Source organism: Mesorhizobium sp. M0909 (assembly GCF_040319515.1).
In the GTDB taxonomy this organism is placed as follows: Bacteria; Pseudomonadota; Alphaproteobacteria; order Rhizobiales; family Rhizobiaceae; genus Mesorhizobium.
This window is the reverse complement of sequence record NZ_JAMYOA010000006.1, coordinates 1-113621: the sequence shown is the minus strand read 5'-3', so window position 1 is coordinate 113621 and position 113621 is coordinate 1. Positions and strand designations below refer to the sequence as shown.

At 63.1% G+C, this 113621-nt stretch carries 107 protein-coding genes and 2 tRNA genes (1 of these 109 running past the window's edge); 51 read left to right on the top strand and 58 right to left on the bottom strand.

The window, feature by feature from the left end; translation table 11 throughout:
• The 7 genes from NKH83_RS11295 to NKH83_RS11265 all read right to left on the bottom strand — a co-directional run.
• Window positions 1-103, bottom strand: partial view of an SGNH/GDSL hydrolase family protein gene (locus tag NKH83_RS11295; RefSeq protein ID WP_352804204.1) — the 5' portion only. 635 nt of this gene lie to the left of the window's left edge; 103 of the gene's 738 nt are visible here — the first part of the coding sequence; the start codon lies at window positions 101-103; its stop codon lies off the left edge, out of view.
• 37 nt (window positions 104-140) lie between these two features.
• On the bottom strand, window positions 141-1088 hold the full coding sequence (locus NKH83_RS11290; protein WP_352804201.1) for a sigma-70 family RNA polymerase sigma factor: 948 nt from the start codon (window positions 1086-1088) through the stop codon (window positions 141-143).
• 19 nt (window positions 1089-1107) lie between these two features.
• Window positions 1108-2040, bottom strand: a complete 933-nt coding sequence (locus NKH83_RS11285; RefSeq protein ID WP_352804197.1) for an alpha/beta hydrolase — start codon at window positions 2038-2040, stop codon at window positions 1108-1110.
• A 333-nt stretch (window positions 2041-2373) separates the two neighbouring features.
• Window positions 2374-3936: a glutamine-hydrolyzing GMP synthase gene (guaA, locus tag NKH83_RS11280; protein ID WP_352804192.1), complete on the bottom strand. Its 1563-nt coding sequence runs from the start codon at window positions 3934-3936 to the stop codon at window positions 2374-2376.
• A 55-nt stretch (window positions 3937-3991) separates the two neighbouring features.
• The gene (locus NKH83_RS11275; RefSeq protein WP_352804189.1) at window positions 3992-4672 is read right to left on the bottom strand and encodes a 5'-methylthioadenosine/S-adenosylhomocysteine nucleosidase; all 681 of its coding nucleotides are present in this window, start codon (window positions 4670-4672) and stop codon (window positions 3992-3994) included.
• Window positions 4673-4699: 27 nt separating this feature from the next.
• The gene (locus tag NKH83_RS11270; RefSeq protein WP_023677140.1) at window positions 4700-5158 is read right to left on the bottom strand and encodes a PaaI family thioesterase; all 459 of its coding nucleotides are present in this window, start codon (window positions 5156-5158) and stop codon (window positions 4700-4702) included.
• A 126-nt stretch (window positions 5159-5284) separates the two neighbouring features.
• Window positions 5285-6574, bottom strand: a complete 1290-nt coding sequence (locus tag NKH83_RS11265; RefSeq protein ID WP_352804185.1) for an RsmB/NOP family class I SAM-dependent RNA methyltransferase — start codon at window positions 6572-6574, stop codon at window positions 5285-5287.
• A 345-nt stretch (window positions 6575-6919) separates the two neighbouring features.
• Here NKH83_RS11265 and NKH83_RS11260 point away from each other — a divergent pair, with 345 nt between their 5' ends.
• On the top strand, window positions 6920-7597 hold the full coding sequence (locus tag NKH83_RS11260) for an MIP/aquaporin family protein (protein WP_254819333.1): 678 nt from the start codon (window positions 6920-6922) through the stop codon (window positions 7595-7597).
• A gap of 78 nt (window positions 7598-7675) precedes the next feature.
• Here NKH83_RS11260 and katG read toward each other — a convergent pair whose 3' ends face one another.
• Window positions 7676-9874: a catalase/peroxidase HPI gene (gene katG / locus NKH83_RS11255; protein WP_352804180.1), complete on the bottom strand. Its 2199-nt coding sequence runs from the start codon at window positions 9872-9874 to the stop codon at window positions 7676-7678.
• Between the two features lie 148 nt (window positions 9875-10022).
• Between katG and NKH83_RS11250 the strand changes: the two genes are divergently transcribed.
• Entirely contained in the window at window positions 10023-10931 is a 909-nt protein-coding gene (locus NKH83_RS11250; protein WP_352804176.1) for a hydrogen peroxide-inducible genes activator, read from the top strand.
• 67 nt (window positions 10932-10998) lie between these two features.
• On the opposite strand, the gene NKH83_RS11245 is transcribed toward NKH83_RS11250, so the two are convergent.
• Complete coding sequence (locus NKH83_RS11245) at window positions 10999-11601, bottom strand: cupin domain-containing protein (protein ID WP_352804173.1); 603 nt, start codon at window positions 11599-11601, stop codon at window positions 10999-11001.
• Between the two features lie 667 nt (window positions 11602-12268).
• On the opposite strand from NKH83_RS11245, the gene NKH83_RS11240 reads away from it, so the two are divergent.
• Entirely contained in the window at window positions 12269-13339 is a 1071-nt protein-coding gene (locus NKH83_RS11240) for a coiled-coil domain-containing protein (RefSeq protein ID WP_352804170.1), read from the top strand.
• Window positions 13340-14173: 834 nt separating this feature from the next.
• Here NKH83_RS11240 and NKH83_RS11230 read toward each other — a convergent pair.
• The 6 genes from NKH83_RS11230 to hisS form a co-directional block, all read right to left on the bottom strand.
• A complete protein-coding gene (locus NKH83_RS11230) occupies window positions 14174-15277 on the bottom strand; it encodes a calcium:cation antiporter (protein WP_352804164.1) in 1104 nt (367 codons plus the stop codon).
• A 405-nt stretch (window positions 15278-15682) separates the two neighbouring features.
• Window positions 15683-15901: a cysteine rich repeat-containing protein gene (locus NKH83_RS11225; RefSeq protein ID WP_352804161.1), complete on the bottom strand. Its 219-nt coding sequence runs from the start codon at window positions 15899-15901 to the stop codon at window positions 15683-15685.
• Window positions 15902-15962: 61 nt separating this feature from the next.
• Window positions 15963-17729, bottom strand: a complete 1767-nt coding sequence (locus NKH83_RS11220) for an AMP-binding protein (protein ID WP_352804158.1) — start codon at window positions 17727-17729, stop codon at window positions 15963-15965.
• 399 nt (window positions 17730-18128) lie between these two features.
• Window positions 18129-18830, bottom strand: coding sequence for an ATP phosphoribosyltransferase (gene hisG, locus NKH83_RS11215; RefSeq protein WP_352804155.1), 702 nt, complete (start codon window positions 18828-18830; stop codon window positions 18129-18131).
• Complete coding sequence (locus NKH83_RS11210; protein WP_352804152.1) at window positions 18827-19948, bottom strand: ATP phosphoribosyltransferase regulatory subunit; 1122 nt, start codon at window positions 19946-19948, stop codon at window positions 18827-18829. Before NKH83_RS11210 ends, hisG begins: the two co-directional genes overlap by 4 nt.
• A 178-nt stretch (window positions 19949-20126) precedes the next feature.
• Window positions 20127-21689: a histidine--tRNA ligase gene (gene hisS / locus NKH83_RS11205; RefSeq protein ID WP_352804148.1), complete on the bottom strand. Its 1563-nt coding sequence runs from the start codon at window positions 21687-21689 to the stop codon at window positions 20127-20129.
• A 228-nt stretch (window positions 21690-21917) separates the two neighbouring features.
• On the opposite strand from hisS, the gene NKH83_RS11200 reads away from it, so the two are divergent.
• Window positions 21918-22172, top strand: coding sequence for a hypothetical protein (locus tag NKH83_RS11200; protein ID WP_352475820.1), 255 nt, complete (start codon window positions 21918-21920; stop codon window positions 22170-22172).
• Window positions 22173-22176: 4 nt separating this feature from the next.
• Here NKH83_RS11200 and NKH83_RS11195 read toward each other — a convergent pair whose 3' ends face one another.
• A complete protein-coding gene (locus NKH83_RS11195; protein WP_352804144.1) occupies window positions 22177-22812 on the bottom strand; it encodes a DNA-3-methyladenine glycosylase I in 636 nt (211 codons plus the stop codon).
• 222 nt (window positions 22813-23034) lie between these two features.
• On the opposite strand from NKH83_RS11195, the gene NKH83_RS11190 reads away from it, so the two are divergent.
• Both NKH83_RS11190 and NKH83_RS11185 read left to right on the top strand, forming a co-directional pair.
• The gene (locus NKH83_RS11190) at window positions 23035-23769 is read left to right on the top strand and encodes a L,D-transpeptidase (RefSeq protein WP_352804141.1); all 735 of its coding nucleotides are present in this window, start codon (window positions 23035-23037) and stop codon (window positions 23767-23769) included.
• 268 nt (window positions 23770-24037) lie between these two features.
• Entirely contained in the window at window positions 24038-24958 is a 921-nt protein-coding gene (locus NKH83_RS11185; protein WP_352804138.1) for a bifunctional 5,10-methylenetetrahydrofolate dehydrogenase/5,10-methenyltetrahydrofolate cyclohydrolase, read from the top strand.
• Window positions 24959-24970: 12 nt separating this feature from the next.
• Here NKH83_RS11185 and glcF read toward each other — a convergent pair whose 3' ends face one another.
• From glcF to NKH83_RS11160, 5 genes are all read right to left on the bottom strand, one after another.
• Window positions 24971-26302: a glycolate oxidase subunit GlcF gene (glcF, locus tag NKH83_RS11180; protein WP_352804135.1), complete on the bottom strand. Its 1332-nt coding sequence runs from the start codon at window positions 26300-26302 to the stop codon at window positions 24971-24973.
• 68 nt (window positions 26303-26370) lie between these two features.
• On the bottom strand, window positions 26371-26754 hold the full coding sequence (locus NKH83_RS11175) for a DUF4870 family protein (RefSeq protein WP_254819316.1): 384 nt from the start codon (window positions 26752-26754) through the stop codon (window positions 26371-26373).
• Window positions 26751-28007, bottom strand: coding sequence for an FAD-binding protein (locus tag NKH83_RS11170; protein ID WP_352804132.1), 1257 nt, complete (start codon window positions 28005-28007; stop codon window positions 26751-26753). The genes NKH83_RS11175 and NKH83_RS11170 overlap by 4 nt, the downstream gene beginning before the upstream one ends.
• Window positions 28008-28230: 223 nt before the next feature.
• On the bottom strand, window positions 28231-29727 hold the full coding sequence (locus NKH83_RS11165) for an FAD-linked oxidase C-terminal domain-containing protein (protein ID WP_352804129.1): 1497 nt from the start codon (window positions 29725-29727) through the stop codon (window positions 28231-28233).
• Window positions 29728-29863: 136 nt separating this feature from the next.
• The gene (locus NKH83_RS11160; protein ID WP_352804126.1) at window positions 29864-31198 is read right to left on the bottom strand and encodes a DUF3422 family protein; all 1335 of its coding nucleotides are present in this window, start codon (window positions 31196-31198) and stop codon (window positions 29864-29866) included.
• A gap of 210 nt (window positions 31199-31408) precedes the next feature.
• On the opposite strand from NKH83_RS11160, the gene NKH83_RS11155 reads away from it, so the two are divergent.
• From NKH83_RS11155 to NKH83_RS11145, 3 genes are read left to right on the top strand one after another with little or no spacing between them, the layout of a single operon-like run.
• The gene (locus NKH83_RS11155) at window positions 31409-32212 is read left to right on the top strand and encodes a FadR/GntR family transcriptional regulator (protein WP_254819312.1); all 804 of its coding nucleotides are present in this window, start codon (window positions 31409-31411) and stop codon (window positions 32210-32212) included.
• Window positions 32213-32266: 54 nt separating this feature from the next.
• Complete coding sequence (locus NKH83_RS11150) at window positions 32267-33403, top strand: alpha-hydroxy acid oxidase (RefSeq protein ID WP_254819311.1); 1137 nt, start codon at window positions 32267-32269, stop codon at window positions 33401-33403.
• A gap of 38 nt (window positions 33404-33441) precedes the next feature.
• A complete protein-coding gene (locus NKH83_RS11145; RefSeq protein WP_352804122.1) occupies window positions 33442-34212 on the top strand; it encodes a metallophosphoesterase family protein in 771 nt (256 codons plus the stop codon).
• Between the two features lie 28 nt (window positions 34213-34240).
• On the opposite strand, the gene NKH83_RS11140 is transcribed toward NKH83_RS11145, so the two are convergent.
• Together NKH83_RS11140 and NKH83_RS11135 are read right to left on the bottom strand one after the other, a co-directional pair.
• A complete protein-coding gene (locus NKH83_RS11140; RefSeq protein WP_280952144.1) occupies window positions 34241-34372 on the bottom strand; it encodes a hypothetical protein in 132 nt (43 codons plus the stop codon).
• 296 nt (window positions 34373-34668) lie between these two features.
• A complete protein-coding gene (locus NKH83_RS11135; RefSeq protein ID WP_352804119.1) occupies window positions 34669-35367 on the bottom strand; it encodes a type 1 glutamine amidotransferase in 699 nt (232 codons plus the stop codon).
• Window positions 35368-35441: 74 nt separating this feature from the next.
• Between NKH83_RS11135 and NKH83_RS11130 the strand changes: the two genes are divergently transcribed.
• From NKH83_RS11130 to NKH83_RS11115, 4 genes are all read left to right on the top strand, one after another.
• Window positions 35442-36104 (top strand): hypothetical protein, encoded by a 663-nt coding sequence (locus NKH83_RS11130; protein WP_352688471.1) that lies wholly within the window; start codon window positions 35442-35444, stop codon window positions 36102-36104.
• 31 nt (window positions 36105-36135) lie between these two features.
• Window positions 36136-36870, top strand: coding sequence for a 16S rRNA (uracil(1498)-N(3))-methyltransferase (locus NKH83_RS11125; protein ID WP_352804735.1), 735 nt, complete (start codon window positions 36136-36138; stop codon window positions 36868-36870).
• A 185-nt stretch (window positions 36871-37055) separates the two neighbouring features.
• On the top strand, window positions 37056-38429 hold the full coding sequence (locus NKH83_RS11120; RefSeq protein ID WP_352804116.1) for a glutamate--cysteine ligase: 1374 nt from the start codon (window positions 37056-37058) through the stop codon (window positions 38427-38429).
• Between the two features lie 102 nt (window positions 38430-38531).
• A complete protein-coding gene (locus NKH83_RS11115) occupies window positions 38532-39509 on the top strand; it encodes a DUF937 domain-containing protein (RefSeq protein WP_352506902.1) in 978 nt (325 codons plus the stop codon).
• Between the two features lie 177 nt (window positions 39510-39686).
• Here the strand turns inward: NKH83_RS11115 and NKH83_RS11110 are convergent, their stop codons facing one another.
• Window positions 39687-39977, bottom strand: a complete 291-nt coding sequence (locus NKH83_RS11110; RefSeq protein ID WP_352616701.1) for a DUF1127 domain-containing protein — start codon at window positions 39975-39977, stop codon at window positions 39687-39689.
• Window positions 39978-40211: 234 nt separating this feature from the next.
• On the opposite strand from NKH83_RS11110, the gene NKH83_RS11105 reads away from it, so the two are divergent.
• From NKH83_RS11105 to NKH83_RS11095, 3 genes are all read left to right on the top strand, one after another.
• A complete protein-coding gene (locus NKH83_RS11105; protein ID WP_023716458.1) occupies window positions 40212-41168 on the top strand; it encodes a LysR substrate-binding domain-containing protein in 957 nt (318 codons plus the stop codon).
• Window positions 41169-41238: 70 nt separating this feature from the next.
• A complete protein-coding gene (xseA, locus tag NKH83_RS11100) occupies window positions 41239-42804 on the top strand; it encodes an exodeoxyribonuclease VII large subunit (RefSeq protein ID WP_352804112.1) in 1566 nt (521 codons plus the stop codon).
• A 30-nt stretch (window positions 42805-42834) separates the two neighbouring features.
• A complete protein-coding gene (locus tag NKH83_RS11095; RefSeq protein WP_352804109.1) occupies window positions 42835-43962 on the top strand; it encodes a DmpA family aminopeptidase in 1128 nt (375 codons plus the stop codon).
• A 61-nt stretch (window positions 43963-44023) separates the two neighbouring features.
• Here NKH83_RS11095 and NKH83_RS11090 read toward each other — a convergent pair whose 3' ends face one another.
• The 4 genes from NKH83_RS11090 to NKH83_RS11075 form a co-directional block, all read right to left on the bottom strand.
• Complete coding sequence (locus NKH83_RS11090; protein ID WP_352804106.1) at window positions 44024-44278, bottom strand: hypothetical protein; 255 nt, start codon at window positions 44276-44278, stop codon at window positions 44024-44026.
• 510 nt (window positions 44279-44788) lie between these two features.
• The gene (locus NKH83_RS11085; RefSeq protein ID WP_352804103.1) at window positions 44789-45133 is read right to left on the bottom strand and encodes an Atu4866 domain-containing protein; all 345 of its coding nucleotides are present in this window, start codon (window positions 45131-45133) and stop codon (window positions 44789-44791) included.
• The gene (locus tag NKH83_RS11080) at window positions 45133-45861 is read right to left on the bottom strand and encodes an SDR family oxidoreductase (protein ID WP_352804100.1); all 729 of its coding nucleotides are present in this window, start codon (window positions 45859-45861) and stop codon (window positions 45133-45135) included. Before NKH83_RS11080 ends, NKH83_RS11085 begins: the two co-directional genes overlap by 1 nt.
• Before the next feature lie 91 nt (window positions 45862-45952).
• A complete protein-coding gene (locus tag NKH83_RS11075) occupies window positions 45953-46705 on the bottom strand; it encodes an SDR family NAD(P)-dependent oxidoreductase (RefSeq protein WP_352804097.1) in 753 nt (250 codons plus the stop codon).
• 136 nt (window positions 46706-46841) lie between these two features.
• Between NKH83_RS11075 and NKH83_RS11070 the strand changes: the two genes are divergently transcribed.
• Window positions 46842-47750, top strand: a complete 909-nt coding sequence (locus NKH83_RS11070; RefSeq protein WP_352804094.1) for a LysR family transcriptional regulator — start codon at window positions 46842-46844, stop codon at window positions 47748-47750.
• Between the two features lie 63 nt (window positions 47751-47813).
• On the opposite strand, the gene NKH83_RS11065 is transcribed toward NKH83_RS11070, so the two are convergent.
• Window positions 47814-47890, bottom strand: a tRNA-His gene (locus NKH83_RS11065).
• 338 nt (window positions 47891-48228) lie between these two features.
• Window positions 48229-48687 carry a phasin gene (locus NKH83_RS11060; protein WP_254819298.1) on the bottom strand — a complete coding sequence of 153 codons (459 nt, stop codon included), beginning with the start codon at window positions 48685-48687 and terminating at the stop codon, window positions 48229-48231.
• Between the two features lie 252 nt (window positions 48688-48939).
• On the opposite strand from NKH83_RS11060, the gene NKH83_RS11055 reads away from it, so the two are divergent.
• Complete coding sequence (locus tag NKH83_RS11055) at window positions 48940-52686, top strand: PAS domain S-box protein (protein WP_352804091.1); 3747 nt, start codon at window positions 48940-48942, stop codon at window positions 52684-52686.
• A 280-nt stretch (window positions 52687-52966) separates the two neighbouring features.
• Here the strand turns inward: NKH83_RS11055 and NKH83_RS11050 are convergent, their stop codons facing one another.
• A complete protein-coding gene (locus NKH83_RS11050; RefSeq protein WP_352804088.1) occupies window positions 52967-54925 on the bottom strand; it encodes an acetoacetate--CoA ligase in 1959 nt (652 codons plus the stop codon).
• 183 nt (window positions 54926-55108) lie between these two features.
• On the opposite strand from NKH83_RS11050, the gene NKH83_RS11045 reads away from it, so the two are divergent.
• The gene (locus tag NKH83_RS11045) at window positions 55109-56959 is read left to right on the top strand and encodes an AsmA family protein (RefSeq protein WP_352804085.1); all 1851 of its coding nucleotides are present in this window, start codon (window positions 55109-55111) and stop codon (window positions 56957-56959) included.
• Window positions 56960-56971: 12 nt separating this feature from the next.
• Here the strand turns inward: NKH83_RS11045 and NKH83_RS11040 are convergent, their stop codons facing one another.
• The 7 genes from NKH83_RS11040 to NKH83_RS11010 form a co-directional block, all read right to left on the bottom strand.
• On the bottom strand, window positions 56972-57790 hold the full coding sequence (locus NKH83_RS11040) for an ABC transporter permease (protein WP_352804082.1): 819 nt from the start codon (window positions 57788-57790) through the stop codon (window positions 56972-56974).
• Window positions 57787-58755: an ABC transporter permease subunit gene (locus tag NKH83_RS11035; protein WP_352475846.1), complete on the bottom strand. Its 969-nt coding sequence runs from the start codon at window positions 58753-58755 to the stop codon at window positions 57787-57789. Before NKH83_RS11035 ends, NKH83_RS11040 begins: the two co-directional genes overlap by 4 nt.
• A gap of 9 nt (window positions 58756-58764) precedes the next feature.
• A complete protein-coding gene (locus NKH83_RS11030; RefSeq protein WP_352804079.1) occupies window positions 58765-59904 on the bottom strand; it encodes an ABC transporter ATP-binding protein in 1140 nt (379 codons plus the stop codon).
• Between the two features lie 75 nt (window positions 59905-59979).
• Complete coding sequence (locus NKH83_RS11025; protein WP_352804076.1) at window positions 59980-61077, bottom strand: polyamine ABC transporter substrate-binding protein; 1098 nt, start codon at window positions 61075-61077, stop codon at window positions 59980-59982.
• A 352-nt stretch (window positions 61078-61429) separates the two neighbouring features.
• Window positions 61430-62383 (bottom strand): DMT family transporter, encoded by a 954-nt coding sequence (locus NKH83_RS11020; RefSeq protein ID WP_352804073.1) that lies wholly within the window; start codon window positions 62381-62383, stop codon window positions 61430-61432.
• A gap of 182 nt (window positions 62384-62565) precedes the next feature.
• Window positions 62566-63468 carry a DUF2167 domain-containing protein gene (locus tag NKH83_RS11015; RefSeq protein ID WP_352778335.1) on the bottom strand — a complete coding sequence of 301 codons (903 nt, stop codon included), beginning with the start codon at window positions 63466-63468 and terminating at the stop codon, window positions 62566-62568.
• A 195-nt stretch (window positions 63469-63663) separates the two neighbouring features.
• Window positions 63664-65115 carry a helix-turn-helix domain-containing protein gene (locus NKH83_RS11010; protein ID WP_352804068.1) on the bottom strand — a complete coding sequence of 484 codons (1452 nt, stop codon included), beginning with the start codon at window positions 65113-65115 and terminating at the stop codon, window positions 63664-63666.
• 238 nt (window positions 65116-65353) lie between these two features.
• On the opposite strand from NKH83_RS11010, the gene aceA reads away from it, so the two are divergent.
• Together aceA and NKH83_RS11000 are read left to right on the top strand one after the other, a co-directional pair.
• Complete coding sequence (aceA, locus tag NKH83_RS11005; RefSeq protein WP_352804064.1) at window positions 65354-66643, top strand: isocitrate lyase; 1290 nt, start codon at window positions 65354-65356, stop codon at window positions 66641-66643.
• 78 nt (window positions 66644-66721) lie between these two features.
• A complete protein-coding gene (locus NKH83_RS11000) occupies window positions 66722-66964 on the top strand; it encodes an SMc00767 family acetate metabolism repressor (RefSeq protein ID WP_023719402.1) in 243 nt (80 codons plus the stop codon).
• Window positions 66965-67029: 65 nt separating this feature from the next.
• On the opposite strand, the gene NKH83_RS10995 is transcribed toward NKH83_RS11000, so the two are convergent.
• Complete coding sequence (locus NKH83_RS10995; RefSeq protein WP_254819286.1) at window positions 67030-67491, bottom strand: RidA family protein; 462 nt, start codon at window positions 67489-67491, stop codon at window positions 67030-67032.
• 430 nt (window positions 67492-67921) lie between these two features.
• Here NKH83_RS10995 and NKH83_RS10990 point away from each other — a divergent pair, with 430 nt between their 5' ends.
• The gene (locus NKH83_RS10990) at window positions 67922-68311 is read left to right on the top strand and encodes an ANTAR domain-containing protein (protein ID WP_352804061.1); all 390 of its coding nucleotides are present in this window, start codon (window positions 67922-67924) and stop codon (window positions 68309-68311) included.
• A gap of 32 nt (window positions 68312-68343) precedes the next feature.
• On the opposite strand, the gene NKH83_RS10985 is transcribed toward NKH83_RS10990, so the two are convergent.
• Window positions 68344-69060 carry an HAD family hydrolase gene (locus NKH83_RS10985; protein ID WP_352476073.1) on the bottom strand — a complete coding sequence of 239 codons (717 nt, stop codon included), beginning with the start codon at window positions 69058-69060 and terminating at the stop codon, window positions 68344-68346.
• Between the two features lie 167 nt (window positions 69061-69227).
• Here NKH83_RS10985 and NKH83_RS10980 point away from each other — a divergent pair, with 167 nt between their 5' ends.
• The 3 genes from NKH83_RS10980 to NKH83_RS10970 all read left to right on the top strand — a co-directional run bounded on the left by NKH83_RS10980 (window position 69228) and on the right by NKH83_RS10970 (window position 73150).
• Complete coding sequence (locus tag NKH83_RS10980; protein WP_352475854.1) at window positions 69228-70661, top strand: glutamine synthetase family protein; 1434 nt, start codon at window positions 69228-69230, stop codon at window positions 70659-70661.
• Window positions 70662-70801: 140 nt separating this feature from the next.
• The gene (locus NKH83_RS10975; RefSeq protein WP_352804056.1) at window positions 70802-72088 is read left to right on the top strand and encodes an NAD(P)/FAD-dependent oxidoreductase; all 1287 of its coding nucleotides are present in this window, start codon (window positions 70802-70804) and stop codon (window positions 72086-72088) included.
• A gap of 258 nt (window positions 72089-72346) precedes the next feature.
• On the top strand, window positions 72347-73150 hold the full coding sequence (locus NKH83_RS10970) for an SH3 domain-containing protein (protein WP_352804053.1): 804 nt from the start codon (window positions 72347-72349) through the stop codon (window positions 73148-73150).
• 63 nt (window positions 73151-73213) lie between these two features.
• On the opposite strand, the gene NKH83_RS10965 is transcribed toward NKH83_RS10970, so the two are convergent.
• The gene (locus tag NKH83_RS10965) at window positions 73214-73960 is read right to left on the bottom strand and encodes an SDR family oxidoreductase (protein WP_352804050.1); all 747 of its coding nucleotides are present in this window, start codon (window positions 73958-73960) and stop codon (window positions 73214-73216) included.
• A 273-nt stretch (window positions 73961-74233) separates the two neighbouring features.
• Between NKH83_RS10965 and zwf the strand changes: the two genes are divergently transcribed.
• The 3 genes from zwf (at window position 74234) to edd (ending at window position 78295) form a co-directional block, all read left to right on the top strand.
• Complete coding sequence (gene zwf / locus NKH83_RS10960) at window positions 74234-75703, top strand: glucose-6-phosphate dehydrogenase (RefSeq protein ID WP_352472717.1); 1470 nt, start codon at window positions 74234-74236, stop codon at window positions 75701-75703.
• On the top strand, window positions 75685-76398 hold the full coding sequence (gene pgl, locus NKH83_RS10955; protein WP_352804046.1) for a 6-phosphogluconolactonase: 714 nt from the start codon (window positions 75685-75687) through the stop codon (window positions 76396-76398). Before zwf ends, pgl begins: the two co-directional genes overlap by 19 nt.
• 73 nt (window positions 76399-76471) lie before the next feature.
• Complete coding sequence (gene edd / locus NKH83_RS10950) at window positions 76472-78295, top strand: phosphogluconate dehydratase (RefSeq protein ID WP_352804043.1); 1824 nt, start codon at window positions 76472-76474, stop codon at window positions 78293-78295.
• 50 nt (window positions 78296-78345) lie between these two features.
• Here the strand turns inward: edd and NKH83_RS10945 are convergent, their stop codons facing one another.
• The 4 genes from NKH83_RS10945 to NKH83_RS10930 form a co-directional block, all read right to left on the bottom strand.
• Window positions 78346-80013: a vWA domain-containing protein gene (locus NKH83_RS10945; protein ID WP_352804040.1), complete on the bottom strand. Its 1668-nt coding sequence runs from the start codon at window positions 80011-80013 to the stop codon at window positions 78346-78348.
• 111 nt (window positions 80014-80124) lie between these two features.
• Window positions 80125-81123, bottom strand: a complete 999-nt coding sequence (locus NKH83_RS10940) for a GlxA family transcriptional regulator (RefSeq protein WP_254820541.1) — start codon at window positions 81121-81123, stop codon at window positions 80125-80127.
• 16 nt (window positions 81124-81139) lie between these two features.
• Window positions 81140-82039 carry a bifunctional methylenetetrahydrofolate dehydrogenase/methenyltetrahydrofolate cyclohydrolase FolD gene (gene folD, locus NKH83_RS10935; protein ID WP_352804037.1) on the bottom strand — a complete coding sequence of 300 codons (900 nt, stop codon included), beginning with the start codon at window positions 82037-82039 and terminating at the stop codon, window positions 81140-81142.
• Between the two features lie 201 nt (window positions 82040-82240).
• The gene (locus tag NKH83_RS10930) at window positions 82241-82975 is read right to left on the bottom strand and encodes a hypothetical protein (protein WP_352804034.1); all 735 of its coding nucleotides are present in this window, start codon (window positions 82973-82975) and stop codon (window positions 82241-82243) included.
• A gap of 225 nt (window positions 82976-83200) precedes the next feature.
• Between NKH83_RS10930 and proC the strand changes: the two genes are divergently transcribed.
• Window positions 83201-84016, top strand: a complete 816-nt coding sequence (proC, locus tag NKH83_RS10925) for a pyrroline-5-carboxylate reductase (protein ID WP_352804031.1) — start codon at window positions 83201-83203, stop codon at window positions 84014-84016.
• A 14-nt stretch (window positions 84017-84030) separates the two neighbouring features.
• Here proC and NKH83_RS10920 read toward each other — a convergent pair whose 3' ends face one another.
• The 3 genes from NKH83_RS10920 to NKH83_RS10910 form a co-directional block, all read right to left on the bottom strand.
• Window positions 84031-84423, bottom strand: coding sequence for a type II toxin-antitoxin system VapC family toxin (locus NKH83_RS10920; protein WP_352804029.1), 393 nt, complete (start codon window positions 84421-84423; stop codon window positions 84031-84033).
• Window positions 84423-84665 carry a type II toxin-antitoxin system VapB family antitoxin gene (locus tag NKH83_RS10915; protein WP_254820546.1) on the bottom strand — a complete coding sequence of 81 codons (243 nt, stop codon included), beginning with the start codon at window positions 84663-84665 and terminating at the stop codon, window positions 84423-84425. Before NKH83_RS10915 ends, NKH83_RS10920 begins: the two co-directional genes overlap by 1 nt.
• Window positions 84666-84767: 102 nt before the next feature.
• A complete protein-coding gene (locus tag NKH83_RS10910) occupies window positions 84768-86081 on the bottom strand; it encodes an NAD(P)H-dependent oxidoreductase (RefSeq protein ID WP_352804024.1) in 1314 nt (437 codons plus the stop codon).
• 420 nt (window positions 86082-86501) lie between these two features.
• On the opposite strand from NKH83_RS10910, the gene NKH83_RS10905 reads away from it, so the two are divergent.
• From NKH83_RS10905 to NKH83_RS10890, 4 genes are all read left to right on the top strand, one after another.
• Entirely contained in the window at window positions 86502-87695 is a 1194-nt protein-coding gene (locus NKH83_RS10905) for a pilus assembly protein TadG-related protein (protein ID WP_352804021.1), read from the top strand.
• A gap of 26 nt (window positions 87696-87721) precedes the next feature.
• The gene (locus tag NKH83_RS10900; protein ID WP_352702162.1) at window positions 87722-88141 is read left to right on the top strand and encodes a TadE/TadG family type IV pilus assembly protein; all 420 of its coding nucleotides are present in this window, start codon (window positions 87722-87724) and stop codon (window positions 88139-88141) included.
• Between the two features lie 40 nt (window positions 88142-88181).
• Window positions 88182-88535: a TadE/TadG family type IV pilus assembly protein gene (locus tag NKH83_RS10895; protein WP_254820550.1), complete on the top strand. Its 354-nt coding sequence runs from the start codon at window positions 88182-88184 to the stop codon at window positions 88533-88535.
• 201 nt (window positions 88536-88736) lie between these two features.
• Entirely contained in the window at window positions 88737-89618 is an 882-nt protein-coding gene (locus NKH83_RS10890) for a YihY/virulence factor BrkB family protein (RefSeq protein WP_352800592.1), read from the top strand.
• Between the two features lie 113 nt (window positions 89619-89731).
• On the opposite strand, the gene NKH83_RS10885 is transcribed toward NKH83_RS10890, so the two are convergent.
• The 4 genes from NKH83_RS10885 to NKH83_RS10870 all read right to left on the bottom strand — a co-directional run bounded on the left by NKH83_RS10885 (window position 89732) and on the right by NKH83_RS10870 (window position 95172).
• Window positions 89732-90493: a glutamine amidotransferase gene (locus NKH83_RS10885; RefSeq protein ID WP_352804016.1), complete on the bottom strand. Its 762-nt coding sequence runs from the start codon at window positions 90491-90493 to the stop codon at window positions 89732-89734.
• A gap of 86 nt (window positions 90494-90579) precedes the next feature.
• Entirely contained in the window at window positions 90580-91581 is a 1002-nt protein-coding gene (locus tag NKH83_RS10880) for a rhamnose ABC transporter substrate-binding protein (RefSeq protein ID WP_352804011.1), read from the bottom strand.
• 46 nt (window positions 91582-91627) lie between these two features.
• On the bottom strand, window positions 91628-92617 hold the full coding sequence (locus NKH83_RS10875) for an ABC transporter permease (RefSeq protein WP_352804008.1): 990 nt from the start codon (window positions 92615-92617) through the stop codon (window positions 91628-91630).
• On the bottom strand, window positions 92614-95172 hold the full coding sequence (locus NKH83_RS10870; RefSeq protein ID WP_502895562.1) for an ATP-binding cassette domain-containing protein: 2559 nt from the start codon (window positions 95170-95172) through the stop codon (window positions 92614-92616). Before NKH83_RS10870 ends, NKH83_RS10875 begins: the two co-directional genes overlap by 4 nt.
• 194 nt (window positions 95173-95366) lie before the next feature.
• Between NKH83_RS10870 and NKH83_RS10865 the strand changes: the two genes are divergently transcribed.
• The 5 genes from NKH83_RS10865 (at window position 95367) to NKH83_RS10845 (ending at window position 99280) form a co-directional block, all read left to right on the top strand.
• A complete protein-coding gene (locus tag NKH83_RS10865; RefSeq protein WP_352804002.1) occupies window positions 95367-96650 on the top strand; it encodes an ROK family transcriptional regulator in 1284 nt (427 codons plus the stop codon).
• A gap of 191 nt (window positions 96651-96841) precedes the next feature.
• Window positions 96842-97042, top strand: a complete 201-nt coding sequence (locus NKH83_RS10860) for a CsbD family protein (protein WP_023677416.1) — start codon at window positions 96842-96844, stop codon at window positions 97040-97042.
• A gap of 505 nt (window positions 97043-97547) precedes the next feature.
• Complete coding sequence (locus tag NKH83_RS10855) at window positions 97548-98075, top strand: hypothetical protein (RefSeq protein ID WP_352803999.1); 528 nt, start codon at window positions 97548-97550, stop codon at window positions 98073-98075.
• 270 nt (window positions 98076-98345) lie between these two features.
• Window positions 98346-98603 carry a hypothetical protein gene (locus tag NKH83_RS10850; protein WP_352803997.1) on the top strand — a complete coding sequence of 86 codons (258 nt, stop codon included), beginning with the start codon at window positions 98346-98348 and terminating at the stop codon, window positions 98601-98603.
• Between the two features lie 83 nt (window positions 98604-98686).
• The gene (locus tag NKH83_RS10845; protein ID WP_352803994.1) at window positions 98687-99280 is read left to right on the top strand and encodes an SOS response-associated peptidase; all 594 of its coding nucleotides are present in this window, start codon (window positions 98687-98689) and stop codon (window positions 99278-99280) included.
• A 97-nt stretch (window positions 99281-99377) separates the two neighbouring features.
• Here NKH83_RS10845 and NKH83_RS10840 read toward each other — a convergent pair whose 3' ends face one another.
• On the bottom strand, window positions 99378-99923 hold the full coding sequence (locus tag NKH83_RS10840) for a group I truncated hemoglobin (protein ID WP_352475878.1): 546 nt from the start codon (window positions 99921-99923) through the stop codon (window positions 99378-99380).
• Window positions 99924-100058: 135 nt separating this feature from the next.
• On the opposite strand from NKH83_RS10840, the gene NKH83_RS10835 reads away from it, so the two are divergent.
• Together NKH83_RS10835 and NKH83_RS10830 are read left to right on the top strand one after the other, a co-directional pair.
• Window positions 100059-100241, top strand: a complete 183-nt coding sequence (locus NKH83_RS10835) for a hypothetical protein (protein ID WP_352475879.1) — start codon at window positions 100059-100061, stop codon at window positions 100239-100241.
• Window positions 100242-101378: 1137 nt separating this feature from the next.
• Window positions 101379-101996 (top strand): cupin domain-containing protein, encoded by a 618-nt coding sequence (locus tag NKH83_RS10830; RefSeq protein WP_352803989.1) that lies wholly within the window; start codon window positions 101379-101381, stop codon window positions 101994-101996.
• 671 nt (window positions 101997-102667) lie between these two features.
• On the opposite strand, the gene NKH83_RS10825 is transcribed toward NKH83_RS10830, so the two are convergent.
• Window positions 102668-102943, bottom strand: coding sequence for a hypothetical protein (locus tag NKH83_RS10825; protein WP_352644252.1), 276 nt, complete (start codon window positions 102941-102943; stop codon window positions 102668-102670).
• A 220-nt stretch (window positions 102944-103163) separates the two neighbouring features.
• Between NKH83_RS10825 and NKH83_RS10820 the strand changes: the two genes are divergently transcribed.
• Both NKH83_RS10820 and NKH83_RS10815 read left to right on the top strand, forming a co-directional pair.
• On the top strand, window positions 103164-103547 hold the full coding sequence (locus NKH83_RS10820) for a hypothetical protein (RefSeq protein ID WP_352644254.1): 384 nt from the start codon (window positions 103164-103166) through the stop codon (window positions 103545-103547).
• Window positions 103548-103830: 283 nt separating this feature from the next.
• A complete protein-coding gene (locus NKH83_RS10815; RefSeq protein ID WP_352803985.1) occupies window positions 103831-104946 on the top strand; it encodes a tetratricopeptide repeat protein in 1116 nt (371 codons plus the stop codon).
• Between the two features lie 144 nt (window positions 104947-105090).
• Here NKH83_RS10815 and NKH83_RS10810 read toward each other — a convergent pair.
• A tRNA-Thr gene (locus NKH83_RS10810) sits at window positions 105091-105165 on the bottom strand.
• Window positions 105166-105340: 175 nt separating this feature from the next.
• Here NKH83_RS10810 and NKH83_RS10805 point away from each other — a divergent pair.
• The 9 genes from NKH83_RS10805 to yacG all read left to right on the top strand — a co-directional run bounded on the left by NKH83_RS10805 (window position 105341) and on the right by yacG (window position 110921).
• Window positions 105341-105541, top strand: coding sequence for a hypothetical protein (locus tag NKH83_RS10805; protein ID WP_352475882.1), 201 nt, complete (start codon window positions 105341-105343; stop codon window positions 105539-105541).
• A 157-nt stretch (window positions 105542-105698) separates the two neighbouring features.
• Window positions 105699-106991, top strand: coding sequence for a UDP-N-acetylglucosamine 1-carboxyvinyltransferase (murA, locus tag NKH83_RS10800; protein ID WP_352803981.1), 1293 nt, complete (start codon window positions 105699-105701; stop codon window positions 106989-106991).
• A gap of 93 nt (window positions 106992-107084) precedes the next feature.
• A complete protein-coding gene (locus NKH83_RS10795; RefSeq protein ID WP_254820565.1) occupies window positions 107085-107516 on the top strand; it encodes a DUF2948 family protein in 432 nt (143 codons plus the stop codon).
• Window positions 107517-107520: 4 nt separating this feature from the next.
• Window positions 107521-108813, top strand: coding sequence for a histidinol dehydrogenase (gene hisD, locus NKH83_RS10790; protein WP_352803978.1), 1293 nt, complete (start codon window positions 107521-107523; stop codon window positions 108811-108813).
• Window positions 108814-108815: 2 nt separating this feature from the next.
• Window positions 108816-109301, top strand: coding sequence for a UPF0262 family protein (locus NKH83_RS10785; protein ID WP_352475885.1), 486 nt, complete (start codon window positions 108816-108818; stop codon window positions 109299-109301).
• Between the two features lies 1 nt (window position 109302).
• The gene (locus NKH83_RS10780) at window positions 109303-109770 is read left to right on the top strand and encodes an arsenate-mycothiol transferase ArsC (RefSeq protein WP_352804732.1); all 468 of its coding nucleotides are present in this window, start codon (window positions 109303-109305) and stop codon (window positions 109768-109770) included.
• An 89-nt stretch (window positions 109771-109859) separates the two neighbouring features.
• A complete protein-coding gene (gene infA, locus NKH83_RS10775) occupies window positions 109860-110078 on the top strand; it encodes a translation initiation factor IF-1 (protein ID WP_006200926.1) in 219 nt (72 codons plus the stop codon).
• Between the two features lie 25 nt (window positions 110079-110103).
• Window positions 110104-110733, top strand: coding sequence for a Maf-like protein (locus NKH83_RS10770; protein WP_352803975.1), 630 nt, complete (start codon window positions 110104-110106; stop codon window positions 110731-110733).
• A complete protein-coding gene (gene yacG, locus NKH83_RS10765; protein ID WP_352803972.1) occupies window positions 110730-110921 on the top strand; it encodes a DNA gyrase inhibitor YacG in 192 nt (63 codons plus the stop codon). Before NKH83_RS10770 ends, yacG begins: the two co-directional genes overlap by 4 nt.
• 227 nt (window positions 110922-111148) lie before the next feature.
• Here the strand turns inward: yacG and NKH83_RS10760 are convergent, their stop codons facing one another.
• From NKH83_RS10760 to tnpB, 3 genes are all read right to left on the bottom strand, one after another.
• Window positions 111149-111703: a DUF6000 family protein gene (locus NKH83_RS10760; protein ID WP_352803969.1), complete on the bottom strand. Its 555-nt coding sequence runs from the start codon at window positions 111701-111703 to the stop codon at window positions 111149-111151.
• A 23-nt stretch (window positions 111704-111726) separates the two neighbouring features.
• A complete protein-coding gene (gene tnpC / locus NKH83_RS10755; RefSeq protein ID WP_352803966.1) occupies window positions 111727-113388 on the bottom strand; it encodes an IS66 family transposase in 1662 nt (553 codons plus the stop codon).
• A gap of 66 nt (window positions 113389-113454) precedes the next feature.
• Window positions 113455-113613, bottom strand: coding sequence for an IS66 family insertion sequence element accessory protein TnpB (gene tnpB, locus NKH83_RS10750; RefSeq protein ID WP_352804728.1), 159 nt, complete (start codon window positions 113611-113613; stop codon window positions 113455-113457).
• Between the last annotated feature and the right edge of the window lie 8 nt (window positions 113614-113621).

The window sequence follows — 113621 nt, the reverse complement described above, 5'->3', positions numbered from 1 at the left end:
CCGGCCGCCGGCGGAGCTCCGCCATCCAATCGAATGCCTGGCCCTTGCCCGCCGTGCTGCTCGATCCGAGGCACGCCACGATTTTTCGTTGAGGACGCACCATCGTAACTCCGCCAGGCCAGAAGTGAGAAATCGTCGCCTTATGCTCTTCCCAAAATGGCTGGCCCAGTCATGAGTTTCAGGTCGGAGTCCGCGGCGTTTTCCAACATCCATGGACAGGCATAATAATCTTCGATGCGATCGATGACGCGACCGGCGACATGGACACGAACCGGCCACGCGACCTGCCACCGGTCGCCTCGCTGGAAGAGCACGATCAGGACAGGCTCTCCGTCGATCGCCCCCAACTCCATGGTCCACGTCTCCGGGTTTCGCTCGTATTCGACGAAATAGGGAGAACTTCTGAGCAGGCCGTCGAAGCAGTCGGCGACCCGCAACCGAGCATCGGCGCTGGTGAGGCTCCGCACGCCATCCCAGTCATGGCGGTTGAAGAGGTCAACATAGCGCTGCAAGAGCCGCGCGGTGTCGGGATCAAGCGGACGGTTCGGTTCACCGGCAGGTTCAGGGGGCAAGTCGGCGAGCTTCGCCCGTCCGCGGGAGAGCGCGGATTTGACGCCCCCAACCGTCGAGTCCACGAGTTCTGCGGTCTCTTCCAGCGAATAGTCGAACACGTCCTTTAGGAGGATGCAGGCGCGCTCCTTGGGCGGCAAGTGGCCAACCAGCCGTTCGATGGCGCGGCGTGCATCGGTCGCTGCCGGCTCTGCAGAGACAACGCCGATGTCGTCCGAATAGGCGTGCTCCGCGCGCTCGCGCACATCGCGTCGCCTCAGAAAGTCGATGCAGCGATTGTGAGCGATGCGAAACAGCCAGGGCTTCAGCCGGCGGGCATCGTCGAGGGTCTCAATGTTCGTATAGGCCTCGAACAGCGTCTCCTGCACGAGATCCTCACCGTCGAGGCGTGAGGCCGTCATGCGGGCGCAGTAGCGATGCAGTTGGGCGCGGACGCCTGACACCGTCTCGAGGAAGGCGCGATATCGCGCATCGAACAGGCCGGTCGGTCGCTCGGGCATGTCCTTCAGCTGCCACATCTGGGTTTCAATTTGCCAGTCATGCGACCTCCTGACCTTCCGCGCGTGTTTCCGCGGTTGCGGCCAGACCAAGCTTGGGGCGAACCCATTGTGCCAACCGCGCGATCGCGTCGTCGGCTTCGGGAGCGCGGCCGGCCATCATCTGGAACGAGTGCAGCATCCCCGGAAATACGTCTATGCGCACCTCGACGCCGGCGGCTTTCGCGCGGTCGGCGAGCGCTCGGCTGTCGTCGAGCAGGGTTTCGTCTCCGCCCACTTGCAGATAGATCGGCGGCAGGCCCTTCAGATCGGCAAAGATCGGGCTGGCGAGCGGATGCCGGGGATCGGTCCCTGCAAGGACTTGCGATACCAGCATATCCACGACCGCCTTCTGGAAGAAGGCGTCCTTCTCGCAGTTGCTTTCGTAGGAGTGTCCGCTCGCCGACAGATCATACCAGCCAGAGATGCTGAGGATCGCGGCCGGCAGCGGCCGTCCCGCATCACGGAGTTTCATCGCCGCCGCAACGATCAGGCCAGCACCAGCGGAATCGCCTGCAGCTATGGTGTGCTTCGGCGCGACACCCTGCTCGGCGAGCCATTCGAACGCGGTCACGGCCTGCTCGATTTGGCGCGGAAACTTGCTCTGGAAAACGTAGTCGTACGTAGCGAGCAGAGCGTAACAGCCGATCGCCTTAGCAAGGTGTCCGACCATCTTGCGATGGGTCCAGATCGATCCGCCGACATAGCCACCGCCGTGCAGGTAAAGCATGACCCGGTCTTTGGCTGCCGTTTTTGGCTGAACCCACAGCGCGGTCTTGTCGCCGACGTTCGTCTCGACGTAATCGACGCCGCCCGGTTCTGCCGTCAAAACGGACCACTCGGATGCTTCCTGTGGCGATTCTCGACCGCTGCGGAAAGCCTCCGCGAGCGTTTCGTAGTGTATCTTGTTCGCTAGGCTCTGCTTGCTGTTCATTTGTCACGCTCCAATTCGTCCAGGAGGGCGATGTCAAGGATGACCGTGCCCATGAACAGCTAAGACGGATGAACCCAGCGAAAGGATACGTGGCCGCCAGATGCAACGCCTCGCCGGTGGCAGTTGCCGCGGACCCCGGGTGTCAAACCCAGCAAGGCTAGGCTGCTCCACCCTTCTCTGTGGGACGTTCGTTCCAGACATTCGCCGATCGGCCAGATGCTTCGTCTATGCCGTTGCCGGGTGGCCGGGGGCTGGGACTATTGACTATTATCGCCGAGCCAACATCGCTTTAAACATGCTGCTCTATCCTCTTCTACTCCGCAGTACTCCCCGTCACTCCCACTCGATTGTACCTGGGGGCTTGCTCGTTACGTCGTAGACGACGCGGTTGATGCCGCGCACTTCGTTGATGATGCGCGTAGCGGCGGCACCGAGGAAGGCCATGTCGTAGTGGTAGAAATCCGCTGTCATGCCGTCGACCGAGGTGACGGCGCGCAGCGCGCAGACGAACTCGTAGGTGCGGCCGTCGCCCATCACGCCGACGGTTTGCACCGGCAGCAGCACGGCGAAAGCCTGCCAGATGGCGTCATACAGGCCGGCCTTGCGGATCTCGTCGAGATAGATGGCGTCGGCCTCGCGCAGGATCTCCAGCTTTTCGCGGGTGATGCCGCCCGGGCAGCGGATGGCAAGACCGGGACCGGGGAACGGATGCCGGCCGATGAAGCTGTCGGGCAGGCCGAGCTCCTTGCCGAGCGCCCTCACCTCGTCCTTGAACAATTCGCGCAGCGGCTCGACCAGCTGCATGTTCATGCGTTCGGGCAAGCCGCCGACATTATGGTGCGACTTGATTGTCACCGACGGGCCGCCGCTGAAAGAGACGCTTTCGATGACATCGGGATAGAGGGTGCCTTGCGCCAAAAAATCGGCGCCGCCGAGCTTCTCGGCCTCCTCCTCGAACACCTCGATGAACAGCCGCCCGATGGTCTTGCGCTTCTTCTCGGGGTCCGACTCGCCCTCGAGCGCGCCGATGAAACGGTCCGCAGCGTCGACCAGGATCAGCGGCAGATTGTAATGCTGGCGAAACATCTCCACCACGCCTAATGCCTCGTCCTTGCGCATCAGCCCGTGGTCGACGAGGATGCAGGTAAGCTGGTCGCCGACCGCCTCGTGGATCAGGAGTGCTGCGACAGAGGAATCGACGCCGCCTGAAAGCGCGCAGATCACCTTGCCCTTGCCGACCTGCTTACGGATCGTCTCGACCGCATGCTCGCGGTAAGCGCGCATCGTCCAGTCACCCTCAATACCGGCGATGTTGTGGACGAAGTTTTGGAGCAGCCTGGCGCCGTCCGGCGTATGCACCACTTCGGGGTGGAACATGAGGCCGTACATCTTTCGCTCGACATTGCCGAAGATGGCGAAGGGCGAGCCCTCCGATTTTCCGAGCACCTCGAACCCCTTGGGCAGGGAGATAACGCGGTCGCCGTGGCTCATCCACACCTGGTGGCGCTGGCCGGGCGCCCACAGGCCCTCGAACAACGGGCTGTCCTTGGCGATCTCGACGAAGGCGCGGCCGAATTCGCGGTGATCGGAGCTTTCGGCGACGCCGCCCATCTGCACGCACATCGCCATCTGGCCATAGCAGATGCCGAGCACCGGCACGCCGGCGTCGAAGACGATCTGCGGCGCGCGCGGACTGCCGATGTCGGCGGTCGAGGCCGGGCCGCCGGACAGGATTACCGCCCTCGGATTGATGCGCTTGAACGCCGCCTCGGCCGACTGGAAGGGCACGATCTCGGAAAAGACGCCGGCCTCGCGGATGCGGCGGGCGATCAGCTGGGTAAACTGGCTGCCGAAATCGACAATCAGGACGGTGTCGGGATGATTGGCTGTTTTCATGGCGAGCGTTTAGAGAAAGAAACGAGTCGGCGCAATGGGTTGCGAGGCCTCTCTCTCATTCCGATTCCGCATCTTCGCGCGACAGATCAAACTCGATCGCGCCGGAGGCGATCGCCTGTTCCAGCAGTTGCACCGCCGCGGCCAGCTTCTCGTCGATGACGTGCAGATATTCGGTCCAGTCGCCGACATGCCTCAGATCGGCTGCCCCGTCGGAAATGCCGCGCAGGCCGATAAGCGGCACGTCGAACAGTTGGCAGGCGCGCAGGCAGGCGAAGGTCTCCATATCGACCATGTCGGCGGCGATCGCGTCGTAGGCGGCGCCGGTGACGATTGCCGCACCGGTCGACAGCGTCGCTTGCCTGATGCCAGGAATTCTGAACGGCAGCGGCACGCTGACAGGCAGATCGAGGAACGGCGTGGCGCCCTTCTCGAACCCCAGAGGCGAGGCGTCCATGTCGCGGTAGGCGACTGAAACGGCCTGGTAGATTTCCGTCTGCTCCAGCGTCCGGCTGCCCGCCGACCCGAGCGATACGACGAGATCGGGCAGCACCATCCCGGCATGCAGCCGGGACAGTTCGGCGCTAAGTCCGACGCCGGCCTCGACCGGTCCGACGCCGGTCATCAGCGGCGTGAACAGCCGCTGCAGGTGTGGACCGTATTCGGCCTCGGCCGCCATGACGAAGAGAACGGACTTGCCGGAGATCGGGGTGAGCTCACCAGGTGCCTTGCCGGCCATGATCGTCGATCCTCCCCTGCCCGTTCCTCAGCCTTCGATGCCGTCGCGGCCGAGCACTGTCATCATCGTTCCGGTCATCGTGGCGATCAGCTTGGCCTCGCCATCGACGGCGAACGCATAGGCTTGTCCGTCGGCGACGATGATGGTGCGGCCGGGCTTGGTTACCGAGCCGCGGAACAGGAAGCGCTCGCCCCGGCCCGGCGCCAGCAGATTGACCTTGAACTCGATGGTCAGCACGCCGGAATTTTCCGGCATCAGCGAGAATGCCGCATAGCCGCAGGCCGAGTCGAGAGCCGTCGAAATGACGCCGGCATGGAGAAAGCCGTGCTGCTGCGTCAGAGCCGCCGAATAGGGCATTTCGATCTCGATGATGCCGGGCGTCACCAGCGTCAGCTCGGCGCCAATCGTCATCATCGCGTTCTGGCGCGCAAAGGACGTCCTGACGCGGTCCTCATAATCGGGAGCAGGAACGATCTTTGCTGCCATGGCCGTCGCCCTTCATTTCTCGGCAAATCTTATTGCACAGTCATTTATCGCAGAGGGGTGGGCGGCAGGCAATCGCAAATGCTGCACTGCAGCATTCGGCCCCGGCTCTGTGTCCATGGCAATGGTTCAGCCGGCGCGGCGCAGCGCACAGAAATAGAAACCGTCGGTGCCGCTCAGCAACGGTGACAGCGAAATGCCGCCCGCAGCGCCTATCCGCATGGCCGCTTCGCGGCCCGCAAAACGGCTGTCCCAAAGCTGGCGGTGATCGACAGGGACAAAACCGGGATGGCGGTCCCGGAACGCCGAAACCTGGTCGCCATTTTCCTCGTCGAACACCGAACAGGTGATGTAGACCAGCAGGCCGCCGGGTTTGACGAAGTCGCTGGCGGCATCGAGTATCGTCTCCTGCTCGCCCTTGCGCGCGTCGAGTTGCCTCTGTGTCAGCCGCCATTTGGCATCCGGCCGGCGCCGCCACGTGCCGCTGCCGGTGCAGGGCGCATCGATCAGGACGATGTCCATATGCCTGCCGAGCGGCGCGAGTTCGGCCGGCCTGGTGACGATCTGCACATTGCGGTTTTCCGAGCGGCGGATGCGGTCGAAGATCGGCGCCAGCCTGGCCTTCTCGGCGTCGTGGGCGAAGATCTGGCCGCGATTGTCCATCGCCGCGGACAGCGCCAGCGTCTTGCCGCCGGCGCCGGCGCAAAAATCGAGCACCTGCATTCCAGGTTCGGCGCCGGCCAGTTCGGCCGCAATCTGCGAACCCTCGTCCTGAACCTCGAACCAGCCTTTCTGGAAGGCCGGCTCGGCCTGCACGTTCGGGTGCCTGCCGTCGCCTTCGATCGGCGGGATGCGGATGCCGTGCGGCGCGATCCGCGCAGGCTTGGCGCCGGTCTCCGCCAACTCGGCCAGCACCTTGCCGCGATCGGCCTTGAGCGTATTGACCCTGAGGTCGAGCGGCGGGCGTGTCGCCAGCGCGGCACCCTCTTCCACCCAGGACGTGCCGAACGCGCGCTCGAACAGCGGCATGCACCAGTCGGGGATGTCTGCCCTGACAGCCGGCGGCGCATCGGCGAGCCGGCGACCGCCGAGCGTTGTCAGTTCGTCGGCGGTAAGCAGCGGCGGCGCGAACTTGTCGCCCTCGAGCACCTCGTTCAGCGACTGCGCCGTCTGGCCCCATTCGAGCAGCAGCGCGCCGAAGCCGATGGCGCGCGGCGTGTCCTCGCCGAGCAGCCAGCCGGCCGAGCGCTTGCGGCGCAGCGCGTCATAGACGATGTTGCCGATCGCGGCACGGTCGCCGCCACCTGCGAAGCGGTGCGACAGGCCCCAGTCCTTCAGCGCATCAGCCACCGGCCGGTGGCGCCGGCCAATGTCGTCAAGCACTTCAATGGCTGCCGCCAGCCGCCCGCCCAGTCTCATTGTCGTCTTCCATTACTCAGCAAAACAAAATCCGGCCCTGCTCTTAGAGCTTTTCGTGGCCTGATTGAAACAGTTCTGTTTCCCCGACGGCGAGACAATCCATGCAAGGGGTGACGAGTGTGGGTTGGCGCATAGCGAGTCGCCGCCACCACGCGGGCGCCGGCATGCGTAACCAAACAATTAGATCAATATATTACAAGTCTCTAATGTGCATGTCTGGCGCTCACAAGCATAGCGGCTTGCGAAACTGCTCTGCTTTCCAAGTTTTCTGGTTGCGAATACTCTTTGCGCGGTGATTCGCGTCGCAGAAAAGGCGGAGCCGCGGGTCGATACGAGGAGAGGGCAATGAAGACTTATCTGGCGGAAGTTCTAGGCACGTTTCTATTGGTGTTCATCGGCACGGCTTCGGTGGTGACGGGCGGCTTCGGCGGCGCGCTGCCGCTTGGCCAGGAAGGTATCGGTCTGGCGTTCGGCATCGGCCTGATCGCGGCGGCCTATGCGATCGGCCCGATTTCGGGCGCGCACCTCAATCCGGCGGTGACGCTCGGTGTATTCCTCGCCGGGCGGATGCCGGCCAGGGATGTCATTCCCTATTGGATCGCGCAGGTCATCGGCGCCATCATCGCGTCGCTGGCACTGTGGATCATCGTCTCCGGACAGGTGGGCGGCCACACCGGCGGCTTCGGCGCCAATGGCTGGGATGTGACGAAATGGGGCGTCAGCTCGGCCTTGCTGTGGGAGCTGATCGGCACTTTCACCTTTGTCACGGTGATCCTCGGCGTCACCAACGCCAAGCACACCACGGCCTTCGCCGGCCTCGTAATCGGCCTAACGCTGGCCGGCCTGCACTTCGCCATCATCCCGGTGACCGGCACATCGCTCAACCCGGCCCGTTCGATCGGACCGGCGCTGTTTTCGGGAACTGCGGCGATCGGCCAGCTGTGGCTGTTCATCGTCGCGCCGCTGATCGGCGGCGCCATTGCCGGCGTGGTTGCCAAGGCCGGTATCTTCGAGAAGGACTGACTTTTCGGAAGCCCAACGAAAAAAGGCGCGGGTCGAGGCCCGCGCCTTTTTTTTCGTCGAGAAATTCGTATGCCCGGATCAGGCCGCGAGGTCAAAACGGTCGGCGTTCATCACCTTGGTCCACGCCGCGACGAAATCCCTGACGAACTTCTGCCCGGCGTCCGCCGACCCGTAGACCTCGGCCAGCGCCCGCAGCTGCGCATGCGAGCCGAAGATCAGGTCCGCGCGGGTGCCGGTCCACTTGACCGCCCTGGTCTTGCGGTCGCGCGCTTCATAGACTTCATCGGAGCCGGCCGCCGGATCCCAGACAGTGTTCATGGAGAGCAGGTTGACGAAGAAATCGTTGGTCAACGTGCCCGGCCTGTCGGTGAACACCCCGTGCTTCGACTGACCGGTGTTGGCGCCGAGCACCCGCAACCCGCCAACGAGCACCGTCATCTCCGGCGCCGTCAAGGTCAGCAGCTGCGCCCGGTCGACCAGCATCGCTTCGACCGACATCGGCGGCTTGCCCCTGACATAATTGCGGAAGCCATCGACTTTCGGCTCGAGCGCGGCGAAGGACTGGACATCCGTCTGTTCCTGCGAGGCGTCCATGCGGCCTGGCGTGAACGGCACCCCCACGTCATGGCCGCCGTCTTTCGCCGCCTTCTCGACCGCGGCTACGCCGCCGAGAACGATGAGGTCGGCAAGCGAGATCTTCTTGCCGCCGAACTGCGCTGCGTTGAACTCGCTCTGGATGCCTTCGAGCTTCTCGAGCACCTTGGCCAGTTGCGCCGGCTGGTTGACCTCCCAATCCTTCTGCGGCGCCAGGCGGATGCGGGCGCCATTGGCGCCGCCACGCTTGTCGGAGCCGCGGAAACTCGAGGCCGAGGCCCAGGCGGTCGAGACCAGTTCTGAGACGGACAGGCCGGAGGCCAGGATCTTCGCCTTCAGCGAGGCGATATCCTGTTCGCTGACCAGTTCGTGGTCGACTGCCGGTATCGGATCCTGCCAGATCAGCTCTTCCTTCGGCACGAGCGGGCCGAGATAGCGGACGGCCGGACCCATGTCGCGATGAGTCAGCTTGAACCAGGCGCGGGCGAAGGCATCGGCGAACTGATCAGGATTCTGATGGAAGCGCCGCGAGATCTTCTCATAGGCCGGGTCGACGCGCAAAGCGAGGTCGGTGGTCAGCATCGCCGGGGCGCGACGCTTCGACGGATCGTGCGCGTCCGGCACGGTGCCTGCACCGGCGCCGCCCTTCGGCGTCCATTGATGGGCGCCGGCCGGGCTCTTGGTCAGCTCCCATTCGTAGTTGAACAGATTGTCGAAGAAGTTGTTGCTCCATTTGGTCGGCGTCGTGGTCCAGGTCACCTCGAGGCCCGAGGTGATGGCGTCCCCGGCAATGCCGGTGGCGTGCTTGCTCGACCAGCCGAGGCCCTGCGCCTCGATGCCGGCGCCTTCCGGCTCCGGGCCGACCAGCGATGCATCACCGGCGCCGTGGGTCTTGCCGAAGGTGTGACCGCCGGCGATGAGCGCCACGGTTTCCTCGTCGTTCATGGCCATGCGAGCGAAGGTTTCGCGGATGTCGCGCGCCGCGGCCAATGGATCGGGCGTGCCGTTCGGCCCTTCCGGGTTGACGTAGATCAGCCCCATCTGCACGGCGCCGAGATGGCCGTGAAGTTCGCGGTCGCCGGAATAGCGCTCGTCGGCGAGCCACTTGGTTTCCGATCCCCAGTCCACGTCCTGCTCGGGCTCCCAGACATCGGCGCGGCCGCCGGCGAAGCCGAACGTCTTGAAGCCCATCGATTCCAGCGCGACGTTGCCGGTGAGGATCAACAGGTCGGCCCAGGAGATCTTCCTGCCGTATTTCTGCTTGACCGGCCACAGCAGCCGGCGCGCCTTGTCGAGATTGGCGTTGTCCGGCCAGCTGTTGAGCGGCGCGAAACGCTGCTGACCGGCGCCGGCGCCGCCACGGCCATCGCCGATGCGATAGGTGCCGGCGCTGTGCCAGGCCATGCGGATGAAGAGCGGGCCGTAGTGCCCGAAATCGGCCGGCCACCAATCCTGCGAATCGGTCATCACCTGGTGCAGGTCCCTGATCACCGCATCGAGATCGAGGCTCTTGAATTCCTTGGCGTAGTCGAAGTCCTCGTCCATCGGATCCGAGAGGCTGGACTGCTGGTGGAGGACGCCAAGGTCGAGCTGGTTTGGCCACCAGTCACGGTTGCTCCTCCTGGCCGATCCATGTGGGACCGGGCATTTGCCGGCGCTGTTGTCGTCGGTTTTCGCGTCCATCTTTGCCTCCGATTTGTTGATTTTCCGGGATTTTGTTGATTTTCCGGGCAGGGCCAGCGAGCCGCGCCATCCTGGAATGGTTCCAGACTAGCCTGCTCGGCCGATAAAGACAAATTGCCTTTGCTGTTTATTCTGATAGGTTTTTCTTATGATCGGTTTGACCGTCCGGCAGATGCATTATTTCGAGGCGCTGGCGCAGACGCTGCATTTCGGCCGCGCCGCCAAGCTCGCCGGCGTCAGCCAGCCGGCGCTGTCTTCGCAGATCGCCGAGATGGAGCTGAGGCTGAATTGCCGTCTGTTCGAGCGCGGCGGCAAGGCGGTACGGATGACGGACGAGGCGCAGGGCTTGCTGCCGCGCATCGAGCGCATTCTTGCCGACGTCCGCGACGTCGAGGCGACGGCCCGGCGCGGCCGCCCGGCGCTGGAAGGCCGCTTCCGGCTCGGCATCATCCCGACGGTGGCGCCCTATCTGCTGCCGCATGTGCTGCCGGAGCTGAAACGGCATTTCCCGGCCTTACAGCTGGAACTGCGCGAGGCGGTGACGGCGTCGCTGGTCGACGACACCAGCTCGGGAAAGCTCGACGCCTTCGTCGCGGCACTGCCCCTCGATTACCCGGGCCTGGTCACCGAAGAACTTTTCTCGGACCGGTTCTTCCTGGCCGTGCCGGCCGGCGACCCCGCCTTCGCCTCACCGCCGGTGCCGCCGGAAAGCCCCGCGCTGGAAAGGCTGATGCTGCTGGAGGAAGGCCATTGCCTGCGCGAACAGGCGCTCGCCGTCTGCGGCAGCGTGCGGCCGGTGGCGATGGCAAGCTACGGCGCGACCAGCCTGACGACGCTCTTACAGATGGTGGCGCACGGGCTCGGCGTCACGCTCATCCCAGAAATGGCGGCAGGGCCGGCCAGCACTATCCCCGACCTGAAGATCGTGCCGTTCCAGGAGCCGATGCCGCAGCGCACGATCTGCCTCGCTTGGCGGCGCAACAAGGTGCGCCACGACGAATGCGTCGAACTGGCCAAGGTCATCCGCGGGCTGGATGCGGCGGTGCTGGCGGCGTAGAGCGGCGCACGTTGGGTCCGGTTAGCTCCGAAGCGGACCCGCAAGCCCCCTTTCGAAAGGAATGACTTCAACCTTTTTCCCAGGCTGCGAGCAATGGGCCCTTGCTTCCGTAGACAGGGTCCTTGCGCGGACGGCCCACCTTGGGGATCGTCACCACCGCCCTGGCATGGTCGGCGGCGGTCGTGCACAGGTCGTAGGTGCCGGATGGAGGATAGGCGCCGACGACCAGAAAATCGTCGGATGCGGAAAGACGCTGGTGCCCGGTGCCGGCCGGAAGCACCGCGACGTCGCCGGCCTTCAGCGACAGCGTTCGCCCCTTGCTGCCGCCAAAGCGGACCTTGGCCGTGCCGCGCGCAACGCCCAGCACCTCGTGGATGCGCGAATGGTAGTGGACGTAACCGTAGATGCCGTTGCGCCAGCTATCGCCCCAGCCATTTGCTTCGAAAAGCGCCTCCATGACGGCCGCCGGATCGAAGTCTTCGGGCAGCTTCACAGCGCCGCGATAGACGACAAGCGGCCAGAACGGATGGTTGGGCACCAGGCCATCATCGCTGAACCGAAACGCGTTTGGTTTGCGCGGCCTCAGGAGGTCGGCAACCTCTCGCCTATCCGGCCTGGCGATACCGGTGACCTGCTCGACGGCTTTCTTGGTGGTTTGCAGGATGCTCATGGTGCGCCCTTGGGGTTGGTGGAAGCTTCATGCCGATTAACCGGTTGGATGGCGGTCGGTTCCGCTGGCAGCAGAGATCTGCGAACGGTGCGGCGGTCATGGCGGGCGTCGTGCCGCGACAAGGTCCCGCACGACGAATGTATCAAGCCGGCGAAGATCATCCGCGGGTTGGAGGCGGCGGTGCTGGCGGGCGCGCCGTACCATCCAGCGAAAGGTTTGGTGTTGACCCGAAGTCGGCCTTCGCAGCCTGAATGGCTGCTTTGCGCCGCATCACAGCCGTTGGGTAGAGAAGATGGTCATCCCGAAAGCCGAAAGTTCCGTTTGTTCGAATGATGACAACTAAGGAAATAGGAAACAGCCTTTGCATTCCGTGCTTTGGCGTTGCCGAGGGTGCTTCACTAGCATTGATCTTTTTGGTGCGGCATCCACGGCGCCGCGGCGTGCAGTAAGTGGAGAATACAATAGCGGTGAGGGCTGCGATCGTTGAGGTTCAGTGATGAATCATGTGCAGACTACCAGGTCAAAATGTCTCCGCTGTGACTTCACCTTTATTAAACGACGGCCCTTGATTTTACCTCACGAGATAAGCGGCAGGAGGTGCAACGGCGCGCCGTCCCTCATTCCGTTATGCCTCGTTCTACTGTTGGCATCTCCGGCAAATGGTCGGTTGGCCCCCGAAGCGCCAGCGGTTGCCATAGCTAACGCCAGCTCGTCGGTCGTGGTTTCCGAACATACCAAGGTCGACAAAGAACCGGGCAAGCCACAACCGGGCGCGCTCGGATCCTGCCTATCTAGAGAGCTGGTGCTCAGCGAAACACAGGCACTCAAGGAGGGTGCGCAAACGCGCCTGGGCGAGCATGAAGTGGCTTTACGCCGCGAATTGGCCGCAGCACGAGCGGAGCTAGACGTCATGCAGCGCAGCATACGTGAGCTAAGCGCCCAAGCACACGTGCTGGCAGACACGGTGGCTCAGCAAGCACAAGCCCTAAAAGAGCAGCAGCGAACAGACGAAGCGCTCGCGCTCGATCTGGAGACGGCGCAGCGCGTTATCGAAAGCTACAGGGCTGAAGCCAGTCTCTGGGACAGCGAGCAGGCCGCCGCGCTTGGCGCGCACCCCTCTATGGAAGCCTCCCAGCTTGCTGCGAAGCGAGCGCTTGATGACGAGCGGCACAAGGTTGAGCTCCTGGAACAAGAACTTGCCACGGCTCGCCAAACTATCGATGCTCTGAAGACAGGCGCAAATCTGGCAGCCGTCGAGCAGGCCAACGCCATAAGGGACCGACAGGTGGCCGAGGCCGCTCTAAAGCAGGTTCGAGAAAGACTCGAACGGGGACGCGAACGAGCAGATTCAGCTGTACGTGACCTCGATATTGTTCGCCAGGAACGCGATGCTTTAAAGCAGAATTCGGTAGCATTGAGTGCGGCGCTCGACCAAGAGCGTGAAAGGGCTATCGGCCTGGCCCGCAGCCTCAGTGCGGCGCGTGAGGCAATTGATACCGTCAAGGGTAAGCGTCGGACTGCGGCTGTGGAGCGCGCGCCGAAAACACGTACCCCCGCACTTGCAAGCAGGTTATCGCGTTCGGGCGCCAAACCAGCCCGTAAACCGGGCTTGCCGGAAAAACAGAGAGTGAAGGTCCAAAAGTCGCCGCAAACTGCTCTGCTGGCAACCATACCTCTTCCCGCAGCATTGCTTCCAACCCGGCCATCAAAAAGCTCGAGCCGCGCGAGTGAAGACTAATGGGCGAAACGGTAGGCCGCAGTGGAGACGACTATGAACAAGTATGTTGCAGCCGCGTTGGCGATCGGGACTACAATTGGGCCTGCCTCGGCACTTGAAGCAGGCGTGGGCGGTAGCGCCGGCGGTGTCGGGGTCGGTGCTGGAGTGAGCGCCGGTTCGCAAGGCGTATCTGTCGGGGCGGGCACGAGCGTCGACGGCGTAGGCGGAGCAAATGTTGGAACTTCGGTCGGTGCAGATGACGGGTCAGTCGACGCAGGCGTTGGTGCCAGCGGCAACGTTGGTGACACAAGCACAAATGCCAGTGTGGGCGACGATCCGTCCGCCGAAAACGAGGCGGCTACCGGACCCGACAGTTCGACTGCAGCGACGGCCCCCGCCTCTGCCAAGACGGCCAGGCGATCCATCGTGCTGCCACCCGTCCTCAGGCCTTCCAAAGCCGGTGAGGGTGACTTCACCGAGGGATATCCGTTTGGATCTCTGGGACCACTGACAGCGAAACCCGGTACGCCGATTGCGGTCGTGCGAGCCTGCCGCGCGGCGATCATGGCCGCTGCGACGCCGCTTGGCGCCGTCCGTGTCCACGCGGCAAGCGCAGGCGCCTTGCATCAACGTCGGGGCGCACTCACGGCGCCGATCGAGGTGCGAATAGACTATGCAAGAGAGGGCGGCATCGAAGTCCGGCAGGCGCAAGTCAGTTGTCGCCTCGATGCGTCGGGCAGGGTCACTGCAATAATATAGCACCAAGCCTGATCGCCAGCGCTGCACGCCGACAGCGGTACGATCCGCTTCGCCATCCACAAGGCGGCGTTCTAGCCATCTGCGCCTCCCACCCCCTCACGGCACAAATATCAAAAACACCCAGGTAAAAAACACCACCAAATGCACCAAGCCGGTCAAGAACGTCGTTCTCTCCGTGCTAAAGCTCACATTGCAGATGAAAAGCGCCAGAACCAGAAGCACCGTGTCGGTCGCCGGCAGCCCCAGGGTCAGCCCTCTTCCGGTGAGCAGGCTGGCGGCGGCTATGCCTGGTATTGTCAAACCGATTGTCGCGCAGGCCGAACCCATGGCGACGTTCAGGCCGCGCTGCAGCTCGTTGTTGAGTGCGGCACGGACCGCCGAAATCGCCTCCGGCATCAACACCAGCCCGGCGATCATCGCGCCGACAATGGCGTCGGCCTGCGGCACCTCATAGGCAATGAGCGCATCTTCGACGCTTGCCGCGACTTGCTCGGCCAGCATGACAATGCCGATCAGCCCGATCAGCAGGAGAATAGCGCCGGCGGCGAGGCTTTCGTGGGCATCGGTTCGCACTGTGGCGCCGTGTGCTTGTGCGTCGATGAAATCGTCGCGGTGGCGGACAGTCTGCGCGAACAGAAAACCGGCATACAGCAGCACCGAAAGCACGCTGACGAAGCCAAGCTGAGCCGCCGAGAACGTGCCGGGATCGGTGGTTCGCGTGTAGGTCGGCAGAATGAGCGTCATGACGCTGAGCGCGACCAGAACCGCCAGATAGGCGCTGGTGCCTTGGCGCACGATTGCCTGCTTGCGATGGCGCCAGCCGCCAAACGTCAGGCACATGCCGACAACACCGGTGGAGGTGATCATCACCGTCGAGAACACGGATTCGCGTGCAAGCGTCGGGTTGTTGGCGCCATGCAGCATGATGGAAACGATGATCGATACTTCGATCGCCGTCACGGCGATGGTCAGCACCAACGTGCCGTACGGCTCGCCTACCCGCCGGGCCACCGCCTCGGCGTGGTCGAGCACCACGAAAATGGTGATGAACATGATCGCGCTCGACAGCGCGCCGATAAATATCCTGGTGCCCAGCGACCCTTCGTCCACCGACACCCCGCTGGCCCTGACCGCGACAGCCATCGCCAGCGCGGCCAACGGCATGCCGTAGGAAACCGCCGATCTTGCGAAACCACTCATTGTCACCGTTTTGCCTTCCCGCGAATCCCGTGGAAGGGCGATTTGCAACCACTGTTGCGCACCGCGACCATCCAGAGGAATCGCATATGACAGGTCATGACGAGCTCAATCGCAGCGTACCCCACCCCTTCAAGGGGAAAGGCAATCGCATTTGGAGTCTTGCGAAAATGGACCCCCACCCTAACCCTCCCCACAGGGGGGAGGGAACGCTGCCGCGCGCCCTTGCTTTCCTTTTGGCGACGAAATGCAGGCAATTTTGCAAAGGTCGGCGCCACCGAAAGTCCCCCTCCCCCTTGTGGGGAGGGTCAGGGGTGGGGGTCCTCTTCGCAAGAATCCTCCTGCCCCCGCACACCTCGCCTGTCCCCTGGTCCGAAACATCATGTCACCCGCAGGGAAGCTCGCGCGCTAGCCGGGCGTGTTGGCCTTGACGACTTTCCTGCATTCGGGCGTCAGCTCGCTTATGTGACCGGCCAGGCATTTGACGACGCGGCCACCGCCCGGCAGCACGCCCTTGCACAATCTCTGGTAATCTGCCTGGCAGGCCTCACGCTCGGCCGCCGTCTGCGCCAGCGCCGCGGTGGCTGCCAGCTGCGTTGCCAGGAAAAGCACGAACCCAATCCGCATGGAACACCCCCTAAATATGTTGCCCAAACAACGCCTCCGTCACGCGTAGACGCAAGCCTTCTCAAGCCGTCTTCTGCGTCACCAATCCCAGTTCGTCGATCATCGCCTGGCGCATCAGGAATTTCTGCGGCTTGCCGGTCACCGTCATCGGCAATTCGGTGCGGAAGCGGATGAAGCGCGGGATCTTGAAATGGGCGATCTGGCCGGCGCAGAACGCCTTGATGTCCTGCTCCGTGGTGATCTGGCCGGGCTTCAGCACGATCCAGGCGCACAGCTCCTCGCCATATTTCGGGTCGGGAATGCCGAACACCTGCACCTCCTTGATCTTGGGGTGGCGATAGAGGAATTCCTCGACCTCGCGCGGATAGACGTTCTCGCCGCCGCGGATGACCATGTCCTTGACCCGGCCGACGATGTTGCAATAGCCGTCTGCATCGATGGTGGCGAGGTCGCCGGTGTGCATCCAGCCCTCTGCGTCGATGGCCTCGCGGGTCTTCTGCTCGTCGTCCCAATAGCCCTTCATCACCGAATAGCCGCGCGTGCAGAGCTCGCCCGGCGCGCCGACCGCGACGGTGGCGCCTTCGGCGTCTATCGCCTTGACCTCGACATGCGGATGGACGCGGCCGACGGTCGAGACGCGCTTTTCCAGGGGGTCGTCGACGCTGCTCTGAAAGGACACCGGGCTGGTCTCGGTCATGCCGTAGGCAATGGTCACCTCGGCCATGTGCATCAGCGACACCACCTTCTTCATCACCTCGATCGGGCATGGCGAGCCGGCCATGATGCCGGTGCGCAGGCTGGTGAGATCGAAGGAGGCGAAATCCGGATGGTCGAGCAGGCCGACGAACATGGTCGGCACGCCGTAAAGCGCGGTGCAGCGTTCCGTTGCCACCGCCTTCAGCGTGGCGCCGGCATCGAACCCCTCGCTCGGGAAAACCATGGTCGCGCCCTTGGTGACGCAGCCCATCGTGCCCATCGACATGCCGAAGCAGTGGTAGAGCGGCACCGGGATGCACAGCAGGTCGTCGACGGTAAGCCGGATCGCCGCGGTGACGAAATTGCCGTTGTTGACGATGTTGTTGTGGGTCAGCGTCGCGCCCTTCGGCGCGCCGGTCGTGCCTGAGGTGAACTGGATATTGATGGCGTCGTCCGGTTTCAGCCCGTCGGAAATGCGGTCGAGCCGGTCATGCTCGTCGCGCCCGGCCATCGCCAGCACATCGGCGAAATTGAACATGCCCGGCGAACTCTCCTCGTCCATGCGGATGACGGTCTTCAGCGCCGGCAGCTTGCTGGCGTCGAGCTTGCCGGGGGTGGCCGTGGCGATCTCCGGCGCCAGCGTTTCGATCATGCCGAGATAGTCGGAACTCTTGAACTTGGCGGCGGTGACGAGCGCTCGGCAAGCGACCTTGTTCAAGGCATATTCCAGTTCGACCAGCCGGTAGGCCGGGTTGATGTTGACCAGGATCAGGCCGATGCGGGCGGTGGCGAATTGCGTCACCAGCCATTCCCAGCGGTTCGGCGACCAGATGCCGACGCGATCGCCTTTCTCGAGGCCGAGCGCCAGGAAGCCGGCGGCCAGCGCATCGACCGTCTCCGACAGTTCCTCCCAGGTAAAGCGCTTGTCCTGCTCGACGAAGACGGCGGCATCGAGCGTGCCATATTTGCTGACCGTATCGGCAAACAGCGCCGGGATGGTCAGGTTAAGCAGCGGCACACTGCGCTCGCCCGAGACATGCGCCGTGCCGTCGACCGGCGCAATGAACGAGCCGCCATCGCGCTTGCCGCGCAGGCTGGTGGCATTCTTCAACTCGTCGAGATTGATCGGCATCGCCGTGTCCTCCGCAGACCAGCCGAGCCTATCAGCCCGGCGGGGTGGTGGAAATCCCGTCGATGGTGGGGCTTGCGCTGGAACTAGCCTGTCCGGGCCAAAAACAAAAAACCCGCCTCGGCGGGCGGGTCTTCAGGGCCAATTGGCACCATAGCGAGACTAGTAGCATAGCTGCCGGCACAAAGCAAGAACAAAATTGCTGTATGTCAGGAAATTGCTTCGGGTCGGCGTAGCTGCTTATCTCCCCCCTCGAGGGGGAGATGGCCGGCAGGCCAGAGGGGGTCGCCGCGCGTCGAGCTCCAGCCTGTTCTGTCGGTCAGGAGAGTCGCGTCAAGACGTACCGACCCCCTCTGTCGCCTTCGGCGACATCCCCTGCCCTCAAGGGGGAGATCGGCGGCGTCAGCCTGTCTCCACCGACGCCATCCTGCCCGCAATATCGCGCAACACGGCCTCGTCCGCCGCTGCCCGCGCTTTCCGCGACGCGACGAGGCAAGCCTGCGAGCGCAGGATGAGCCCGTCGGCCAGCACCTTGAGATGGTTGGCGCGCAGCGTCGAGCCTGACGTGGTGATGTCGACGACGATATCGGCCAATCCGGCCGCCGGCGCGCCTTCGGTGGCGCCCAGGCTTTCGACGATGCGATAGACCTGGATGCCGTGCTTTTGCGAAAAGAACTGCTGGGTCAGGCGCCAATATTTGGTGGCGATCCTGAGCCGCCGGCCATGGCGCTGGCGGAAGTCGGCGGCGACGTCGTCGAGATCGGCCATGGTGTCGACATCGAGCCAGATGTCGGGCACGGCGACGACGACATCGGCATTGCCGAAACCGAGGCGGGCGATGATTTCGGCGCGCGCCTCGCAATCGGCAAGGTTTTCGCGAAGCAGATCCTCGCCGGTGATGCCGAGATCGACCGAGCCCTGGCCGATTTCGCCCGCGATCTCGGAGGCCGACAGGAACGCTATCTCGACGCCGTCCATGCCATCGATACGGGCGCGGTATTTGCGCTCATCGCCGGGCAGGCTGACGGCAAGCCCGGCCTTGGCCAGCACCTCCAGCGCCTGCTCCTTGAGCCGGCCCTTCGACGGCAGCGCCAGCGTGATCATGGCGCCTTCTCCCGCAGCGCCTCGATGCGGTCGAGCCAGACGGAAAAACCGACGCCGGGGATCGGCGTTTTTGCGCCGAGCAGCGTCAGCAGCCGGTCGTAGCGGCCACCACCGGCGAGCGGACGGTCGCCGCCTTGCGCCGCGATCTCGAAGACCAGGCCGGTGTAGTAATCGAGCGGGCGGCCGAAGGCAGCGTCGTAGCGGATTTCAGACATCGGCAGGCCGAGGCTTTCGATGGCCGCCGCGCGGGCGGCAAAATTGTCCAGTGCGGCGCCCAGCGAAAGGCCGGCATCGGCGGCAAAGCTTTCGAGCGCCCCGGCGGCGCTGTCGAGCGGCACGTCGATCGCCAGAAACCCCTTCAGCGCCGCAAATGCCTCGTTCGACAGCCGCACGCTGCGCAATTCGGCCTTCTCGACCAGGCGCCGCGCGATTTCGGAGGGCGAACGCCCGGCCGTTGCCGACAGGCCGGCCTCTTCCATGCCGCCGGCGATATGCGCCGAGAGAGCGTCCAGATCGCCATCAAGGACAAGGGCGGCGACCGCGCCGGCGAGCTGGCTGTTGCGCGGCGGATTGGCGAGGTCGGCAAGGGCTGCCTCCAGCATCGCCGCCGAGCCGAAGGCGCGCGCCAGCCGCATGCGCCAGCCGCGCGGCAGGCCGAGCGCTGCCAGCACCGCCTCGAAGATGGTCTGGTCGCCGAGCGTGACCACCAGCTCGCGGCCGGGCAGCACCAGCGAAAGCAGCGCATGCGCATCGGCCAGCGAGCGGGCGTCGGCGGCGGCCGTGTCGCGGTCGCCGAGGTCCTCGATACCGGCCTGGAAGAATTCGTTGCCGCCCTCGCGGCGCTGGCGAAACACCTCGCCGAGATAGGAATAGCGGCGCGGCGTGCCGGCTTGGCTGGCAATGTGGTCGAGGCAGACCGGAATGGTGAATTCCGGCCGCAGGCAAAGCGTCTGCCCGGTCTCGCTCTCGGTGAGAAAGATGCGACGGCGCAAGTCCTCGCCGGCCATGTCAAGGAACGGGTCGGCCGGCTGCAGCACGGCGACTTCGACCGCATGGGTGTCGCGCGCGGCGAAGAGCGTCGCGATGTCGGATGCGATGGCGGGGTAGCGGGAGGTCATTGATCGGTTGGGCGCGAGGCACCCCCCTCTGTCCTGCCGGACATCTCCCCCGCAAGGGGGGAGATCGGCAGCTTGGGCCCCGGCACCTTTTCTCCAACGCCGGAGATTGGCGAAAGCAGGCGCGACATCCAATCTCCCCCCTTGCGGGGGAGATGGCCGGCAGGCCAGAGGGGGGTGTTCACGCGCCACCCTTCGCGCGGTCAGCCGCCTGCGCCGCAAGTATCTTCTTCACTTCGGCAACCAGCTCACTCTCCGCCACCGTCACCTGCGCCGGCCGTGCGGCGCGCCATTCGGCGTTATCGGCGATCTCGGCCGACATCCGTGCGCCCTCGATCAGGTCCTTGATCTGCACCTCGCCCTTGGCGCGCTCGTCGCCGCCCTGGATGACAGCGACGGGGCTGCCGCGGCGGTCGGCGTATTTCAGCTGCGCCTTCATGCCGGCGCCGCCGAGATACATTTCCGAGCGGATGCCGGCGGCGCGCAGCTCGGCCACCATCTTCTGGTAGCGGCCGAGGCTTTCCGTATCCTTGTCCATGGTGAGCACGACGACCGGCGCGATGACATCGGAAGTATCGAGCTTGCCGAGGTTCTTCAGCGCCGTCATCAGGCGTGAGACGCCGATGGAAAAACCCGTCGCCGGCACCGGCTCGCCACGAAAGCGCGAGACGAGACCGTCATAACGTCCGCCGCCGCCGACCGAACCGAAGCGCACGATCTGGCCGTCCTCATTGGGGATTTCGGCCAGCAGCTCGGCCTCGTAGACCGGGCCGGTGTAATATTCGAGGCCACGCACGACGGAGGGGTCGATGCGAATGCGATCCTCACCGTAGCCGCTTTGTGCGACCATGGTTCTTATCTGCTCCAACTCTGCAAGACCCTCAACAAACGAGGCGTTCGTGATGCCCAGATGTTCGAGTTTCCTTTCCTCGAAAAGATTGCTGACACCGGGGTTGATGGATCCCAGTGTCTGGACAATTTTTTCGGGATCATGCTGCGCCATGACTGTGAAATAGCTGATGACAACGTCGATTTGCGTATTGTCCAGCCCGGCGCCCTTGGTGAAATCACCGCTCTCGTCCTTGCGCCCGGCGCCCAAAAGCAGGCGCACGGCCTCGACGCCGAGCTTGTCCAGCTTGTCGATCGCCCGCAGCACCGTCAACCGGCGCCCGGCATTCTCGTCACCGCCGAGGCCGATCGCCTCGAGCACGCCGTCGAGCACTTTTCGGTTGTTGACACGGATGACGTAGTCGCCGCGCTTGATGCCGAGCGCCTCCATCACGTCCGCCATCATCATCGCCATCTCGGCATCGGCCGCAACGCCCGGGGTGCCCACGGTATCGGCGTCGAACTGCATGAACTGGCGGAAGCGGCCGGGACCGGGCTTTTCGTTGCGGAACACCCAGCCGGAGCGGTAGCTGCGATAGGGTTTCGGCAGGCGCTCGTAATTCTCGGCGACGAAGCGCGCCATCGGCGCGGTCAGGTCGTAGCGCAGCGACAGCCACTGGTCGTCGTCGTCCTGGAACGAGAACACGCCCTCGTTCGGCCGGTCCTGGTCGGGCAGGAACTTTCCAAGCGCATCGGTGTATTCGATGAGCGGCTGGTCGACCGGCTCGAAACCGTAGAGCTCGAAGACCGAGCGGATCGTCGCCATCATCTTCTCGACGGCGCGCAGGTCGTCGGCGCCGCGGTCGACAAAGCCGCGCGGCAGCCGCGCTTTCATCTTTTCGGATTTGTCGGCCATGGGATGGGTACTCGGTGTTTCGTGGCGCTCCGGGGATCGGTTAAATATCCGATTTCCACGGCGCGGGTGTCCTAACCGATGCAGCCGGGAGCGGCAAGGGTTTGCGCTTCTCCTTCCCCCTTGTGGGAGAAGGCAAGAAAAAGAAGCTGAAACAATTGCGCCATGCGCGCGGCATCGTGCAGACACAATCCGGGCCGATAAGCGCGCCGAAACAACGGGTTCGGGCCCATGGCCACGCTACAGAAGTTCGACATCATCGATAGCGGCGCACGCGACGCCTCGGTCCGGCTGCGGCCGGCCGACAATCATGCGCCGAAGGCGACGAAGCAATTCGCGGGACCGTTCGAGATCGCGGCGCAACAGCGCAACGGGCCGACCATGCGCGACGTGCTGATAACCGGCCTGCTGGTGATCTATCCGGTGTTCGCCGCGCTGGCGGCCATCCTCGCCGGGTTTTTCCTCGCCGGCGCCGGCGGCGCCTGAGCCGCTATTTCGGCCGCTTGAAGGCTTTCCGCTCCGCCTCGACCGGCTCGCGGCAGACGCAGCCCTCGAGATGGTCGTTGACCAGCCCCATCGCCTGCATGAAGGCGTAGACGGTGGTCGGGCCGACAAAGCTCCAGCCGCGCTTCTTCAGTTCTTTCGAAATGCGGACCGAGACGGCCGTCGTCGGGTTGGCGCGCAGATGGGCGAGATCGACGATCTCGGGCCGCTCGTCCGGTCCTGGCTCGAACTTCCAGAACCATGCCGCCAGCGAGCCGGCCTCGTCGATGAGCTCGCGGGCGCGTTTGGCGTTGTTGATGGTCGACACGATCTTGCCGCGATGGCGGATGATGCCGGCATTGCCGAGCAGGCGCTCGACATCGGCGTCGGTGAAGGCGGCGATCTTGTCGACATCGAAGCCGGCGAAGGCCTCGCGAAAATTGTCGCGCTTGCGCAATATGGTCAGCCAGGACAGGCCCGACTGGAAACCCTCGAGGCAGATCTTCTCGAACAGCCGGCGGTCGTCGGCGACCGGCCGGCCCCATTCGTGGTCGTGGTAGTGCAGATAATCCGGCAGGTTGCCGTGCCAGACGCAGCGGGCGACGCCGTCGGGACCGGCAAGCAGACCTGTCTTTTCGTCCATGGCGGAATTCCGTTCTTGTCCTGGCGTTAACGCGTTTTGACGCGGCCTTTACCGTGGCTTTACCAGATTCCTGAACCGGGCGGTAACCACACCAAAAGCTTTACTGACAGATCGGCATTTTACGCATTCCGATTCATGTTTCGGTGGCCGCTTCGCGCTCATTGTCGGCGAAATCGGGGAGGCTTTGCACCCCGGCATGTTCGACGATCAAGGTGCGTTGCGATGAAGACATTCTTGTTCCCACTGTTCGGCGCCGCCGCCGTGCTTGCCGCCGGTGCCGCCAATGCCAACGACCGCTATGCCGAGAGGCCGCCGGTGGTGGTCAGTCCCGACCTTTCGGCGCCCTGGGTGCTGCAGCTCGGCCATGCGCCGGGCATCGTGCGGCAGAGCCGGCAAGAGGCGCAGCCGCAACGGCGCTATCGGCGCCAGGCCGAACCCGATCAGCTGCGCACCGCAGCGGTGCAGGCACCGGCCAAGCGCATGATCATGCGGCCGCAGATCGACCCGATCTATCTGCCGCAGGAAGTCGCCTATGACGGCCCGCAGAAGCCGGGCACGATCGTCATCGATACGCGAGAGAATTTCCTCTATCTGGTCGAGAAGAACGGCAAGGCGCGGCGTTATGGCGTCGGCACCGGCAAGCCGGGCTTCGAATGGTCCGGCACCCACAAGATCACCAACAAGCGCGTCTGGCCGGGCTGGCGGCCGCCGGCGGTGATGATCGCCCGCGAGGCCGCCAAGGGCCGTTATCTGCCGACCTATCTCGCCGGCGGCATGGAAAACCCGCTCGGCGCACGCGCGCTCTATCTCGGCTCGACCGAGTACCGTATCCACGGCACCAATCAGCCCTGGACGATCGGCGGCGCGGTGTCGTCGGGCTGCATCCGCATGCGCAACGAGGACGTGGTCGACCTTTACGAGCGGGTCAATGTTGGCACGACGGTTGTAGTGATGTAATCTGCGGTTGACCTCACCGATGATTCTGCTCAGAAGCCTCGGGAGTACTGAATAACGGGGGACGGGCCGTGTGGGGATGCGGCCAGTCACGAAAGGGCAGCGCGGCAAGCCGTGCTGCCCTTTTTGTTTCCGCCAACACCAGCAAGAATTGACGGGAAGATTTCGCCGGCACGTCGCGCGACGGGCATGGCGGTTCGTTTTTCGCACTGCCTTTTCGTGGTTGCTTTGCTATGTGGCGGCTAAAGTTCCAGACAAAGGCCCTATCTCGATGACCCTCTCCGACGACAGCCGCTATCTCCGAGGCGGCCCGGTTGCCCAACGCATCATCGCCGGCGTGCGCGAGGACGCGGCGATCGCCACCGCCGAAGGCTTTCCGCCCAAGCTGGTGTCGATCACCGTCGGCGACACAGCGGCGGTCGACGTCTATGTCCGCAACCAGCGCGCCAAGGCGGGGCTTGCCGGCATCGGCTTCGAGGAAAGGCGCTTTCGCGCCGACATCACCGCCGGCGAACTCGAAGCGGCGATCCACGGCCTCAACGCCGACCCGCGCGTCACCGGCATCATCATCCAGCGACCGGTGCCGGTGCACATCCCGATCAAGACGCTGCAGGCGGCGGTGCATCCGCTCAAGGACGTCGAGGGCATGCATCCGGCCTCGATCGGCAACATCGTCTACAACCAGCTCGATCTGGCGCCCTGCACGGCGGCTGCCTCGGTCGAACTGCTCAAGGAAACCGGCCTCGACCTGAAGGGGCTCGAAGTGGTGGTCGTCGGCCATTCCGAGATCGTCGGCAAGCCGATCGCTTTCCTTTTGATGAGCGAAGGCGCGACGGTGACGGTCTGCCATCACATGACGCGCTCGGTGGCAGCACACGCACGCCGCGCCGACGCGCTGTTCGTCGCCGTGGGCAAGCCGCGGCTGATCAAGGCCGATATGGTCAAGCCGGGTGCGGCCGTCATCGATATCGGCATCAATTCGGAGATCGGGCCAGACGGCCAGAGCCGCATCGTCGGCGACGTCGATGCCGAGAGCGTCAGGCATGTCGCGTCGTGGATCACGCCGGTGCCTGGTGGCGTCGGCCCGATCACCGTGGCGATCCTGCTGCGCAACACCATGGTGGCGCTCAGCCGCCAGCGCGCCCGCTACCAGGCAACCTACGGCACGGCGGACAGACTGGCGGCGGAGTAGGCGACTGGCGGATCACTCGGCCGCGATAACCGCCATCTCTTCGCGAACGCCTTCGGGCTTCGGCCCGCCATAGGCCCAGTCGAGCAGCTTTATCGTATGGACCACCGGCAGCTTCGCGGCAGAGGCGATCTGGGTGATGCAGCCAATATTGCCGGTGGCGATGATTTCGGCGCCGGTCGCCTCGATATTCCTGACCTTGCGGTCGCGCAGCGTCGCCGAAATCCCGGGCTGCAGGATGTTGTAGGTGCCGGCAGAACCGCAGCAGAGATGCCCTTCGCGCGGCTCGCGCACGACGAACCCGGCTTTGGCCAGAAGCTCCTTCGGCTGGCGGGTGATCTTCTGGCCATGCTGCATCGAGCAGGCCGAGTGATAGGCGACAATGGTGCCCGGCTTGCGCATCGGCTCGGGCAGGTCGAGGCTTGCCAGATATTCGGTGATGTCCCTGGCCAGCGCCGAGACGCGCGCCGCCTTGTCGGCGTAGGCAGGATCGAGGCGCAGCATGAAGCCATAATCCTTGATGGTGGTGCCGCAGCCGGATGCGGTGATGACGATGGCGTCGAGCCCACCCTGCTCGATGGCGCGCGTCCAGGCGTCGACGTTCCGTCGGGCCGACGCCAAGGCAGCGTCCTCGCGTCCCATGTGGTGCACCAACGCGCCGCAGCAACCTTCGCCTTCCGGTACTACGACCTCGACGCCAAGCCGGGTCAGCAGCGAAATCGCCGTGTCGTTGATACCGGGATCGAGTACGGATTGCGCGCAGCCGGTGAGGATGGCGACGCGGCCATTTTTCTTCGCGCCCTGCCCCGCATGGACGCCCGGCGAGGCCATCGGCGAGACTGCCGGGACCGACGCGGGTGCGAGCTTGAACATGGCGCCCAGAGGCCTCAAGGCCTGGATTTTCTCAAACAGGCCGGCGAATGGCTGGCCGAGCTTCGCCAGCTTGAGCGCCGCGCGGAAACGCGAGGGATAGGGCAACACGAAGGCCAGCATGGCGCGGGTCAGACGATCGGCCAGCGGACGCTTGTAGGTCTCCTCGATGTGGGCGCGGGCGTGATCGACCAGATGCATGTAGTTGACGCCCGACGGGCAGGTGGTCATGCAGGCAAGGCAGGACAGGCAGCGGTCGATATGGGTGACGATCTCCTTGTCGGCCGGCCGGCCATTTTCCAGCATGTCCTTGATCAGGTAAATCCGGCCGCGCGGCGAATCCAGCTCGTTGCCGAGCGTCACATAGGTCGGGCAGGTGGCCGTGCAGAAGCCGCAATGCACGCATTTGCGCAGGATCTTCTCCGATTCCGCGACAAGCGGATCGGCGAGCTGGGCAGCTGAGAAATTGGTCTGCACGTAAACGAATCCTTACCGTTTGAGCATGATCTTTTCCCAAAACCGGTACCCGCTTTTGGGGATCACGCTCATAATCCTAGAAACCAGCTTTCCGGGTTCTTGACCGCTTCGCCGCGCTGCAGCGCCTGCAGGCCGAGAATGCAGCGGGCGATGAACCAGACGGCGACGGCGAAAATCAGCACGACACCGATGACCACGATCATCAGCAGCGCCGAGATCAGTGCATAGAGCAGGCCGATCCAGAAGGTGCGGATCAGGAATGTGTAATGGCTCTCGACGAAGCCGCCGGCCTTGCCGCGGTTGATATAGGCCAGGACGATGCCGACAATGCCGCTGACGCCGATGGCTAGGCCGGCGAGATAGAGGATGTAGATGACCAGCGCGTTGGTCGGGCCGGGCTCTAGCCAGCGGTCGGTCTGGCGTGACGTACCGTTTTGGCCTGGATCGCTCATTGTGCTCCTCCCTCGGTTGCCGCGGCGAGAGTAGCAGAGCCTGCGCCCGGCGCCATACGGCCGGGATTGAGGATATTCTTCGGGTCGAATTCGGCCTTCAGCCGCGCCGACAGTGCTGCCAGTTGCGGCGCTTGCGGTTCGAACACGGGAACGGCAGCGCGGTGCGAGGGGGTTGCGCGCACCAGCGTCGCATGGCCGCCACCATGTCTTCTGATGAGGCCGCGCAACAGGCCGGCCTCGGGATCGTCCTGCTGCATGCGCAGCCAGATCAGCCCGCCCTGCCAATCGTAGAAGGCATCGACCGCGGCCTGCATGCGCAGCGCCAGCACCATCTGGTGGCCCTGTGACGGCGCCATCGAGACGCGCCACACAGGCCTTTCGCCGCCATCGGCGAACGGCGCGCAGTCGCGGATGTCACGCCAGACCGAATACGATACCGAACCGGAAATCTCCTGCAGCGGCCCAGCGTCTTTCAGCAGGTCTTTCAGCGCGGCAATGCGGTAAGCGACCGACGGGCCGAAGCCCTCGATGCGCAGCAGCGTCGCCGCATCGCTGCCGAGACTGCCGTCAGCGACCCTAGCTGCGACCCGTTCGGGAAGATGGGTAGCGCTCGACACCTCCGCGCTGGAACCGAGCGCCAGCGCCATGGCGGCGGCGGCGTGATCGTCGAGCAGGCCGCGAATGGCGAGCGTGACTTCGGTCTCGGCGGCAGGCAGCACCTTGAAGGTGACGTCGGTGAACACCGCCAGCGTGCCCCAGCTGTTGGCCATCAGCTTGGACAGATCATAGCCGGTGACGTTCTTGACCACGCGGCCGCCGGACTTGAAGGCCTCGCCGCGCCCGGAAACGGCAGATATGCCGAGAATGTGGTCGCGCGCAGCACCGGCCTTCAGCCGGCGCGGCCCGGAAAGGTTCGCGGCAAGCACGCCGCCGATGGTGCCTCGTCCTGGCTCGCCGCCGAGCAGCGGGCCGTAATCCATCGGTTCGAAGGCCAGTTGCTGGCCGTTTTCGGCAAGCAGGCTTTCGATCTCGGCCAGCGGCGTCCCGGCCTTCGCCGACAGCACCAGCTCGGCCGGCTCGTAGAGCATGACGCCGGAGAGTTTGGAAAGGTCGAGCGTATGCTCGCTCTGCTGCGGCCGGCCGATGCCGCGCTTGGAACCATGGCCGATGATTTCGAGCGGCGAGTCTTCGGCGGCTGCCCAAGCGACGGTGGAGAGGGTTTCCGCTGATGTGGTCGGGGTGAAGGTGGTCATGCGGCAGAACCGCCAGTCGTAAATGACGAGAAGCCGCGATCCTTCCCACCCCCCTCTGTCCTGCCGGACATCTCCCCCGCAAGGGGGGAGATCGGATGTCGCTTAGGCTTTCGCCAACCATCAACGCTTGAAGGCGAGCAGGACGTTGAAGCAGCCAATCTCCCCCCTTGCGGGGGAGATGTCCGGCAGGACAGAGGGGGGTGTCCAAGCGCCAACATACCCCTCAAAACCTCGGAATGTCCGGAAACGCCACTTGCCCGCGATGCACGTGCATCCGCCCGAGTTCGGCGCATCGCCTCAGCTGCGGAAACACCTTGCCCGGGTTGAGCAGATGGTTGGGGTCGAACGCGCATTTGACGCGCATCTGCTGGTCGAGGTCGATCTGGTTGAACATTTCCGGCATCAGGTTGCGCTTCTCGACGCCGACCCCGTGCTCGCCGGTCAGCACGCCGCCGACCTTGACGCAGAGCCGCAATATGTCGGCGCCGAAACTCTCCGCCTTCTCGAGTTCGCCCGGCACATTGGCGTCGTAGAGGATGAGCGGGTGCAGATTGCCGTCGCCCGCGTGGAAGACATTGGCGACGCCGAGCCCGTATTTCTCCGACAGTTCGCGCATGCCGGCTAGCACGCGCGGCAGTTCCTTGCGCGGTATGGTGCCGTCCATGCAGTAATAGTCGGGCGAGATGCGGCCGACCGCCGGGAAAGCCGCCTTGCGGCCGGCCCAGAAACTCAGCCGCTCCTGCTCCGATTGCGAAATGCGGCATGTGGTCGAGCCGTTCCTATAGGCGATGGCTTCGACCAGGCCGATCAGGTGATCGACCTCGACACCCGGCCCGTCCAGCTCGACGATCAGCAGCGCCTCGACATCCAGGGGATAGCCGGCCTGGACGAAATCCTCTGCGGCGTGGATGGCCGGACGGTCCATCATCTCCATGCCGCCCGGGATGATGCCGGCGCCGATGATGTCGGCGACGCATTGGCCGGCCTGCTCGCTGGTCGGGAAGCCGATCAGCAGGGCACGCGCCGTCTCCGGCTTCTTCAGGATGCGTACGGTGACCTCGGTGACGACGCCGAGCAGTCCTTCGGAGCCGGTCATCACGCCGAGCAGGTCGTAGCCTTCCGCGTCGAGATGGCTGCCGCCGAGGCGCACCACCTTGCCATTCATCAGCACCATCTCGATGCCGAGCACATTGTTGGCGGTGAGACCGTATTTCAGGCAGTGCACGCCGCCGGAATTTTCCGCGACATTGCCGCCGATCGAGCAGGCGATCTGGGAGGATGGATCGGGGGCGTAATAGAAGCCCTCCTGCTCGACGGCGGTGGTGATGCCGAGATTGGTGACGCCGGGCTGGGCGACGACGACGCGGTTCTGAAAATCGATCTCGAGGATGCGGTTGAAGCGGCTCATGACCAGCAGCACCGCGTCCTGGAGCGGCAGCGCGCCGCCGGACAGCGAGGTGCCGGAACCGCGCGGCACGACGCGGATGTTGCGATCGCTGCAATACTTCAATACGCGCGACACCTGCGCCACGGTCTGCGGCAGCACCACGACGAGCGGCAATTGCCGGTAGGCGGTGAGCCCGTCGCTCTCGAAGGCGCGCATGGCATTGGCGGCGTCGACGACGCCCTCGCCCGGCACGATGATGCGCATATCGGCGACGATCTCGTCGCGCCGGCGCATCGTGGCGTCGTCTGGTTTCGGCATGGCAAGGCCGGACATCGACAGCCTCCTTCGATCGACTGGTAAAAATCTTTTACCAGCGACGGTGGTCGCTTGCAAATGCCGCTTTGGCCGGGTTGGGAGGCCTATGGCCGGGACAGCCTTCCGCAGCGGCAATCTGCCGCTCCGCCCTTCACTATTCGCCGGGCTGCTTGCCTGGTTCGGAGTGCATGCGGCGGACGCGGCGCACGCCCCACCAGACGAGCACGACGGCGAGCGGCACCGAGGCGGCGGTGACCATTTCCGGCGCAAAGGCGTGGCCGAAGACCGAGGCGCCCTTGGCGACGTAGCCGATGAGGCCGACGACATAGTAGGAGACGGCGGCGACCGAGAGCCCCTCCACCGTCTGCTGCAGCCGCAATTGCAGGCGGGCACGATTGTTCATCGAAGCCAAAAGATCGCGGTTCTGCTTTTCGACCTCGACGTCGACCCAGGTGCGCAGCAGCGTGGTGGCACGGGTGAGCTTCGTCGACAGGTTGGCCTGACGCTCCTCGACCGAACGGCAGGTACGCATCGCCGGCGCCACGCGGCGCTGCAGAAAACCGCCCCAGGTGTCGTAGCCGGGCACCGCCTCTTCATCGAGCGCTTCCAGCCGTTCGCGAACGATGCCGTCATAGGCGCGGCTGGCGCCGAAGCGGTAGAGGCTGGAGGCGGCATCGGCCTCCAGCTCGGCGGCCAGTTCGGTCAAGTCGGCAAGTAGCGTCTGGCTGTCGCGGGTCTCGGCGACCTTCATTTCCAAGGTGGTCTGAGCCAGCCTGTCTTCGATGCGGCGGGCGCGACCGGACAGCGTCAGCGCCAGCGGCAGTCCAAGCATGGCCAGCGTGCGGTAGGTCTCGATGTCGATCAGCCGCTGTGACAGTGCCCCGGTGCGCGCCGGGGTCAGGCCGCGGTCGAGCACCAGCATGCGGGTCAAGCCGTCGCCGTCCTGGCGGAAATCGGTGACGATGGCCGCGTTGCCGCGCTCGACCAGCGAGTAGCACAGGCTGGTCGGGTCAAAGCCGGCGATCAGCCTCTCGTTCGCCGGCGTCCATTTGCGGATTTCGAGCCTAATGCCGGAAATCACCGTTCCCGGCGGCGAAAACCCGTTGCCGAATGGTGTTTCTTCTTGCCCTCTGCCGTTTTCGGCGAGCGGTCCTTCCCAGAGGTAGGTCGAGAACTCCGTGTGCCGTTCCCAGCGCACCGAGCCCTTGCCCCATTTCATCGCGTGGTGGCGGGCGTGAGGGTCGGGCGCGGCGATGCCGAGGCGTCGCGACAATTCGGAAAGCACGGCCTGATCGACGCCGGATCCAGCTTCGGTCATGAAGGAAAGCTGCACCAGCACGCGCGGCTTTTCGACCAGCGGATGCGGCCGGGCGTGGACCTCGCCGAGCGCGCCCGGCCGACCTTCATGCGCCGGAAAGCCCATGACGCTGCCGCCCACGGCTTTGGCGCGCAGGTGGAATTCGAGGTTGGACGGGTCGGCGTCTGGCACGGCTGGTCCCCCGGGCTTCCCTGAGCCCTTTGGCAATGAGGTCCCTCTAGAGGCAATCGCCAGAGGACGCAAACGCCCAATTTAGCTGAAGATGATATGGCGCCGCGGCTTCGAAATCGACCCGGCCCCGGCGAATTGGATAAATAATTTGACCAGTTGGCGACGCTGGCTTTATCTTGCGCGACTTCGGTTCAACCCCCAGGACCCCGTTTGAGCGACATTTTCTCCCGGATCGAGCATTCGCGCACCGCCGACGAGGTGGTGCAGCAGATCGAGAGCCTGATCCTCGAAGGCGTGCTGCGCACCGGCGACCGGCTGCCGGGCGAGCGCGAGCTGGCGCGCCAGTTCGAGGTGTCGCGGCCGATCCTGCGCGATGCCTTGAAAGCCTTGGAAGGGCGCGGGCTGTTGACGACACGGCCAGGCGGCGGCACCCATGTCGCCGATGTCATCGGCCAGTTGTTCACCAAGCCGGTGACCGACCTGATCTCGATGCATCGCAAGGCGGTGACCGACTATCTGGAGTACCGCCGTGAGATCGAGGCGGTGGCTGCCGAATATGCAGCGCGGCGTGCCACATCGGACGATCTGGCGCTGCTCGACCGCATCATGGCGCGCATGGACGAGGCGCACCGGACCGCCAATTTCGACGACGAGGCGGAAATCGACATCGAGTTCCATCACGCGATCTGCGAATGCGCGCACAACATCATCCTGCTGCACACGCTGCGCTCCTGTTATCGGCTGCTGTCGGAAGGCGTGTTCCAGAACCGGCGGCTGGTGTTCAACGTGCCGGGCGCGCGCGAGGCGCTGCTTTCGCAGCACCGGGCAATCTATGCGGCGGTCAAGGCCGGCGATCCGGCTGCGGCGCGGCAGGCGGCGATGGACCACATCTCCTACGTCGAACGATCGATGGCCGAGGCCGAGCGCAGCGGCGACTGGCAGCGCGTGTCGCGGCTGAGGCTCAGGCAACGCTCCGAGCCCGGTGACGGTGAGGCGGCAAGAAAACAGCCGTAGGCCCCGCCCAGAAAATCCAACGCGAACCAGCGAAGAACCAGCGGAAAAAGATCCATGAGCAGCATTCTCACCATCGCCGACCTCAAGGACCTGGCGCGCCGCCGCGTGCCGAAGATGTTCTTCGACTACGCCGATTCCGGCGCCTGGACCGAAAGCACCTACCGCGCCAACGAAGAGGATTTCCAGAAGATCAAGTTCCGCCAGCGCGTGCTTGTCGACATGGACAACCGCTCGCTGGAATCGACCATGATCGGCGAGAAGGTGACGATGCCGGTGGCGCTGGCGCCGACCGGCATGACCGGCATGCAGCATCCGGACGGCGAGATGCTGGCGGCGCAGGCGGCGGAGGAATTCGGTGTGCCGTTCACGCTGTCGACAATGAGCATCTGCTCGATCGAGGATGTCGCGTCGGTGACCAGGAAGCCGTTCTGGTTCCAGCTCTACGTGCTGCGCGACAAGGACTTCGTCTTCGATTTGATCGACCGCGCAAAAGCGGCGAAATGTTCGGCGCTTGTGCTGACGCTCGACCTGCAGATCCTCGGTCAGCGCCACAAGGACATCCGCAACGGGCTTTCGGCGCCGCCGCGAATGACGCCGAAGCACATCTGGCAGATGGCGACAAGGCCGCGCTGGTGCGTCGGCATGGCCGGGACAAAGCGCCGGAGCTTCCGCAACATCGTCGGCCACGCCAAGGGCGTCGGCGACCTCGCCTCGCTGTCGTCCTGGACGAAGGAGCAGTTCGATCCGCATCTGTCGTGGAAGGACGTCGCCTGGATCAAGGAGCGCTGGGGCGGCAAGCTGATCCTGAAAGGCATACTCGACAAGGAAGATGCGCTGATGGCGGCCAGGACGGGTGCCGACGCGATCATCGTTTCCAACCATGGCGGCCGCCAGCTCGACGGCGCCTCGTCGTCGATCATGGCGCTGGAAGAGATCGCCGACGCCGTCGGCGACACGATCGAGGTGCATATGGACGGCGGCATCCGTTCCGGCCAGGACGTGCTCAAAGCACTGTGCCTCGGCGCCAAGGGCACCTATATCGGACGGCCTTTCCTGTACGGCCTCGGCGCACTCGGCAAGGAAGGGGTTACCAAGGCGCTGGAAATCATCCGCAAGGAGATGGACATAACGCTGGCACTGTGCGGAAAGCGTCTGGTCACCGACATGGGCAAGGATCAGCTTCGGCGCTAAAGTCCTGTGAGGGCACGATCACGGAGGCGACGCAGGCATTGACGGAGCCCGGTATCAATTTTTTCGAAGCGCGCGGACCGGAAGGTATGCGCCTCTATGCGATCGGCGATGTGCACGGTCGGCTCGACCTGCTGACCGCCATGCACCGCCGGATCGAGGGCGAGCTGGAGAGGAAGCCCACTGCCGATTGGCGCGCGATCCATCTCGGCGACTATGTCGACCGGGGTCCGGACTCCAAAGGCGTCATCGATTTCCTGATCGACGCGCAAAAACGCGATCCGCGTCACCTGATGCTGGCCGGAAATCATGATCTCGGCTTCCTCGATTTTCTCGATGTCCCCGACCCGGACGGCCTGTTCATACGCTATGGCGGCATCCAGACGGCGCTATCCTATGGCGTGTCTCTCGGTGGCAGCAGCGCCTGGTTTGGCCGCGCCGATGTGGCATTGCGGCAAGGGCACGCCGCACTGCTCGAGGCGGTGCCGCAGAACCATGTCGAGTTCCTGCGCTCGCTTGCCTTTTCAGTGACATTCGGCGACTTCTTCTTCTGTCATGCCGGCATCCGGCCCGGCATTGCGCTGGAAAGGCAGAGCCCGCAGGACCTGATCTGGATCCGCGAGGTCTTCCACGACCACACCGGCCTTCATCCCAAGATCGTGGTGCACGGCCATACGCCGGTGGCCAAACCCGAGATCACCGGCAACCGCGTCAATGTCGACACCCTCGCCTGGCACTCAGGAAACCTCACCGCGCTCGTCGTGGACGGCGCGGAGAAACGGATCCTGACGGTGACGGGTGAGCGGGCGTAGGTAAGGCGTGAGGTTATGTGCAGAGGGTCTAGCGAAGCGCGGCGGTGACGCCGTAGCCGTCGACGGCATTGTGGTTGTTGGCCGCGTCGGCGGAATAAATGCCGAGGCCGCACAAGACGATGGCCGACAACATGGCAAAGGACAAAAAGGCTGCTTTCACGGACGTCATCTCTTGTTGAGCTTTCTGCATCTATGCACGAGCGGGTTACCAATGCGTTGAAACGCGAAATACGTCGCAAATGTCTGACGGTTTCGCGCTTCTAGGCATGTTCTGTATCGGCGGTGTGTCGCGCGGGTCACAGGAAAGGTTCATCGCGGTTGCACGCAAGATGCAGAGCGGGCGCCTTTTAGGCTGGCGGACTGACACAGGCCAAGGATGAAACGCGTTATCCCCGGCGGATTTGCCGCCGCGTGCCAAATATGCAACGTCGCCAAATACGTTGGCTGTATGAGCCGTCAGATCGTCGCCACCCAGGCGCGGGCGATGGCCAGGCCGGCGGCATCGGCTTGCGGTCCGTTGCGGGCCATTTCATCGTCGAGCCGGCCCGCCCATTCAGGATGCCGCTCGGCGATCAGCGGTGCGAAGGAGGTGCTCCAGTCGCGCACCATCGGACTGTCGGCCTCGAAATGGAACTGGAAGCCGTAGATGGCGCGGCCGATGCGGAACGCCTGGTTCTCGGCGACGGCATTGCCGGCCAACCGCACGGCAGTCTCGGGCAAGTCAAAGGTGTCGTCGTGCCATTGGAAGATCGGGAATTTTTCAGGCAAGGAGACGAGCACCGGATCGGCCTGCGCCGCCGCGGTGAGCGCGACCTCGTGCCAGCCGAACTCCGAGGCACCGCCTATCTGGTTCTCGCCGCCAAAGGCGCGCGCGACCAACTGGCTGCCAAGGCAGATGCCGAGCACCGCGCGATCCCTGTCGGCAAAGTTGCGCGTCAGATCGAGCAGGCCCGGGAAATACGGGCAGAGCTCGTCGTCGAGCGCATTCTGGGCGCCGCCGAGCACCACCATGGCGTCATGCCAGCCGCTATCTTGCGGCAGCGCGTCGCCGCGATACGGCCGGCGCAGGTCGATATCGGCGCCCGCCTCGACAAGCGCCGCGCCGATCTGGCCAAGGCCCTCATTGTCGAAGTTCTGGACGACCAAGACCCGCATCGAAACCTGCTGACATGAAATTGATGCAGCGAGCGATATCATGGCGTCAGCATTGCAGCCAACAGGGAACGCCTATGCCACTGCAAAACCGGGTCGACCCGTTCGGCGCCATCCATGCCGTGCCGGAGCGCGGCCTGTTCATGGGCAATCGCGGCATCATTCACGAACCCGAGACGAGAACGCTGTTGAAGAAGCGCTGGGCGCTGCAAGCCTGGATCATCTGTGTCTGCGAATACGGCGACGTGCGGCGCCAGCCGATGGGGCGCAACCGGCAAAGCGACGACCAATTGGGCGGCAAGGCCGGCTGGACCGAGCTGTTTTTCCTCGACGAGGTGACGGCACTTGCCGCCGGGCACCGGCCCTGCTTCTTCTGCCGGCGCGAGCGGGCCAGGGATTTTGTCCAACGCTTCGGCGACGCCTTCGGCATTGCCGAGCCACGCGCGCCGCAGCTCGACAAGCGCCTGCACAAGGAGCGCCTGGCATCGGGCGGGCGGGCGCCGCGACTGAAACCGGAGGCGCTTGCGGACTTGCCGGACGGCACGATGATCTCGTCAGGAAAAAGGGCGTACGCCCTTTTTGACGGCGCAGCGCTGCCCTGGAGTTTCGGCGGCTATGGCGATCCGGTGGGATTCGGCGATTTTACCCACGGTCCAATCGGCATGCTCACGCCGGCGACAACTGTTTCCGTGCTGAAGCGTGGCTACAGACCTGTCTGGCACGCCAGCGCGGAGGCTTGACGCCGGCGACGGCCTCGCCCATTCCTCGGCGATGCGCGCCAATTACAAGATGCAGCGGCTATTCGTGCCGGACGAGCTTGGACCGGATATCGAGTTCGACGTCGGCCAGCAGCAGAGCCATTATCTCTCGCATGTGCTGCGGCTCGGCGAAGGCGCCGAGGTTCTGGTCTTCAACGGCAGCGACGGCGAATGGTCGGCGGCAATCGCCGCGAAATCGAAGAAGGCCTTGCGCCTGAAGGTGATGGAGTTGCAGCGGCCGCAGCCGCCGCTGCCCGATCTCGTCTATTGCTTCGCGCCGCTGAAGCAAGGGCGGCTCGACTACCTCGTGCAAAAGGCGGTGGAGATGGGCGCCGGCATCCTGCAGCCGGTCATCACCCAGCATACGCAAGTGGCAAAACCCGGCATCGAGCGCCTGCGCGCCAATGTCGTCGAGGCGGCCGAGCAATGCGGCATATTGGCGGTGCCGGAGCTGCGCGAAGCGGAAAAATTCGAGCGCCTGCTGGCGGGCTGGGACCGCGAGCGGCGGCTGATCTTCTGCGACGAGGATGCATCGACCAACAATCCCCTGCCGGCATTGCAGGCGGTGCGGGAGAGAAAGCTCGGTCTGCTGGTCGGGCCTGAGGGCGGCTTTTCCGACGAGGAACGCAGGATGCTGAGAGCGCTGCCCTTCGTTACCGCCATTCCGCTCGGGCCGCGCATCCTGCGAGCGGATACGGCGGCGGTGGCGGCACTGGCGCTGATCCAGGCGACAATCGGCGATTGGTGATCAATTCCCGTTACCCTCTGGCTCAGGATTTTTCGCTTGATCGGCTACTGACATTTCGTCCATCTAGCGCCGGCAGTGGCCGCGTGTCCTTTCGGACGCGCAAAGGACGCTGTAGCATTTGATTGGGCACCTGATCCCTTCCGAAAATCGAAGCCGGTTTTCGGGGTCATGTGCGGAGGGCTATTATGGCGCGCGATACCACCGACTTCCGGCCGATCGAAGGCGTCGACGAACTCGTCGAGCACCTGGCCGAAGGCAACAAGCCGCGCGACAAATGGCGTATCGGCACCGAGCACGAGAAATTCCCGTTCTATGTCGACGGCAATGCCCCGGTGCCCTATGGCGGCGAGCGCGGCATCCGCGCCATCCTCGAAGGCATGCAGGACAAACTCGGCTGGGACCCGATCATGGATTCCGGCCGCATCATCGGACTGGTCGAGCCGACCGGCCAGGGCGCGATCTCGCTGGAGCCAGGCGGCCAGTTCGAGCTGTCCGGCGCGCCGCTGGAGACGATCCACCAGACCTGCCGCGAAGGCAATGCGCATCTGGCGCAGGTGCGCGAGATCGCCGAACCGATGGGCATTCGTTTTCTCGGCCTTGGCGGCAGCCCGAAATGGTCGCTGGCCGAGACGCCGAAAATGCCGAAATCGCGCTACGAGATCATGACCCGCTACATGCCCAAGGTCGGCACCAAGGGCCTCGACATGATGTACCGGACCTGCACGATCCAGGTGAACCTCGACTTCGAGAGCGAAGCCGACATGCGCCGCAAGATGCAGGTGTCGCTGAAATTGCAGCCACTGTCGACGGCGCTGTTTGCCAACTCGCCCTTCACCGAAAGCCGGCCGAACGGCTTGCAGAGCTGGCGCGGCGAGATCTGGCGCGACACCGACAATCAGCGCTCCGGCCTGCTCGAATTCTGCTTCTCGCCCGATTTCGGCTTTGCCGATTATGTCGAATGGGCGCTCGACGTGCCGATGTATTTCGTCATCCGCGACGGCCAGTACCATGACATGACGCACATCACCTTCCGCCAGTTCATGGCGGGGGCTGCCCGTGAAGAACTGCCGGACGGGCTGCCGACGATGGGCGACTGGGCGAACCATCTGTCGACGCTGTTCCCGGACGTGCGGCTGAAGCGCTTTCTCGAAATGCGCGGCGCCGATGGCGGGCCGTGGCGGCGCATCTGCGCGCTGCCGGCCTTCTGGGTCGGGCTGCTCTATGACGCGGCGGCGCTCGACGCGGCCGAGGCGCTGACCTCGAGCTGGAGCTATGACGAAGTGCTGGCGATGCGCAACGCGGTGCCGCAACATGGCATTTCGGCGCCCTTCCGCAACACGACGTTGCGCGAGATCGCCCGCGACGTGCTCGTCATCTCGCGCATGGGACTGAAGAACCGTGGCCGCAAGAACCGCGACGGCTACGACGAGACCTCGTTCCTCAACACGCTGGACGAGGTCGTCGCGCGCGGGACGACCAGCGCCGAGGAGATGCTCTCCGCCTACCACACACGCTGGGGCGGCTCGATCGAGCCGGTGTTCATGGAATACGCGTATTAACGCTTCGCAATCCGCATGAGCCACGGTCCGGCAAATTCGCTTCAATCAGTGATGGAAACGAACTAGGCTTCTCCAACGAGGATTTTCCCGGAGGAGAAAACAATGCCTTCCTTGTTCGATATTCTGGCACAGGCCCAGAACGGCAACGGCATGCAGGCGCTGGCCCAGCAGTTCGGGCTGTCGCAGCAGCAGACGCAGGCGGCGGTCGCGGCGCTGCTGCCGGCCTTTTCGCAGGGGCTCAAGCGCAACACGGCGGACCCTTATGGGCTCGGCTCCTTCATGACGGCGATGGCCAGCGGCCAGCACGCTAAATATTTCGAGGATGCAAGCCGGGCCTTCTCGCCGCAGGGCCTCGATGAAGGCAACGGCATTCTCGGCCATCTGTTCGGCTCGAAGGACCTGTCGCGGGCCGTTGCCAACCAGGCCGCGCAGGCGAGTGGCGTCAGCCAGCAGGTGCTGCAGCAGATGCTGCCGGCAATCGCCTCGATGATGATGGGCGGGCTGTTCAAGCAGACCACCAACCAGCTAGGCGGACAGATGCATGCGGCAGGCAGTGGCGGCAATCCGCTCGGCGAACTCATCGAGCAGATGATGCGGCAGGCGGGCGGCGGCAGCCAGGCACCGGCCCCTCAGCCTGCAGGCCACACGGATAACCCGCTCGGCAAGATGCTGCAGGACATGTTCGGCGGCGGGCAGCAGCCGCAAAGCCAGCCGCAGCAGACACAGAACCCTTATGGTGACAATCCGCTCGGCAAGGTGCTGCAGGATATGTTCGGCGGCGGTGCACCACAGCCACAGCAGCCGCAGAACCAACCCCAGCAGACACAGAACCCTTATGGTGACAATCCGCTCGGCAAAGTACTGCAGGACATGTTCGGCGGTGGCGCACAACAGTCTCAGCCGCATCAGGCGCCGCAGCAGACGCCGCAGCCGCAGACCAATCCGAGCGGCAGGCCGAGAAATCCGTTCGACGACCTGTTCGGCAAGATGTTCGAGACAGGCGCCCAGCAGCGCGACGACTACCAGAAAGGGATGGAGTCGATCTTCGACCAGTTCAAGCAGGGCATGGGCCGGCGCTAGACCAGAAACCGGCAACCCCAATCATCAGTGCCGCCCAAAAAAGAAAGCCCGGTCCTGGGAGGACCGGGCAGCGCGCAGGCTGGCCGGGGGGATCCGGCAGGGAGTGGGGAGCCTGCGTAACTTGGTGGCGTCGTGCCTCAAAAGGTTCAATGCGACCAAAATCGCGAATTCGTGCGATCACACCACCTTGCGGGCAATATCCTCGATCGTTTCGGCGCGCTCGACCGCGATGACGCGAAGCCTTTCTGTCGGATCGCGGCCAAAGGGTACACCGACAGCGACGTGCAGGTCGGCGCGGGTCAGGCCGATGTCGGCGAGCTCGGCATCCGACATCTCGCCCAGCCGATAAAAGGCGCGGCGGTTTTTCCAGGCGCGGTAGACATTGGCAGCGGCATTGGCCACGCGCGTCGCAACGGCCGGACGCGAGGTGATGCGCGAGGTCTCGGTAGCGAAATCAAACGTAGCCATGTCGGTCTCCTTCACATTCGAACGGGCGAAACCGGTCGATCGGGCGCTGGCAACAGCGGCCGTTCCGGCTTCGATTCATCTAAGATGATGCATGTCGTTGCCCCAAAACCGGTGACCACTTTTGGGCGACATGCATTAGCGTCATGTGGACAATCGGAATTTGCCATGGCCCGATTGATTAATCCAACGAATGTTTCTAATCTTTAGCATCAGCATCAATGATGGATTAGGTCAATGAAAGCGCCGCTCGATCTCGATCAGTTGCAGACCTTCATCTCGATTGTCGACACCGGCAGCTTTACCCGCGCGGCGGAAGCGGTGCATCGGACCCAGTCTGCGGTGTCGATGCAGATGCGGCGGCTGGAGGAACGGATCGGCAAACCGCTGTTCGAAAAAGACGGCCGCACCAACAGGCTGACCGAGGAAGGCGATAGACTGCTCTCCTACGCAAGGCGGCTGCTCTATCTCAACAAGGAAACACTGGCCGCCTTCGACGACCGCCGGCTCGAAGGCACCATCCGCATCGGCACGCCGGATGACTATGCCGATCGCTTCCTGCCAGAGATCATGGCGCGGTTTGCCCGCTCCAACCCGCATGTCGAACTGACCGTTATCTGCGAACCGACGCCGGGACTGGTCGAACACATCAAGCGCGGCAATCTCGACCTGGCGCTGGTGACGCACAATGACGCGCGCGGCCAGTCGGAAGTGGTGCGGCGCGAACCGCTGCTGTGGGTTACCTCGGCCAACCACGCGACGCATGAGCAGCCGATCCTGCCGATGGCCTTCGGCCGGCCGAACTGCATCTGGCGGCGGGCCGCCGCCGACGTGCTCGACCAGCAGAACCGCGACTACCGCATCCTGTTCACCAGCTTCTCTGCCACCGTCATCGCTGCGGCGGTGCTTTCCGGCCTGGCGATCTCGGTGCTGCCGGAATGCGCGCTGCGGCCCGGCATGCGGGTGCTGGGCGAGGCCGACGGTTTCGGCGCCCTGCCCGATTGCCGCATCGGCATCATGCGCGGCCAGACCTCGCGGCCGGAGATCGTCGACGCGCTTGCGCGCCACATTTCGGAAAGCCTCGACAATATTTCCGTGCCGCTCGGCGAGGAGACCGGCACGTTCGATTTCGCCGCCCTCGCCTTCGCCAAGATGAAACGGACCAAGCCGAACCAGATCCTGCCGGGCTGGTGATCGCGCGATTGGGGCCGACATCGAACACGGCCGCCTTGACGGCGGCCAACAACCGTTCCCCAATCGGCCAATGAGCGACGCAACATCCGAATCAAGCACCAACGCCACCGAGTATACGGTAAGCGAGATTTCCGGCGCGCTGAAGCGCACGGTCGAGGACGTCTTCGGCAATGTACGGGTGCGCGGCGAGATTTCCGGCTATCGCGGACCGCATTCCTCCGGCCATGCCTATTTCTGCCTGAAAGACGATCGCGCGCGGCTCGATGCCGTGGTGTGGAAGACCACGATGAGCCGGCTGAAATTCCGTCCCGAGGAAGGCATGGAGGTGATCGCCACCGGCAGGCTCACCACCTATCCCGGAAAATCCAACTACCAGATCGTCATCGACAATCTCGAGCCGGCCGGTGCCGGTGCGCTGATGGCGCTGCTGGACGAGCGCAAGCGCCGGCTGCAGGCCGAAGGCCTGTTCGACGCGGCCCGCAAGCGGCGGCTGCCGTTCATGCCGCGCGTCATCGGCGTCGTCACCTCTCCGACAGGCGCCGTCATCCGCGATATCATCCAGCGCATCAAGGACCGGTTTCCGCTGCACGTGCTCGTCTGGCCGGTGCGGGTGCAGGGCGAGACGGCTGGTGTGGAAGTGACCGCTGCCGTCAACGGCTTCAACGCACTGCCGTGGGACGGCGCCATCGCGCGGCCCGATCTGTTGATCGTGGCGCGCGGCGGCGGCAGCCTGGAGGATCTGTGGGGCTTCAACGACGAAGCGCTCGCCCGCGCCGTCGCCGCTTCGGGCATTCCCGTGATTTCCGCGGTCGGCCACGAGACCGACTGGACGCTGATCGATCTGGCAGCGGATGTGCGGGCGCCGACGCCGACAGGCGCCGCCGAGATCGCCGTACCGGTCAAAGTCGATCTCGAAGCGATGCTTGCCGGCCTTGGCGCGCGGTTGAAGACCGCACTGTCGCGCAATTTCGAACGCAAGCGGCAGGCGGCGCGCGCAGCCGCCCGGGCGCTGCCCTCGCCCGACCAGTTGCTGGCGCTGCCGCGGCGGCGCTTCGACGAGGCGACGAGCCGGCTCGGCCGGGCGCTGTCGGTCAGCGTCGAGCGCAAGCGGGCCAGGCTTCTGGGCCAGCGTCTGACACCGGCGACCTTGTCGCGGCGCATGAACGAAGCCCGCACACTGACCCGCCGCGACCTCGCCCGAGCGCAAGCGGCGTTCTTCGCCATCGTGCGCGAGCGTCGGGCACGGTTTTCGCCCACGGCCGCCAGGCTGTCACCGGCGCCGATCGCCAGACGGCAGAAACTGCAAGGCGATGCCCTGCTGGCACTGATATGGCGGCAGGACCAGGCGATTTCGCGGCGGCTGGACCGTCTGCGTGGAAAACTGACGCAGGCCGATCGATTGCTGGCGACGCTGTCGCACAAGGCCGTGCTGGCGCGAGGGTTCGCACTGGTCAAGGATGCGGACGGCGCGGTGGTCAAGCGTTCGGCGGAGGTCGTGTCGGGAATGGCGCTTTCGCTGGAGTTCGCCGACGGCACCGCCGATGCCGTCGCCATCAGTGGCACGGCGCGGCCGAAGGCGATTGCCAAGTCGGCAGCCAAGCTCAAGGCGCCGGGCGGCCAAGGCTCGCTTTTCTGAGGAAGACCAGGGCGCTTTTCTGAGGAAGAAATGACCGATCCGCATCTTACGACGCCCTCGGGCAAACTGCGTGCACGCGCCGTCGATATCCCGTTCGAAGGCATCCCAGGCCGCTTCAATGCCATCACCGATGTGCCCGGCGTGACGGTCGGCTATACGACGCTGATCTCAGGGGATGGGGCGCTCGTTGTCGGCAAGGGTCCGGTACGCACCGGCGTGACCGCGATCCTGCCAAGGCCCAGAGACGAGTTGGCCGTCCCGGCGTTCGCCGGCGTGTTCAGCGCCAATGGCAATGGCGAACTGACCGGCTCGCATCTGATAGAGGAGCTCGGAGCGTTCAATCTTCCCATCACCATCACCAACACGCATTCCTGCGGCGTCAGCCGCGACGCAACGTTGCGCTGGATGCAGACGGTGCTGCCGCACGCGCTCGACAGCGCCTGGGCGCTGCCGGTGGCGGGCGAGACTTATGACGGCTTTCTCAACGACATCAACGGCCATCATCTAAGCTTCGAGCACGTGTTTTCCGCGCTCGACACGGCTGAAAGCGGGCCGATCGAAGAGGGCAGCGTCGGCGGCGGCACCGGCATGATCACCTTCGGCTTCAAGGCAGGGTCCGGCACATCCTCGCGCAGCATCGACTGGAACGGAGAGCGTTTCACGATCGGCTGCTTCGTCCAGTCGAATTTCGGTGCAAGGCGAAACCTCGTCATCCGTGGCATCAGGGCCGGAGCGGAACTCGCCGAACCGGCGATCCGGGACAACACGCCGCGAGCCGAAAAGAGCTCGATCATCGCGATCGTCGCTACCGATGCGCCATTCATGCCGCACCAGTTGAAACGGCTGGCGAAACGCGTGCCCCTCGGGGTCGCGCTGACCGGCGGCTATGGATACAATTCGTCCGGCGATATTTTTCTGGCGTTCAGCACGGCCAATGCCGATGCGGCGCGCGGCGCGGCCGGCAAGCTGGCCAGCGCCGGTTATATACCGGATGCCGACATCAATCCGTTTTTCGACGCCGTCGTTCAGAGCGTGGAGGAAGCAATCCTCAATGCTTTGGTCGCCAATGAAGACATGACCGGGCGCGACGGCAATTTCGTGCCGGCGTTGCCGAAAACATGGCTCGAGGAGAGATTTGGCAAAGCTGCGCGGCGATGAGACCGCGCAACCGCATCAGACAGGCAATGTTCGCCCGGCAGGTTTTGCCGGAGGCGGTCCGTCAGCCGGCAGATTTATTGGAATTCTTTTCGTCCTGATCGGCCTCGGCGGCCTCCTCGAGCCTTGAAGCAATGAGCTCCTGAATGTCGCCGACCTCTTCCTGAATGTCCTCCAGGGGTATGCCGGCTTCGGCAGCCTTGGCCGCGCATTCCCTGGCGAGGGTCTCGGCCTGCTTCTCGATTCTGGCTGGCGAGGGCTGGCAGTGGACTTTTTCGCCAATCCACCCGCGCAAGAACTCGATTGCGTGTTCACTCATACTGCTGTTTCCCTAGCGGCTATGCCGATTGGTAATCATAAACGTCGGCATCTTCGAAAAGATGCGTGCTGCCATTCGAGCCGAGTCGGCTTCGCCCGGCAAGCCGAACTTGTCCGAGGTCCACAGAGCCGAAGGGAATGGAGGGTTCAAGGAGCACGTTCTAGTTCTTGAGGACTGATTCTCTCGAGGAAACTCGTTCGACCCGCGCTATTGTTTCTATTTGCTTTTTTTCGGTTTTCAAGCCGTTTTAGATCACAATAGATGTCACAATAGCTAGCACATTTACCGCGCTCTCGCTGGCACGACGTAAAAGGCGAGCCGTCAAAGCCGCCGCTATATAGTGACAACCATTTGCAATGTCGACTCCGCTCCCGGTCCTGCTTCTTTCCGCCGCGCTTGCTGGGAGAGATGTGGTGTGACCGGCCTTGCAGTGCAAGCTGCCGAGCGCCTCATGCAAGGCATGCAGTGGCGTCTTGTGGAACCCTGAAGTGCTTGTCTCAGGGTGGCTCTCTATCGCTGGCGGTAAAGGATCATGCCGGCATGATGGAGGACGCCTTCGACGAACTCACCATCCGCGGTGAAGCCCGTATCGTCCCAGTATTCTATGTGGTTGCCCCGCACTTCGTAGCGTCCCTGATAGGCGCTCTCGCGGTCACCGCGCGCTTCGTCATAACGGCCGTTCGGCAGGAGTTCGTGCCTGATATGGCGATCCCCGGTGACCCACAGTCCGACGTAAGGATGATCTTGCTGCGTCATTGGTTCCCCCGCAAGGATTGGAGTTGAAGGAAGGGTCAGGCCGGCTGGAGTTACAGCAAGGGCAATGCCCGTAAGCACTGCGGTCAAAGTGGATCGCATCAATGCGCCGCCTTCGTCGGACGCACGACGATCTCGTTGACGTCGACATCGTCGGGCTGTTCGATTGCGTAGCGCACTGCCCTGGCGATGGCATCGGGTTGCAGGGCAATAGCGCGCCAGGTTTTCATGGCGGCGGCAGCGGCTTCGTCGGAGATCGTGTTCGCCAGCTCGCTTTCCACCACACCGGGATGAATGCAGGTTACCCGGATATCGTCACTCTCCTGGCGGAGCCCATCGGAAATCGCGCGGACAGCGTATTTCGTTGCGCAATAGACGGCAGCCATCGGCGAGACGGCCAGTGCGCCAATGGAACCGATATTGATGATATGCCCGGAGCCACGTGCCGTCATCTCAGGGAGCACCGCCGCGATGCCGTACAGAACACCCTTGACGTTGACGTCCACCATCAGCTCCCACTCGTCGACCTTCATGGCTGCCATGGCCGACAGCGGCATGACGCCCGCATTGTTGACGATGACATCGACCTGGCCCCATTCGGCCCGCGCGGCATCGGCGAATGCCGCGACGTCCGCCCTCTTGGTGACGTCGAGCGCTCGCACCCGAACCGTTCCACCAGCCGCCTCGATTTCTGCCGCAAGCGCTTCAAGGCGGTCGGTGCGCCGCGCGCCGAGCATCAGCTTTGCACCTGCCGCGCCAAGTTCGCGGGCGATGCCAGCACCGATGCCGCTGGAGGCACCGGTGATCAGAACAACTTTGTTCATGGTCATCGTAGATGATCCTTTTGGTTTTGTGATTATTTCACGATGTGAAGGGATGGCGTGCGGATGAGCTCCCGCGGCGCGCCGGCTTTATAGGGGATCACTGGGCGGTGTAGCCGCCATCGACCAGAAGCAACGCCCCGGTGATGAAGCTGGATGCTGGCGAGGCAAGAAAGGCGATGGCCTCGGCAACTTCTTGCGGCTGGCCGATCCGGCCGATTGGATGCGCGTTGCCGAAGCTGCGCAGCATCTCCCGGCCATTCTCCACCACACCTTCCATGATGTCGGTTTCGATCACGCCAGGGGCAACGGCGTTACAGCGAATGCCCATACGCCCATATTCGATCGCGATTACCTTGGTCAGCTGTGCGACAGCCGCCTTGGAGGAGGCATAGGCCGCCTGCGTCTCGAAGGCCGCGACGGCCGAGATCGATGAGACATTGACGATCGCGCCGCCACCACCGGCGGCCATCAGTTCCACAGCGGCACGTCCGGTGACGAAGCTGCCGCGCGCGTTGATCTGCAGAATGCGGTCGTAGTCGTCGACCGAGGTCTCCGTCAGACGTTTGTTGAGCGTGCGACCGGCATTGTTCACGACGATGTCAAGGCGTCCGAAGCGCTTCGCCGCGAGCTCGACCGAGCGTCGGGCCAGATCCTCGTCGGCGACGTCGCCGACCAGGGTTGCCACGTCCTCGGCTTCCAATTCGCGTACGGTGTCGCTGAGATCGCTTGCCACGATCCGGGCACCCCGCGCACGCAGCAGCTCCGCCGTGCAGCGACCGATGCCGCGTGCCGCGCCGGTCACGAGGGCGACTTTTCCATCGAGGTCCCAGGAGGAAGGGAGTGATGTCATGGGATATCTCCTTGTCGGTCGGCTTCGGCTTGGATCGGGAGGATCAAGCCTTCTTGCCGTTGCGACAGAGATAGAGCCAGGGCATTGTCGCGATAAGCCGCCCATTGTTAACCTCTAAGATAAGTGTCGCTAACCAATGGACATCGATCTCAATGCAATTGCCGTCTTCGTCACGGTGGCCGAGGAACGCAATTTTCGCGCTGCGGCGGACCGGTTGGGCGTGACGCGCTCGGCGGTCAGCCAAAGCATCCTCAGGCTTGAACAGCGTCTGGGGATCGCATTGCTGCAGCGCACGACACGCAGCGTCAACCTGACCGAAGCGGGCGAGCGCCTGTTGGCGAGCGTCGCACCGGCGATCGCCGACGTGAACGCGGCAGTCGAAGCCACTACGGAGTTTCTGGACCGCCCGCGCGGCCGCCTGCGGATCGCGGTTTCGTCTATCGCAGAGGCCTTTCTGTCAGGACCGTTGCTGGCGTCCTTTGCAGAAAGGTTTCCCGAGGTGCATCTGGATATTGTGGTCACCGACGAGGAATTCGACATCGTTGCCGAAGGCTATGATGCCGGGGTCAGGCTCGGCGAGGTGATTGAGCAGGACATGATTGCCGTGCCGGTATCGGGCGATCAGCGGCAGATGGCCGTCTGCGCCCCGCGCTATCTCGAAAAGTTCGGAGCACCCGCCCATCCGCGCGAGCTTGTGGCTCATCGCTGTATTGGCTGGCGGCCGGCGCCGGGAGTTTCGCCCTATCGGTGGGAGTTTGGCGAGGACGGGCGCGAATTCGACGTGGCGGTTGCGCCCGAGATCACGACCAACGACATGTGGCTGATGATCCGGCTGGCCGTTGCAGGCGCCGGGATCACGTTCGGCATGGCGGATACATTCCGCCCCTGGATCGACCGCGGCGAGCTTGTACCAATCCTCGACGGCTATTTCCCGCCGTTTGCTGGTTTCTATCTCTATTTCCCCAGCCGACGGAATGTCGCGCCGAAGCTGAGAGCCCTCGTGGACCACCTGCGCGGCACGCGTCAGGCGCGGGACCGTGGGTGAGGCAACCGGTCATAAGACCGCTTTAGCATTATTTTGCCGGTCAGAAGTGTGGCTGAAAGGTGATGGTACCGTTGGCTGGGATCGAACCAGCGACCTCCGGATCCACAATCCGGCGCTCTAACCATCTGAGCTACAACGGCACGTTTGCCAGAGCGGGATCGAGATGAAACGTTCGGGACCCGCTCTGTCGTTCGGCGATGCGTCCATACGGGCTATCGGAGTTTAATTCAAGGCTTTTGGCAAGGCAAAAGCTCGCTCCGGCATCGCGTCATTTTCCGCCGGACAAAGAAAAGGCCGGCGGGAGGAGGTGCCGGCCTTTTCCTGTTACGAGCCAGCGGGAGGAGGTGCTGGCTGGTTACCCCGGTGAGCAGAGGGAGGAGGTTCCACCCGCCGGGTATTCGTTTGAACGACCATATCGCACATCTATTTGTCTGACGAAATGCGACCTTTTGATGCATCGTCAAACTGTGTGCAAATATTAGGCGATCTTGATTTCTTTCACGGCCTTCTCGAAGGCGGTCTTGATCGGCTTGGATACGTCCTCGGCCGCCTTGGCAGCAACCGCCTGGAAGTCCTTGGCCTGCTCGACGGTCATTTCGACGCGCTTGCGCAGGAAAGCGGTCTGCAACTCGACGACTTCCGACAGCGACTTGGCGCCGATCAGCGCTTCGAAATGCGAGAAGCCGGCTTCGGCATTGGCGCGCAGGGCGGCGATGGTCTTGAGCGACAGGTCGCTGGAAACGGACTTAGCGGTTTCGTAGGTCGACTCCAGAGCCTTCTGGGTCTCCTCGGCGCCGGTCTTCAGCTTGGCATAGGCCTCTTTCGACTGCTCGACGCCCTTTTCGGCGAAAGCGCGGATCTGGTCGGTGGCCTTGGAAGCGTCGAAGCTCGGGAATTCAACGTTTTCGATCGTTTCAGCGGTCTTGGTCCTGGACATTTTCCATCCTTTTCAGCGGCAGCGGCTTTGACGAAAAGCCGTCTCGTTCATGTATCATGGCAATATAAAGGCAATTTTTGTGCATTGCAACATGTTTGTTGCATCGCACCATATATTATTTATTCGTGGCGTTAACCACGCGCCTAGAGATTCCATTGGTTGCACGCTATGACTTGTGGACCTTCGCGCCGTCGGCTTTTATTAACAAAGCGTTAACCGCAAATTGCCCGCTCTGTGAGGGTCGCCAAACGCATGCCGGCTGAAAACTACTCCTTCCTCGATGTCGCCGTGCTCGACGCGGTCCGCCTGCGCTTCGCCGCAGGCGACGCGATCGCTATTCTGTCGGCAGATCTCGAGCAGGTGATCTGGGCCAACGGCCCCGGCGCAGCGGTATTCGGCTATCCCGACATCGGCGCGATCATCGGCGCCTCGGCAGGTTTGCCGCTGATCGCCAGGCGCCAGATCATGGCAACCAGCGGTTTTCCGCAGATCGGCCGCGACCGTGCCATCACGGTTCGGCTGGCGACCGGCCTGACCAGCCGCGCGGTCGGCTTCCTGGCCAGCGCAGTGACCATGCCCGATGGAGAGGAAGCAATCATGCTGGCGCTGCCGGCGGCGCAGACCGGCTCGCGCAGCGCGGCCGAGATCGCCGATCGCGCCATCGGTGGTTTTACGGAAGACGGCCACTACATCGCCTTTGTCGACGCCAAGGGCAATATCGACGCCGCATCGGACGGCTTTTCGGCACTCGGCATCCGGCCTGAGACGCTGGCCGCGCTTGTCGCCGACGTGGCGAACGAGAGCGACCGCATCGTCAAGCGCCTGGTCCCGGGTGGATCCAGCTCCTATCCGGCGGGCCTTGCCCGGCTGACGGACGAGCGGCATCTGCTGGTGGTGATCGACGAGGACCGGCTCGACGGCGAGGCGCCTGATGGCGAGCGCGCCGGCGGGGAAACCGGCAGCGAAGCAGCAGCGGCACCGAGCGGTGGCGATCTTCCCCGGCCGACGGGCCAAGACAACGAGCCGCCGATCGCCAGGATGGGCGTGGCGGAGATCAACCTTGCAGCGATGGAAGGCACCTCAGCATCGGCGGAGCACGAAGCTGTCGACGCGGCTGACAATCAACACACGGTTGGCGAAACGCCGACGCAGCATGACCATTGGTACTTCAATGCCGGCGACGACGCGCAGGTCCCGCCCGGGGCAGCTGCGTCCGGCAAAGCCGAGACCAGCCCGGACGCTTCGCAGGCCGGCGCGAATACTTCGCCGGAAAGCGCCGCAAAAGCCACCAAAGCCGCCTCCCCGGCCGAACGCCGCGCTTCAGCGATCGATCGCACCGCCGCGCCCATGCGTTTCGTCTGGCGTACCGACGCGGAGGGCCGGTTCAGCGCCCTGTCGCCGGAATTTGCCGAGCTCGTCGGCAGGCCTGCCGCCGACGTGATCGGCCGCCGCTTCGAGGATGTTTCGGCCGCCTATGGCCTTGATGCTTCTGGCGAGATTGCCGGCCTGCTCGAACGGCGCGACACCTGGTCCGGCCGCTCCGTGCTGTGGCCGGTCGCCGGCACCGATCTGAAGATACCGGTCGATCTGGCGGCGCTCCCGGTTTACAGCCGCAGCCGGGTTTTCGAAGGTTTTCGCGGCTTCGGCGTCGCCAGGAGCGGCGATGCGGTGGTCGATCCGGATGCCGTCGGCATGGCCCTTGTCGCCGAGGAGAAGCCCGCCGCGAGCGTTGGGCCGGAAGCCGTCGAACCTGCCCCGGCGACACCGAAACCCGCCGATCCGTTCAGGGGCGAAGTGCCGGCGTTGACCATCGTGCCAAAGCCCGAGCGGCGCCTTGCCGACAAAGTGATCCGGCTGGCCGAGCACCGGCAGCCGGCCAACGACAAGGGCCTGTCGACGCTGGAACGCAGCGCGTTTCGCGAGATTGGCGAGCGTCTCAAGAAGGACAGCACCCCGGCCGAAGAACAGCCCAGCGCCGGAAAGCAGAAGCCGGTTGAGAAAGTCGAGGCAGCCGCCAATGCCGACGAGCCAAAGCTGAAAGGAGCCGGCCCGACGGACAAGGGTGAGATGCCGGAACCAGGTCTGGAAAGCGAGGCGGCTGCCGCCGAACCGCCCGAGGCCGATGCCGAGGACCAGAAGGACCTCGCCGGGCTCGACAGCGAGCAGCCGGATGAGGCGGTAGCAGAGGCGCAAGCCGGCGAACCCGTCACACGCCCTGTTTCCGGATCTCTGCTCGACTATGCCAACCGCGAACCCAGCGATGAAGCGCAGGAAGGCGACGAGCCCAGCACGGACCGTCGAACGATCGTCGCCGAAGCGCCGCGGGATGGCGACGACGATAGCATGACGGCCGAAGATTTCCGTGACGCCGAGGACAGCGAGGATTGGTCCGAGGACAGCGCAGCCGACGCTGCCGGCCAGTTGCCGCCCGTCGAGCGGCCGCGGGCACCACCGTTCAAACTCGACGGCTTCGTGCCGTCGGCCTTTGCCGGAGCGGACAACAAGGGGCCGGATACCTCGATCCTCGGCAAGCTGCCGGTGCCGGTGCTTATCCATTCCGGCGATCAACTGCACTATGCGAACGACGAATTCCTCGGCTTGACCGGCTATGCGACGCTCAATGCCCTGGACGAGGCGGGCGGGCTCGGCGCGCTGTTTGCCGACCCTTATGCCGACGACGGCAGTTCGGAGGGCGGCGACCGCGCATTGCGGCTGAAGACGCGCGACGGTCAGGAGTTTCCGATCGACGCGATTTTGCGCTCCGTCCCGTGGGGGAACGGCAAGGCACTGATGCTGGTCGTACGCCGTTCCGGCGACGACGAAGCAGCAGCCATTCCGCATGGCGCTGCCGACGACCAAACGCAGCCGGATGTTTCCGAGCTCAAGGCGCGCATTGCCGAAATGCGCACCATCATCGACACCGCCACCGACGGCGTCGTACTGATCGGCCGTAACGGAACGATCCGTTCAATTAGCCGTCCGGCGGAAGCGCTATTCGGCTTCGACAGCGACGAGGTGACCGGCAAGCCGTTCGTCTCGCTGTTTGCGATCGAAAGCCAGCGCGCGGCGCGTGACTATCTCGAGGGGTTGTCGGAGCCCGGCGTTGCAAGCGTGATGAACGATGGCCGCGAGGTGATCGGGCGCGAGGCGCAGGGGCGTTTCATTCCGCTGTTCATGACCATCGGCAGGCTGCCCAACGACAGCGGCTTCTGCGCGGTGGTGCGCGATATCACCCAGTGGAAGCGGGCCGAAGAGGACTTGACCCAGGCGCGCGCGGTCGCCGAGCGCGCCTCGTCGCAGAAGACCGATTTTCTGGCCCGCATCAGCCACGAGATCCGCACGCCGCTCAACGCTATCATCGGCTTTTCCGAGCTGATGGTGGACGAGAAATTCGGGCCGGTGGCCAATGACCGCTATCGCGACTATCTGCGCGACATCAACCGTTCGGGCAACCACGTGCTCGATCTGGTCAACGACCTGCTCGACATTTCGAAAATCGAGGCAGGCCAGCAGGAGATGGCCTACGAGGCGGTGTCGCTTAACGACACGCTGGCCGAAACCGTGGCGATGATGCAGCCGCAAGCCAACCGGGAACGCGTCATCATCCGCTCCAGCTTCGCCTCCCGGCTGCCGGAAGTGGTGGCCGATCTGCGCAGCGTGCGGCAGATCGCGCTCAACATCCTGTCGAACGCCGTCCGCTACACGCAGGCCGGCGGCCAGGTGATCGTGTCGACGGCCTACGAGCTCTCCGGCGATGTCGTCATGCGCGTGCGCGATACCGGCATCGGCATGAGCCCGTCCGAGATCGAGCAGGCGCTGAAGCCGTTCAAGCAGATCAATGCGCTGAAGCGCGGCCGCGGCGACGGCACCGGTCTTGGGCTGCCGCTGACCAAGGCGATGGTCGAAGCGAACCGGGCCCGGTTCACCATCAACTCGACGCCCGGCGAGGGAACCCTGGTCGAAGTCGCCTTTCCCTCGACCCGTGTGCTCGCCGGTTAGCTATGGTTGCGCAAAGAAAAAAGGCGTCCAACAGGACGCCTTGAATGATAGGATTGCTGTCACAACGGGGCTTGAGCGAATCAGATCCTCTCGGGGCTAAGAGGAACGGGATTTCTCCCTCAAGTTACGCACGACTATCGATGCCGGGCCTTAACAAATCCTTACCGGCACGCCGGAAAATTTACCAATGTGTACCACTCATGAAATCTAGGTAAATTCCGAAGAGATAATTTGTTAACGATACCGGAGACCTCAAACGGCTCCCGCCTTGCATCCCGGGTCAGTCGGCAAGCTGCGGCAGGTTGCGAAACAGCTCGAGCGCTTCGGGATTGGCGAGCGCTTCCTTGTTCTTGATGGCGCGGCCATGCACCATGTCGCGTACCGCGAGCTCGGTGATCTTGCCCGATTTGGTGCGCGGAATATCGCTGACGGCGACGATCTTGGCCGGCACGTGGCGCGGGCTCGCCCCGATGCGGATTTTCGCGCGGATGCGTTTTTCCAGCTCGGCATCGAGCTCGACGCCTGCCGTCAGCCGCACGAACAGTACGACGCGAACGTCATTGTCGAAATCCTGGCCGATGCATAGTGCTTCGAGGATTTCCGGCATCTGCTCGACCTGATTGTAGATCTCCGCCGTGCCGATCCTGACACCGCCCGGATTGAGCGTGGCGTCGGAACGGCCATGAATGATCAGGCCGCCATGGGCGGTCCATTCGGCGAAATCGCCGTGGCACCAGACATTGTCGAAACGTTCGAAATAAGCGGCTCGGTATTTCCTTCCGTCAGGGTCGTTCCAGAAGCCGAGCGGCATCGCGGGAAACGCCTTGGTGCAGACGAGCTCGCCCTTCTCCTGGCGGAGCGGGCGGCCGTCATCGTCCCAGACATCGACGGCAAGACCGAGCCCGGGCCCCTGGATCTCGCCGGTCCATACCGGTTCGATCGGCACGCCGAGCACGAAGCAGGAGACGATATCGGTGCCGCCGGAAATCGAAGCCAGATGCACGTCCTTCTTGATGCCTTCGTAGACGAAGCGGAAATCTTCCGGCGATAGCGGCGAGCCGGTCGAGGAGATGGTGCGCACGCTGGAAAGATCATGCGTGCGGATCGGCTTGAGGCCGGCCTTGCGCACGGAATCTATGAATTTGGCCGAGGTGCCGAAATACGTCATCTTCTCAGCATCGGCGAAGTCGAACAGCGTATTGCCGTCCGGGTAGAAGGGCGAGCCGTCGTAGAGCAGCAAGGTGGCACCCGACGCCAAGCCGGACACCAGCCAGTTCCACATCATCCAGCCGCAGGTGGTGAAGTAGAAGAAGCGGTCGCCGTCGAGCAGGCCGGCGTGCAGCCGTTCTTCCTTGACGTGCTGGATCAGCGTTCCGCCGGCCGAATGGACAATGCATTTGGGGATGCCGGTCGTGCCCGACGAAAACAGGATGTACAGCGGATGCGAAAACGGCAACCTCTCGCAGCTGACAGACCTGGCGGCAAAGGGTGACAGCGCCTCTTCCAGCGCGGCCGCCTTGCCGATGGTCGCCGCGACGTCGAGCGAGGTGCCGAGATAGTCGACAATGAGGACCTTGCGGACGGTGGCGAGCTTGCCCGCCACGGCCGCGACCTTGTCGGCGACTTCGATCGCCTTGCCATTGTACCAGTAGCCGTCCGGCGCGATGAATATGACCGGCTCGATCTGGCCGAACCGGTCGAGAACGCCCTGCTCACCAAAATCTGGGGAGCAGGACGACCAGACGGCGCCGATCGAGGCGGCCGCCAGCATCGCAGCAACGGTCTCCGGCATGTTGGGCATCATCGCGGCGATGCGGTCGCCCTTCTTCACCTTGAGCGACAGGAAAAGCTGCTGCAGGCGCGAGGTCAGCGCATGCAGCTCGTTCCAGGACAGCCGCCGCTCGACCTTGTCCTCGCCGCGAAAAACGATTGCGTCGCCAAGCCCGGTTTTCTTGAGGAGATTCTCGGCGAAGTTCAGCTTCGCATCAGGGAAGAAGGTCGCGCCGGGCATCTTGTCGCCATCGATCAGCACGCGTTCGCCCTTGTCGCCGACGATGCCACAAAAGTCCCAGACCAAGCTCCAGAAGGTCTCGCGGTCATCGATCGACCAGCGATGCAGGTCGGCATAGGAGGAGAAAGACTCGCCGGCCATGCTCGCCGCGGCGTTCATGAAGGCGGTCATCGGCGCCGCGTCGATCTGCTCTTGCGTCGGGATCCAGAGCGGTGCGTCGTCAGCCATCATTGTTCCTCCGCAGGCTGCATCGCTTATGCAATATCGCGATGCAGCAGAGCAAGATTTTGTTGGACCGCGCCGGTCAGGGTGTGCGCAAATGCCATCGCCGGGCCATAAAGACTTGAAATGCGTCAGCCGTCGGTTACACCCGTCGGGCGATTTTGTCGGAATGGAAGCATACAGGGCGATATGCCATCACCTTTGATCCGACGCGGAATATGGGCGATCGGCGCAGCCGTCATCGTCATCGCGCTGGTCGTCGCAGCCTTGCCGCTGATCGCCTCGACCCGCATCGTGCGCGACCGCATCGCGTGGGAAATGAGCGCCTGGAGCGGTTTCCGGGTCAACATCGACGGCGCGCCGCGCATCGAGGTCTGGCCGAATTTCCGGGCGATCCTGAGCGACGTGACGCTGTCGCAATGGACAGAGACGGATGCGCCGCCCGTGGTCGAAGCCGAACGGGTCGAGGTCGACCTTTCGGCGATGGCGGCGCTGCGTGGCGACGTGGTGTTTTCGACGGCGCGGCTGGTACGACCGACGATCCGGGTTCAGCGTACCGCGAGCGGGTTTTTCCTGCCTGCGATTCCCAGCGGCGGGCGCATTACGCGTTCGATCGATGCTGCCCGCGCGGTGATCAACACAAATCCCGCCAAGCCGGATCTCGGCAAGCTGCCAACAGATCCGTTCGGCACAGTCGAGTTCAGGGACGGCCGCGTGGTGGCTGCCATCGGCGGCAAGGACCAGGAGATATTGAGCAGCCTGAGCGGCCAGGCGAACTGGGCCGCGATGAACAGCAATGCGACGCTGTCGGCGACCGGGATATGGCGCGGCGAAAGTGTTGCCATCGACGCCGCATCGCCGAACCCGCTTGTGTTGTTTGGTGGCGGCACAGCACCGGTCACGTTTTCCTTCAAGGCGGCGCCGGCCAGTTTTTCGTTCGACGGCCGCGCAAGCATGTCGGAAAACGGCTATTTCGACGGCCAGGCAAAATTCGCCGCACCTTCGCTCCGACGTGTGCTCGAATGGTCGCAGGCCGGCATCGCGCCCGGTGCGGCAATCGGCTCGATCTCGGTTTCAAGCAAGATCACGGCGACGGCCGGGCGCGTCAAATTCGAAAACACCGCCCTGACCCTCGACAACAACCCCGGAATGGGCGCGCTGGACTTCACCTACGGCGAGGCATTGCCGGTGATCTCCGGCACACTTGCCTTCGATACGCTCGACCTCAGATCATTTCTCTCCGCCTTTGCCCCGGTGCCATCGGCCGGCGGCACCGATCCGGGCGAAATCGATACGAGCTTCGCCGACCGGATCAATCTCGATCTCAGGCTGTCGGCGGCGCATGCCACGGCCGGCGCCATCCAGCTTGCCGACGTCGCCGCCACCGCCCAGGTCAAGAACGGCCTTGCCGTCTTCGACATCTCGGATGCATCCGCCTTTGGCGGCAACGTCCAGAGCAGCGTCCGTTTCGACCGCAAGCCCGCCGGCACCGAAGTCGAGATCCGGCTGCTTGCTTCCGATATCGACGGCGGCGCTTTCGGCACCGCGGCCGGGATGACACGGCTGGTGCCGATCGGCACTGGAACCGTTTCGGTCATCCTCAAGGGGCCTGGCAGAACCTGGGACTCGATTTTCGAAAACGCCAATGGCTCGCTGTCCGCGACGTTCGGCGCTGGCGCGCTGAGCCGGCTTAACCTGCCGGCGTTCCTCAAGCACACCGAACAGGGCGGATTCTTCGCGCTGGACGACGTCTCGGACGGAACGCTGCCGATCGACGGGGCCGAGCTCAAGGCGAGTATTTCGAACGGCGTCGCGCGCATCGACAAGGCCGAGGTGAATTCCGCGCAATACAAGATCTGGCTTTCCGGCATTGCATCCTATGCCGGACGCGGGCTGGCACTGTCCGGCGGCATCGTCCGGCCGAGCCAGGCTGCCACGCAGACGAACGGCCAGGGACCCAATCAGTCGTCGTTCTTCGTCGGCGGCACGTGGAGCACGCCGTTCATCTCGCCGGTAAGCCGCGGCGTTTCGGGAGAGTAAGCAGCAGCAGCTTCAACCGCGCTGCGCGGCCTGCTCGTCGCGCTGGCGCTGCACTTCGCGGCTCTTGTTGACAAGCGAAGCGATGATCACACCGACGGCGACAACGGCGATCAGGACGGTGCAGGCGGCGTTGATTTCCGGCGTCACGCCGAGGCGAACTTGGCTGTAGATCTTCATCGGCAGTGTTGTGGCGCCGGGACCCGAGGTGAAGCTGGCAATAACCAGGTCGTCGAGCGAGAGCGTGAAGGCCAGCATCCAGCCAGAGACGATCGCCGGCATGATGACCGGCAGCGTGATCTGGAAGAAGGTCCTTACCGGCGGTGCACCGAGGTCCATCGCGGCTTCTTCCAGTGAACGATCGAAGGTGATCAGGCGCGACTGCACCACCACCGCGACGAAGCACATGGTCAGCGTGGTGTGGGCAAGCGTCACCGTCAGAAAGCCGCGGTCGAGGCCGACGGCGACGAAGAGCAGCAGCAACGACAGGCCGGTGATGACTTCGGGCATGACCAGCGGCGCAAACACCATGCCCGAAAACAGAAGCCGGCCGCGAAAGCGCGTGTAGCGTGTCAAGGTGAGCGCCGCCAGCGTGCCGAGCACGGTCGCCACGGTTGCCGAGATGACGCCGACCCGGGCCGTCACCCAGGTGGCGTCCATCAGACCCCGGTTGTGGAACAGCGAGACGTACCATTTCGTCGAGAAGCCGCCCCAGACGGTGACCAGCTTCGACTCATTGAAAGAGAACACAACGAGCAGGACGATCGGCAGGTAAAGAAAGGCAAAGCCGAGCACGATCGAAATGACGTTGAAGCGGCTCCAGGTGGCGTTCATTGGTCCTGCTCCTGAGCACGCGCCTGGGCCCGCTGGAAAATCATGATCGGCACGATCAGCAGCAGCAGCAGGATGACGGCAACGGCGGACGACACCGGCCAGTCACGGTTGGCGAAGAACTCGTTCCACAGCGTCCTGCCGATCATCAGCGTCTGCGAGCCGCCGAGCAGGTCGGGAATGACGAACTCACCGACGGCGGGAATGAACACCAGGAGGCAGCCGGCGATGACGCCGGGCAGCGATAGCGGAAAGGTGATCTTCCAGAAGGCGCTGGTCGGCGGACACCCGAGATCCTTCGCCGCCTCGATCAGCGTATGGTCCATCTTCTCCAACGACGAATAGAGCGGCAGCACCATGAACGGCAGATAGGAGTAGACGATACCGATGAAGATAGCCGTATAGGTGTTGAGGATGATCAGCGGCTGGCTGATGATGCCGCTGGCGAGCAGCAGCTGGTTGAGCAGGCCCTCGGGCTTGAGGATGCCGATCCAGGCATAGACACGGATCAGGAACGAGGTCCAGAACGGCAGGATCACCAGCATCAGCAAGGTCGGGCGGATCGTCGCCGGAGCGCGCGCCATGCCATAGGCAATGGGATAGCCGACAAGCAATGTCAGGACCGTCGAGATGGCGGCGACGACGACGCTCGTCACATAGGCGTTGAAGTAGAGCGCATCCTTCGTCAGCCACGTGTAGTTGTCGAAATTGAGCGCGCCAACCCCCGAGATGAACCCGGAAATGCCGCCGCGGAAATCGAGCACCGGAGTATAGGGCGGCATGGCGATCGCCGTCTGCGACAGCGAAATCTTGAAGACGATGATGAAGGGGACAAGAAAGAAGAACAGCAGCCAGAGATAGGGGACGATAATGACGAGACGGCTAACGAAAGCCGCGCTCAGCCTGGCCGGGGCGGATTTGCCGGCAGCATTTGCCGGAGAGCTTGTTGCGGCAGTGACAGCGGACATGATCAATCCCTACCGTGTCAGCACGACGCCGGCGTCAGGGCGGAAGGAAATCCAGGCGCGGTCGTTCCAGCTCAGCGGATCCTCGGTGAGGCGTGCCGCGTTCATGGTGCTTGCCCGCACCACCTGACCATCGTCCAGCCTGACGTGATAGACGGTCATGTCACCGAGATAGGCGATATCGTAGACCTCGCCCTGGATGGCATTGACGGCACCGGCGGGTTTCGTCGAGGACACCTTGATCTTCTCCGGCCTGATGGCGAAGGTGACGGATGCTCCGGCGGCGGCACTGCCGGCATTTTCGGTTCGGATGGTGATGCCGTTGCCGGCATCGATGCTTGCGCTGCCGGCCTCGCCAGCCGCGATCCTGCCGTCGAACATATTCACGTTGCCGACGAAGCCGGCGACGAAGCGCGAGCCCGGCGCTTCGTAGACCTCGGCCGGTGTCGCCACCTGCATCACCTCGCCCTTGTCGATGATGGCGATGCGGTCGGCCATCGTCATCGCCTCTTCCTGGTCATGGGTGACGACGACGAAGGTGAGGCCGAGATTCTGCTGCAGGTCCATCAGCTCAAACTGGGTTTCCTCGCGCAGCTTCTTGTCCAGCGCGCCAAGCGGCTCGTCGAGCAGCAAGACTTTCGGGCGCTTTGCCACCGAGCGCGCGAGCGCGACGCGCTGGCGCTGGCCGCCCGACAATTGGTGCGGTTTGCGCTTGGCGAACTGCTCGAGCTTGACCAGCTTCAGCATCTCGGCGACGCGCTTTTCGATATCGGCCTTGACCATGCCTTCCTGCTTGAGGCCGAACGCGATGTTGTTCTCGACCGTCATGTGCGGAAACAGGGCGTAGGACTGGAACATCATGTTGACCGGCCGCCGGTAGGGCGGAATGCCGCGCAGATCCTGGCCATCGAGCAGGATGCGGCCGGCGGTCGGCTCCTCGAAGCCGGCAAGCATCCTGAGCAGCGTCGATTTCCCGCAGCCTGAGGCTCCAAGCAAGGCAAAGAATTCGCGTTCGAAGATGGTCAGCGACAGGTTGTTGACCGCCGTGAACTCACCGAATTTCTTGGTGACGTTGTCGAACTGGATGTATGGCTTGGCGTTCGGATCGTTCCATGGCGCGAAATCCCTGCGGATACTGCCAAGCGATTTCATGTCCCACTCCGTCCTGCTGCTTGCCCCATGAGAAAGCGGCCCCGGCAGCCGGCTGCCGGGGCCTGGCTCAGATTGTTATTGGCCAGTGACGATCTTGGTCCAGGTGCGGGTGATGATGCGCTGGGTCTTGGGATCGTAAGGCGAAACGGTGTAGAGCTTCTGCAAGGTGGCGGCGTCTGGATAGATCGCCGGATCTTCCAGGATCGCCTTGTCGATGAACTGCTGCGAAGCCTTGTTGCCGTTGGCGTAGAGCACATAGTTCGACGATTTGGCGATCACTTCGGGCTTCATCATGTAGTTCAGGAACTCATGCGCTTCGGCGACATGCTGCGCGTCGGCCGGGATCGCCATCTGGTCGAACCACATCTGCGCACCTTCCTTCGGCACGGAGTAGCCGATCTCGACGCCCTGCTTGGCTTCGTCGGCGCGGTTGCGGGCCTGGAAGACGTCACCCGACCAGCCAACCGCCAGGCAGATGTCGCCATTGGCAAGAGCGTTGATGTATTCGGACGAGTGGAACTTGCGGATATAGGGCCGGACCTTCAGCAATGTTTCTTCGGCCTTGGCGATCTCATCGGGCGATGTGCTGTTCGGGTCGAGGCCCAGATATTTCAATGCCGCCGGTATGATGTCGGCCGGCGAATCCAGCACATAGACGCCGCAGTCCTTCAATTTGGCCAGGCTTTCGGGATTGAAGAACACGTCCCAGCTGTCGATCTTGTCGGTGCCGAGCGCTGCCTGCACCTTCTTGATGTTGTAGCCGATGCCGACGGTACCCCACATGTAGTTGATCGAATATTCGTTGCCGGGATCATATTTGGCGGTCCGTTCCATGACCGTGTCCCACATATTGGAAAGGTTCGGCAGTTTCGACTTGTCGAGCTTCTGGAACACACCCGCCTGGATCTGGCGTGCAAGGAAATTGCCGCTCGGCACGACGACATCGTAGCCGCTGCCGCCGGCGAGCAGCTTCGTTTCCAGGATCTCGTTGGAATCGAAAGTGTCGTAGACGACCTTGATGCCGGTTTCCTTGGTGAAGTCGTCGATGATCGAACTGTCGATATAGTCCGACCAGTTGAACACGTTGACGACGCGATCCTCGGCATGCGCGCCCAAGGTGAAAACTGCCAGAAACGCCGAAGTCGCCGAAAGCCAGAGCGCTTTGCGGGTCATGCTATTCTCCTTTGATGAGTGTTCCGTCGCCAGCTCGTCGCGGCGTCCGCGCGGCTGGGCATTTGCTTCAGGGTATTGGGCTTGCAGGCAGGCGACAAGCGCGAATTGCCGGCGCCATTATGGTTCGGCGACGAGGCGACAGCGAAGACTTGGCGTGGCGTTGCTGGTGTTCCGGCGCCGTCGGAAGCTTTCGCTACGGCGCGGGCAGGAAGACGACGATGTTGTCCGGCCTCGATGCGGCCGGCATGGAGACTTGGCAAGATACGCCTGTCTTGTTGTTGCCGTGATCGCAGCCTGCCCGCGCGGCCGCGACATTGTCAATGGTTCATCTCGCTTTGACGCGTGCGCTGCATCAATTAGGCGACGGCACACCGGTGACGCCCGCTCGCGCGGGCCGCGTCTGACGCTTGAATTCGAGCCCGATATGGACGAGCAGCGCGGTGACGACGACCGCACCGCCGACGATGGTGCGCGCCGACGGCACCTCGGAATGGATGAGCCAGACCCAGATCGGGCCAAGGATCGGTTCGAACGTGCCGAGCAGCGCCGCGACGGCGGCCGGAACAAGCCGGGCGCCGGTGGCGAAGAAGGCGAGGCCGAGTCCCAGATTGATCACGCCAAAGACAAAGAGAAAGCCCATATCGTGGCTCGAGACGCCGAGGGCCGACGCTTGCGATGCCGCAAAGGCGGCCGCCAGCATCGTGCCGAGGCAAGTCGCCGGGGTCATGCGCACATGGGCAAAGCGGCGCGTGATGACGGTGGCGACCGAGAACATGACGGCGATGAGCAGCGCCAGCCCGTCACCGATCGGCGATACCGCGCCATCGAGCGATTCCGACACCATGATGGCGACGCCGGCAATGACGGCGGCAATCGCCAACCAGGTCGCCACCGCCACCCGTTCGCGAAACAGCGCCCAGGCAAACAGCGCCGCCAGAAGCGGCACGCCGGCCTGCATCAACAGGATGTTGGCGACGGTGGTATAGGCAAGCGCGACGACGAAAGAGGTCGACGCCGTGGCGAAGCAGAACGCCACCGCAAGGCCGGCCAGGCCCATGCCACGAAACAGCTTCAGCGTGCCACGCCAGCCGTCGCGCCAGACCATGAAGCAGAGCAGGAAGGCAGCGGCCCAGACCGAGCGCCAGAACACCACCGTCCAGCTGTCAGTGTTGTCGATGAAGCGCGCAATTGTGCCGCCAAAGCTCCACATCAGCGCCGACAGAAATACCAGCAGGAAACCGACGCGCTCCCCTTGCGGCGACACGATCGGCGAGGCGGCAACCGGAGATGATGCGGTATCGGTCATGGGTGCGACTGTCGGCGAATTCGGAGCAGCACGACGTGCAATGGACGACAGAGACGTGCCTCATTCGCGTAACGCAAAGCAGAAGGCCGGGCGTGATCCAGTTCAATGTTCCGTTTGGCGCACTAATGAGGGCGCCTCGCCCTCGCCCGGCGATGATCCGAGGCGACCTGTCGACGATGGCTTTAGGACGTGCCCCTGTTGCCGCGGATAAAGCGCCAGAGACCGGCCAGCGGAACCAGCAGGAGCAGGCCAAACTTTTTCAGCGCGATCAGCGCCACGACCAGAAAACCTGCTTTCGCCGCCAGCTTTCCGGCAATCAGGCCACCGACGCCAATCGCCGCAACCGTATCGACGCCCGGCACGAAATCGGCGTATGTCTTGCCAGTATTGAAGTCCGCGAGGCCAAGCACTTCATCCAGGCTTTGCCTTATCTCCGGCAATTGTTCCACCGTCGCGATATAGCTCATCACGAAGACGCCCTCCCTGCCAAGGAAACGGACGTCGTAGTTGAGCGTATGGGCGGCATCGTTCCCAAATTGCAGCTCCTTGGCCCAGTGAAGGCGCTTGTGGGCCGCGTCATAAACCGGCGGCGACGCCCAGCCGATCAGCGTAATGGGCGCGTAGCCGTCCTTTACCCTCTGATCGTTGCCGGACAGAGTGTCTGACTGCATGTTGCGCAGCAGTTCATTGTAATCGATGGACGCGGCGTCACTGTCGTCGACGTAACCAATCTTTTCCCAGCGCAGCTCTATCCCCCAATTGTTATCGGCAATGGGATCATGGGAGACTGGAAAGATCATGCCGAGGGCATCGGAACCAGAGTCGGGCGGATTGCCCCAGGCTTCGGTGAGGACGGAGAGCGTGTCCTTCTTGTCCAGAAAATAGAACTTGTCCTTGAGATCGAGATGGATGCCTTCGGCAAGATTTATCGCGCCGGTCTTCGGATCGATCTTGTCCAGGAACGCCTTGCCGGCATCATTATACTGTTGATAGGACTTGAAGAAATCCGAGGACTTTTCAGCCAATGCGGGATCGGCCACCGAAAACGCGAGCGCCAAGCCAAGCCAAAAAACCGTCCTGCCCATCATTGATCCCCGACCGTTGCGCAGTTCTTTTTTTTGATACCGTACTGTCAATGCTGAATCAATATTCGGCTGAATCAATATTTTGGCTGAATCAATATTTTGGCCGGCAGCTGCGAACCAGCTTACTGGTTGCCGCCGCAGGAACAGATGAGGTTCTTCGGTCGAAGATTCAGCCGCAATATTGCTGGAGCCGAATCACTGAAAATCGAATGCCGACAGCCCCGTCACCATCTCATCGAGGCCGAGCGGGCGTGTAACGGGTGGCTCGGCGCGGGCGAGGCAGCCGATGCGCTCGCACAGCCGGCAGGCAGGGCCGACCGGCGTCGCCGTCGCCGTGGCGCTCTGTCCGGTCTTGCCTATGGCAGCTGGCCTCGGCAACGCCGCTCCATAGACGACCTCGTCGCTAAAACCGATGTCGCAGCCGAGCAGCAGCGCGGTGCGGCGCGGCCGCTCGGCAAACGAGCCCTGCGGCCCCTCGAGCGTGCGGGCAATGCAGAGAAACGCTGCGCCGTCGGGCATTTCCACCGCCTCGACCAGGATCTGGCCGGGCTGGGCGAAGGCGGCATGGACCGGCAGCCTCGGACAGCCGCCGCCGAAGCGGCTTTGCGGAAAGCCGTGGCTGCCCGCCTTGCGGAAGCGATTGCCGGCACTGTCGACCTCGAGCATGAAGAACGGCACACCTGACGCACCCGGCCGCTGCAGCGTGGCCAGCCGGTTCGCCGCCTGCTCGAAGGAAACGCCGAAGCGCGACCGCAACATGTCTATGTCGTAGCGGGTGCGGACCGCAGCGGCGTGAAAAGGCTGATAGGGCATCATCAGCGCGTGCGCGGCATAGCGGCCGAGCTCGAAACGCGCCAGCCGGCGGGCCTCGTCCGTGGTCAGCTTCAGCGCCTGGATCTCAGCGGCGACAGCGACGCTCATCCGGATCAGACAGGCCTCCATAGCCACCTCGCGCAGCTGATCGAATGGCGACAGGCGCTCGGACAGGAACAGGCGTTGCGAGTGACGGTCATAGCGACGGCGCCAGTTGGGCATGGTGGCGACCGGCAGTACCTTGACGACGATGCCGAATTCACGCCGCAGCCAAGCCTTCAACGCACTGAAAAGATCGTCGCCGGGATCGAGCACCGACGTGAATGCCTCGGCTTCCTCTTCGAGCGCGGCAAAATGATTCGGCCGGCGTTCGAAAATCTCATGCACCTCGTCGATCGGCAGCCGGGCACCGGAGAGTGCGGTGGCCTTGCCCTCGCGCGCGAGCAGCTCGTTGAGATCCGATAATCGCTTGGCCTGCTCGCGATAGGCGCGAAACAGTTTTATCACAGCGGCGGAAGCGTTGGGCGCCGCCTCGGCAAGCTCGATGAGTTCCTGGTCGCCCGGCAGTTCGCCGGCCAGCAACGGATCTGAAAACACTTCCTTCAAATCGGCGACCGATCCCCGCGCCTCGCCTTGCAGTTCGTGCGGGTCGACCTTGTAGACGGATGCCAGCCTCAGGATCAGCTGCACCGTCAGCGGCCGCTGATTGCGCTCGATGAGATTGAGATAGGACGGCGAGATGCCAAGCCCTTCGGCCATCGCCGTCTGGGTTAGCCCCTTGGCGTTGCGGATGCGACGAATGCGCGGCCCGGCGAAGATTTTATGGTCGGCCAATCGACTGCCCTTGACAGAAATTTACATCCGCCGATGGCATGGCGGCCTTTACAATCATGACAGATTTACAGCTGCCATTAGTCAAACACAACACAGGTTTTCCCTTATTTTCTGGCTAATCTAGAGGTTTACCTCGCTTGCGTCGTGCCGGCGTGTAAATGATGTCACACATGGCGCACACATTTTTCCCTCTGCGACGCCATCCGAAAACCGGCATCAAACCCGCCTGGAGTGATCAATGACCGACTTTTACAACCTTGTCCCGTCGGCGCCGCAAGGCCGCTTTGATGGCATCGAGCGGCCCTATTCGCCGGAGGAGGTGAAGCGGCTGCGCGGCTCGGTGCAGATCCGGCAGAGCCTCGCCGAAATGGGAGCAAACCGGCTGTGGCAGCTCATCCATGAAGCGGATTTCGTCAACGCGCTGGGTGCCATGTCGGGCAACCAGGCGATGCAGCAGGTGCGGGCCGGGCTGAAGGCGATCTATCTATCGGGATGGCAGGTCGCCGCAGATGCCAACACCGCTTCCGCCATGTACCCGGACCAGTCGCTCTATCCCGCCAATGCGGCGCCCGAACTGGTCAAGCGCATCAACCGCACCCTGCAGCGCGCCGACCAGATCGAGACTTGCGAAGGCAAGGGGCTGTCGGTCGACACCTGGTTCGCGCCGATCGTCGCCGATGCGGAAGCCGGCTTCGGCGGGCCGCTCAATGCCTTCGAGATCATGAAGGCATTCATCGAGGCGGGTGCGGCCGGCGTCCATTACGAGGACCAGCTGGCTTCGGAGAAGAAATGCGGCCATCTCGGCGGCAAGGTGCTGATCCCAACCGCCGCACACATCCGCAATCTCAACGCGGCGCGCCTTGCCGCCGACGTCATGGGCACGCCGACACTGGTCGTGGCGCGCACCGACGCGGAAGCGGCAAAGCTCCTGACCTCCGACATCGACGAACGCGACCGGCCCTTCGTCGATTATGGTGCCGGCCGTACGGCGGAGGGCTTCTACCATGTCAGCAACGGCATCGAGCCCTGCATCGCCCGTGCCGTCGCCTATGCGCCCTATGCGGACCTGATCTGGTGCGAGACCTCCAGGCCCGATCTGGGGCAGGCCAGGACGTTTGCCGAGGGCGTGCGCAAGCATCATCCAGGCAAGCTGCTTGCCTATAATTGCTCGCCGTCTTTCAACTGGAAGAAGAATCTCGATGACGCGACGATTGCGAAGTTCCAGAAGGAACTCGGCGCCATGGGTTACAAGTTCCAGTTCATTACGCTGGCCGGTTTCCACCAGCTCAATTTCGGCATGTTCGAGCTCGCCCGCGGCTACAAGGAGCGGCAGATGGCAGCCTATTCGGAACTGCAGGAGGCGGAATTCGCCGCGGAAGCCTATGGCTACACCGCCACCAAGCACCAGCGCGAGGTCGGCACCGGCTATTTCGACGCCGTCTCGATGGCGATCACCGGTGGCCAGTCTTCGACCACGGCCATGCATGGATCGACCGAGCACGCCCAATTCAGGCCGGCGGCGGAATAGCGGAATAGCAGACAAACAGAGGGAACGCCCAAAAGGGCATGGCAACACAACAGGCATGGCAACACAGGGAGAAGACCAATGGCATCGATAAGCCGCGTCAAGGAACGGGCCGAAGAGCAGGCCACCAGCATGAATGTCGACCAGCAGGCGACCATCCGAATGCTGGCGAACGATCTGCACAGGCTCAATCAGTCGGTAATGAAGGCGGTCGAGGCCGGCGTCTCGGTCGAACTGGTGCGCTCGGCACGGCACCATGGCGGCGACGGCAACTGGGGCGACCTGCTGATCCCGGTCATCGTCACGCAACGGAGCCACGACTGATGAATTCTACCGCACCGCGCCTTTTTTGAGCGCATGTTATCGCACCCCGCACGCCGCGGCTCTGCCTAGTCCGGCAGAGCCGCTAGTGCAACGATTTCAATGACAAGATCAGGCTGCGCAAGTGCTGCAACGCCGATAACTTCCGAGGGCGGCGGGTTGTTGTAGCTGCAGTGCTTCGGGCAGTGCTCGGCAAAGAATTCGTCCAGGACGTCCAGGCGAAAATTGGGAGAGCTCAGAACGCCGCCATCGGGAAATGGCCCCTTAACAAAGAAGGTCAGCCTGATGAGATGGTCGAGCGCAGTACCAAGCTCTTCCAGGTCTGATTTGATGTTGGTGAGAATTTCGCGCCACTGCGCGGCCGCACCGCCGACGGCGCCGCCGCCGCTTTTGCCGATCGGATCGTAGTCCTCGACGGTCGCGGTGTTTCCGGAAAGGTAGACAAACCCCTTTGCGCCGGTAACGACCGTACCCTTTCCCCACGGCATCAACCGGCCATTTTTGAATTTCTTGTGAGTCACGAGTTCCATTGTCATCTCCCGTCGATCAAAGAGACGTGCTTAGCCAACGAGGAAGGGTAGTCCGCCGAGACGATACGACAAGCTCGCGACAGACCTGCCTCGCCTTCATCCAACCTTTCGTCAACCCGGCTACGGCTGCGAGTTGGTGCGTTCGCGCTGCAAAGCTAAAGTTCACTGGAGTCTGCCCGGTTGTGGTGGCAACTTCTCCTCCGGGCGGCGGCAAAGAAAGCACTTAATTTTAATTTTAATGTTTCTTGCGATATTCTCCTGATATGCCATTTGAGCTTGACATGAGCAGTGATCTCACGCCAATTAACTCTCGAGTTTCAACCCTGCATTGAAATGTTGAACAACGGCCTGCCCCGCCATGTGCCCAGCGAATCGCGATATCGAGCCTGCAAAACAGCCGCCTTTCGTTAGCCGGGACATGGAGACACGGATGCTGCCGGATTTCTCGCGGGTGCTGGTGGTCGGAAAATCACCGATCAACCGCGTCGTGGTTTCAAAAATAGTGGAGCGGTCCGGCCTCAAACCGATCTCGGAAACTCCCGAAACCGCGGCAAAGGCCTTGTACGCGCTGATACCCGGGACTGTCGTTCTCGACGGCGGGGCGGAGAACGGGGACTGCGACGCCTTGCTGTCGGGTATCGATGCACTGCGAAGGGCGTCAGGCAGATCGCTTCCGTCAGTGATCCTGCTTTCAGTCAAGACCGGCACTCCGGAGAGCCTGGGCCTGTCGAGCGTCGTCGATGCGGTGGTCGTCAAGCCGATCACCACCGAACGGCTGCAGCCGGTGATTGACCGGCTGGTCGGGGTCGGCCGCAACTGACCGCTACGGCGACGCGCCGACCGCAGACCTGATCAATCAATCTCGCCGATACGCTCGATCAGGCCTGGCAGTTCACCGAGATTGGCTATCTGGCGAAAGCGCGGTGCTGAGACCGGCGGCTCGACATGCTCCAGCACCCAGGTCAGTTCATGCGGCACGTGGATGCCCCAACTGCCGGCTTCGATGGCCGGCACGACGTCCGATTTGAGCGAGTTGCCGACCATCATGCCCTTTTCCGGGCCATCGCCGTGGCGGCTGAAGATGCGGCTATAGGTGGCAGCGCTCTTGTCGCTGACGATTTCGACCGCATGGAACAGCGCTCCCAGTCCGGATTGCGCCAGCTTGCGTTCCTGGTCGAACAGGTCGCCCTTGGTGATCAGCACCAGGCGGTAGGCGCCGGCCAGCTTTTCCACGGTCTCGCGCGCATACGGAAGCGGCTCGATCGGATGGCTGAGCATCTCGCGGCCCGCGTCGAGAATTTCGGCTATGGTTGAGGCCGGCACCTGGCCCTCGGTGACCTCGATAGCCGTCTCGATCATCGACAGCGTAAATCCCTTGATGCCGAAGCCGTAGACCGCGAGGTTGCGCTTCTCGGCCTCTAACAACCTTGCTGAAATCCGGTCCTCCTCGGCGTGATCGGCGAGCAGTGCGGCAAAGCGCTTCTCGGTCATGCGGAAGAACTGTTCATTCTGCCACAGCGTGTCATCGGCGTCGAAGCCGATCGTCGTCAGTTTGCGGCTGTGTTGCATGCGGCCCATTAATTGCAGCGTTGCGGGAGGCCGACCCTAAACCAGGAGGCTTTTATCCGGAAGTCGTTGTGTTTCCCCGATTATCGAGGCGCATGCCAGCCGGCTCCCCTTCCCTTCCGTCGTCGGCAACGGCTATACTCCACAATCTGCAACAAATCTGGTGATTGATGCCGCCTGCAAAAAAGGAAGTCCGTCCGTCGAGCCGCGGAGGACGTGCCCGCACGCCTGCCTTCGTGAAAAACCAACGTGGCGTCAAGAACTGGAAGGAAGTCAGCGCCTGGCTGGAATGGCGCGGCATCGAAGACATCGAATGCATCACGCCCGACCAGGCCGGGGTTGCGCGCGGTAAGATGATGCCATCGAAGAAATTCACCTCCAATACCTCGCTGGCACTGCCTTCGGCGGTGTTCATGACGACGATTTCCGGCGGCTATCCGGAGGACGGCAACGGCTTCCACTATCCGGAGGACGATGGCGACCTCAAGCTGATGCCTGACCTCTCGACGCTGACCGTGGTGCCGTGGGAGGAGGACCCGACGGCGGCGGTTATCTGCGACCTCGTCCACCAGGACGGCCGCTCGGTCGAGTTCACGCCGCGCAACGTGCTGAAGCGCGTGCTCGCCGCTTATGACAGACGCGGGCTGAGACCGGTCGTGGCGCCCGAGATCGAGTTCTACCTGGTGCGCAAGAACCCCGATCCGGACTACCCGCTCACCCCGCCTGTCGGGCGCTCCGGGCGGCCGATCGGCGGCGGCGCCGGCTATTCGATCGCCGGGGTCAACGAATTCGACGAACTGATCGACGACATCTATCATTTCTCCGAAAGCCAGGGCCTGGAGATCGACACGCTGATCCACGAGGAGGGCGCCGGCCAGCTCGAAATCAATCTGCGTCACGGCGACCCGATCGAGCTCGCCGACCAGGTGTTCATGTTCAAGCGCACAATCCGCGAGGCGGCGCTGAAGCACGAAATCTACGCCACCTTCATGGCCAAGCCGATCCAGGGCCAGCCCGGTTCCGCCATGCATATCCATCAGTCGATCATCGACAAGAAGACCGGCAAGAACGTCTTTTCGGCGGAGGACGGCTCGGAGACCGACGCCTTCTTCCACTTCATCGGCGGCATGCAGAAACATGTGCCGAACGCGCTGGTGATGTTTGCGCCCTACGTCAATTCCTACCGGCGGCTGACGCAGTCGGCCTCGGCGCCGGTCAACAACAAATGGGGCTACGATAACCGGACCACGGCCTTCCGCGTGCCCCGCTCCGACCCGGCGGCGCGGCGCGTCGAAAACCGCATTCCCTCCTCTGACGCCAACCCCTATCTGGCGCTGGCGGCATCGCTCGCCTGCGGGCTGATCGGCATGACCAACAAGATCCAGGCCGAGCCGCCGGTTCTGACGACCGCCAACGAGGACCAGATCGACCTGCCGCGCAGCCTGCTCGAAGCCGTCGACCTGTTCGAGGCCGACGAGGAACTCTGCGCCCTGCTCGGCAAATCCTTCGCAGCGACCTATGCGGCGATCAAGCGAGCGGAATTCGAGACCTTCATGGAAGTGATCAGCCCGTGGGAGAGGGAGTATTTGCTGCTGAATGTGTGAGTAGTGAGTAGTCATTAGTGAGTAGTGAACGGGGCTGGATCGCACCAAGACCGTTACTGTCCGTTCCTATTCACTAACTACTACTCACCACTGACTATTTCTCTCCGCCTCTGCAAAAATCTCCGAGTCTTGGCTGCATCATGCCCTACCAATCCCCAATCTCCCCCGGCCGCTCCTGGTACGAAGACACCGCCGGGCCAAGGCCCGAATATCCGGCGCTCGACGGCGACCGGACATGCGATGTGGTGATCGTCGGCGGCGGCTTTACCGGCCTGTCGGCGGCGGCTCACCTCGCCAAGACAGGCGCGAATGTCGTGCTTATCGAAACGCATCGTTTCGGTGATGGCGCATCCGGCCGCAATGGTGGCCAGCTCGGCACCGGACAGCGGGCCTGGGCAGAGGAGCTGGAAGCGGAATACGGCTTTTCCCGCGCCAAGGCGCTGTTCGACCTGGCCGAAGAGGCCAAGGCGCATCTGCTCGACTTCGCCGCGGTGAACCAGATCGAGATCGACTATATGCCCGGCCAAATGTCGGTGGCGCACAAGAAGCGCTATGTCGACGACTACAAGGCTCATGCCGAGATCATGGCAAACCGGTTCGGTTATCCGCACATCTCATTCATGGATGCCGCGGAGACTGCCGAGCGGCTCGGCTCGACGCATTATTTCGGCGGCACCCGCGATACCGGCACCGGTCACATCCATCCGCTGAAGCTGGTGATCGGCACCGCGAAAGTCGCGACACAGGCCGGCGCAAAGCTTTTCGAGCAGACGCCGTCGACCGGCATCACCTCCGGCGGCGGCAAGGTCAATGTTGCGACGCCGAAGGGCACGATCACCGCCGCTAAATGCCTGATCGGGGTCAATGCCCATGGCGGCACGCTCGAACCCGTGAGTGCCGCGCATATCATGCCGATCGGCTCCTTCATCGGTGCAACGGTGCCGCTGGGAGCCGATTCCAAAGTGTTGCCGGGTGGCGAGGCGGTCGACGATTCGCGCTTCGTCGTGCGCTATTTCCGCAAATCGAAGGGCGGGCGGCTGCTGTTTGGCGGGCGCGAGATTTACGCGGTCAACGATCCCAAGGACATCCACATCCACATCCGCCGGCAGATCGCCGAGATCTATCCCTCATTGAAGGACGTCGAGATCACCCATGGCTGGGGCGGCTATGTCGGCATCACCGTGCCGAGAAAGCCGTTCGTGCGCGAAGTGATGCCCAATGTGATCTCGATCGGCGGTTATTCCGGCCATGGCGTCATGCTGTCGAACTTTTTCGGCAAGCTTTATGCGGAGACGGTCGCCGGCAACCGCGACCGGCTGAAGCTGATCGAGGACCTGAAAATTCCTCCCTTCCCCGGCGGCCGGCGTTTGCGCGCGCCATTGCTCTTTCTTGCGCTCAACTGGTACGCGTTGCGGGACAGGATTTAACCAGACGTTGCAGAATCCTTAACCTGGGCGCAGAATTCCCGCCAAGGGCGCAGTGATGCCACAATCGCGGGCGAAAGATGATGCTCGTGGGCAGCTGAACGGGGAATTTTGCGGGCTTGCCCGCTTTGGTTTGGGACCGATGCCGATCGAAATGCCGGCTCTCCGGCATGGGGTCGTAAGAACATCGGCCCGCAAATGGAGGTGGCAAGAGTGAGAGAGCCCTTCAGTTTCGGTGCGCCGGAACGACGGCGCCTTGCGATGCAATTCGGTTACGATATGCGGCCGACGTTCTGGCATGGGGTCCGGTCGAACGCGCATCTGGTAATCGCCGCGCTTGGCACGGCCGCACTGCTCGGCGTTGCCGCGGTGGCACTATGGCTGGCATTGCCGGCAAATGAGCGACAAGCGGCCGCAAGCCCGGAGCAGATCGTTCCGACCATCCCGGTCAAGACGACGAAGATCATGCCTGCCAAGGTCACTGCGGCGCCGCGGACGACGGGCAAGGCAGATGCGGTTTCCACAGCGGTTGCCGCTGCGGAAGCCGAGATACCAGCGCTGGCTCCCAATGATCCGCGCTGGACGGGGCCAAAGACGGCATCGGCCGCCGCCACGGCAGCATCCGACCAACTGGCAAGCCAGACCGAGCAGGCGGCCAATAAATCGTCCGCCGCGGTGGCGTTTGCTAACCCGGCAGCGAAGCCCGACGCTGCGGCACTGTTTGCCAAAGTGGCGGCTCCCGGCAGCTCGACGAAAAACACAGGGCCAGACGGTGCTCAGACCGCCGCCATCCCCACACCCAAGCCGCAACTGCCGGCGGCGCAGTCCGCGAGTGAGGACGCCGACGGTACCAAGGCAAAATCCGGAAAAGCCAATACTGCGGGTACCGGACGCATCCTGAGATCCGTCACCATGCGGATCGGCCCGAAGAAGAATGCTGCCGCCATTCTCACCGTGCCTGCCAAGACCTCGGTGCAGGTGATGAGCTGCAAGCAATGGTGCCAGATCGTCTACAACGGCAAGCGCGGCTGGGTGTACAAGAGCTACGTCAAAACCGGGGCGTAAGGCCGGCACAGCGATCGCGGGTGGCTTGCCATCAGCCAGTCCTGCGCCTGAGGACCCGGGCGTTCAAATACAACGTCCGCCGTCGACTTCCAGCGCCACGCCAGTGATGAAAGCCGCTTCGTCCGAAGCAAGCCAAAGCGCGGCATTGGCAATGTCGAGCGGCGTCGAAAGCCGGCCGAGCGGGATCGATGCGCGGAACTTCTCGCGGATCTCGGGTGTGTCGGCGCCCATGAATTTCACAAGCATGCCGGTCTCGCCGGCAACTGGGCAGAGGCAGTTGACGCGGATGTTCTTCGGCGCGAGTTCCACTGCCATCGATTTGGTCGCGGTGATCGCCCAGCCTTTCGATGCGTTGTACCAGGTGAGGCCAGGTCGCGGCCTGATACCGGCCGTGGAGGCCGTCGTCAGGATGACGCCACCGCCTTGCCGGTCCATGACCGGCACTACGGCAAGCGCTGCGTGGTAGATCGCCTTCATGTTGACAGATGTGATCAGGTCGAAGGTCGCTTCGTCGACTTCCAGCATGTCACCGTTGCGATGGGTGTAACCGGCATTGTTGACCATGATGTCGATGCGGCCGAAGGCGCTCATTGCGGCATGGACCATGTCGTCGAATTCGGACCGCAGCGAGACGTCGGTCTGGGTCCAGATCGCCTTTTCGCCGATCTCCCCGGCAACGCGCTCCGCGCCCTTGGCGTTCAGATCGGCGACGACTACCCGCGCGCCCTCCTCGGCAAAGCGCCTGGCCATGCCCTCGCCAAAGCCCGAGGCAGCGCCGGTGATGATGGCAACTTTGTTTTGCAGGCGCATGCTTTTCTCACTCATCGTTGAAGGCGAGCGGCGACGCCTTTGGCCGGGCCATCGAAAAGATGTGCGTCCATCGCCGATTTCTCCTTTGGCTTTCGCTGCCATCCGGCACTATGCTGCACCTGCGAAGGCTCCGGAAGCATCGCTTGCCGACAAGCCTCCGGCTAGCGCCCGTGTCAAGAGCACACGCGGATGTGACGCAATGGCACTGGCAAGTTTAAATCGATTAGATTATATCAGCCGCGTTATCGCGACCGGCGTCACAGCGGACAGACCATGACCAGCCAGATCATTCCCGTCGACCCCTTCGACTTCATCATTTTCGGCGGCACCGGCGACCTGTCAGAACGTAAGCTTCTGCCGTCGCTGTACCACCGGCAGCGCGACCACCAGTTTTCCGAGCCGACGCGCATCATCGGCACATCACGTTCGAAGATGACCGACGAGGAATTCCAGTCGTTCGCCAGGCAGGCGATTGCCGATCATGTGAAGCCGGAGGATATCGACGCCACGGAACTGAAGACGTTCCTCGCGCGGCTCTCCTATATCCCGGCAGATGCAACCACAGGTGCGGGCTTCGACAGGCTGAAGAAGGCGATCGGCGACAGCGAACACATCCGCGCTTTCTATCTGGCGGTGGCGCCGGCGCTGTTCGGCGACATCTCGCACAAGCTGAAGGAGCACGGGCTGATCACGCCGAATTCGCGCATCGTGCTGGAAAAGCCGATCGGCCGCGATCTCGCTTCGGCGCGCGCGCTCAACGACCTGGTCGGCGACGACTTCCATGAAAGCCAGATTTTCCGCATCGACCACTATCTCGGCAAGGAGACGGTTCAGAATTTGATGGCGCTGCGCTTTGCCAACGCGCTCTACGAGCCGCTTTGGAATTCCGCCAATGTCGATCATGTGCAGATCACCGTGGCCGAGACGGTCGGCCTGGAAGACCGCGTCACCTATTACGACAAGGCCGGCGCATTGCGCGACATGGTGCAGAACCACATGCTGCAGCTGCTCTGCCTGGTCGCGATGGAGGCGCCGTCGTCGATGGACGCCGATGCTGTCCGTGACGAAAAGCTGAAGGTGCTGCGGGCGCTGAAGCGCATCAACGGCAACGAAGCGCCGAAGCACACGGTGCGCGGGCAATATCGTGCCGGCGCCTCGGCCGGCGGGCCGGTGAAAGGCTATGTCGAGGAACTCGGCAAGAACAGCAATACCGAGACTTTCGTTGCGCTCAAGGCCGAGATCGGCAACTGGCGCTGGGCGGGCGTGCCGTTCTACCTCCGAACCGGCAAGCGGCTTGCGACCCGCGTTTCGGAGATCGTCATCGAATTCAAGCCGATCCCGCACTCGATCTTCGGCGAGAGCGCCGGGCCGATCTCCGCCAACCAGCTGGTCATCAGGCTGCAGCCCGACGAAGGCGTCAAGCAGTTCATCATGATCAAGGATCCGGGGCCGGGCGGCATGCGGCTGCGCCAGATTCCGCTCGACATGAGTTTTGCGCAATCCTTCGACGGCCGCGCCCCCGATGCCTATGAGCGGCTGATCATGGACGTCATCCGTGGCAACCAGACGCTGTTCATGCGCCGCGACGAGGTCGAGGCGGCGTGGAAATGGATCGACCCGATCCAGGACGCCTGGGAAAGCGGCAGGCAAGAGGCGCAAGGCTACACCGCCGGCACGTGGGGCCCCTCGGCCTCGATTGCGCTGATCGAACGCGACGGGCGGACATGGCACGAGAGCAATTAGGCGGCGCCTACAACTGGCACGAATTTGCCGGACGCCAGGAGCTGGCGACAGCGCTTGCGGGCCACGTCGCCGGCCGTCTGTCAAAGGCGATCGCCGAGCGCGGCACGGCACTGCTCGCGGTCTCGGGCGGCACGACGCCGGCGAAATTCTTCGCGGCGCTTTCGACCGTTCCGATCGCCTGGGAAAAGGTGACGATAACATTGGTCGACGAGCGCTTCGTGCCGCCCTCATCGCCGCGCTCCAATGCCGGCCTGGTTGCCGCCAACCTGCTGCAGAACGCGGCCGCGGCCGCGAATTTCGTGCCGCTCTACCGCGCAGCGGCAAGTATCGAGGGCGCAGCGGTCTCCGACAGTGAGGCGCTGCAAGTGCTGCCCTGGCCACTCGACGTCGTTGTGCTCGGCATGGGAACTGATGGCCACACCGCCTCGTTCTTTCCGGATGCCGACAACCTGGCAAGATTGCTCGATCCGTCGTCGCAAAGGATCGTGCTTCCGGTTCACGCGGCAAGCGCCGGCGAGCCACGGCTGACGCTGTCATTGGCGCGGATCATCGATGCCGCCTTCATCGCGCTGCATATCGAGGGCGCGGAAAAACGCACCGCATTCGAGGCCGCGCTTGGAACTGGAACACGAAAGCCCATTCGCGCCGTGCTCGATGCCACTCAAAAGCCCGTAGAGGTTTTCTGGGCACCCTGATCTCAACTTGGCTGCAGGTCCCGGCAACAGCCGGAAGGTATTTGCGGGACCTCGCCTGAAAGGACCGACCGCCATGACCGCAAGACGCGACATCGAAGCCATCACCCAGCGCATCCGTGAGCGCTCCAAGCCCGGTCGCGAGGCCTATCTCGGCCGCATCGCCGAAGCCTCGAACCGCACGGCCAACCGGGCCGTGCTGTCCTGCGGCAACCTGGCCCACGGCTTTGCCGTCTGCAGCCCTTCCGAAAAGGTGGCGCTTGGCGGCGACCGGGTGCCGAACCTCGGTATCATCACCTCCTATAACGACATGCTGTCGGCGCATCAGCCTTTCGAGACATTTCCGGCGCTGATCAAGGACGCGGCGCGCGAGGCCGGCGGCATCGCCCAGGTGGCCGGCGGCGTGCCGGCGATGTGTGACGGCGTCACCCAGGGCCAACCCGGAATGGAGCTGTCGCTGTTCTCGCGCGACGTGATCGCCATGGCCGCGGCAATCGGCCTGTCGCACAACATGTTCGATGCCGCCGTCTATCTCGGCGTCTGCGACAAGATCGTGCCGGGGCTGGTGATCGCGGCGCTGACCTTCGGCCATCTGCCGGCGGTCTTCATCCCGGCCGGGCCGATGACGACCGGCATTCCGAACGACGAAAAAGCCAAGATCCGCCAGCTCTATGCCGAGGGCAAGGCGGGGCGGGCCGAACTGCTCGAAGCGGAATCAAAATCCTATCACGGGCCGGGAACCTGCACTTTCTACGGTACCGCCAATTCCAACCAGATGCTGATGGAGATCATGGGCCTGCACACGCCTGGCGCTTCCTTCGTCAATCCCGGCACGCCGTTGCGCGACGCGCTAACCAGGGAAGCGACGAAGCGGGCGCTGGCGATCACCGCGCTCGGCAACGCCTACACGCCAGTCGGGCGGATGATCGACGAGCGCTCGATCGTCAATGGCATCGTCGGCCTGCACGCCACCGGCGGTTCGACCAACCACACCATCCACCTGATCGCCATGGCAGCGGCGGCCGGCATCGCCGTTACCTGGCAGGACATCTCCGATATCTCGGAAGCGGTGCCGCTGCTGGCGCGGGTCTATCCGAACGGCCTTGCCGATGTGAACCATTTCCACGCCGCCGGCGGGCTCGGCTTCCTGATCCGCGAACTGCTCGACGCAGGCGTCTTGCATGAGGATGTGCAGACTGTGTGGGGCGAAGGGCTGCGCCCCTACGCGGTCGAGGCCAAGCTCGGTGCAGACGGCGGCGTCGTGCGCGAGGCCTCCCCGCGCCAAAGCGGCGACGAGAAGGTGCTGGCACCGTTCAAGAAGGCGTTCCAGCCGAGCGGCGGGCTGAAAGTGCTTTCAGGCAATCTCGGCCACGCCGTCATCAAGACATCGGCGGTCAAGCCGGAGCGGCGCATCATCGAGGCGCCGGCCAAGGTGTTCGATAGCCAGCAAGGGCTGAACGAGGCGTTCAAGGCGGGGTCGCTGACCGGCGACTTCATCGCCGTCATTCGGTTCCAGGGTCCGAAGGCCAACGGCATGCCGGAATTGCACAGGCTGACCACCGTGCTCGGCATCCTGCAGGACCGCGGCCAGCATGTGGCGCTGGTCACCGACGGCCGCATGTCGGGCGCTTCAGGCAAGGTGCCGGCGGCGATCCACGTGACGCCGGAAGCGGCGGAGGACGGGCCGATCGCCAGGATCCATGACGGCGATATCATCAGGCTCGACGCCGAGGCCGGGACTCTCGAAGTGCTGGTGCCGGCCGGCGACTTTGCCCTGCGCCGGCCCGCCGACAGCGACCTCATAGGCAATGAATTCGGCTTCGGCCGCGAGCTTTTCGCCGGGTTCCGGCAGTTGGTGGGCCGCGCCGACCATGGCGCCAGCGCCTTCGGTACAGCGTGATCTTTTTTCGGCAATAAGGAAGAGCGGCTGACGGCTGCTCTCCCCTGGATCTATTGAACCGTGAGTTCGGCTCGCGCGCCGGCCCTGACCGTGACTGTGCCTTCCTTCGAGCTGTTGTCCGATTTCTCCGAAACCACCGCGTAGTCGCCGGCCGACAGGGTGGCTTCATACTTCTGGTCATAGGCGTAGCCGACCGACTTGCGGGTTCCGTCGATGTTCTTCCTGGCCTCGAATATCTCGATCTTCGAGGCCCCTGGCGCGGTTATCGTCAGCATGCCGGCGTTCATCGCGATCTTCAGATCCTGATGGTCGCCAACCTTGACGCTGAACGGCTGCTCGGCAACCGCAAGGTCGACCGTCGCGACCAGCACATAATCGTCGGGCGGCAGATCGAACTTGCTGTCCGGACCGTAGGCATAAGTCACCTCCCGCCTGGTTCCGTCGACGCTCTTTTTCGCCTGGAGCACCTTGAAGCCGACGCCCGAACCCTCGGCCTTGTCGCCGCCGGCAGCATAATAGGCGTTGGCGACGATACGCCCGACGCCGACGATGACGTCCTTGTCGATGACCCTGCCGGCGGCAAGCGGGATCGTCTCGGTAACCATGCCCTGGCCGATCGTGACGGTCACCTTCTGGTCGCCGGCCGGCAGCACGACTTTCGTGTCGCCGTAATAGGTCGGCGGGGTGTCGACGCCGGGATAGCCGACTACGACAGCCGCGCCGCCGTCAACGTCCGCTCCTTCGCTTGGCCGCGGGTGGATGACCAGCGTGCCGGCATTCAGATTGAAGTGCGGCTTGGCGGCCTGGCCAGGCTCTATCTTGATCTTCTGTTCGGCCCTGGCCTCGCCGGCGCGTGCGACGACGATATAGTCGCCCGGCTCAAGATTGCCCTTGTAGGCGCCATATTCAGTGGTGACGGGATCGCCGCGCGTGCCGTCGGAATTTGCCTTGTAGATCTCCCAGGCATTGCCGTCGGTGACGGGATCGCCACCCTCGGCAAGCACGACGGTGGGCACGAAATTGGACTCCGCCGGCTGCGCGGGCGCCGGCTGGGGAGCAGGCTGCGGGGCGGGAGCCGGTTCAGGGGCGGGTGGCGGAGGCGCGACGGTCTCGACGAGAGCGTCCTGCAATGCGTTTTCATCCGACGCTTCGATATATTTGCCGCCGGTGTTTTCGGCGAGGCAAGCGACCTGCTTGCCCTCGGCCGCCGTCAGGCCGAAGCCGACGACATTGACGGTGAAGTCGACGCCGGCAGCCTCCAGTTCCTTGCCGAGCGCACAGGGGTCGCCGTTGCATGTCTCGATGCCATCGGTGATGAGAACGACCGTCGCCTTGCCCTCGGTGTATTTCAACGCCTCCGCCGCTTGTTTGACGGCGGCGGTCAGCGGCGTCCTGCCCTGAAATTTCAGGCTGTCGGCCGCGGCTGAGATCGCACTGGCCGAGCCGGCCTGCGGTGGCAAGATGAGTTCGATGTCGTCACAACTGGCCTTCTCGCGATGGCCATAGGCCATGAGGCCGATTTCCTCGTCGGCGGGGACCGATTGCAGTACGTTCCGTAGCGATTGACGGGCGATTTCGAGCTTGGGCTTGCCGTCGATCTGCGCCCACATCGAGCCGGAGGCATCGAGAACGATAATGACGCGATCGGCGGCGAAGCCGAACCCCGTCATCCACAGCAGCAGGGTCGCCGCCGCGGCGCTCCGCACAAATCCCACCATCGAATATTTCCCCATCAGTCGCCGCCGCTCGGCGCCGGAAAGCTATTTGACGCCGCGTCGCGACACAAGCCCGGCTGGAGCACGAAGCTGCGCCGCCGCTGTGCAAAACCCTCAATAGGTCGTGCGGCGTTCCTCGGAAGGCGGCCGGCCGAACTGCAGCCGATAGCTCTGGGCAAAATAGGAATGCGAGGTGAAGCCGGTGGCGATCGCCACGTCGAGGATCGGCATGTTGGTCTGGCGCAGCAGTTCGCGCGCCCGCTCGAGCCTAAGCCGCATATAGTAGCGCCCGGGCGTCACGCTGAGATGGCGCAGGAACAGGCGCTCGACCTGGCGCACCGACAGGCCCGCCGACTTGGCAAGCTGCACCGCCGACAGCGGCTCGTCGAGATGGTCGGCCATCAGCTCGACGATGCGGCGCAGCTTCTCCGACTTGCCGGTCAGGTCGCGCTCCGGGCCGACGCGCTGGCGGTCACCGGCCGAGCGGATGCGCTCATGCTGGAACTGGTTGGCGACGCCATTGGCGAGGCTCGAGCCGAAATCACCGCGCACGATCTCCAGCATCAGGTCGATCGAGGTGGTGCCGCCGGCGCAAGTGTAGCGCTTGCGGTCGATCTCGAAGACGTTGCCGGTGCAGTTGATATCCGGGAAACGCTCGAGGAAACCGGCGCGGTTTTCCCAATGGATGGTGCAGCGATAGCCATCGAGCTGGCCTGCCTCGGCAAGCAGATAGGAGCCGACCGAAAGCGCGCCGAGCGCATTACCGCGCCGGCCCCAGCTGCGCAGCGCCGCCAGCACCTTGCTCTTGCCGGGAAATTCCGTCGTCAGCCCGACCGAGACGAACAGGATATCGACCGGCGGCAGATCGGCGACGGCGTAGTCGATCTTGAGTGGCAGGCCGTTGGACGCCATGACGGCATCGCCGTCGGCCGACACCGTCGTCCAGCCATAGAAATCGCGGCCGAGCAGCCGGTTCGCCGACCGGAACGTGTCGATTGCCGCGGCCAGCGAGAACATGGAGAACTTGTCGACCAGCAGAAACCCGAACTGTCGGCCGCCCTGAACGGGATCATTGGTGACCGGCCGTTCTAAGGGAACAGTGAGGTTCGGCAAGGACGCTGCTTTCTGGTCAGAAGGAAGGCCGTTTCAACCCGGCCGCGAGATAGGCGGAAGCTAGCGTGTTGGCCATCAGCATGGCAATGGTCATCGGTCCGACGCCGCCAGGCACCGGCGTGATGGCGCCGGCCGTCTTCGCCGCCTCGGCATAGGCGACGTCGCCGACGAGACGGGTCTTGCCTTCACCCTTTTCAGGTGCGGCGATGCGGTTGATGCCGACATCGATGACGGTAGCGCCAGGCTTGACCCAGTCGCCGCGGACCATTTCAGGCCGGCCGACGGCTGCAACCAGAATATCGGCGGTGCGGGCAAGCGCCGGCAGGTCCCTGGTGCGGCTGTGTGCGATAGTGACGGTGCAGTTGGCGGCAAGCAGAAGATTGGCCATCGGTTTGCCCACGATGTTCGAACGCCCGACGACGACCGCATTGAGGCCGGACAGGTCCTTGCCACGCACCCGTTCGATCAGCAGCATCGAGCCGGCCGGCGTGCAAGGCACGAAGGCGGTCTCAAGCTCGCCGGTGCCGAGCTTGCCGACATTGATGAAGTGGAAGCCGTCGACATCCTTCTCCGGCGCGATGGTCTGGATGATCTTGCCGGCGTCGATATGGCCGGGAAGCGGAAGCTGCACCAGGATGCCGTTGATGGCCGGATCGGCATTGAGCTGGCCGATGATCTTCAAAAGGTCCGGCTCGGAGGTTTCGGCCGGCAGCGTGTGCTGAACCGAATGGAAGCCGCATTCCTTGGCGGTACGGGATTTGGATGCGACATAGACCTGGCTCGCCGGATCCTCGCCGACGATGACCACCGCGAGACCGGGCTGCTGCCCACCTTTTTCCGCTAGTTCGGCGGTCAGTGTCTTGACCCGCCGCACCACGTCTTCGGCGACGCTTTTTCCGTCAATCAACTCGGCCATGAACCACCCTCGACGCCTATTGCTAAGCCTGCCGCATCCATGCGGCGTGCTCCAGATATGTTTTTGTGCAGGTCGTTGCCCAGAACCATGCGCGGGCGGGCGGACATGCAGCGCGGCATTTTCACGAAAATCGAGCCGGGCAATCCCGTCAATGCGCCGTCCCATGCCGTTAACTCGAAACCGGCATGTTTTATTCGACGCTCAGAAATAGCGGCGATGCGTGCGGTTTTCGGTGAGCTCGCGAACCGCCTCGCGGAATTCGCGCAGGCTGGCGCGGATTTCCTCGATCTGGCTTTGCTGATCGGCGGCTTCCGAGGCCTGAATTGCGTCCCTCGACCAGGCCTGAGTATGTGCCGAATGCGGCGGCGTGGATTGCTGCGGATACGGTGCCCGACCGGCATAGAGCGGCTGCGGGTAGAAGGCAGGCGACATGGCTGCGCTTGAGTTTGTCGCGGTGGAAGTTTCACCGGATGCCCTCTCCGCCGGCGCTCTGCCGGGCATGAGCCGGCCCAGCGCCGACAACACGGCACCGATCAGACCCGGCCGTTTGGTGCGCGCGACCTCGAGCAGAGCGGTAGGCGGCGCTGCCGGGTATGCGGCGCGATCAGCGGAACCGGAATCGGAGCCGCCAAGGGAGCCAGCGGGGTCGAAAAACCGATCGGAAGCTGTAGCCTCTTCCATCAGCATGGTGCCGGCCTTTGGCGCATCAGGATGGGGCTGGCCTATGCCTGCGGCTGCCAACAGGATCGGGCTGGCACGCGCTTCGCGGCGCGAGCGGGCCAGACGATGGCGTGTGGCGGCATCCTCGCGCCATGACGGGGCTGTACGGTCCTCCAGGGAAACCAGCGCTGCTTCGTCTTCGTCGCGTGCTGCCTCGAGGAACGACAGCAGGGACTGCTCGTTCCTCCAGTGTTCATGATTATTCCTATAAGCCATGGTTTCTGGAGCTTCCCCCCTCGGGCTGGGACGTAGCGACCGCCACTGGTTAAGCGATGCTAAACAGGCATAGGAAATAAAAGGTTAATTGGTCGCCGCGCCCTTGCGCGACTACATGCGCATCCCAACCGCAAGGTCCGGGTTTCCGCCTGATCACGGTCCCAACGGGGCTTCCCCGCCCTGCCGCGAACGGCTATTGGAAGCCATCTCTATGGGAGGCTTTCGATGACGATCAGGCTTGTTCTCGCCGGTTGCGGCAATATGGGTTCTGCCATGCTCTCGGGCTGGCTGAAAGCCGGCAAGCTCGCTCCGGCTGCGGTGTTCGTGGTCGAGCCCAATGCCGAGTTGCGCAAGCGTGCCGAAGCACTGGGCTGCGCTGCTGCCGCGGACGCCGGCGCCATCCCGGCGGACGCCGTGCCGGCCCTCGTCGTCATAGCGGTCAAGCCGCAGGTGATCCGCGACGTCACCGCTGGCTACATCCGCTTCAACGATGGCCGAACCACTTTCCTCAGCATCGCCGCCGGGACGCCGGTCGCTACGTTCGAAGGCATTCTCGGCGATCGCGCGCCGATCCTGCGCTGCATGCCCAACACGCCGGCGGCAATCGGCAAGGGCATGATGGTGGTGTTTTCCAACAGGCTGGTCTCTGACGACACCAAGCGTTTCGTCGCCGACCTGCTCTCGGCGAGCGGGCAAGTGGCCGACATCGACGACGAGGGTCTGATGGATGCAGTGACAGCAGTCTCCGGGTCGGGGCCGGCCTATATCTTCCATTTCATCGAAGCGCTGACGGTGGCCGCCGAGAAGACCGGCCTGCCTGGCAAGGTCGCAAAGCTCCTGGCCATGCAGACGGTCTACGGCGCCGCATCGCTGGCCGCCGAAAGCGGCGAGGAGCCCGGCGTGCTTAGACAGCAGGTGACCAGCCCCAACGGCACCACGGCTGCCGCCCTTGCCGTGCTGATGGGCGAGGACCGTCTGACGCGCCTGCTCACCGAGGCGGTGGAAGCGGCGCGGCTGCGATCGATCGAGCTGGGGAAGTAACAGCCGATTGCGGATTACGGGAGATCGGTATGCGAAAAGTCGTTGCCCTTGTAGAGCAGTGCGGAGCCATGACTTTTTGCACAAGCATAAGAAAGGCAGTCGGCTAAGTTAAGCTGGGTGGGATGTCCGCGCCCTTTTCCGTAGTCTGAAAATGCATGGATTGCGAGCTTGGCATCGTTGGCGTCGATAGGCACAATTTCGATTTCAGCCTCGCGAAGAAACGCCTCTATCGCATCTCCGGCGACAACCGGCGGCACGGCAAGCATCGTCGAAAGCCGCATCGCCGCTTCAAGCACCACCAACGCCGAAGTTATTCTTGCGGGCGCTGCCTCGATGCGGTTGCTCCACTCGCCGGCATCCTCTTCGCCTGAAAGAATCGCGACAACCACGGAGGTGTCGACGAACATCAGGAATGGCCCCACATCTCATCGATCTCATCCTTCGTCATAGCCCGACCATCTTGGCCTGCCTTGGCCTTGAAGTCGTTGGCAATGGCAGCAAGCCGCTCGGCCAAGGGAATGCGTCCGCTCTCCCTCTTCAACTCGGATTCAAGCGCTTCGATGACCGCTTCCGTCATCGAAATCTTGCGTTTGGCAGCAAGCTCTCGCGCCAGTTCGCGTGCGCGCGGATCCCTGATCTGAAGATTCATGTAATCGCCTCCGCCTTCATCGTCACTACAATATAGAGAATTCGTCATGACAACGCCAGTGCTCGGCCGGAGACCATTGCGACGGCTCACCGGTCGAGAGCCTTACGCCCCATACAGCATCTCGTCCTGCAGCCGGCGCAAGGCGAACAGCCTGGTCGTCGGGTCGGGCGCGGCATTGTCGGCGGTGAGCAATTCGCCTTTCCGCACCTGTTTCAGCACCTTGCCGCCTTCGAGCAGGCCGACGGGCACGGCGCGATGGGCGCGGGCTTCTTCGACGGTCATGGTCCAGGAGCGGTAGCAGGTCTCGCCGATCGCATCGAACGTCTCGCCCGTCGCCAGATCGCGCTTGGCCACGGCGCAGACCTCGGCCACCGGCCGTGGCAGCGGCACCATGTCGGGCTTGCCATAAAGCGCGATGCGAGCGGCCGTCAGCGGCACTTCCAGCGAGGTCAGATGGTAGGGCCTGAAGAAGCTGTAATAGGGGCCGTGGCCGATATGCAGATCGTCCATGCGCTCTATAATGCGCGGATGCGTCGCCTCGACGATTACGAAGACGCCGGGCGCCACGCCCTTGCCGACGGTGTAGTCGACGACGCCCTTCTTCGACAGGATGCCGCCCTGCTCGCGCGGGATCAGCACCTTGACCAGCTCGTCGCGATCGGCCTTGGGGCCGTGCATGCCGGGAACGTCGGGCACCAGCCCGGTGGCGTTGGCAATGGCGCACATCTCGACCATGGTTTTCGAGCCGTCGACGAACTCGACCAGCATGCGCGGATTCATGTTGCGGCGTAGCGCTTCCTCGCGATAGTCGTCGGGAACGGCGTCGTGGTTGAGCGGGTTGTTCTTGCCCTTGCCGGCGGAGACGATGGTGTAGCCGAGCGCCGAGGCGAACTCGATCAGCTCCATGCAGCTCGACGGCTCGTCGCCGGCGCCGACCGAATAGACGACGCCGAGCCGGTCGGCCTGCTGCTTCAGATAGCAGCCGATGGTGACGTCGGCCTCGACATTCATCATCACCAGATGCTTGCCGTGCTGCATCGCCATCAGGTCGAAATCGGCGGCGACGCCGGGCTTGCCGGTAGCATCGATGACGACATCGATAAGCGGATTGGTGACCAGCATTTCGTTCGAGGTGATGGCGATCTTGCCGCTTTCGATCACCTGGCTGAGCTTCGACGGCGTATCGGCCTCCCGTGCCATCGCCTCGTCGCCATAGGCGATGCGGATGGCATCACGCGCCGTATGCGGGCGGCGCGTCGAGATCGCGCAAACCGAAATGCCCGGCATCAGCATGCCTTGCGTCACCAGGTCGGTTCCCATCTCGCCGGAACCGATGACGCCGATGCGCACCGGGCGGCCTTGTGCGGCGCGCTTGGCAAGATCGCGGGCAAGCCCAGTCAAGGCGACATTGGTCATGCGAGAGCGTCCACTGCTTTAAGTCTTTGTTTTGTGCATGTCGCTGTCCCAAAACCGCGGCACACTTGGGCAACATGCATCAGGATGCGGGAATAGCAGGGAACGGTAACGGTTTGCCAACGAAACCGGCCGCCGGCGGTGTTTTCTTGCGCTTGGCCCCAAAATCGGATTGCTTTCTGTGAAGACAATGCACCCGGCCAAAGTGTTACCGACGGTCCTGTGGGCCTAACGTCCGCGTTCTCAGATCTTAGAAAATGCCTCTCAGGGCACAACCGGCGAACGGGTGCAGCAGAACCGCTAAGCGCCGTTTGAATGGATCACAGCCAAGAAATGGACGGAAATTCTTAGTCATTCCTTTATGCATCCCGGCTTAAATGAGGAATGGACTGGCGTGCCCGTATCTTCAGGCGTTTTTTCTGCATGCGACGAACCGGCAAGAGTGGCAACGTTGCCACTATTTTTGCCCTGTCGTTGCCGATCGTCGTCGGCGGCGCGGGTCTCGGCGTTGAGACTTCCTACTGGTATTACAGCGGCCTGAAGCTACAAGCGGTGGCGGATGCGGCAGCCTATGCTGGAGCTTTGGAAAAGGTTTCAGGATCCGACAAACCAACGATAGTCTCCGCCGCGACATTGTCTGCGACAACGAATGGCTGGGACCCGTCGACAGGCACAATCGAAATCTTCACGCCCCCGTCCTCCGGCCCGAATGTGGCCCAAAAGGCTGTCGAGGTCATCGTTCATCAGACCCTCGATCGGTTTTTTACATCGATATTCACGCAAAATGCGGTCGGCGCACAGGCAAGGGCGGTGGCTCTTATCACCGACGCCTCAAAGGCCTGCGCTCTAGCTCTCAATCATTCCGCTCCGAAAGCGGCGCTCTTTTCCGGCAGTTCGAATCTCAAACTGAACGGCTGCGTCGTGATGTCGAATTCGATAGCCGCGGACGCCATCAAGCTTCAGGGATCGGCAAGCCTTCAGGTCGATTGCCTGGTATCGGCAGGCGGTGTTTCGTTGAGCAACCCCGTGACGACCGTGTGCGCCAGGCCGATAACCCAGGCGTTGCCCGCTGCCGATCCTTTTGCCGACTTGCCGGCGCCACCGGCCACGAACCCCTGTCGAAACAGCAATCAGTCGGTGTTGCAACCTGGAACATACTGCAGGGGGCTCAGCTTGAGCGGCAATGTAACGCTTTCGCCCGGGATATACGTCATTCAAGGCGGTGATTTCAAAGCGAACTCGAACGCGAATATTTCCGGCGACGGAGTCATCATTTATCTGGCCGGCAGCTCCGGCGTCAGCATGAACGGCACGGCCACCGTCAAGCTCAGCGCACCAACGTCGGGCACCTATTCGGGGGTGCTGTTTTACGGCGACAAAGCCAACCTGACTGGATCGAACACGGTTAATGGGACCGCAGATTCGCTTTTGACCGGCGCTTTGTATTTTCCAACGCAAGACGTTAATTATCTCGGCAATTTCTCGGGCAAAGGCGGTTGCACTCAGGTCATCGCCAGTACCGTGCAGTGGTCCGGCAACGCGAACGTCAATCAGGACTGCACGAGCCTTGGAATGCGAGACATTCCGGCCACGCAATCCATAAAGCTTGTCGAGTAATCTTCGTGACAGGGTCAGCAGTCCGGATGTTCCGTAGCGATTCGGGTGCTGCCGCGGTAGAGTTTGCGCTGATTGTGCCGATCCTTTGCCTGGTACTCCTTGGCATCATTGACGGCTGGTCTTTTGTGTCGAACGCGTTGTCGATGCGTGCAGGCGTCAAAACGGCGGCGAATCTCGTGATGCAAGGAGCAGCCGAGGATGCGACTATCCAAGCTGTCGCTCTTTCAGGCTGGGAAAACCATCCCGGCGACGCGCAGGTGACGCTGAGCCGGAAATATATGTGCGGGACCACCGTGGTCGACCCATCTGTCCTGTGCGACAGTTTGAAAGCTCCCGCGGTTTTCGTCGAAATCCAAGCGACAGCCACCTGGTCACCGCCCTTCAGTTTCGGCGCGTTTTCGCTCTCGCGCGAGCTCACTCACCAACAGGTGATCCGTGTTCGCTAAAGCGAGGGCCTTCATACGGGGAGCATCAGGCGGAGCTGCGTTGGAGTTCGCGCTGATCGCCCCTGTTCTGATAATGGTCTTGATCGGCGTCTTCGCATTCGGTTGGGCCTTGAATGCCATGTCCAGCGTTCGGTATACGCTGGAAACGTCCGCGCGTGCGCTGCAGATGAAGAACTCGCTGACGCAGGCCGAGATAGAAGCCATAGCCACGGCAAAATTGCTGACTTTGGGATTGAAAGACGTAGACGTAACAATAGCAATCGACGCCCCCAACGGCGGCTTTCGAATGGCACATCTCACGGCCAGGTATGCTTTCGTTATCGAGTTCCCGTACTTCGATCGGTATCCGATAAATTATGGGACGACTGTCGCAGTTCCATTGGTTGGATCATGAGCGCGTCCAATTTCCTTAGGCAATAAGGGTGAGCGGCTCAACGAAAGCGGCTGCGTCGGTTTCTCGCGGGCTACCGCAATTCGGCCAGCAACACCTGCGCCTCGGCGAGGTTTTTTCAGAGCCGGCGGCCAGGTTGTCCACTACCCCTCGCCCACTTCTATCTCGCCGCTACTTGTTTAATGACAATTATGCGAGGCCCACATGTGGAACTTGGCGACAGAGGGCTGGGTACTCCTCAGGCAAAGCATCCTCGGCTTCGTCAACGACAATGCGCTGAGCCATGGGGCGGCGATAGCGTTTTATGCCACGACTTCGCTTGCGCCGATCCTGCTCATCGTTGTCGCTATCGCCGGCATGGCCTTCGGGCACGAGGCGGCGCAACTCGCCCTTTCGGCACAGATCGCCGGCCTGATGGGGCCGCAAAGTGCCGAGCTGCTGCAGGCGACGATCGAGAACGCCTCGCAGAAGGAAGCGGGAACCCTTGCCAGCATTCTGGGGCTGGTCACGCTGTTCGTCGCCGCATCCGGCGTGTTCGGCGAAATGCAGCTGGCGCTGAACGAAATCTGGAAAGTCAAACCGAGCGGGGCAACGATCTCGCGGCTGGTTCGGGCACGCATTGCAAGCCTGGGCCTGGTCGCCGCGCTTGGTTTCCTGCTCCTGGTGTCGCTGGTCGTAAGCGCTGCAATTTCGGCGCTCGGAGAGGTCATCAACGCCTATCTGCCGTTCGGCACCATCATCCTGAGCGCCATCAACGGGATCGTCTCGTTTGCCCTGATCACGCTGCTGTTTGCCGCGATCTACAAGGTGCTGCCCGACCGCAGCCTGCAATGGCGCGATGTCGGCCTGGGCGCCGTGGTCACCGGGTTTCTGTTCACCATCGGCAAGTCGCTGATTGGCTGGTATATCGGAACCAGCGCCATCTCATCGTCATACGGCGCGGCCGGCGCCCTGCTCGTCGTGCTGTTATGGGTCTATTATTCGGCGGAGATATTTCTGCTGGGCGCAGAATTCACGCGAGCCTATTCGGTCCGACACGGCAGCCGGACCGATTTGAAGAACAAGGTGGAATTGCATGGCAAATGAGTTCACGCCGAAATTCCACCTCGCCGGCAAGGTGGTGCTGGTCACCGGCGCCTCGCGCGGCAGCGGCCGCGCCAGGACAACCGCACTGGGTGAAACCTGGTTGTCCGGCTTCCTCATTCATCGCCGGCGAGCCAACGGACCATGTTCGCCATCAGTCTTCCGTAGAACGGCCATGCGAGGAAATCCTGCGAGAGCCAATGCGGGCCGATATCGGTTGCCCAGGCAATCGTGCGGCCGCGGCTGTAGCTGCCGACGGCAAGGAGCGGCCAGTCGGTGCCGCGATAGTGGCAGGTCGCCAGAAGCCGGGACGAACCGTCGCGCCTGAATTCCAGCTTGTTCATGCCGAGGATCGGCGGCAACGGCCCCTCCACCCCGGAAAAAATCGGATGTGACGACTGCAGGATGGAGGTCTGCAGGCCTTGCGGCACCTCCATGCCGTCGCAGTAGGGTAGGCAACGGACCGGCAGAACGTCCTCGACCGAGGTGTCGTGGAAACGCGCCGTCCCGAACATGCCCTGAAAGCCCATATAGCCGCCGGCCAGCATCAGCCCGCCGCCAGCTTCGACATAGGCCTTGAGCACATCGAGGCGGTTGACGCCGACACGCCCGGCGCGGGCATCCGGCGTGAGCAGCAATGTCAGGGCGCCGACGTCGGAGATCACCACCGCCTGATATTGGGCGAGCCCATCGAGGTCATAAGGAAACTCCGCGCTGCAACGCTCGCCGCCGATCTGCGTGACGGCGATGCCTTCAGTGGCCAGCGCGGCATTGAAGGCCGTCGCGCCATTTGTCGAGGCCGCAGTTGTAAGCACGTCGCTGCCGATGGCAACCGACGTCGTCGCTGCAAAGGTTTCGCCTGCAAGCAAGATCTTCATTGCCGCCCCGCACTGTTTTCATTCAAGAGGTTTTTAGGAAGGGCGCCGGATCGACCGGCGCCCCTCTGGAGCTTGGCTCCATAGAATCAGAACTTGAACTCGGCCAAATTTTCGGGGGTCACGATCTTGGCCGGACCAAGGATCAGTTCGCCGCCGGCGCCAATCGTATATTCGCCGAGCCTGCCTGCCGTGAACTTCTCACCCTCCTTGCCGGTGATCTTGCACTGCGCAAGCGCCTGGGCTGTCTGATAGGTAAGATAGCCAAGATCGGTGACGTTCCACCAGATATCCTGAGCCGCCCCGTCCTTGATGTATTTCGAGATCAGAGTGGCCGGCGCGAGGCCGGTCAGCTTGACCTTGCCGATCATGCCCGCTTCCTCGAGTGCACGCGCGGCCGCCGGAAGGCCAATGCCTGCCGGGACGATGATCACCTTGAGATCGGGAAACGCCTGGACCAGCGCCAATGCCTGCTGCTGGTTGATCTGTTCGCTTTCTTCACCATAGGCCACCTGCACCAGCTTCATCTTGGAGAATTTCGGCTCGGCCGCCATCCTCGCCTTCATGAAGTCGATCCAGGCGTTCTGGTTGGTCGCCGTCGGCGTCGACGACAGGATCGCGAATTCGCCTTCACCGCCGCTGAGGGCGAATGCACTTTCCAGCATCATTTCTGCCAGACTGTCGCCCTTGACCTGATTGACAAACACCGCGCGGGCATCGGCAGCCACATCGGAGTCGTACGAAATCACCCTGACGCCCTGCTGAACGGCCCGCTTCAGCGCAGGCGCGACCGCATTGGCGTCGTTACCTGCAATTGCGATGACCCCGACCTTCTGCGAGACGAGGCTGTTGATGAATTCGATCTGCGCCTCGGCAGTCGCCTGCGACGGGGCGACCTGGGTGGCGGTGCCGCCAATTTCCTTGGCCGCCTCTTGTGCGCCTCCGAAGGCCACTTTGAAGTAGGGATCTGTGTCGAGCTTGGGCAGGAAACCGACCGTTACGGGTTCCTTGGCGCATTCCTGGCTGAAGGCCAGCGACGTTGGCGCAAGCAGAACCGCGGATGCGAGCAGGGCTAATCTAAACGCTTTCATTGTGACTCCTCCGTCAAAATTCGGGCTTGAAGGAAGGGGCCCGAGATCACCCCTTTGTCTCGCGCATTGCGCGGGATCTGCTGAGCATCTCCTGTGTGGAGCGCCAGTAATTGCCGACCAGCAGCGAACCGATCAGAAGCAGGCCGATGATCATGCCCTGGGCGTCGCCACCGATCTGGTTCAGCGCCAGCACGTTGCGGATGATGGCGATGAGGACCAGTGCCAGCATGACGCCGGTCAGGCGGCCCTTGCCGCCAAAGACGCTGACGCCGCCGAGCAGCACGATGGTGATGACGTCGAGTTCCATGCCGAGCGCATTGTTGGCGCGGGCGTTGGAGAGGCGCGCGGTATAGACGATGCCGGCTATGGCGGCGATGACGCCCGAGACGACGAACAGGTTCAGCACCATCCGCCGCGTGTTTATGCCCGAATAGCGCGCCACTTCGGGGCTGCCGCCGAGCGCGTAGATGCGCTTGCCGGTCGGCGTCTTCTGCAGCACGACCGCAAACACCGGCGCCAGCACCAGGAAGGGCACGATGGTCCACGGTATCTCGGTGCCAGGCAGGTTGTTGATGCCGAAATCGACGACCGCGGGCGGCAGGATGTTGACCGAGCCGGTGCCGAGCAGGATGTAGCCAATGCCTCGATAGAGCGCCATGGTGCCGAGCGTCACAACCAACGACTGCAGTCCAAGGCCCGAGACCAGATAGCCGTTGAAGGCGCCGAGCAGGCCGCCGCCGACGAGCGTCAGCGGGATTGCGGCAAGCGTCGGCACACCGGCCTGGACCAGCAAGCCAAAGACGACGGATGTCAGCGCCAGCACCGAGGCGATCGACAGGTCGATCTCGCGGGTGATGATGAGCAGCGTCATCGGCAGGATCAGCAATGCCTTTTCCGAGGCGCTGGCGGCCAGTTGCGAGAGATTGAAGCCGGAAACGAAATTCGGCACGAAGATCGCGGCATAGAGGAAGATGGCTACACAGGAGGTCGCCAGCAGCAGATCCCAGAAGTCGATCGAACGGACGAACTTTTTCACCGCGCCCTCGCCTGTCTTGCCTGCTCGGCGCGCCGTACGATGAAGGTGTCGATGCCGATGGCGACCAGGATCACCAGGCCGTAGACGCCCTGCAGCCACAGCGGATCGACGCGCACCAGCGTCAGCCCGTTCTTGATGACCAGCAGCGTGAGGGCTCCGAGGATGATACCGAGCAGCGTGCCCGAGCCACCGCGGATGGCGACGCCGCCGACCACTGCCGACGCGATCACCGTGAGTTCGAAGCCGAGCGCAACGCGGGCGTCGATAGTCGCATAGCGCGATGCCCACAGCGCGCCGCACAGGCCGCCGAGCAGGCCGGCCATGCCAAAGGCCAGCAGAATGCGCCGGTCGACGGGGATGCCGATCAGACGCGCGCCGTCGGGATTGGAGCCGGCGGCGAACAGTTCGCGCCCGAAGGCGGTGCGATAGAGCAGCACGTAGCCCAGGCAGAGGATGACGATTGCGATGACGACGATCAGCGGCACGCCGGCGATCTTCAGGCCGGTCATGTCGAGCCAGGCTTGCGTGACTTCGTCGGCGCTGATCTGGTCGCCGGCTGCCCAGATCGAGTTGAAGCCGCGGAAGATTGACATCGAGGCCAGCGTGACGACGATCGCCGGGATCTTTCCCCTGGTGACGACGAGGCCGTTGATCAGGCCGGCGACGCCACCGACGGCGCATGCGGTCATCAGCCCGATGCCGATGTCGAGCCCTGGATAGGCCTGGACCATGCTGGCCGCCATGTAGGCCGACAGGCCAATCACCGCGGCGATCGAAAGGTCGATGTTGCGGGTGATCAGCACCAGCATCTGCGCGAGTGCTGCAACCACGAGCAGTGCGGCATCCATCGACACGGCGGTCAGGTTTGCAGCGCTCACCATGCGCGGGTTGATGATGGTGACCGGGATCGCGACCGCCAGCATCGCGGCGAGCAGGCCGAACTCCCGCCGCTTCAGTATGTCGAGCGGCCCTTTTCTCTTCTCCTCGCCAGCGGCCTGTGCCGCCGCATCGGCGCTTTCGCCGGCTTTCGTCGCTGCTTCCAGCACCTTTTCCTGGGTGGCTTCGCCCCTGGCAAATTCGGCCGTCCGATGGCCTTCGCGCAGGACGATAATGCGGTCGCACATGCCGATGAGTTCGGGCATTTCGGAGGAGATCAGGATGATGGCCATTCCCTGCGCGGCAAGGTCGGCGATCATCGCATGCACTTCCGCCTTGGTGCCGACATCGATGCCTTGCGTCGGCTCGTCGAGGATGAGGACGCGCGGTTCGGTGCGCAGCCATTTGGCCAACACCACCTTCTGCTGGTTGCCGCCGGACAGTTCCTTCACCGGCTGCGCGTAGCCGGAAAAGCGAAGCTTCATGCGCTTCAGCCAGTCCGAAACCAGGTTGATCGCGCGGTTCGTGCCGTAGAAGCCGGAGCGGGCTGCCTTGTCGAGGATTGGCAGCGCCGCATTGTCGAGGATGGAAAAATCCATCACCAGGCTCTGGCCCATGCGGTCTTCCGAGACATAGGCGATGCGCGCATCCATGGCGTCGCGTGACGAGGCGAAGCGCACAACTTCGCCGTCGATCAGGATTTCGCCGGCATCGGGCTGGTCGATGCCGAACAGCACGCGCGCGATCTCGGTCCGACCGCTGCCGACCAGGCCGCCGAGCCCGAGCACCTCGCCGGCATGGAGCTTGAGGTCGATATTGGAAAAGCCGCCGGCGTGCGAAAGCCCCCTCGCCTCCAGCACCAGTGCGCCGGTGGCGTGGCTTCGTTGCGGATAGAGGTCGGTGACCTCGCGGCCGACCATCATGCCGATGGCGGCGGCGCGGCCAAGCTCGGCCTTCGGCTTGACGCCAATGAGACGTCCGTCGCGCAGCACCGCGATGCGGTCGGCGATGCGGAAGATCTCGTCCATGCGGTGGCCGACGAACATCATCGCCACGCCGTGCAGCCGCAGGTCGGCGACGACAGTGAACAGCCGCTCGACCTCGCGCTGCGACAGGGCGGCCGTCGGCTCGTCCATGATCAGCACCCGCGCGTCGAGCGACAGGGCGCGGGCGATCTCGACCAGTTGCTGTTCGGAGGTGCGCAACGTTCCGAGCCGGGTTTCGGCCGGCACGTCGAGGCCGACTGTCGACAGCACCCTGCGCGCGCCGGTAAGCATGGCGGCGTTGTCGATGCCGCCGAAGCGGTCGCGCGGCATATGGCCGAGATAGATATTCTCTGCCACCGAAAGATCAGGGAAAAGACCGGGGTGCTGGTGCATGACCGAGATGCCGGCAGCCTGGGCGTCGTGCGGTGAATGGAAGACCACAGGCTTGCCATCGACTTCGACATGGCCGCCGGTCGGGAGATACACGCCGGCCAGCAGCTTTACGCAGGTGCTCTTGCCGGCGCCGTTTTCGCCAAGCAGAGCCAGCACCTCGCCTGAGCGCAAGTCGAAGGACGCGTCCTTGAGGGCAATCGTGCCGCCGAAGGCTTTTGTCGCCTGAACCAGGGCAACGGGGACAGCCGCGTCGTTCTTCACCATGGCGTCGGCTTCGCCTAATGCGCCCAAGTGCAGCACCTTTCCTCCCTGGTCTGTTTTTTCAATTTGCTATATTAAATGACTGAATGCCGCAACTGGAAAATTGACTTCCATGGCCGCGAAGGGCACTGTCGCGTCGCGCACGGGTGCGATTGAGTGCTCTCTCCCGCGGCAGCCCTAAAGCTGCCGACGACTGGAGTGACTCTGCGGGAATGAATGGGGAGGCGCCGGTTTTGTCCGGAAAAGGCAGCAATTCGGTCAAGGTACGGCATTATAACGAGCGCTTCGTGCTTGATGCCATCCGCCGCCTGAAGGAGGCATCCAAGTCAGATCTGGCGCGCGCCGCAAATCTGACGCCAGCCGCGGTCGCCACCATTGTCGACGGGCTGGAATCATCGGGATTCGTAAAGCAAGTGGGAAAAAGGTTCGGACAACGCGGATCGCCGTCCACTCTCTACCGACTTGCGCCGGAGCGCATCTACAGCGTCGGCATCAAGATCGGCCGGCGCGCGCTGGAAGCCGTGCTCGTCGACTTCGCCGGCGAGGTCCGCTCGCGCGAGTCGCACGAATATCGCTTTCCGGATCCCGACATGGTGCTTAAGGCCGGCAACATGTCGCTGGCCAATTTCGACAAGTTGATCGAGGGGCTTGGCGATGCCAGCATCGTCGGCGTCGGCATCGCCTCGCCCTATTTCCTCGGCGGCTGGAGCGAGGAGCTCGGCTTTCCCGACGACCTTGGCAGCCGCTGGGAAGCAATCGATCTGACGACTTTCTTCGCCACAAAGCCGAAGACCCCGGTCTTCGTGGAAAACGACGCGTCATCGGCTGCACTCGCAGAGCTCATCCAGGGGACCGGCGCGCGGTTCCGCGACTTCATGCATATCTCGATCGACACCTTTGTCGGCGGCGGACTGGTGCAAGGCGGCAAGGTCCACACCGGGCCGCACGGCAACAGCGCCGCGCTCGGTCCTTTGCCGGTCTCGCCTTCAAGCCTCGATTCGGTGGCGGCCAAGCCGGCGCGCTACCAGAGCCTGCTGCATCGCGCTTCGATCTATGTGCTGGTCAATCATCTCAAATCGCGCGGCATCGAAATCAATCGCGTGCGCGAACTCGACCCCTTGCCGCCGGGGGCGCGCGAACCGCTGTCCGAATGGATCGACGATTGCGCCAATGCGCTGGTCGAGGCGATCATCGCAATCACCTCCGTCATCGACATCGAGGCGATCGTTCTCGACAGCATCCTGCCGCGGCCGATCCATCTCGAGCTGCTGGCAAAGGTGCAGACCCAGTTCAACAGGATCAGCGCCATCGGCATCGTGGCGCCGGAAATCGTCTCGGGACAATTCGGCCCCGAGGCCTCGCCGATCGGCGCGGCGATGCTGCCGTTCTCGGCACTGTTGGCGCCCGACAGCGGCGTGCTGATGATCGGCAAGGACAGAACGATGCTGCTGGGCAGCCTGTCGAGACTTGCCAGCCAAAGCCAATCAGGAAGAAGCTCAGCGACTTCAACAGGATAGGGTGGCGCTGCAAGGAGCATCAAGCTCCAGGCATCATCAACATCAGCTCGCAGTCCGGCACGGGCACGGCAGGCTTTTTGCGCCGGCACCGGAACTTTTAGCGGCCGCTAATCTTCATTCGTCACCGACATTGAAATGCCGATCGGTCCGCGCTCCGCTTCAGTGCGGGCCCAGGAAGCAAGGAGGAACATATGAACTGGGATCAAATCAAGGGAAAATGGACGCAGTTCAAAGGCAAGGCGAAAGAGCAGTGGGGTGACTTAACCGACGATGATCTTGATCGGATCGAGGGCAACCGGGACCAGCTCTTGGGGCGTATCCAGGAGCGATATGGCATCGCCAAGGAAGAGGCGGAGCGCCAGGTTGATGACTGGTCCAGAAGCATCAGCTGAGCCTTGGACGCAACGCCGTCTTCTCCGACCGGGGTGAACTCGCGTCGCCCGCCGTGCCGACTGGTGCGGTGGGCTCTTTCGACAGCGAGGCCCCGCGAGGAACCTTTAGCCGTATCTAATGTTCTACTTGCGTGGCGGGCTTCGCCCCGGCGTGCGCCCCGCCCGGAGGCGAAGGAGTGCAATCATGAACAACATTATCTGGCTGGTCGGCGCGATAGTGATCGTAATAGCCATTTTGAGTTTTTTGGGTCTGCGATAGCATCTGAACCCTCTCTTCGAGCTGGCGACCGTCCCCGCGCGGCATGGCCTCAGCACGCCCAAGCTGGTCAGACTTAGGTCCCAAGCAAGACACTCTGGGGTTGGACCGAAGCCTCGGCTGAGGAACGTAGCCGGCTGGCTCACGTTGTGGTGAGCTTTGGCGCGACGAAGATGCGTCCGGGCGGAAGAGTTCAAAGCCAGGGAGGAGAGGCCCGACGCTGCTAACGAGCGTCGGGCGTGGGCGTAAATGCAAACAATCAGCAGACTGTTCAATTCCCATGCCCAGGCAGCACGTGCCGTTGCCGCGCTTCAGGCTGCCGGGATTCGCCGTCGCCAGATCAGCGTGGTCGGATCTTACAACGACAACGATGAACCGATCAGCGTTGCTGGATATTACGACGATGAGATGAGCGCTCTCTGGCGGAGCGCCGTCGCCGGTGCCGCACTTGGCGCCACGGCTGGTCTGTTAGCCGGTTTCAGCGCTTTTGGAGCTCAAGACGTTGATCCTGCGGGGATGACCGGCATGGCTCTGGTCGGTGCGGCGTGGGGCGGCTTTGCCGGCGTGCTTCTCGGAACTTTCGCCAATTTCGCCCAGAAGCCGCGCAAGCCGAAGATCGCAGAAGGTGTCATACTGGTGATGGCCCGGGTCGATGAAAGGCAGGCCGGCGCCGCGCATACGGTGCTCCGGAGTTTCGCGGAGATGCCTTCCGGGCCGATGAAGAGGAGCGCTTTGCCAAATTCAAGCCGGCTCCGCGTCCGATCTGGTGCCCGATGAAGTTTGGTTCGCGAAACAGCAATTCAAACCGGAGGCGCCCGACGAAAGCTTGGCAAACCAACACTTTGGAAGCATGCGGGCTACTTACCGTCGTGTTGTCCTTTATTCTTACCGTTCTGTTGGCTGGTCTCATCCTTGGCTGAACCGAACCCATGCCCTAGCCACCGGCGACACTATGCCCGGCAATTGGCGAAGGTTGTGGCCAGTTCGAAGGATTAAACCATTCGTGCTAAGCGTTAATAGCTTGTAGCCATAGGAGAGGACGCCGACGTGGACAAACGGGCTGAAGGAGACAGGGAGAAGTTGGCCCGAGGCGAGTTCGAGCTCAGAGCCGAACGATATGGTGTGAACGCCTTTCTTCTCGTTGTCGAACTTGTAAATCTGCTGGAAAAGCGCGGATTGATCAGCAGCGACGACGTCGCGAAAATAGCCGAGGCCGCCGCACTTGCCGTCGCCGCATCCAGTCAACCTGACGTGAACAGCATCAATCTGTTGCAGACCATCGCTGCCGCACGCCGGCCCAAATAGGCTTATATCAAATCCGCCGGCAATCAGCGCCAACCAAACGCTATGGATTGACCTGATCTCGGTCGAGCGTACGGAGCCTTTCCATGTGCAATGACTACGAGCAGCACATCGCCTGGGCCGAATACTGCCGGATGATGGAATCGCTGGCGCTAAAAATCCCCAGCCATCAAACCGAACTGGATCTGCCGCAGGCGGATGACATCCACATCAACGACCCCGGGCCTGTAATGCGCGCCGCCGGCGACGCAATCGAACTGGCGTCGATGACGTTCGGCTTTCCCCCGGCCGGGCCAAAAGGCGGACCTGTATTCAACTTTCGCTCGGAGGGCCGACAGTTCGGCAACAGCAAGCGCTGTCTCGTTCCGGCGTCGGCATTCTTCGAATTCACTGGAACGAAATATCCAAAAACCAAGCACAGGTTCACGCTGAATGGCCATTCGTTCATGGCGATTGCCGGGTTGTGGCGCGAGGCTATCGGCAACAAGCCGCCGACGTTCACGATGCTGACGAGCGAGCCGGGGCCGGACGTGGCGCCATATCACAACCGGCAAGTGGTTGTGCTGCGGCCATCGGACTGGGCGGCCTGGATCCACTTGACGAGGTCCGAGGCTGAACTCCTGCGCCCGTTGCCGGAAGGGTGGCTCAGAGTGGAGACAGCTCGGGTGGGTTCGGAGTAGGAACCATGGGAAAATTGCTCGCTGAGCTGCGGCCGCGCCGCATAGCCACGGCGCCGCGCCCCATGCTCAGAACGAATGCCCGCGCGATATAAGCGCTTCAGCCCGGCTTGACGTAGCCGGCGGTGACCTCGTCCTTGTGAGCGGCGAAAGCTTCCAGGACTTCGGTTTTCTCAGGCTTCGGAATTTTGAAATGATCCAAGGTCCGCCCGAGTTCCGCTGCGACCTCATCGAATTCCGCGGGGGAAATCCGCAGGTCGCGATGCGCCTCCTCGAGGCCGAGCGGCGTCGTGCCGGGCTTGGTGGCGACGAACTTGAAGGGCCCGCCAGAAACGTCGCAGACCCACAGCGTCCGCATGAACTTGAGGCCGGGCAACCTTTCAAGGTTCTTGGTGTGCCATTTGCGCAATTGTGGGTTCTTGGACTTCTTGCCGACAATCGGGTTCATCACGACGGCGTCGCTGAAATGATCGATCACCGCTGCGATGGCGAACACACCACCCAGGCGCTCATATAGAGTCTTCCCCGATGTGGCTTTCTTAGCCTGGGCGAGTGCGTTGTCGGCAGGCAATACCGACGTCGATGCGGCGGCCAGCGCCAGCCCGGCGACAACACTTCGTCTTGTCAAAGAGGTCGAAATTTTCATCCCTGGTTCCCTTCGAGGTTAGGCCAGAGCAAGCCGCAGCCTGTCTGGCGGGCTTCATGAAGTGACATTCGGACACGTTGCCGTATTTTTAGCATCGTCTAATGAACTAACGCGCCCTTCGCCCGAATTATTCCGATGGACGGCATTGCCGTGGTCAACATGCGTGAAGGTCGCGCGGATGAGGAAGGCTTAAGCACGCGTCGCCGCGCGCGGCAGCGGTCGCGAAGCCACTTCGGCCGCATCGGCGGCCCGATCGATGTTGTTGCGGGCACCGTAGTGTTCCTGGCCTTGCTGGCGGCGGTCGCCTGCGGCCAATAGCCTGTGCTTTTCGAAGATCGCTAGCTTCTGCGGGTAGGTGATCCGCACCTTTGCGTTGCACCCGTCGCATTTGAAGTGCGCGATTGTTCTTAGTGCAGAGCCCTTTCTTACCGCCGGATGCAAGCAATCCGGACATTCGAATGTGAGCGCGACATCTGATAAGTCTTCGGCTAAGCCCATTTCCATCCCCTTCGCAAGCTCGGTGGCTACACTCTGGCGATTCTCAATGAGCAATTCAGATACCAAATGGCTGTGCCAAAGCGGGACTAGGCCAATTCGCCCCAGAACGTTGCGAAGCTAGTGCGCCTTCTCTGTGCCTTTTGAGCCACGAAGAGACCTAACTTCCTCCAGCAGTTCGCGCTCATTGGTAGTCACGTTTCGGAAGATTGCGACAATCATCACCGCCAAGGCTTCAGCAGCCAGGCTTAGAGGGTCAATGTGCTCATCTGCGCAAACCTGATCGAACACGCGTTCACAAATAGCCAAATCGTGAGGGCTGAGGCGGGTGCGATTGAAACGCCGGCGCGACATTTGCGAGCCTTCGAGGCCGCTGCCCGTGCAAAAGAAGCGGGTCTTCGCAAGAAACGCGAGTCATTGAGCGATTGTTCCCGGCTACAAGCTTTGTTAAGCCGCCTGCGGCGGGGGCAGATCAGAACGCTTCCCCACTGCGCATCATGGCGCGTGCGAGCGCGAGCTGTGGGTCGACCTTGGCATTTTCTATCATGGCGAGATGCTTGGCATTCAGGCATTTTCGGACGTCCGCCCGAACGGCGCTGGCCGCCATGCGCGGGCCGATTTTGGACGGCTGGACCGTTGGGCTCACGTCAGACGCAGTAGCCTGGGGGCAAAGACTGCTTCGAACCCTAAACGGGGCCGTCGGCTATCCATTTGACGACGCTGAGGAGCCACGCCTTCCGCCCCTGACAATCGCCATCGCAGCCAGTGCCACCGCGACGACCGAGTTCCAATATTTGAAAACTATTTGAAAACTCTCCCTAGACGGTTTGGCATCATGAACAGTCTTCTTTGGCGGCAGGCGCTCTAGGGTGACCCGAAACTTGGTCAGTGCTGTAAGGCGGTACATATGCTATAGCTAATATTGGGTCGAGGGGGCGACCATGAAAGGGAGGACCAACCATGAAGCCGCATTCCCTCAGCGCCCGCCGTATTGGCCTGCTTATATTCTCGGTGTGTGCTTTCGGGCTGATAACGTCAGCCGCAATGCCCGCAGACAGCAAATTCGCCGTCGAGCCGGTGGTTGAGAAAAGGGTGAAGGAACTGCCCTCCGGACCGTTGTACTGGCGGCTGGAAAATTTCCCAACGCTGGCGCAGGCCCAAAGCGCTGCGGGCCCGATCTCGCTTGCGGCGGAGGTCGCAGGCAAGGTCTGGCTGTTCACGCTTGGACCGAAGGATGGCTCTACGACCGGCGGAACCAAGGTCGTCGAGATCGGACCGGTCCCTCCGATCAGCGCAAGCGAGTATTTGCTGCGCGTGAACCGCGCCGGTGGAGCGCCCGGCGTCAAGACGAAGATCCATACGCATCCGGGACCGGAGGCCTTCTATGTGCTGACCGGCAAGCTCGGCCAGAGAACGCCCCACGGAGTGACCTATGCTGAAGCTGGTACGGCCATGATCGGACACGGGGCCAACACGCCGATGGAGGTGTTCAGCGCCGGCACAACCGATCTCGATGAGCTGGCGATCTTCGTGGTCGACGCCAATCAGCCGTTCTCGTCGCCGGCCAGCCTCGACTGAGGCGACATTTCCCAGGGTGGTACTTCCGCTCTGTTGCAGACAATCGGTCAACAAGCTGAGAATGTCTGCCCTGGGGTCGAACTCGGGTCCTTCAGGGTGTTGGGTCTTGGCCCCAACGCCATCGGATTGGGTTCGCCTGACCCATAGCCGTCCACTTCCCGCTCGGGGGCGTCGCCACTCCATGCCAGCGAGCGTTGCCGCGCGATCTGACTGGGGTTCCGACCGGCCCCTTCAGCGGCCCAATGACGGCCGTGAGCTGCTTGACCTCCACAACGGCCTTGGCCTTGGTCGCCTCAGCCCTCGCCATGGTCCCTGGCCTCAGACCCCGCATCGAGATTGCGCTGGGTCGCGGCCACCTAAGCCAATGGCAAAGACAACTCCTCGTCGGCATTCACGGTCGTCTGGTGAAGTACGGCCCAAACACGAGAAGCGCACCAGGGTGCGATTGTCATCGATCGCTTCAGTGTGGTTCGAATGATGCGGGAGTCTGCCCAGGATACTAGCGACCAGTTGACGCTGACAGGTGCATGCTGAATTCGATGGTGCTGCGAGAGAGGATTGAACTCTGGCTTACTTCAATTAGATCAAAATGCTTAAGCGCCCAGTTTGTAACATTGTCACGGACCGTAAAGTGACCGGCCAAGCACCTTGCCGGGCGTTGCACCATAGACCTATTTGGCCTTTTCCTTATGAGGCGTTCGATTCTGTTTATTCGCTCCCAAGGCGTTCCCGATCAAGCCTCCAATAGCCACGACGCCTCCAGCCACCCAGCCCCAAATTGCGACCGCAGTGCCAGCTACTGCCAAACCCATGGCCGGGATGAAAAACACAGCCACGAACCCGATGAGCAGTCCACCTGTGGTCCGGCGCCGTGTCGTGGTGCTCAGTGCCTGTTTCTTTGCGATGGAACTGAGCCGATGCAGGATCGCCGAGTTACGGTCTTTCATTTTGATACCCCACCAGGACTGACTCGGCACGTAGACGACAGTAAGCAGGGTATCGAGGCCTAGCTAAGTGCCCTAAGCGATCTATTTCTTGCCAGAGTTTCACTGGGAGCATCGCGTGCCATGTGGTCACACCGACGCATTGCGGACGCTTTCCGACTTGTATACCTTCCCTTCGCAAAGATCCTAATCACAAAAGGCAACTTGCATCGGTGGAGTTCGGATGACGCGAGGTTTGATTCTTCTTGCATGGATTGTCGTCGGAGCGTGGACTAGTTCGGCATTAGCTCAAGACGCCACCGAGAAAACCTTTCCCCACGACACCACGCTTAGCGATGTAGCTCCCTTGAAGCTTGCAATCCGGAAGCACCTTGCCATCTCGACGGAACCAACAGTGTGGATCGCGATGGCTCGCATGGGAGAAAGTGGGGTTGTCTACCTTTGTGGGCTTACGGATGGTGGCAGCATGTCGACCTCCATTCTCTTCTTTGCGCATAAGACGGATGGGGCTGTCGAAGTCGAAGAAATTGATAGTGACTCCAAAGTCGATGGCAGGGCCAAAAAGCTTTGCGACACTCACGGCTTCCGCACCCCTATCCCCGGCTGAACCTCCGCAACCTTTAAGGACAGCTTCCCATTTCACCGATCTTGGTCATTCCGCATTTATGAGTTTACGACCTAGCCTCCTTTGGAGCGCGGACTCGAGCGCGAGCAAGCCCACACCTCGCGATCAGCTCAATTCAATATTTACCCACCATTTTCTTCGGCGATGCCTTGCGCAGAACCAGAATTTGTTTGGGAGACCAATAACCCGCAATTGTGATCGGAAACCTGCTGATATGATGCTTGAAAGTCGGCCAATCGAACGTTCAGTTCAGGCGGCACAGCGGGTGCTGGCCGGTCTTGCTGTGCTGCTTGCGCTCGGCGCTCCGACCTTGGCTGAGGATAGCGAAGATTGCGCCGGCGCCGCTGCAGGCTCACAGCGGATCGCCGCCTGCACGCGGATCATCGACGACGGCGCGCGAAGCCCGGAAAGTCGCGCCAAAGCTTACCACAGCCGGGCAATCGCCTGGGCTGATAGCGGTGTCAATGACCGAGCCATAGCGGACTACGGCAACGCGATCGCCCTCGATCCGAAAGATACCGATGCTTACAACGAGCGTGGGCTGCTATGGCTCGACAAGGGCGAGAACGACCGCGCCATCCGCGATTTCGACCGGGCGGCCGAGGTCGATCCCAAAAAAGCTAGGGCGTTCTATAACAGAGGCTTAGGCTGGGCTCGCAACGGCGACGACGCTCGCGCCATCATCGACTACACCCAAGCCATCGAACTCGATCCAGCATATTTGCAGGCCTACAACAACCGCGGCTTCGTCTTCAACAGGATTGGCGAATTCGACCGCGCCATCACCGACTTCGATGAGGCGATCCGCCTCAATCCCCAACACCCGTTCCCTTATAACAACAGGGCCATTTCCTGGGGTGCAAAGGGTGATGCAGAGCGGGCGGTCGCCGACTATAGCCATGCGATCAGGCTCGATCCGACTTATGTCAACCCGTATGGAAGCAGGGGAATTTACTATTTCTACGGCCGAGATCCGGCGAAAGCGCAAGCCGATCTTGCCACGGCGGCAGCACTAGCACCCGACAATGCCTATTATGCGATTTGGGCGGATCTGGCGGAGCAGCGCAATAGGGGCGTTAGCAATTTGCGTAAGGCTACCAGTAAGTTGGACATGACCAAATGGCCTGCCCCGCTCGTTCGCATGTTCCTTGGCGAGCAGACGCCCGAATCGGCACTCGCCGAAGCAGACGACCCGGTCCCGAGCAGGAACCGGGGAAATGTGTGTGAGGCCGATTTTTATGCCGCGGAGTTCCACCAACTCAAGGGCCATCCCGACAAGGCCTTGCGACTTTACCGGCTAGCCGTCCGCGACTGCCCCCGCGATTTCATCGAATATGTCGCGGCAAGCAAGGCACTGCGCGCCCTGGGCGTAACTCCATAGGGTGCGCTGCGGGTATTATGTTCCGGGGCTCTGTCGGTGGCAACAAAGTCGGTCGGGTCAGCCGCGTGTCGCCCAGGAACGGCGCCTCCCTGCTGACAAAGACCCACCTTCGCCGTTGGCCTGACGTGTGCTGGGTAGGTGATCTGGTGCTGCGAGAGAGGATTGAACTCTCGACCTCTCCCTTACCAAGGGAGTGCTCTACCACTGAGCTACCGCAGCCGCCGATGGCGGGGCTTCTGCCATATCGAACCGGCAAGCGCAAGGCCAAGACAAGGGGCACAAACGGGGGCCGGGTTGAAAGGCCGCACCAGGCGATCGTTGCGGACATGGCCGTGCCACAATGTTGGCTATCCCTTGATCCGTACCGGCGGGTCGCCGGGCCGGGGACGGAACGATGAACGACAAGGCAGTTTCTCCGAACAAGCCACCGAAGAAGGATGGTTCCGCGAAAAAGGCAGGAACTGGCCGCAAGGACCGGCTGGCCGAGCAGTTGCGCGCCAATCTGCAGAAGCGCAAGGCGCAATTGCGCTCACGAAGGACCGGCGACGCCGACCAGCGGCCGGACGGGCTGCAGGCGGCGATGAAAAAAGATTAACGCGAATCGGCTATGTTGGTCGCCGGTACTTTGGCCAAATCAGCGTGGGCCAAAGTGGGGAATAGCCTGTTTCTTGAACCAAGCCGGCCAATGGTCTAGATGGCGGCAACAGACTCAACCGATTTAAACCGGCCTTTTAGCCGAGGGGACGCTCTTCATGGATCGCATCAGAATTGTCGGCGGCAACAAGCTTGCCGGAAGCATCCCGATCTCGGGCGCGAAAAACGCCGCGCTGCCGCTGATGATCGCTTCGCTTTTGACCGACGACACGCTGACGCTGGAAAACGTGCCGCATCTGGCCGATGTCGAACAGCTCATCCGCATCCTCGGCAATCACGGCGTCGACTACTCGGTCAATGGCCGCCGCGAAAAGCAGCAGGAAGGCTATTCGCGCACCATCACTTTCTCCGCCCGCAACATTGTCGACACGACGGCGCCTTACGAGCTGGTGTCGAAGATGCGGGCCTCGTTCTGGGTGATCGGGCCGCTGCTGGCCCGCATGGGCGAAGCCAAGGTGTCGCTGCCCGGCGGCTGCGCCATCGGCACGCGCCCAGTCGACCTCTTCCTCGAAGGCCTGCAGGCGCTGGGCGCCGATATCGACGTCGACACCGGCTACGTCATCGCCAAAACCAGGAACGGCCGGCTTGTCGGCAACCGTTATGTGTTCCCGAAAGTCTCGGTCGGCGCCACCCATGTGCTGATGATGGCGGCCTCGCTGGCCAAGGGCGAGACGGTGCTCGAAAATGCCGCCCGCGAGCCGGAGATCGTCAACCTCGCCGAATGCCTCAACGCCATGGGCGCGAAGATCTCCGGCGCCGGCACGGCGACCATCACCATCGACGGCGTCGAGGCGCTGTCGGGCGCCCGCGTCAGGGTGATCCCCGACCGTATCGAGACCGGCACCTATGCGATGGCGGTGGCGATGACCGGCGGCGACGTCGTGCTCGAAGGCGCGCGGCCCGACCTGTTGCAGACGGTGCTGGACATCATTTCGCAGACCGGCACCGAGATCACGCAGACCAATTCCGGGATCCGCGTCAGGCGCAATGGCGCCGGCATTTCACCGGTTGACGTGACGACGGCGCCCTTCCCGGCTTTCCCGACCGATCTGCAGGCGCAGTTCATGGGCCTGATGACGATGGCCAAGGGCAAGTCGCGCATCACCGAGACGATCTTCGAAAACCGCTTCATGCACGTCCAGGAACTCGCCCGGCTCGGCGCCCACATCACGCTGTCCGGCCAGACCGCGATCGTCGACGGGGTGGCGAAGCTGAAGGGCGCGCCGGTCATGGCGACCGATCTTCGCGCCTCGGTGTCGCTGGTCATCGCCGGCCTCGCCGCCGAAGGCGAAACCACGGTCAACCGCGTCTACCATCTCGACCGCGGCTTCGAGCGGCTGGAGGAAAAGCTGTCCGGCTGCGGCGCGGAGATCGAGCGCATTTCGGGCTAGAGCCTTTCCGCAGGGCTTGTGGCGCGGTTGCACGGACCGGAAAGACCGCCTAACAGAAGGCTGAATAGTCCAACCTTCAGGTGTGAAATCCGCATGGCCCTCAAGCTTGTCGCGCTCGACGATCAGGATCTGAGCATCATCTCGGCGCATGTCCAGGACGCCGTCATGAAGGTCAGCGATCTCGAATACCTGCCTTCGGTAAAGCGCTTCGTGCTGACCATGAATCGCTTCGTCTGGGAGGCCAAATCCGGCTTCTTTCGCCAGCACAATGAGCGGCGGCAGGCTGTGCTGCATTTCGACCGGGTGCTCGGCGCCAAGACCAGCGGCATTGCCCGCGACAAGCCCGACGAAGTGCTGTCGCTGCTGGCGATCAGCTTTCTCGCGCTCGACAAGCCGGCCGGCATCGTCGAGCTGATCTTTTCGGGCGGCGGCGCGATCATGCTCGATGTCGAATGCATCGAGGCGCGGCTTGCCGATGTCGGCGGCGCCTGGGAAGCGACGTCGCGCCCGGCCCACAGGGTTTGAGCCGATGGCCATCACGCTTCGCCAGTCCGACGCCGATTTCGAGCAGCGCTTTGCCGCGTTCCTGCTGACCAAGCGGGAAGTCTCGGCCGATGTCGACGCCGTGGTGCGCGAGATCATCGCCAAGGTGCGCGCCGAGGGCGACGCCGCGCTGGTCGAGTACACGCAGAAATTCGGCGGCGGCGACCTGGCCGAGCTCGGCATCGCCGTCTCCAGGAACGACATTGCCAAGGCTTACGATGCAGCCGATCCGCAAACGGTCGAGGCGCTGAAATTCGCCCGCGAGCGCATCCGCGCCTATCACCAGCGCCAGCTGCCGCAGGACGACCGCTACACCGATGCCGCCGGCGTCGAGCTCGGCTCGCGCTGGACGGCGATCGAGGCCGTGGGGCTCTATGTGCCGGGCGGCACGGCGAGCTATCCGAGCTCGGTGCTGATGAACGCGGTGCCGGCCAAGGTCGCCGGCGTCGAGCGCATCGCCATGGTGGTGCCGGCCTCCGGCGGCGACGTGCCGCCGCTGGTGCTGGTGGCAGCGGACCTTGCCGGCGTCTCAGAAATCTACCGCGTCGGTGGCGCCCAGGCGATCGCCGCCCTTGCCTATGGCACCGAAACGATAAAGCCCGTTGCCAAGATCGTCGGCCCCGGCAATGCCTATGTCGCGGCGGCCAAGCGCCAGGTGTTCGGAACGGTCGGCATCGACATGATCGCCGGGCCCTCGGAAGTGCTGGTTGTGGCGGACGGCAGCAACGATCCGGACTGGATCGCCGCCGACCTGCTCGCCCAGGCCGAGCACGACGTATCGTCGCAGTCGATCCTGATCACCGACGATTCTGCCTTTGGCGAGGCGGTCGAACAGGCGGTGGAGCGGCAGTTGCAGAACCTGCCGCGCGGAGAAACGGCGGCGGCGAGCTGGCGCGATTTCGGCGCGGTGATCCTGGTGCCGACGATCGAGGCGGCACTACCGCTGGTCGACCGCATCGCCGCCGAACATGTCGAGCTTGCCATCGACGACCCCGAAGCGTTCCTGGCGCGAATGCGCAATGCCGGTGCGGTGTTTCTCGGCCGCCACACGCCGGAGGCCATCGGCGACTATGTCGCCGGCTCCAACCACGTGCTGCCGACAGCGCGCTCGGCGCGCTTCTCGTCCGGACTTTCGGTGCTCGATTTCGTCAAGCGCACTTCGGTCCTGAAGCTCGGGCCGGAGCAGTTGCGGGCGCTGGCGCCGGCGGCGATTACGCTCGCCAAGGCGGAAGGCCTCGATGCGCATGGACGCTCCGTCGGCATCCGGCTGAACATGTAGACATGTCCGACTACGACCAAACCCGCGCCAGGCTGATCGATGTCGAGCTCGACGAGACGATCGGCCGCTCGACGCCCGATGTCGAGCATGAGCGGGCGGTGGCGATCTTCGACCTGATCGAGGAGAACCGTTTTCAACCGGTCAATGACGATGGCGCCGGGCCGTACCGACTAAAACTGTCGCTGGCCCAATCCCGGCTGGTTTTCGCCGTGACGCGCGAGGACGGCGCAGCCGTGGTCACCCACATTCTGTCGCTGACGCCGCTCAGGCGCATCGTCAAGGATTACTACATGATCTGCGAAAGCTATTATGATGCCATCCGAACCGCGACGCCCAGCCATATCGAGGCGATCGACATGGGCCGGCGCGGCCTGCACAATGAAGGCTCGCAAACGCTGATGGACCGGCTTGCCGGCAAGATCGAGATTGACTTCGACACGGCGCGCCGGCTGTTCACGCTGGTTTGCGTGCTGCACTGGCGAGGCTGAACTGGCCGCCCCGCTGCCCCGCCCGATCCTGCCCCGCTCGATCCTGTTTGTCTGCGGCATGAACGCAGTGCGCTCGCCGATGGCCGAATTGCTGGCACGCAAGGTGCTCCCGCCCACCACCTTCGTTGCCTCGGCCGGGGTGCGCGGCGGCGAACGCGATCCGTTCGTCGATGCCGTGCTGGCCGAAGAAGGTCTGTCGCTCGGCGAACGGCACCCGAGAACGATGGACGACCTGGAGGACGATTATTTCGACCTGATCGTGACGCTGGCGCCGGAAGCCCACCACACCGCGCTCGAGCTCACCCGTTCGCTGGCCGTCGAGGTCGAATATTGGCCGATGCCCGACCCGACCGGCGTCAGCGGCACGCGCGAGCAGATCATGGCTGCCTATCGCGACGTGCGCGAGCGGCTGAAGGCGCGGATCGGCCGCCGTTTTCTCAGCAACGGGGCTGAAAACGCCGCGGATTAAGCATGTTCACAAGCGGACGTTTATCATATAGGTTCCGCGCAACTTTCCGGCCGGGGCGCTGGAAGTACCCATCCAAGCAAAGGTATCGAATGCCGAAGGAAGAAGTCCTCGAGTTTCCGGGTGTCGTGACGGAACTGCTGCCCAACGCGATGTTCAGGGTCAAGCTCGAAAACGAACATGAAATCATCGCCCATACGGCCGGCCGCATGCGCAAGAACCGCATCCGCGTTCTGACCGGCGACAAGGTCCTGGTCGAGATGACGCCCTACGACCTGACCAAGGGCCGCATCACCTACCGCTTCAAGTAAGTTCAAGGACCCGGCCGGGATCGCGATGGGCATTTTGCAGAAGCTCGTGCTTGCCTCGGGTTCGCCACGCCGGATAGAGCTGCTGCAGCAGGCCGGCATCGAGCCGGACCGTGTGTTGCCGGCTGATGTCGACGAGACGCCGCTGCGTGCCGAGCATCCGCGCTCGCTGGCCAAGCGGTTGGCGACGCAGAAGGCCGAGAAGGCGCTGGCCTCGCTGAAGACCGAGACCGACTACGTGCCGACATTCGTGCTGGCCGCCGACACGGTGGTCGCCGTCGGGCGGCGCATCCTGCCCAAGGCCGAGACGCTCGATGACGCGGCCAACTGCCTCGGGCTTTTGTCCGGCCGTTCGCACCGCGTCTATTCCGGCATCTGCCTGATCACGCCAGGCGGCAAGCAGCGCTTGCGGCTGGTCGAAACCAGGGTGCGCTTCAAGCGGCTGCCGCGCGAGGAGATCGAGGCCTACATCGCGTCGGGAGAATGGCGCGGCAAGGCAGGCGGCTATGCCGTCCAGGGGCTTGCCGGTGCCTTCGTCGTCAAGCTTGTCGGCTCCTACACCAACGTCGTCGGCCTGCCGCTCTACGAGACGGTGGCGCTGCTCAGCGGCGAAGGCTTCAAGGTGCACGCCAACTGGCTGTCGGGTGCACGGATATGAGCTCGGACGACAAGGTCACGCCGCTGCGTCCCAAGCGGCCATGCCCGGAATGCGGCAAGCCATCGGCGCGCGAAACCTATCCGTTCTGCTCGAAGCGCTGCAAGGACATCGACCTCAATCGCTGGCTGAAGGGCGTCTACGTCATCCCGGGCCGCGACGACGAGGATGAGAGCGACGACCAGAAATAGCACCGTCCACCTGCAGTTTTGCACAGGCTTGGGACGGTTTCGCAGCCGCGATCGTGACCGATGATCGGCCTTGCGGACTGCCTGTCGCTTCCGACTGAAATCAATGTCCAGAACTTGTTCCATCCGGGCACTGTCGGACGGAACAGGTTCTGGCGTTTTGCCTGTACGCATCCGGTGAAGACCGCAGGTATTAAGCGCACCGAGTGAAGATAGCGGCTCGGGCGTCGTCAGCTCGCGTCATGGATCATGTGGTTCTGGTAAAGGTAAGAGATTATCCTGCTAAATTCTTCGATCCCATTTTGAGGATCCATGAAGTAATCATCATGCCGCCAAAGAGCCTGATCGAGGAATTCTGGAGCGGGGACAGCTTCGATGTGAGCGAGTGCTCCTATCGCCCAATTCTGGTTATAAACTCGACCATTTAGAGGTAGGTAGGCATTGAGGTATGATCTTAAAAGGCCGGCACAATGCTCGCCTCCGACTAAGCCCAACGCTACGCAATATCCTTGCCCGGAGTAAACCATCTCGCTTGCGAGGAGCAGCTTGCCGATCAAGTTGACGAAGCGAGTACGTTTGCTGAGACCTATAAACCAAGCAGCACAGAGGCGACCCCGCCACTCGCGCTCGATCAAAAGTCTTTCGATTTGTTCGTCCGAAATGGTGTTCGCGGCATTTACGATCGCTTGTCTGATGCCGCTGCCATCAGCCCGATCGGGGCGTCTGAAATTTGCATGCAGGAGACTAAGGTAAAAGGGGCGCACAAACGTGTTGCGCAGTGCCACGTGATCGGAAGGCGCCGTAGGGGTCATGCTACAAGCTTGGTCTGATTTACGAACGGCCGCCAGTTCCAGGGCAGCAGTTCGTCAAGCTTCAATTCCGGGTAATCGTTAATCCGGGCGAGGACGTCGGCGAGCCAGGCCTGCGGGTCGATATCGTTCATCTTGGCGCTGACGATCATGCTGTAGAGAACGGCAGCGCGCTGTCCGCCGCGATCGGAACCGCAGAACAGCCAGGACTTTCTGCCGAGAGCGATGCCGCGCAGGGCTCGCTCGGCTGCATTGTTGGATAGGCAGATGCGCCCATCGTCGAGGAACCGGGTGAAGGATGGCCAGCGGCGCAGCATGTAGTTGAAGGCCTTGGTCAGATCGTGTCCGCGCGAGAGCTTGTCGCGCGTCTCGATCATCCAGCGCTCGAGCTCGGTGACCAGCGGCGCGCTCCGCTCCTGGCGCATGGCGTGGCATTGGCCTGGCGACAGGCCGTTGATCGCGCGTTCGATACCGAACAGGGCATCGATGCGCTTCACGGCTTCAACCGCTAGCGGATAGACCAGGTTGGGCTTCTCGCCGCGCGCCTTCCTGCGCGCCGCCGCTTCGATGTCAGCCAGCTCGAACACTTTGCGCCGGCTGTGGGCCCAGCAGCTGGCTTCCAGAATAGGCGCCGGCTGACGGCCCGTCGCATAGAGATCGCCATAACCGCCATAGGCGTCGGCCTGCAGAATGCCGCTCCAGCCGGCGAGATGCGCCGCGGGATGTTCGCCTCGGCGATCGCGGGAATAGTAGAACACCACGGCCGGCGGATCGACACCGCCGAATGGTCGGTCATCGCGCACATAGGTCCATAATCGGCCGGTATCGGTCTTGCCCTTGGCTAGGACCGGCACCGTCGTGTCGTCGCGGTGCAGACGTAAAGCTGCCAGCATATGGGCTTCGAGCCGCTTGAACAGCGGCATCAGCGCCACGGCGCCGGCGCCGACCTTGTCGGCGAGCGTCGACAGGCTGAGCGGCACGCCTTCGCGGGCATAGCGTTCAGCCTGGCGGTTGAGCGGCTGATGCTGGCCGAACTTCTCGAACAGGATCATCGCCAGCAGGCCGGGACCGGCCCAGCCCCGCGGGGTGGCGTGGAACGGCGCCGGAGCCTGGCTGATCGTCTCGCAGTCGCGGCAGGTGAACTTCTCCCGCACGTGCTGGATCACCTTCCATTGCCGCGGCACCACCTCCAGCGTCTCGGTGATATCTTCACCCAGCTTGCGCAGCCGATGACCGCCGCAGCAGTGGCAAGCGGTCGGCGCCGGCTCGACCACGCGTTCGCGCGGCAGATGCTCAGGAAATGGCTGGCGCGCCGGTCGTTTGCGCATATAAGGCGCCACCTCGGTGGTCCGGGCCGCGGCCTGTTCGGCGGCGATCTCGTCTTCCGTCGCGGTGCTCTCGAGTTCCTCGAAGGTGAGCTCCATCTGGTCGTGCAGGCGGGCTGAGCGTTCAGAACTCTGACCATGCAGCGCCCGCTGCAGCTTCCGGATCGTCAGATGCTGATGCGCAATCAGCGCTGCATCATCCGATGCCTTGGCCCTGGCGACCGCCAGTTCGGCCTCCACCAGCGCAGCGCGCGCGGCCTCGTCTTCGGCTCTGGCCAACGCCGCTCTCAGCGCGCCGATATCGTCCGGAACAGCATCCTGGGCAGTGGCAACCATGCCCCGGAGTGAATCATAAAACGCGCCCGCTGACTCGCGGAAAATGGCGCAAACTCAAAGAAAAACTCAGCCTGCGCGCTGGGGGCGGAACGTGTGGCGCGGGTTGCGCCAATCGATCCCGTCGAGCATGTACGCCAACTGAGAAGGCGATATGGAAACCGTGCCGTCCGCCGGCGACGGCCATAGAAACCGGCCCTTCTCGAGCCGTTTTGCATACAGCGACATGCCGAGCC

Coding starts and splice junctions, on each gene's coding strand:
- NKH83_RS11125 (WP_352804735.1), top strand. CDS start 36,136: ATGCGCGCCAATTACAAGATGCAGCGGCTATTCGTGCCGGACGAGCTT.
- NKH83_RS11220 (WP_352804158.1), bottom strand. CDS start 17,729: ATGCCGATCAATCTCGACGAGTTGAAGAATGCCACCAGCCTGCGCGGC.
- tnpB (WP_352804728.1), bottom strand. CDS start 113,613: ATGTCGCTGTATGCAAAACGGCTCGAGAAGGGCCGGTTTCTATGGCCG.
- NKH83_RS10785 (WP_352475885.1), top strand. CDS start 108,816: ATGTCCGACTACGACCAAACCCGCGCCAGGCTGATCGATGTCGAGCTC.
- NKH83_RS11015 (WP_352778335.1), bottom strand. CDS start 63,468: ATGGGCAGGACGGTTTTTTGGCTTGGCTTGGCGCTCGCGTTTTCGGTG.
- NKH83_RS11030 (WP_352804079.1), bottom strand. CDS start 59,904: ATGAAATCGCTTGGCAGTATCCGCAGGGATTTCGCGCCATGGAACGAT.
- NKH83_RS10980 (WP_352475854.1), top strand. CDS start 69,228: ATGCCGCCTGCAAAAAAGGAAGTCCGTCCGTCGAGCCGCGGAGGACGT.
- NKH83_RS11185 (WP_352804138.1), top strand. CDS start 24,038: ATGACCCTCTCCGACGACAGCCGCTATCTCCGAGGCGGCCCGGTTGCC.
- proC (WP_352804031.1), top strand. CDS start 83,201: ATGACGATCAGGCTTGTTCTCGCCGGTTGCGGCAATATGGGTTCTGCC.
- NKH83_RS11020 (WP_352804073.1), bottom strand. CDS start 62,383: ATGACCGATACCGCATCATCTCCGGTTGCCGCCTCGCCGATCGTGTCG.
- NKH83_RS10830 (WP_352803989.1), top strand. CDS start 101,379: ATGAAGCCGCATTCCCTCAGCGCCCGCCGTATTGGCCTGCTTATATTC.
- NKH83_RS11285 (WP_352804197.1), bottom strand. CDS start 2,040: ATGAACAGCAAGCAGAGCCTAGCGAACAAGATACACTACGAAACGCTC.
- NKH83_RS11195 (WP_352804144.1), bottom strand. CDS start 22,812: ATGGACGAAAAGACAGGTCTGCTTGCCGGTCCCGACGGCGTCGCCCGC.
- NKH83_RS10995 (WP_254819286.1), bottom strand. CDS start 67,491: ATGGAACTCGTGACTCACAAGAAATTCAAAAATGGCCGGTTGATGCCG.
- NKH83_RS10840 (WP_352475878.1), bottom strand. CDS start 99,923: ATGAAAATTTCGACCTCTTTGACAAGACGAAGTGTTGTCGCCGGGCTG.
- hisS (WP_352804148.1), bottom strand. CDS start 21,689: ATGGCCGACAAATCCGAAAAGATGAAAGCGCGGCTGCCGCGCGGCTTT.
- pgl (WP_352804046.1), top strand. CDS start 75,685: ATGGCACGAGAGCAATTAGGCGGCGCCTACAACTGGCACGAATTTGCC.
- NKH83_RS10845 (WP_352803994.1), top strand. CDS start 98,687: ATGTGCAATGACTACGAGCAGCACATCGCCTGGGCCGAATACTGCCGG.
- hisG (WP_352804155.1), bottom strand. CDS start 18,830: ATGATCACGCTGGCGCTGCCGTCGAAGGGCCGGCTCAAGGAGCAGGCG.
- folD (WP_352804037.1), bottom strand. CDS start 82,039: ATGGCCGAGTTGATTGACGGAAAAAGCGTCGCCGAAGACGTGGTGCGG.
- NKH83_RS10990 (WP_352804061.1), top strand. CDS start 67,922: ATGCTGCCGGATTTCTCGCGGGTGCTGGTGGTCGGAAAATCACCGATC.
- NKH83_RS11170 (WP_352804132.1), bottom strand. CDS start 28,007: ATGACCACCTTCACCCCGACCACATCAGCGGAAACCCTCTCCACCGTC.
- NKH83_RS10975 (WP_352804056.1), top strand. CDS start 70,802: ATGCCCTACCAATCCCCAATCTCCCCCGGCCGCTCCTGGTACGAAGAC.
- NKH83_RS11245 (WP_352804173.1), bottom strand. CDS start 11,601: ATGAGCATCCTGCAAACCACCAAGAAAGCCGTCGAGCAGGTCACCGGT.
- NKH83_RS10835 (WP_352475879.1), top strand. CDS start 100,059: ATGGACGGCATTGCCGTGGTCAACATGCGTGAAGGTCGCGCGGATGAG.
- NKH83_RS11135 (WP_352804119.1), bottom strand. CDS start 35,367: ATGCGGGTCTTGGTCGTCCAGAACTTCGACAATGAGGGCCTTGGCCAG.
- NKH83_RS11040 (WP_352804082.1), bottom strand. CDS start 57,790: ATGAACGCCACCTGGAGCCGCTTCAACGTCATTTCGATCGTGCTCGGC.
- NKH83_RS10795 (WP_254820565.1), top strand. CDS start 107,085: ATGGCCCTCAAGCTTGTCGCGCTCGACGATCAGGATCTGAGCATCATC.
- NKH83_RS11080 (WP_352804100.1), bottom strand. CDS start 45,861: ATGACCATGAACAAAGTTGTTCTGATCACCGGTGCCTCCAGCGGCATC.
- edd (WP_352804043.1), top strand. CDS start 76,472: ATGACCGCAAGACGCGACATCGAAGCCATCACCCAGCGCATCCGTGAG.
- NKH83_RS11210 (WP_352804152.1), bottom strand. CDS start 19,948: ATGACCTCCCGCTACCCCGCCATCGCATCCGACATCGCGACGCTCTTC.
- NKH83_RS11150 (WP_254819311.1), top strand. CDS start 32,267: ATGAGCAGCATTCTCACCATCGCCGACCTCAAGGACCTGGCGCGCCGC.
- NKH83_RS11190 (WP_352804141.1), top strand. CDS start 23,035: ATGAAGACATTCTTGTTCCCACTGTTCGGCGCCGCCGCCGTGCTTGCC.
- NKH83_RS11090 (WP_352804106.1), bottom strand. CDS start 44,278: ATGAGTGAACACGCAATCGAGTTCTTGCGCGGGTGGATTGGCGAAAAA.
- NKH83_RS10885 (WP_352804016.1), bottom strand. CDS start 90,493: ATGAAGATCTTGCTTGCAGGCGAAACCTTTGCAGCGACGACGTCGGTT.
- NKH83_RS10805 (WP_352475882.1), top strand. CDS start 105,341: ATGAACGACAAGGCAGTTTCTCCGAACAAGCCACCGAAGAAGGATGGT.
- NKH83_RS10890 (WP_352800592.1), top strand. CDS start 88,737: ATGTGGAACTTGGCGACAGAGGGCTGGGTACTCCTCAGGCAAAGCATC.
- NKH83_RS11060 (WP_254819298.1), bottom strand. CDS start 48,687: ATGTCCAGGACCAAGACCGCTGAAACGATCGAAAACGTTGAATTCCCG.
- NKH83_RS10825 (WP_352644252.1), bottom strand. CDS start 102,943: ATGAAAGACCGTAACTCGGCGATCCTGCATCGGCTCAGTTCCATCGCA.
- NKH83_RS11045 (WP_352804085.1), top strand. CDS start 55,109: ATGCCATCACCTTTGATCCGACGCGGAATATGGGCGATCGGCGCAGCC.
- NKH83_RS10900 (WP_352702162.1), top strand. CDS start 87,722: ATGTTCCGTAGCGATTCGGGTGCTGCCGCGGTAGAGTTTGCGCTGATT.
- NKH83_RS10860 (WP_023677416.1), top strand. CDS start 96,842: ATGAACTGGGATCAAATCAAGGGAAAATGGACGCAGTTCAAAGGCAAG.
- NKH83_RS11050 (WP_352804088.1), bottom strand. CDS start 54,925: ATGGCTGACGACGCACCGCTCTGGATCCCGACGCAAGAGCAGATCGAC.
- NKH83_RS11110 (WP_352616701.1), bottom strand. CDS start 39,977: ATGGCTACGTTTGATTTCGCTACCGAGACCTCGCGCATCACCTCGCGT.
- NKH83_RS11250 (WP_352804176.1), top strand. CDS start 10,023: ATGATCGGTTTGACCGTCCGGCAGATGCATTATTTCGAGGCGCTGGCG.
- guaA (WP_352804192.1), bottom strand. CDS start 3,936: ATGAAAACAGCCAATCATCCCGACACCGTCCTGATTGTCGATTTCGGC.
- NKH83_RS11035 (WP_352475846.1), bottom strand. CDS start 58,755: ATGTCCGCTGTCACTGCCGCAACAAGCTCTCCGGCAAATGCTGCCGGC.
- NKH83_RS10770 (WP_352803975.1), top strand. CDS start 110,104: ATGGGCATTTTGCAGAAGCTCGTGCTTGCCTCGGGTTCGCCACGCCGG.
- hisD (WP_352803978.1), top strand. CDS start 107,521: ATGGCCATCACGCTTCGCCAGTCCGACGCCGATTTCGAGCAGCGCTTT.
- NKH83_RS10985 (WP_352476073.1), bottom strand. CDS start 69,060: ATGCAACACAGCCGCAAACTGACGACGATCGGCTTCGACGCCGATGAC.
- NKH83_RS11130 (WP_352688471.1), top strand. CDS start 35,442: ATGCCACTGCAAAACCGGGTCGACCCGTTCGGCGCCATCCATGCCGTG.
- NKH83_RS11270 (WP_023677140.1), bottom strand. CDS start 5,158: ATGGCAGCAAAGATCGTTCCTGCTCCCGATTATGAGGACCGCGTCAGG.
- NKH83_RS11225 (WP_352804161.1), bottom strand. CDS start 15,901: ATGCGGATTGGGTTCGTGCTTTTCCTGGCAACGCAGCTGGCAGCCACC.
- katG (WP_352804180.1), bottom strand. CDS start 9,874: ATGGACGCGAAAACCGACGACAACAGCGCCGGCAAATGCCCGGTCCCA.
- NKH83_RS11275 (WP_352804189.1), bottom strand. CDS start 4,672: ATGGCCGGCAAGGCACCTGGTGAGCTCACCCCGATCTCCGGCAAGTCC.
- NKH83_RS10915 (WP_254820546.1), bottom strand. CDS start 84,665: ATGAATCTTCAGATCAGGGATCCGCGCGCACGCGAACTGGCGCGAGAG.
- NKH83_RS10965 (WP_352804050.1), bottom strand. CDS start 73,960: ATGCGCCTGCAAAACAAAGTTGCCATCATCACCGGCGCTGCCTCGGGC.
- murA (WP_352803981.1), top strand. CDS start 105,699: ATGGATCGCATCAGAATTGTCGGCGGCAACAAGCTTGCCGGAAGCATC.
- zwf (WP_352472717.1), top strand. CDS start 74,234: ATGACCAGCCAGATCATTCCCGTCGACCCCTTCGACTTCATCATTTTC.
- NKH83_RS11260 (WP_254819333.1), top strand. CDS start 6,920: ATGAAGACTTATCTGGCGGAAGTTCTAGGCACGTTTCTATTGGTGTTC.
- NKH83_RS10920 (WP_352804029.1), bottom strand. CDS start 84,423: ATGTTCGTCGACACCTCCGTGGTTGTCGCGATTCTTTCAGGCGAAGAG.
- infA (WP_006200926.1), top strand. CDS start 109,860: ATGCCGAAGGAAGAAGTCCTCGAGTTTCCGGGTGTCGTGACGGAACTG.
- NKH83_RS11105 (WP_023716458.1), top strand. CDS start 40,212: ATGAAAGCGCCGCTCGATCTCGATCAGTTGCAGACCTTCATCTCGATT.
- NKH83_RS11230 (WP_352804164.1), bottom strand. CDS start 15,277: ATGAGTGGTTTCGCAAGATCGGCGGTTTCCTACGGCATGCCGTTGGCC.
- NKH83_RS10855 (WP_352803999.1), top strand. CDS start 97,548: ATGCAAACAATCAGCAGACTGTTCAATTCCCATGCCCAGGCAGCACGT.
- aceA (WP_352804064.1), top strand. CDS start 65,354: ATGACCGACTTTTACAACCTTGTCCCGTCGGCGCCGCAAGGCCGCTTT.
- NKH83_RS11290 (WP_352804201.1), bottom strand. CDS start 1,088: ATGTGGCAGCTGAAGGACATGCCCGAGCGACCGACCGGCCTGTTCGAT.
- NKH83_RS11055 (WP_352804091.1), top strand. CDS start 48,940: ATGCCGGCTGAAAACTACTCCTTCCTCGATGTCGCCGTGCTCGACGCG.
- tnpC (WP_352803966.1), bottom strand. CDS start 113,388: ATGGTTGCCACTGCCCAGGATGCTGTTCCGGACGATATCGGCGCGCTG.
- NKH83_RS11265 (WP_352804185.1), bottom strand. CDS start 6,574: ATGAGACTGGGCGGGCGGCTGGCGGCAGCCATTGAAGTGCTTGACGAC.
- NKH83_RS10970 (WP_352804053.1), top strand. CDS start 72,347: ATGCAATTCGGTTACGATATGCGGCCGACGTTCTGGCATGGGGTCCGG.
- NKH83_RS11095 (WP_352804109.1), top strand. CDS start 42,835: ATGACCGATCCGCATCTTACGACGCCCTCGGGCAAACTGCGTGCACGC.
- NKH83_RS10880 (WP_352804011.1), bottom strand. CDS start 91,581: ATGAAAGCGTTTAGATTAGCCCTGCTCGCATCCGCGGTTCTGCTTGCG.
- NKH83_RS11025 (WP_352804076.1), bottom strand. CDS start 61,077: ATGACCCGCAAAGCGCTCTGGCTTTCGGCGACTTCGGCGTTTCTGGCA.
- NKH83_RS10910 (WP_352804024.1), bottom strand. CDS start 86,081: ATGACCAATGTCGCCTTGACTGGGCTTGCCCGCGATCTTGCCAAGCGC.
- NKH83_RS10930 (WP_352804034.1), bottom strand. CDS start 82,975: ATGGCTTATAGGAATAATCATGAACACTGGAGGAACGAGCAGTCCCTG.
- NKH83_RS10820 (WP_352644254.1), top strand. CDS start 103,164: ATGACGCGAGGTTTGATTCTTCTTGCATGGATTGTCGTCGGAGCGTGG.
- NKH83_RS11175 (WP_254819316.1), bottom strand. CDS start 26,754: ATGAGCGATCCAGGCCAAAACGGTACGTCACGCCAGACCGACCGCTGG.
- NKH83_RS11075 (WP_352804097.1), bottom strand. CDS start 46,705: ATGACATCACTCCCTTCCTCCTGGGACCTCGATGGAAAAGTCGCCCTC.
- NKH83_RS11000 (WP_023719402.1), top strand. CDS start 66,722: ATGGCATCGATAAGCCGCGTCAAGGAACGGGCCGAAGAGCAGGCCACC.
- xseA (WP_352804112.1), top strand. CDS start 41,239: ATGAGCGACGCAACATCCGAATCAAGCACCAACGCCACCGAGTATACG.
- NKH83_RS11115 (WP_352506902.1), top strand. CDS start 38,532: ATGCCTTCCTTGTTCGATATTCTGGCACAGGCCCAGAACGGCAACGGC.
- yacG (WP_352803972.1), top strand. CDS start 110,730: ATGAGCTCGGACGACAAGGTCACGCCGCTGCGTCCCAAGCGGCCATGC.
- NKH83_RS11085 (WP_352804103.1), bottom strand. CDS start 45,133: ATGCGATCCACTTTGACCGCAGTGCTTACGGGCATTGCCCTTGCTGTA.
- NKH83_RS10905 (WP_352804021.1), top strand. CDS start 86,502: ATGCGACGAACCGGCAAGAGTGGCAACGTTGCCACTATTTTTGCCCTG.
- NKH83_RS11200 (WP_352475820.1), top strand. CDS start 21,918: ATGGCCACGCTACAGAAGTTCGACATCATCGATAGCGGCGCACGCGAC.
- NKH83_RS11165 (WP_352804129.1), bottom strand. CDS start 29,727: ATGTCCGGCCTTGCCATGCCGAAACCAGACGACGCCACGATGCGCCGG.
- NKH83_RS11070 (WP_352804094.1), top strand. CDS start 46,842: ATGGACATCGATCTCAATGCAATTGCCGTCTTCGTCACGGTGGCCGAG.
- NKH83_RS10945 (WP_352804040.1), bottom strand. CDS start 80,013: ATGGTGGGATTTGTGCGGAGCGCCGCGGCGGCGACCCTGCTGCTGTGG.
- NKH83_RS11120 (WP_352804116.1), top strand. CDS start 37,056: ATGGCGCGCGATACCACCGACTTCCGGCCGATCGAAGGCGTCGACGAA.